A 110,197-nucleotide genomic window follows, 5' to 3' on the forward strand; every position below is an offset into this window, starting at 1 on the left:
TGGTTGTCACCCTGATCAACCCGGTCGCCATGGATGAAGGCCTGCGCTTCGCGATTCGCGAAGGCGGCCGTACCGTCGGCGCCGGCGTGGTCTCCAAGATCATCGCGTAATCTGCTAGAATCTGCGCCCCGATGTTGCCTGGGTAGGGCATCGGGGTGTAACCAAACGGGAAAAGAGGCGCAGGATGCTCCTCGTGTTCCCCAGACCAGGAAGGGTCGCGCCATTCAGGCTTTGTCAACAGTGACCCTGTTGACTGCCAACTTGTATGCGCGCTATACTTTTTGTCTGGGCAGATCGGGAGACCGGTCTGCCTCGATTTTTGAGGTCTACGGAAAGATCTTGTCGCCGCGCAGGAATGTGCGGCGTCTGCATTCAGGATATTCATGGGACAAGGCAACCCAGAGGCCTTGTCCGTCGCTCTTTTAACGAAGGAACCCACCGTCATGGCGGACCAAAAGATCCGGATTCGGCTGAAGGCGTTCGATCATCGTTTGATCGACCGTTCGGCCAGCGAGATCGTAGAAACGGCAAAGCGGACCGGCGCGCAAGTGCGTGGCCCGATCCCCCTGCCGACCAAGATCGAGCGTTACACCATTCTCGTCTCGCCGCACGTCGATAAAGACGCGCGTGACCAGTACGAGACCCGCACGCATAAGCGCGTGCTCGATATCGTTGACCCGAACGACAAGACCGTGGACGCGCTGATGAAGCTCGAACTGGCTGCCGGCGTCGACGTTCAGATCAAGCTGACCTGAGGACTACGACCATGACGAAGAAATATTCGTTGGGCTTCGTGGGCCGCAAGGCTGGCATGAGCCGCGTGTTCACCGAAGATGGCCAGGCCATCCCGGTAACCCTGATTGAAGCTACCCCGAACCGCATCGCGCAGATCAAGACCGTCGAAGCTGACGGCTACAGCGCCGTGCAGGTGACCGTCGGCGCGCGTCGCGCTGCCCTGGTCAACAAGCCGGAAGCCGGTCACTTCGCCAAGGCGAAGGTCGACGCGGGCCGTGGCCTGTGGGAATTCCGCGTTGAAGACGCGCAGCTCGGCGATTTCGCCGTTGGCGGCGAAGTCAAGGCGGACATCTTTGAAGTTGGCCAGAAGGTCGACGTCCAGGGTGTCACCAAGGGTAAGGGCTTCCAGGGCACCATCAAGCGCTACAACTTCCGTATGGGCGATGCAACCCACGGTAACTCGCTGTCGCATCGCGCGCCGGGTTCCTTGGGCCAGCGCCAGACCCCGGGTCGCGTTTTCCCGGGTAAGAAGATGTCCGGCCACATGGGTTCGGTGCAGCAGAGCACCCAGAACCTTGAAGTGGTGAAGGTCGATGTCGAGCGTGGTCTGATCGCGATCCGTGGTGCCGTTCCGGGCGCAGCGGGTGGTGACGTGATCGTTCGTCCGGCTAGCAAGGCATAAGGAGAGATGACGATGGAACTCGTTATCACGGGTAGCAACAACAAGGTCTCGGTCTCCGATGCCGTGTTCGGTCGCGATTTCAGCGAAGATCTGGTTCACCAGGTCGTCGTTGCTTACCGCAACGCCGGTCGCGCCGGCACCAAGGCACAGAAGACTCGCTCTGAAGTGGCTGGTACCACCAAGAAGTCGAAGAAGCAGAAGGGCGGCGGCGCGCGTCATGGCGCACTGACGGCTCCGATCTTCATCGGCGGCGGTGTCACCTTCGCGGCCAAGCCGCGCAGCTTCGAGCAGAAGGTCAACCGTAAGCAGTACCGTGCAGCCATGTGCGCGATCCTGTCCGAGCTGAACCGCCAGGGCCGTCTGACCATCGTGGAGTCCTTCGATGTCGAAGCGACCAACACGAAGGCTCTGATCGCCAAGCTGGCCGGCCTGGAAGTGGGCAAGCGTCCGCTGATCGTCACCGAAGATGCTTCCGAGCACCTGTACCTGTCGGCGCGCAACATTCCCTACGTGGAAGTGCGTGACGTGCAGGGCCTGGACCCGGTGTCGCTGGTCGGTGCCGACACGGTCGTCATCACCGCTGATGCGGTCAAGAAGGTCGAGGAGTGGCTGGCATGAGCAGCAACGAAAAAGTCTTCAGCGTGCTGCGCGCTCCGCGAGTCTCCGAAAAGACCGCGCGCCTGCAGGAACATTCCAACCAGTATGTCTTCGAAGTTTCGAACGAAGCCACCAAGGCCGATGTAAAGGCCGCGGTTGAGCAGCTGTTCGACGTCAAGGTCGAATCGGTCAACGTGCTGAACGTGAAGGGCAAGAACAAGTCCTTCCGTAACCGCACCGGCCGCCGCGGCGATTGGCGCAAGGCGTACGTGCGTCTCGCCGATGGCCAGTCCATCGATGTAACGGCCAAGGCCTGAGGTCCATCCCATGCCATTGATGAAATTCAAACCCACTTCTCCCGGCCGTCGTTCGGCCGTGCGCGTGGTCACGCCCGATCTGCACAAGGGCGCGCCGCATGCAGCGCTGCTGGAGCCGCAGAGCAAGTCCGGTGGTCGTAACCACCACGGCCGCATCACCACCCGTCACGTGGGTGGTGGTCACAAGCAGCACTACCGCGTCATCGACTTCAAGCGCAACAAGGAAGGCATTCCGGCGCGCGTGGAACGCATCGAATACGATCCGAACCGCACCGCCCATATCGCCCTGCTGTGCTACGTCGACGGCGAACGCCGCTACATCATCGCACCGAAGGGCCTGAAGGCCGGTGACCAGGTGATCGCGGGTTCGGATGCGCCGATCAAGACCGGTAACACGCTGCCGCTGCGCAACATCCCGGTCGGTACCACTGTCCACGGCATCGAACTGAAGCCGGGCAAGGGTGCCCAGATCGCGCGTGCCGCCGGCGCTGCCGTGCAGCTCGTCGCTCGTGAAGGTATCTACGCCACCCTGCGCCTGCGCTCGGGTGAAATGCGTAAGGTGCCGGTCGAGTGCCGCGCCACCATCGGTGAAGTCGGTAACGACGAACACAACCTGGAAAAGCTGGGCAAGGCTGGCGCCAAGCGCTGGCGTGGTGTCCGCCCGACCGTTCGTGGTGCTGCCATGAACCCGGTTGACCATCCGCACGGCGGTGGTGAGGCGAAGGCCGGCCAGGGCAACCCGCATCCGGTCACCCCGTGGGGTGTCCCGACCAAGGGTTACAAGACGCGCAAGAACAAGCGCACCCAGCAATTCATCGTCCGCGATCGTAGGGGCTAATCGACCATGGCACGTTCACTCAAGAAGGGCCCGTTTGTCGATCACCACCTCATCAAGAAGGTGGAAGCCGCTGCGGGTAGCAAGAAGCCGATCAAAACCTGGTCGCGCCGTTCGATGATCCTGCCGGAAATGGTAGGCGTCACCATCGCCGTTCATAACGGTAAGAACCACGTTCCGGTGCTCGTCAACGAGAACATGGTCGGCCACAAGCTCGGCGAATTTGCCATCACCCGGACCTTCAAGGGTCACGGTGGTGACAAGAAGTCGGGCAAGTAAGGAGAGATGACAATGGAAGCGAAAGCAATCCTGCGCTCCGCGCGCATCTCTGCGCAGAAAGCCCGCCTGGTCGCTGACCAGGTGCGCGGCCTGCCGGCCGAGCGTGCGGTCAACCTGCTGAAGTTCTCGGACAAGAAGGCTGCCCACCTGATCAAGAAGGTGGTGGAGTCGGCTATTGCAAACGCCGAGAACAACCAGGGCGCCGACGTCGACGAGCTGAAGGTACAGACCATCATGGTAGATGAAGGTCCGACCCTGAAGCGTTTCATGGCGCGGGCGAAAGGCCGCGGCACCCGCATCCTCAAGCGCACCAGCCACATCACTGTGGTTGTGGGCGCCGGCAAGTAAGCGGAAAGGAAAACACCATGGGTCATAAAGTTCATCCGATTGGTATCCGCCTCGGCATTTCCAAGGACTGGAACTCCAAGTGGTACGCCAACAAGGCCGAGTTCGCTGGTTATCTGGCAGCCGACCTGAAGGTGCGGGACATGCTGCGCAAGAAGCTTGCGCAGGCCGGCATCAGCAAGATCCTGATCGAGCGTCCGGCAAAGACCGCTCGCGTGACGATCCACACCGCCCGTCCGGGCGTGGTGATCGGCAAGCGCGGTGAGGACATCGAGAAGCTGCGCAAGGAAGTGAGCGAGATGATGGGCGTCCCGGCGCACATCAACGTCACCGAAGTGCGTAAACCCGAGCTGGACGCACAGCTGGTTGCCGAGTCGATCGCGCAGCAGCTGGAGCGTCGCATCATGTTCCGCCGCGCGATGAAGCGTTCGGTCGGCAACGCGATGCGCCTCGGTGCCCTGGGCATCAAGGTCAACGTCGGTGGCCGCTTGAACGGCGCGGAAATCGCCCGTTCGGAGTGGTACCGCGAAGGCCGCGTGCCGCTGCATACGCTGCGTGCCGACATCGACTATGGTTTCGCTGAAGCCAAGACGACGTACGGCATCATCGGCATCAAGGTCTGGATCTACAAGGGCGAAGTCTTCGATTTCTCCCAGGTTGGCCAGGAAAAGCAGGACGACTCCCCGCGCAACGATCGTAACGATCGCGGCGACCGCGGTGACCGTCCGTCGCGCCCGGCTCGTGAAGCGAGGTAACGACAATGTTGCAACCCAAGCGAACCAAATACCGCAAGGTACACAAGGGCCGTAACGATGGTCTGAGCTGGAGCGGCAACGCTGTCAGCTTCGGCGAATACGGCCTGAAGGCAACCGCTCATGGTCAGCTGACCGCGCGTCAGATCGAAGCGGCTCGCCGCTCGATCAGCCGCTACGTCAAGCGCGGCGGCAAGATGTGGATCCGAGTGTTCCCCGACAAGCCGATCACCAAGAAGCCCATCGAAGTCCGAATGGGTTCTGGTAAGGGCAACGTGGAGTACTGGGTAGCCCAGATCCAACCCGGCCGCATGATCTATGAAATCGAAGGCGTCGCAGAAGACGTGGCACGTGAGGCGTTCCGCCTGGCTGCCGCCAAGCTCTCCGTGACCACCACTTTCGTGACCCGGACGGTGCTCTGATGGATATCAAACAACTTCGCGAAAAGTCGGCTGACGACCTGAAGAGCCACCTGATCGACCTGCGTAAGGAGCAGTTCTCGCTCCGTATGCAGCAGGTCACTGGCCAGCTGCCGAAGACCCACGAAACCCGCCGGGTTCGCCGCGAGATCGCTCGCGTCAAGACCCTGCTCGGCAGCACCAAGTAAGGATGGCCGCGATGAGCGATAACAACGACAGCAAGACGCTGCGCACGGTCGAAGGCCGTGTCGTCAGCAACAAGATGGACAAGACGGTCACCGTGTTGGTGGAGCGCCTGGTCAAGCACGCCCTGTACGGCAAGTACATCAAGCGTTCGACCAAGCTGCACGCACACGACGCCGACAACACCTGCAACGAAGGTGATGTCGTTCGTGTGACCGAGATTGCTCCGATGTCCAAGACCAAGAACTGGCGCGTGGTGGAAGTCATCACGCGTGCGGTTCAATAAGGAGATCTGACTCATGATCCAGATGCAGAGCTACCTCGAAGTCGCGGACAATTCCGGTGCCAAGGAAGTGATGTGCATCAAGGTGCTCGGCGGCTCCAAGCGCCGCTACGCGCACATTGGCGACATCATCAAGGTCACCGTGAAGGATGCAATCCCGCGCGGCAAGGTCAAGAAGGGTGAAGTGTTCGACGCCGTCGTGGTGCGTACCCGCAAGGGTGTGCGTCGCGCCGATGGTTCGCTGATCCGTTTCGATGCCAACGCCGCGGTCCTGCTCAACAACAAGCAAGAGCCGATCGGTACCCGCATCTTCGGACCGGTGACGCGTGAACTTCGTTCCGAGAAGTTCATGAAGATCGTCTCGCTCGCTCCCGAAGTGCTGTGAGCGACAGGAGATAATCATGGCTAACCGTATCAAGAAGGGCGACCAGGTTGTCGTCAACACCGGCAAGGACAAGGGCAAGCAGGGCGAAGTCGTCCGCGTCGACGGCGATCGTGTGATCGTCGCCAACGTGAACATCGTCAAGCGCCACACCAAGCCGAACCCGCAGGCAGGCGTTGCCGGCGGCGTGGTCGAGCGTGAAGCGTCGATCCATATCTCCAACGTGAATGTGCTGAACCCGGCTTCGGGCAAGGGCGAGCGCGTTGGCTTCAAGGTGCTGGAGGATGGACGCAAACTGCGTGTGTTCCGCTCCAGCGGTGAGGCGCTCGACGCCTGAGGAATGAGCAGATGAATTCCCGTCTCGAAAAGTTTTACAAGGAAGAAGTGGTGCCGGCGCTGATGAAGCAGTTCGGCTACACCAATCCGATGCAGGTTCCGAAGCTGGTCAAGGTCACCCTGAACATGGGTGTCGGCGAAGCAGCCACGAACAAGAAGATCCTGGAAAATGCCGTCGCCGATATGGCCAAGGTCTCCGGTCAGAAGCCGATCGTGACCAAGTCCCGCGTCTCGGTGGCATCGTTCAAGATCCGCGATGGTTGGCCGATCGGCTGCAAGACCACGCTGCGTCGTGAAAAGATGTACGAGTTCATGGACCGTCTGATCAACATCTCGTTGCCGCGCGTGCGCGACTTCCGTGGTGTCTCGGGTCGTTCCTTCGACGGTCGTGGCAACTTCAACATGGGTGTGAAGGAACAGATCATCTTCCCGGAAATCGACTTCGACGCTGTCGACGCGATCCGCGGCATGGATATCGCCATCACCACCACCGCCAAGACCGATGCGGAAGCGAAGGCGCTGCTCGCAGCGTTCAAGTTCCCGTTCCGTAACTGATACGTCGAGGAATCCGAAATGGCAAAGACCTCCATGGTCAACCGCGACCTCAAGCGTGCGAAGCTGGCCGTCAAGTACGCCGGCAAGCGTGAAGAGCTGAAGAAGATCATCTCCAGCGCGACCGCGTCGTACGACGAAAAGGCCGAGGCCGTCATCAAGCTGCAGAAGCTGCCGCGCGATTCGTCGCCGAGCCGTCACCGCAACCGTTGCGAGCTCTCGGGCCGCCCGCGTGGCGTGTACAGCAAGTTCGGCCTGGGCCGTAACAAGCTGCGCGAAGCCACCATGCGTGGTGACGTGCCGGGCCTGCGCAAGGCCAGCTGGTAAGGGATTCGTCCCTTCAACTGCCCGGTGCCTTCACGGCGCAGGGCAGGGGAGAGGGGCCGGTTTTCCGGCTCTGATCCCGGATTAAGGGAGCCCGACGCAAGTCGGGCTCTTTTTGCCGTATACTCCCGCGTCTTGCTCGCCCGCAAGGCGTGAGCAGTGTGTGAAGACGGGCCCTGGCCCATTCCAGGTAGACACAAGATTTTCGCGAAAGCGGATATCGGTGCACTCAAAGGTATCGACTATGAGCATGACTGATCCCATCGCCGACCTGCTGGTACGCATCAAGAATGCGGCCGCGGTTGGCAAGCAGACGGTGAAAGCACCGTCGTCCAAGATCAAGGTGGCAATCGCAGAGGTGTTGAAGGCCGAAGGCTACATCACCGATCTGCGCGTGACCAAGATCGAGAACAACAAGGCCGAGCTTGAAATCGTCCTGAAGTATTTCGAGGGCAAGCCGGTCATCGAGACCCTGAAGCGCTTCTCGCGTTCGGGTCTGCGCCAGTACCGTGGCAAGTCCGAGCTGCCGAAGGTCCTCAACGGCCTGGGTATCTCCATCATCTCCACCTCCAAGGGCATCATGACTGATGCGCAGGCGCGCCAGTTGGGCGTCGGCGGCGAAGTCCTGTGCTTCGTGGCCTAAGGCGAGAAGGAACCAACTATGTCCCGCGTAGCCAAGAAGCCAGTCAACCTGCCCAAGGGCGTTGAACTGAACATCCAGCCGGAATCCGTCAGCGTGAAGGGCCCGAAGGGCACCCTGTCGCTTGCCAAGGTTGCCGGCGTTGAAATCACTGTCGACAACGGCGTTGCCACCCTGGCCGCCAACGATGCCTCGCTGGTCGCCCTCACCGGCACCGTGCGCGCCATCCTGGCCAACATGGTCAAGGGCGTCACCGACGGCTTCGAGCGCAAGCTTGAGCTGGTCGGCGTCGGTTACCGTGCCGCCATGCAGGGCAAGGATCTGAACCTGTCGCTCGGGTTCTCGCATCCGGTCCTGTTCGTGGCGCCGGAAGGCATCACCATCTCGACCCCGACCCAGACCGAAGTGCTGGTCCAGGGCACCGACAAGCAGCGCGTTGGCGAAGTTGCCGCCAAGATCCGTGGCTTCCGTCCGCCGGAGCCCTACAAGGGCAAGGGTGTGAAGTACGCCGGCGAAGTCATCATTCGTAAGGAAGCCAAGAAGGCCTAATTCAGGTCCTCAGCTTTCCAAGGAAAAAGATCATGAACAAGAACATCGCTCGTCTGCGTCGTGCCAAGTCGACCCGTGCACACATCCGTGTGCTCGGCGTGCCGCGCCTGTCGGTGCTGCGCACCGGTCAGCACCTGTACGCCCAGGTCTTCACCGCCGATGGCTCCAAGGTGCTGGCGTCGGCCAACACCACCCAGGCCGACGTCAAGGAAGGCCTGAAGAACGGCAAGAACAGCGACGCCGCCGTCAAGGTTGGCAAGCTGGTCGCCGAGCGCGCCAAGGCTGCGGGCATCGAGAAGGTCGCTTTCGACCGCTCGGGCTACCGCTACCACGGCCGCATCAAGGCACTGGCTGATGCAGCCCGCGAAGGCGGCCTGCAGTTCTAAGGGATAAGGAAGCGGGGCTGGTCCCCGCTTCCGCCTGCCTGCCGGCGCGGGTTGCGCCGGGCGACGTCCTTCTTCTGCAGGGGCGCTCGATCCACCGCTTCATTCCACAGCTATAAGCGGCATTGAGCCGTACATACTCAATCAATCAAGGAATCAACATGGCAGAAGAACGTCAGCAGCGGGGTCGCGATCGCGATCGCCGCGAAGAGAAAGTCGACGACGGCATGATCGAAAAGCTGGTCGCGGTCAACCGCGTCAGCAAGACCGTCAAGGGCGGTCGCCAGTTCACCTTCACCGCACTGACCGTGGTCGGTGACGGCGCAGGCAAGGTCGGTTTCGGTTACGGCAAGGCGCGTGAAGTGCCGGTCGCGATCCAGAAGTCGATGGAACAGGCTCGAAAGAACCTGGCCAATGTCGATCTGAACAACGGCACGTTGTGGCACCCGGTGAAGTCCGGCCACGGCGCAGCTCGCGTGTTCATGATGCCGGCCTCCGAAGGTACCGGTGTGATCGCCGGTGGTGCCATGCGCGCCGTCCTGGAAGCCGTTGGCGTCAAGAACGTGCTGGCCAAGGCCGTCGGCTCGCGTAACCCGATCAACCTGGTTCGCGCCACGCTGAAGGGTCTGACCGAAATGCAGTCGCCGGTCCGCATCGCGGCCAAGCGCGGCAAGAAGGTGGAGGATCTCAACCATGGCTAATGACACCGTCAAGACCGTCAAGGTCCGTCTGGTTCGCGGCCTGCGTGGTGCCCAGGCGCGTCATCGCCTGTCGGTGCGTGCGCTGGGCCTGGGTAAGCTGAACGATGTCCGTGAACTGAAGGACAGCCCGCAGGTTCGCGGTCTGATCAACAAGGTCCACTACCTCGTCAAGGTTGAGGAATAATCCAATGACCATGCATCTGAATGAATTGAGCCCGGCACCGGGCGCTCGTAAAGAGCGTACCCGCGTCGGTCGTGGTATCGGCTCCGGCCTGGGCAAGACCTGCGGCCGCGGCCACAAGGGTTCGTTCGCCCGTAAGGGTGGCGGCAAGATCAAGGCAGGCTTCGAAGGCGGCCAGACCCCCATGCAGCGTCGTCTGCCGAAGGTCGGTTTCCGTTCCAAGATCGCCAAGGACACGGCTGAAGTGCTGTCCTACCAGCTTGAGCGTCTGGAAGCTGGCGAGATCGACTTTGCCGCGCTGCGCGCTGCCAAGCTGGTCCCGAGCACCGCTAAGCGTGCCAAGATCGTCATGAAGGGTGACCTGACCAAGGCATTCACCCTGAAGGGCGTCGCTGCAACGGCCAGTGCCAAGGCCGCGATCGAAGCTGCCGGCGGCAGCGTACAGGAGTAAGACATGGCGCAAGCTGGCATTGGTAACCTCGGCGGCGGGCTCGGCAAGTTCACGGAACTCCGCCAGCGACTGCTGTTCGTCATCGGGGCATTGATCGTCTACCGCATCGGCTGTTATGTGCCGGTGCCTGGCGTCAATCCCGATGCCATGCTTGCGCTCATGCAGGCGCAGGGCGGCGGCATCGTGGACATGTTCAACATGTTCTCGGGCGGCGCCCTGCACCGTTTCAGCATTTTCGCGCTGAACGTGATGCCGTACATCTCGGCATCCATCGTGATGCAGCTGGCGGTCCACATCTTCCCCGCATTGAAGTCGATGCAGAAGGAAGGTGAATCGGGTCGTCGCAAGATCACCCAATATTCCCGCATCGGCGCCGTGTTGCTGGCGGTGGTGCAGGGCGGCAGCATCGCGCTGGCGCTGCAGAACCAGGTCTCCCCGGGCGGTGCCCCGGTCGTCTACGCACCGGGCATGGGCTTCGTGCTCACCGCCATCGTCGCGCTGACCGCCGGTACCATCTTCCTGATGTGGGTCGGTGAGCAGGTCACCGAGCGCGGCATCGGCAACGGTGTGTCGCTGATCATCTTCGCCGGCATCGTGGCCGGCCTGCCGGGCGCGGTCATCCACACCGTGGAAGCCTACCGCGACGGCAACATGAGCTTCATCGCCCTGCTGCTGATCGTGCTGGTGGTGCTGGCCTTCACCTACTTCGTGGTGTTCGTCGAGCGCGGCCAACGCCGCATCACGGTGAACTACGCACGTCGCCAGGGTGGCCGCAACGCGTACATGAACCAGACCTCGTTCCTGCCGCTGAAGCTGAACATGGCGGGCGTGATCCCGGCCATTTTCGCCTCGAGCATCCTGGCATTCCCGACGACGCTGGCCATGTGGTCCGGCCAGGCCAGTTCGGCCACGTGGCTGCAGAAGGTCGCCAACGCCCTCGGGCCGGGCGAGCCGCTGCACATGATCGTGTTCGCCGCGCTGATCAGTGGTTTCGCGTTCTTCTACACCGCGCTGGTGTTCAACTCGCAGGAAACCGCCGACAACCTGAAGAAGTCGGGCGCGCTGATTCCGGGCATCCGTCCGGGCAAGGCGACCGCCGACTACGTGGATGCCGTGCTGACCCGTCTGACGGCGGCCGGTTCGCTGTACCTGGTGATCGTCTGTCTGCTGCCGGAAATCCTGCGCACCCAGCTCGGCGCCTCGTTCTACTTCGGTGGCACTTCGCTGCTGATCGTGGTGGTGGTTGTGATGGACTTCATTGCCCAGATCCAGGCGCACCTGATGTCGCACCAGTATGAGAGCCTGTTGAAGAAGGCCAACCTGAAGGGCGGCAACCGCGGCGGTTTTGCCCGCGGCTGATTGACCTGTTACACTAGTCTTCTTGTTGCGAAGGCCCTCCGGTTCCCGGACTGGCCTTCCAAATCGAAGGGCGGCCCCTGCAGCGGTTTCGGGTGGGGGTGTGATGTGGTGGTCCCGCGCGGGAGTAGCGCGGGCGGCGGCGGGGGCAACCTCTGCAGTCAACGACATCCGGCGCCGGAGCATGGGCACACTCCCCACGCCGGGTCCATGGAACCTCCAGGTTCCACGGGCTTCCCAGTAAACCGAGACCTTGATAGAATCGCTAGTTCACTTTTTTGATCCATCCTGCCGGATTGGCGCGCCCATGGTGCGCTGTCGGCCATCACTCAGCTGGAGAACCGCGTCATGGCGCGTATTGCAGGCGTCAACCTGCCAGCCCAGAAGCACGTCTGGGTCGGGTTGCAAAGCATTTACGGCATCGGCCGTACCCGTTCGAAGAAGGTCTGCGACGCCGCAGGCGTGACCTCGACCACCAAGATCCGCGATCTGTCGGAGCCGGAAATCGAGCGTCTGCGTCTCGAAGTCGGCAAGTACATCGTGGAAGGCGATCTGCGCCGTGAAATCGGTATCGCGATCAAGCGCCTGATGGATCTGGGCTGCTACCGCGGTCTGCGTCACCGTCGCGGTCTGCCGCTTCGTGGCCAGCGCACCCGTACCAACGCCCGCACCCGCAAGGGCCCGCGCAAGGCGATCAGGAAGTAAGGGACCTAAGAAATGGCTAAGCCCGTCGCTAAGACCAAGAAGAAGATCAAGCGCGTCGTCACTGACGGCGTCGCCCACGTCCATGCTTCTTTCAACAACACCATCGTGACCATCACCGACCGTCAGGGCAACGCTCTGTCGTGGGCGACCTCCGGTGGCGCTGGCTTCCGCGGTTCGCGTAAGTCCACCCCGTTCGCTGCCCAGGTGGCTGCCGAGAAGGCCGGCCGTGCCGCGCTCGACTACGGCGTCAAGTCCCTGGAAGTCCGCATCAAGGGCCCGGGTCCGGGTCGTGAGTCGGCCGTGCGCTCGCTGAACAACGTGGGCTACAAGATCACCAACATCATCGACGTGACGCCAATCCCGCACAACGGGTGCCGTCCGCCGAAGAAGCGTCGCGTCTAAAGGAGCGATAAGAAATGGCTCGTTATATCGGTCCTACCTGTAAGCTCGCCCGCCGCGAAGGCGCCGACCTTTCCCTCAAGAGCCCGGCGCGCGCGCTGGACTCCAAGTGCAAGCTGGAGCAGAAGCCCGGCCAGCACGGCGCCACTGCCCGTAAGGGCAAGCTGTCCGACTACGCTACCCAGCTGCGTGAAAAGCAGAAGGTCAAGCGTATCTACGGTCTGCTGGAGCGTCAGTTCCGCAACTACTACAAGAAGGCCTCGACCAAGAAGGGCAACACCGGCGAGAACCTGCTGCAGTTGCTGGAAACCCGTCTTGACAACGTCGTTTACCGCATGGGCTTCGCAGTGACCCGTCCGGCTGCCCGTCAGCTGGTCTCGCACCGCGGTGTCACCGTGAACGGCAAGTCGGTCAATCTGGCTTCGTACCAGGTCAAGGCTGGCGACGCTGTCGCTCTGTCCGAGAAGGCTGCCAAGCAGCTGCGCGTCCAGGAAGCCCTGACCGTGTCTGCTACGCATGACCTGCGTCCGTCGTGGGTTGAAGTTGATTCCGGCAAGTTCGCCGGCATCTTCAAGGCCGTGCCGGATCGTTCGGACCTGCCTGCGGATATCAACGAAGCGCTGATCGTCGAGTTGTATTCGAAGTAATTCACATTGGAGAACCTCCGGGTCACACCGGAGGTTCGCAGGAGAACCCGCAACATGACGGTTACCGCCAACCAGGTTCTGCGTCCTCGCGGTCCGCAGATCGAACGCCTTACCGATACCCGCGCCAAGGTCGTGATCGAACCCTTGGAGCGTGGTTACGGGCATACGCTGGGCAACGCCCTGCGTCGCGTGCTGCTGTCGTCCATCCCGGGCTTCGCCATCACGGAAGTCGAAATCGATGGCGTACTGCACGAGTACACCACGCTTGAAGGCTTGCAGGAGGACGTGCTGGAAGTCCTGCTCAACCTGAAGGATGTGGCCATCCGCATGCATACCGGCGACAACGCTACGCTGTCGCTGTCCAAGCAGGGTCCGGGTGTCGTTACCGCTGCTGATATCAAGATTGACCATAACACCGAGATCCTCAATCCGGCTCATGTGATCTGCCATCTCACCAAGGATGTGGCGATCAACATGCGTCTGAAGGTCGAGCGCGGTTTCGGCTACCAGCCTGCTGCTGCTCGTCGTCGTCCGGATGAAGAAACCCGTGCCATCGGCCGCCTGGTCCTGGATGCGTCGTTCTCGCCGGTCCGTCGCGTCGCCTATTCGGTGGAAGCGGCCCGCGTCGAACAGCGTACCGATCTGGACAAGCTGGTGCTGGACATCGAAACCAACGCAACGATCGATGCCGAGGAAGCCGTGCGCACTGCCGCCGACATCCTCAGCGATCAGCTGTCGGTCTTCGGTGACTTCACCCACCGCGACCGCGGTGCGGCGAAGCCGGCCAACAACGGCGTGGATCCGGTGCTGCTGCGCCCGATCGACGATCTGGAGCTGACCGTGCGTTCGGCCAACTGCCTGAAGGCAGAGAGCATCTATTACATCGGCGATCTGATCCAGAAGACCGAAGTGGAGCTGCTCAAGACCCCGAACCTCGGCAAGAAGTCGCTGACCGAGATCAAGGAAGTCCTCGCACAGCGCGGTCTTTCGCTCGGCATGAAGCTGGAGAACTGGCCGCCGGCCGGTGTCGCCCAGCACGGCATGCTCGGCTGATCCAGCGCTACGCAAGATGCTTGACCCCGCACCTTCGGGTGCGGGGGCTTCACCGGCAACACTCCGCACCGACAGGTCGATAGCCTGCGGTGACGGCCAGCCAGGACGGCTGGCACCGGACCATCCGCAGTCCAAGCAACAACGCCAGGATGGCGACAGCGATACCCAACCGATCCAACATTCACTTCAGGAATCACCGTCATGCGTCATATGAAGTCCGGTCGTAAGTTCAACCGCACCAGCGCCCATCGCGAAGCAATGTTCAAGAACATGGCCGCGTCGCTGTTCAAGCACGAGCTGATCAAGACCACCCTGCCGAAGGCCAAGGAACTGCGCCGCGTTGCCGAGCCGCTGATCACCCTGGCCAAGGTTGATTCGGTTGCCAACCGTCGTCTGGCGTTCGCTCGCCTGCGCGACAACGAGGCCGTCGGCAACCTGTTCACCACCCTGGGCCCGCGTTACGCGACCCGTCCGGGCGGCTACCTGCGTCTGCTGAAGTGCGGTTTCCGCGCTGGCGACAATGCGCCGATGGCCTATGTTGAGCTGGTCGATCGTCCGGCTGCTGTGGCTGAAGCCGTCGAAGAGTAATCTTCGAGCTGTACCTGTTATTCGGTGAAGAACCCGGCCTTGTGCCGGGTTTTTCCGTTTCTGCGGGGTTGATAAGGGCCAAGGCCAAGGCCACGGCCACGGCCACGGCCACGGCAAGAGCATGGCGCTGCGGGCGAGGGTGGGGCGTCGGGGGGGGGGGGGGGGGGGGGGGTGGGTTGGCGGGACACGCCGTAAATCCGTCCATGGAGGCTCATGTCGCGCCATCCATGGCGCTCATGGTCCCGACAACCCACCCGCGCCAACGCCTGCACACATGGTCGGTGCGCATGGGGTAAAGCGGGGGCTGTGCGCGGCGTAGGTAGAGCCGGCCGTTGGCCGGCTGCGTGGCGGCTGGTCGCGGCCCTGTTAATCTTGGCGCCTGGACTTTCACGAGTGTTGGCAATGAATCCATTGCGTTGGAGTTTCCGCGCCCAGTTCCTGTTGGGGTTTCTGGTCTGCGCGGCACTGTTGGGGTATGCGATCTTCCTGCAGTTGAAGATGGGGTTGGAGCCGTGTCCGTTGTGCATTTTCCAGCGGATTGCGTTCGCGGCGCTGGGGCTGTTGTTCCTGATCGGGGCGCTGCATGGTCCGCGGGATCCGGCCGGGCGGAAGACGTATGGGGTGCTGGCCTTCATCGCGGCGGCGGTCGGTATCGGCATTGCCGGTCGCCACGTGTATGTGCAGTTGCTGCCCCAGGACATGGGCTCGAGCTGTGGGCCGCCGCTGAGTTTCCTCAGTGAGACGATGGGGCCGTTCGAGGTGTTCCGCACCGTGCTGACCGGTACCGGCAACTGCGGCAACATCGATTGGCAGTTCCTGGGCCTGACGATGCCGATGTGGAGCCTGGTGTGGTTCGCGGCCTTGGCGGTGTGGGCGCTGGTGACGGCGTTCCGGGCGCGTCGGCGCCACTGAGGCCGGTTTCACGTCAGCTACCCGACCTGGCGCGCGTCTGGCGGCCAGGCCGGGTGCTGCGTTCAGGCAGGGATGCTCCTGAGCTGATCAGACGGCAGGGCTTCCTCGCTCAGGTCAGAAGTCCTGCTGCAGGCTGAGGTAGGCGCCGCGGCGGGGACCCCACTGCGGGGCGAAGACGCCGATGCCGCCGCCGTCGCGCAGTTGGTAGCTGCGATCCAGGGCGTTGACCAGCGCGAGCTGTGCGTGCAGCGGGTGGCCGCTATCGGCGTTGAAGTCGTGGCCGGCGCTGAGGTTGAGTTGCAGGTAGGCCGGGAGTTCGCCGCCGTTGGGGATGCCGTCGGCATCCGAGCGCAGGCCGCTGCCGAAGACGTAGTCGGCGCCAAGACGGTTGTGGCCGGCGAAGGCGTAGCTGATACCTCCGGACGAGGTCAGTTTCTGATCGTGGTCCAGATGGATCCAGTTGTTCTGGACGTAGGCCAGTGCCTCGGGATCGAGGTTGTACTGGCCGGTGATGACCTGCTTGCCCATGGCCTTGTTGTAGGCGGCGTTGACGTAGGCGCTGAGCGGGCCGTTGCTGTAGTCGGCGCTGAATTCCACGCCGTGGATGTGGCCGAGGCGATAGTTGAACGTCGAGTAGATGTAGGCGGCGCCGAACTGGCCTTCGTCCTGCAGGCGGTCGACCTTGCGGTCGTAAGCGTCCAGGCCCAGGGTGAGGTGTTCGCCCACCTGCTGGGAGACGCCGATGTCGTAGTAGTCGCTGCGCTCGGACAGTGGCGTGGTGCTGCCTCCGGCCGGTTGCTGGTTGGTGGTGCCGTCGTAGAGTGCGATGTCGCTGCTGGCCACCAGTTCGCTGGCCGGCGGGGTGAAGTAGCGCGAGTACCCGGCGTGCACGGTGGTGCTGTCGGTGGCGTTCCAGACCACACCCACCCGCGGGCTGAGCTGGCCTTCAGTGCCACCGAAGGCCTTGTAGCGGTCGCCGCGCAGGCCGTAGTTCACGGTCCAGTCGTCGCCGAGGCGCCATTCGTCCTGCAGATAGACCGCGGTGGTGGTGGCGTTGAAGGCGCTCGCCTCCGGAATGCGCCGGGGCGCGGTGCTGGCCTGTTGGCCGTCGGCGTCGACCGGGAACACCCAGGTGTCGCTGCCGGCGCGGGCGCGTTCGGCGTTGACGTACAGGCCGTAGCGCAAGGTGTGGTTTTCGCCCAGCGGGGTGGAGAAATCGGCCTGCACGGTGTCGGCGCGGTTGCTGCGCTCCACCTGTGAGGCAACGCCGTTGAAGATCAGATCGCCGGCCAGGTCCGGGTGGAAGGACAGGTCGCTGTACCGCTGCCCGGCCGAGACCTGGTAGGCGGTGCTGCCCAGCGCGCCCTGCAGCACCAGCATGCCGAAGCGGGTGGTCTCGCGCTGGGTTTCGTCCAGCGCGGCGGAGTCCGCAGTGACCGTGTCCAGGTAGCCGAACTGTGGGGTCTGGCCGGGGTTGACCGGGATCTGGAAGCGGTTGTTGGAGAACCCGGCGAACAGGCTCAGGCGGGTGTCGTCGTTGACCAGATAGGTCAGGTCGGCGAATGCCTTGCCCTGGTGGGTGTCATCGTGGTCCGGCCGGCGCGAGGCGGTGGGGTTCTCCATGCCGACCTGGTTCTGGTCGTAGTTGCCGGTCAGATACCAGCTCCAGCGGCCCTGGCTGCCCCACCACGAGGCGTTGGGGTTGACCTTGCCGTAGGAGCCGGCAGTGAGGCCGGCACTCCCGCCATTGCCCAGCTCGGCGCCGCTGCGGGTGGTGATGTCGACCACGGCGGCCGTGCGCTCGCCGAACTGCGCCGGCAGCGCGCCGTCCATCAGGCGGATGCTCTTGATCGCGCGGGCGTCCAGCGTCTGGCCGAAGCCGGAGATCGATTCGGGCAGCAGGACGCCGTTGAGCCGGTACTGGAGGTTGGCATGGTCGCCGCGCACGTGGACGCCACCGTAGGAATCCTGGACCACCCCCGGCGCCTGCAGCAACACCTGGTTCAACGGGGTGGAGGCGCCCAGCGGCAGGTTCTGGATGTCTTCGGCAGTGATCTGGTACTGGCTGCTGCCGATATCCGGCGACAGCGCATTGCGCGCCTGGTCGAGTTTGGCGCTGACCGTGACCGCGTCCAGATCGGTGACGGCAGGGGCGGCGCTGGTGGCGGCGGCGGCGAGGGCGGGCAGGCCGGTCAGGGCCAGGGAAACAGCAATACCGGTAGCAAGCAGGGAGGGCTTCATGAGGATGGCTTGGCTGGGCGATGGAGGAGGGGCCGGCCTGGCAAGTGTTACTCCGTAACAAATCATGCGCCTGTCCGATGCCGCTGGACCATGCGCGATCTGGCCGATCGCGGTGTCCTTTCTTCAGCGTTCAGCCTCCGGGCGCGTGCCCGCCCCTTTGCGCCGGGGGCGCGCTCTGCGACCATGACCGGCCCCACACCCCGGAAGTCCGTGATGAGCCTGTCCGCCCCGCCTGTAGCCGATCCCGCCGCGACCGCTGTCGACGCTGCCTGGTCGCCGGAGAGCTGGCGTGGCAAGCCGGCGCTGCAGCTGCCGACCTACCCGGACCCGCTGGCGCTGGATGCCGCCCTGCACGAGCTCAAGCGGCTGCCGCCGCTGGTGACCTCCTGGGAAATCCTGGCGCTCAAGCAGCAGCTGGCCGATGCGCAGGAGGGCAAGCGCTTCCTGCTGCAGGGCGGTGACTGCGCGGAGAACTTCAGCGATTGCGAATCCACCACCATCTCCAACCGGCTCAAAGTGCTGCTGCAGATGAGCCTGGTGCTGGTGCACGGCATGCGCAAGCCGGTGATCCGGGTCGGGCGTTTTGCCGGGCAGTACGCCAAGCCGCGCTCGGCCGATACTGAAACCCGCGACGGCCTGACCCTGCCCAGCTACCGCGGCGATGTGATCAATGCGCCGGAGTTCACTGAAGCTGCGCGTCTGCCGGACCCGCGCCGGATGCTGCAGGCGCATGCGCACTCGGCGATGACGATGAACTTCGTGCGGGCGCTGATCGATGGCGGCTTCGCCGATCTGCACCATCCCGAATACTGGAACCTGGAGTGGGTGCGGCACTCGCCGCTGGCCACCGATTACCAGAAGATGGTGTCCTCGATCGGCGATGCGGTGCGTTTCATGGAAACGCTGTCCGGCACGCAGGTGTACAACCTCAACCGGATCGATTTCTACACCTCGCACGAAGCGCTGCTGCTGCCCTACGAGCAGGCGCTGACCCGCCAGGTGCCGCGCCAGCAGGGCTGGTTGAACCTGAGCACGCATTACCCGTGGATCGGCATGCGCACCGCAGCGCTCGATGGCGCGCACGTGGAGTATCTGCGTGGCGTGCGTAACCCGATCGCGATCAAGGTGGGCCCGTCGGTGCAGCCGGACCAGCTGCTGCGCCTGATCGACGTGCTCAACCCCGAGGACGAGCCGGGCCGCCTGAGCTTCATCCACCGCATGGGGGCGGCACAGATCGCCGAAAAACTGCCGCCGCTGTTGAACGCGGTCAAGCGCGATGGCCGGCGCGTGCTGTGGGTGTGCGATGCGATGCATGGCAACACCGAGAGCACCAGCAACGGCTACAAGACGCGTCGTTTCGACAACGTACGTGGCGAGGTCGAGATGTCCTTCGACCTGCACGCCGCGGCCGGCACGCGGCTGGGCGGCGTGCACCTGGAGCTGACCGGTGAGGACGTGACCGAATGCACCGGCGGTGCGCGCGAGTTGACCGAGCGCGATCTGGAGCGTGCCTACCGTTCCTCGGTGGATCCGCGCCTGAACTACGAGCAGTCGCTGGAAATCGCGATGGCGATAGTGCGCAAGCAGGCGCACTACGCCGACTGATACCGGTGCGTGTCCTCGACACGCACCTTACATTCGCCTGACACGATGGTCATGGCGGCACCGGCATGCTGTGCACTTACTTGCGGAGAACACAGGAGCGTGCAGTGACCGTGGACTGGCAGCAGGCAGCGTTGTATCTATGGCCGATCTCGATCGCACTGGCGATCGGGGTCAGCGGCTGGTGGTTGTTGATGGCGTTGACGCGGCGACTGAAAGACCGCGACTACCGCCGCGCCCGCATCGCGCGCGTGATCAGCCGACCGCTGGCGTTCGCCCTGCCGCTGTTGCTGCTGATTCCCGCGCTGGAAGCGACGCCGCTGCAGGAGCATCGGCTCGAGCAGGCGCTGCGGCTGCTGCACATCGGTGTGACCGGCTGCGTCATCTGGCTGCTGGTGCGGGCCGTGGCCGCGGGCGAGCAGGCGATCCTGCGCGACCATCCGATGGAGGTGGCCGACAACCTCGAAGCACGCCGCATCCAGACCCAGACCCGGGTGCTGAGCCGTGTGTTGATGGGCGCGATCATCCTGGTCGGCGTCTCGCTGATCCTGCTCACCTTCCCGATGGTGCGCCAGATCGGCACCGCGCTGCTGGCCTCGGCCGGCATCATCGGCCTGGTCGCCGGTATCGCGGCCAAGCCGGTGTTCGGCAACCTGATCGCCGGCCTGCAGATCGCCTTGACCCAGCCGATCCGGCTGGACGATGTGGTGATCGTCGAGGGCGAGTGGGGCCGGGTCGAAGAGATCAACAGCAGCTATGTGGTGGTGCGGATCTGGGATGCGCGGCGCATGGTGGTGCCGTTGACCTGGTTCATCGAACACCCGTTCCAGAACTGGACCCGGCGCAGCGCCGATCTGCTCGGCACCGCCTTCCTGTGGCTGGATTACACCGCGCCGATCCCGGCGATCCGCGCCGAGCTGGAGCGCATCTGCAAAGGCGAGGCGCTGTGGGATGGCCAGGTCTGCGTGACCCAGGTGACCGAAACCAGCGAGCACACCCTGCAGGTGCGTCTGCTGGTGAGTGCGCGCAATTCCGGCGATGCCTTTGATCTACGCTGCATCGTGCGCGAACGCATGCTCGATTTTCTCGCGCGCGAACATCCTCAGTCGTTGCCGCGCACCCGTGCCGAGCTCAATCAGGAAGTGACGCCGAGCCGTCGCGCACGCTCGCAGCCAGCCGACGATGTGCGCTCGCCCGGTGCCGAAGATGGTGAGCCGGCGCTCCTGCCAGACCCGGGTGACGCATCCCGGTAATGCCGGCCAGCGGCCGGCACTACCAACGCGGGGCGTACGTTCTCGGGTAGGTACCGACCGTTGGCCGGTACACGCCGCTCAGGGCGCGACGCCGTTCGTCAGCAGGCTGTCGGTCTGGAACCGCGGCGGGCGACGCGCGCGGGTGCGTTGCTCGTAGGCGTAGCCCAGCTCGATCAACCGCGGCTCGCTCCAGGCGGTGCCCATGAACAGCAGCCCCAGCGGCAGCCCGTTCACGTGCGCCATCGGCACGGTCAGGCTCGGGTAGCCGGCCACTGCGGCGGCGCTGTAACTCTCACCGGGGAAGTCATCGCCGCGGCCGGGCCGGATCGGCCAGGCCACCCCGGTGGTGGGCGCCACCAGCGCATCCAGGTTCTGCTCGCGCAGCACCGCATCGATGCCTTCGGGGCCGGCCAGGCGGCGCGCGTCACTGCGCGCGCGGATGTACTCGGGGCTTCCCAGGCCGCCCATGGTGGCGGCGGTTTCCATCAGGTCCTGGTCGAACACCGCCAGCTCCTTGCCCGCATGTGTACGATTCCATGCGATGACGTCATCCAGTGAACGCACCGGGGCCCGGTACGTCGTGAAGTAGCGCTGCAGCCCGGCCTTGAACTCGTGCATCAGTACGATGCGTTCGGCGTCCTGCCATTGGCCCTGGGTTGGCAGCTGCACCGGCACGACGGTGGCGCCGGCATCGCGCAGCACGGCCACGGCATGCTGCAGGGCGGGGGCGACGCCCGGCTTCTGCATCAGGTCGCCATACAGCACACCGATCCGCGCACCACGCAGGCCATCGGCGTTCAAGCGTGAGGTGTAGTCGTACACGGCGCGCCCGGGCATGGTCGCGGTGGCCGGATCGGCCTCGTCACGGCCGGCCATGGCGGTCAGCAGGGCGGCTGCATCGGCCACGCTGCGGGTCATCGGGCCGGCGGTGTCCTGGCTGAAGGAGATCGGGATGATGCCTTCGCGGCTGACCAGTCCCACGGTCGGCTTCAATCCGACCACGCCGTTGACCGCCGCCGGGCAGACGATGCTGCCATCGGTTTCGGTGCCGATCGCGGCCACCGCGAGGTTGGCCGAGACCGCCACCGCGCTGCCGCTGCTGGAGCCGCACGGGTTGTGGCTGAGCCGGTAGGGATTGCGGGTCTGGCCGCCCCGGGCGCTCCACCCGGAGATCGATTGGCTGGAGCGGAAGTTGGCCCACTCGCTGAGGTTGGTCTTGCCCAGGATCAGCGCACCGGCCGCGCGCAGGCGCTGGACCAGGAAGGCATCGTCCGGGCGGAAGCCCTCCAGCGCGAGCGAGCCGGCCGTAGTGCTCATCGGGCTGGCGCCGATGTTGTCTTTGAGCAGCAGCGGGATGCCATGCAGCGGGCCGCGCAGCTGCCCTTGGCGGCGCTCGGCGTCCAGCTGTGTGGCTTCGCGCAGCGCATCGGGATTGAGTTCGATCACCGCACGCAGGCGTGGGCCGGCCCGGTCGAGGCGGGCGATGCGGTCCAGATAGGCGCGGGTCAAGGTGACGCTGTCCAGCTCGCCGCTGGCCATCCGCGACTGCAGATCAGCGATGTCGGCTTCGGCGTAGGCAAACGGAAGCGCGGCGACCGGTGAGGGCGCAGGCGTGGGAGACTCGCGCGCATGCAGGGGCGCCGGACCCGGGCTGCAGCCGGCCAGTGCGATGAGCATCAGTGACGTCAGTGTCAGGCGCATGCCTGTTTCCCCGAACCGGCCGACAGGCTAACCAGCACAGGCGGCGCTTGGCAACTCAGGCCGCGTCGGCGGCTTTGCCATGGCGTTTGCGGATATCGCGGGCGAGCACGCCGACCACGATCAGATTGATCACCAGCACCGACCACGAGGCCCAGCCCGGGTGACGGAGAATGGCGTAGATATCGAACGGCAGGTAGATGCCGGCCGTGACGCAGCCCAGCCAGGAGGCCCAGGCTTTGGCGCGCCAGAGGCCCCAGGCCTCGAAAAGGTGCAGGACGCCGTAGGCGACCATCGCAGCAGCCGCCAGATGCACCGCATCGGGGCTGATCATATTGAGCAGCGAGGGCAGGGTGCCGTGATCCGGGTCCAGACTGAACCGGCGGATCAAGGCATTGACCGCATCGCGCAGGGGCTGCGGGCCGAGCATTTCCAGCCCTGTCGCAGCCAACAGCGCCAGAACCGCCTTGCTGGCTTCCAGCAAGGCGATCAGGTGAAGCCCCGGATGCTTGTGAGGATCCGGGTTGTAGGGCTTGTCGATCACGACAATGGGTCCGATCAGCCGCCGCGCGATGCCTTCTTGCGGTCGCTTTCGGTCAGGCCCTTCTTGCGCAGGCGGATTTCCTTCGGCGTGATCTCGACCAGCTCGTCGTCTTCGATGAAGTCCAGAGCCTGTTCCAGCGAGTACTTGATCGCCGGGGTCAGCTGGATCGCATCGTCCTTGCCCGAAGCGCGCATGTTGGTCAGCGGCTTGGTCTTGATCGCGTTGACGGTCAGATCGTTGTCCTTGGAGTGGATGCCGACCAGCTGGCCTTCATACACGTTGTCGCCTTCAGCAGCGAACAGCTTGCCGCGTTCCTGCAGCGGGCCCAGGGAGTACGCCGGGGTGGCACCCGGGGCATTGGCGATCATCACGCCGTTCTGGCGCTTGGCGATCGCGCCCTGTTCCTTCGGACCGTAATGGTCGAACACGTGGAACAGCAGGCCCGAACCCTGGGTCAGGGTCTTGAACTCGTTCTGGAAACCGATCAGGCCACGGGCCGGGATCTGGTACTCCAGGCGCACACGGCCCTTGCCGTCCGGCTCCATGTTCTTCAGCTGGCCCTTGCGGGTGCCCAGCTTTTCCATGACGCCGCCCTGGTGCTGTTCTTCGATGTCCACCACCAGCTGTTCGATCGGCTCCATGGCCTGGCCGTCGATCTGCTTGATGATGACTTCCGGACGCGACACGGCCAGCTCGTAGCCTTCACGACGCATGTTTTCGATCAGCACCGACAGGTGCAGTTCGCCACGGCCGGAGACCAGGAACTTGTCGGCGTCTTCCAGCTGTTCAACCTTCAGGGCCACGTTGTGGACCTGCTCGCGATCCAGGCGATCCTTGATCTGGCGGCTGGTCAGGAACTTGCCACCGGACAGGTCCTTGTTGCCGGCGAACGGCGAGTTGTTGACCTGGAAAGTCATCGAGATCGTCGGTTCATCGACGGTCAGCGCCGGCAGCGCTTCCGGGGTATCCGGGTGGCACAGGGTGTCGGAGATGGTCAGTTCCGGAATACCGGAGATGGCGACGATGTCGCCGGCCTCGGCGGTGTCCTGCTCGATGCGCTCCAGGCCCAGGAAGCCCAGCACCTGCGCGACCTTGCCGTTGCGCTTCTTGCCTTCACGATCGATGACCGCGACCTGCATGTTCTTCTTCAGGGTGCCGCGCTGCACGCGGCCGATGCCGATCACGCCCACGAAGTTGTTGTAGTCCAGCTGGCTGATGCGCATCTGGAACGGACCTTCCGGGTCCACTTCCGGCATCGGCGCGTGCTGCATGATCGCTTCGTACAGCGGGGTCATGTCGCCGTCGCGCACGGTGTCTTCCAGGCCAGCGTAGCCGTTCAGGGCCGAGGCGTAGACGATCGGGAAGTCGAGCTGCTCATTGGTGGCGCCGAGCTTGTCGAACAGGTCGAAGACCTGGTCGATCACCCAATCCGGACGCGAGCCCGGACGGTCGACCTTGTTCACCACGACGATCGGCTTGAAGCCCATCGCGAAGGCCTTCTGGGTCACGAAGCGGGTCTGCGGCATCGGGCCGTCCATCGCGTCGACGAGGATCAGCACGGTGTCGACCATCGACAGCACGCGCTCCACTTCGCCGCCGAAGTCGGCGTGTCCCGGGGTGTCGACGATGTTGATCCGGTTCTTGATACCGGTCTTCTTGTCTTCCCAGGTGATGGCCGTGTTCTTGGCCAGGATGGTGATGCCGCGTTCCTTTTCCTGGTCATTGCTGTCCATCACGCGCTCGGCGAGCACGGTGCGCTCGGAGAGGGTGCCGGACTGCTTGAGCAGCTGGTCGACGAGGGTGGTCTTACCGTGGTCGACGTGGGCGACGATGGCGATGTTGCGAAGATTTTCGATAGACATGCGAAAGGGGGCCAGTCGGCGCCGGATTTGGAAAAAGAAGTCCAACATTATACGGCCAAGATGACCAATCGCGAAAAGTGCCTCGCAAGCCTTGCCGGACGGGCATTCAGGTAGTGCCGGCCGCTGGCCGGCAGCCCCATGATCTCCGGCAGGTTCTGCCTGGCTGCCGGCCAACGGCCGGCACTACCGCTGTCCCTGAGGCATTCAGCAAAGCGTTTCCGTGTCGGCGCGGAGGTGCCTGGGCGCGTGGCGACGCGTTTGTCCAACAGGCGCCCGTTGGTCAGGGGGCGCGGTGTATCCTATGGGGCTAACGACAAACCCCCGTACCCCAAGGATTTGCATGTCCCTCATCGCCACTTTCGACACCACCCAGGGCCCGATCAAGGTCGAGCTGTTCGCCGACAAGGCCCCGCTGACGGTCGCCAACTTCGTCAACCTGGTCAAGCACGGCTTCTATGACGGCCTGGTCTTCCACCGCGTCATCCCGGACTTCATGATCCAGGGCGGCTGCCCCAAGGGCCAGGGCACCGGCGGCCCGGGCTACAAGTTCGAAGATGAAAAGAACGGCGTGAAGCACCAGGTCGGTTCGCTGTCGATGGCCAATGCCGGCCCGAACACGAACGGCAGCCAGTTCTTCATCACCCACATCAAGACAGATTGGCTGGACGGCAAGCACACCGTGTTCGGCCAGGTCCTCGACGGCCAGGCCATCGTGGACTCGGTCAAGCAGGGCGACGTGATCCATTCGATCACCCTGGAAGGCGACACCGACGCCGTGCTGGCCGCCCAGGCCGAGCGCGTGGCGGAGTGGAACAAGCTGATCCCCAGCGCCTGATCCGATCCCGACGGCCCCCTGCGAAGGGGGCCGTTTTTACGTTTCTTAGCAGAGGAAATCCCCATGAAAGCACCTGTTCGTGTTGCCGTGACCGGCGCCGCCGGCCAGATCGGCTACGCCCTGCTGTTCCGCATCGCCTCCGGCGACATGCTGGGCAAGGACCAGCCGGTCATCCTGCAGCTGCTCGAGCTGCCGGTCGACAAGGCCCAGGCCGCCCTGCGCGGCGTGATGATGGAACTGGAAGACTGCGCCTTCCCGCTGCTGGCCGGCATGGTCGGTACCGATGACGCCGAAGTGGCCTTCAAGGACGCCGATATCGCCCTGCTGGTCGGCGCGCGTCCGCGCGGCCCGGGCATGGAGCGCAAGGATCTGCTGCTGGAAAACGCGAAGATCTTCACCGCCCAGGGCGCGGCGCTGAACAAGGTCGCCAAGCGTGACGTCAAGGTGCTGGTGGTCGGCAACCCGGCCAACACCAACGCCTACATCGCCATGAAGTCGGCACCGGATCTGAACCCGCGCAACTTCACCGCCATGCTGCGCCTGGACCACAACCGTGCGCTGAGCCAGCTGTCGACCAAGCTCGGCAAGCCGGTCGGTGGCATGGAGAAGCTGATCGTGTGGGGCAACCACAGCCCGACCATGTACCCGGATTACCGTTTCGCCACTGCCGATGGTGCCTCCATCGCCGAGGCGATCAACGACCAGGAATGGAACGCCTCCACCTTCATCCCGACCGTGGGCAAGCGCGGCGCGGCGATCATCGAAGCCCGTGGCTCCTCCTCGGCGGCCTCGGCTGCCAATGCCGCCGTCGACCACATCCGTGACTGGGTGCTGGGCAGCAACGGCAAGTGGGTCACCATGGGCGTGCCGTCCGACGGCTCCTACGGCATTCCGGAAGGCGTGATCTTCGGCTTCGCGGTCACCACCGAGAACGGCGAGTACACCCTGGTCAAGGATCTGCCGGTCGACGACTTCAGCCAGAAGTACATCGACAAGACCCTGGCCGAGCTGGAAGAAGAGCGCTCCGGCGTCGCCCACCTGCTGGGCTGATCACTCACACGGGTGGGTGCCGAAGAGAACGGCAGGAGCCGTTCTCAACGGTGCGAAGCGCCGGCCCGGAGGGTGAGCGCCAGGACGGCGCGAATACCGTCGGTCGGTACGGACTGGAAAAAACGCCGGGCATTGCCCGGCGTTTTTTTTGGTTCTTCGCATCTTTTCCCGCGCGGCGGTCGGTGGGTCGGGCGCTGGGGCCCATACCCTTTCCGGCGAATGTCCCCCGGCGTCGGCCTTCGGCCGCCCCCTCCTCCTTTATTTCGCCTACAAGGATATGGGGGCCCAGCGCCCGACCCACCGATCGCCCCTACGACCAAGGTCGGACGGCCCGCGCTTCACCATCGGACTATGCTCGATCCCATGACTTTGTCTGGGAGGGCCGTCATGCGTTACGAAGATGTCTATCGACGTTCGGTCGATGAACCCGAAGCGTTCTGGGGCGAAGAGGCCCAGCGCATCTACTGGCATACACCGCCGCAGCAGATCCTCGACTACAGCAATCCGCCGTTCCGGCGCTGGTTCGTCGGCGGGGAAACCAACCTCTGCTACAACGCGGTGGACCGCCATCTGGTCGACCGTCCCGACCAGCTCGCCCTCGTCGCCATCTCCAGCGAAACCGGCGTTACCCGCGAGATCACCTACCGCGAACTGCACCGCGAAGTGAATGCCTTCGCCGCCGTGCTGCAGCGGCTGGACGTGCAGCGTGGCGACCGCGTGGTGATCTACATGCCGAACATGGCCGAAGCGGTGTTCGCGATGCTGGCGTGTGCACGCATCGGGGCGATCCACTCGGTGGTGTTCGGTGGCTTCGCCGCGCACAACCTGGCACTGCGCATCGATGACGCCGAACCGAAGCTGTTGATCGCCGCCGACGCCGGCAAGCGCGGTGGCAAGGTGATTCCGTACAAGGCGATGGTCGATGCCGCCTGCGCCGAAGCCGCCTCGCCGCCACCGCATGTGTTGATCGTCTCGCGCGGGCTGGACCCTGCCGAGCCGAAGGTGCCCGGTCGCGACGTCGACTACGCCACGCTGCGTGCCGAGGTGGGTGACCAGGACGTGCCGGTGGTATGGCTGGAATCCAGCGAGCCGAGCTATCTGCTCTACACCTCCGGCACCACCGGCAAGCCGAAGGGCGTACAGCGCGATGTCGGCGGCTACGCCGTGGCGATGGCGCAGTCGATGGAGACGGTGTTCGACTGCAAGCCCGGCCAGGTGATGTTCTCCACCTCGGACGTGGGCTGGGCGGTCGGGCATTCCTATAACGTGTACGGCCCGCTGATCGGCGGCTGCACCTCGCTGCTGTACGAAGGGCTGCCGACCCACCCGGACCCGGGCATCTGGTGGGCGCTGTGCGAACAGTACGGCGTGCGCACGCTGTTCTCCTCACCCACCGCGATCCGCGTGCTCAAGAAACACGATGCGGACTTCATCCGCCGCCACGACCTGGCGGCGCTGAAGTACGTCTTCCTTGCCGGCGAACCGCTCGACGAACCGACCGCGCACTGGATCAACGACGCACTCGGCAAGCCGATCATCGACAACTACTGGCAGACCGAAACCGGTTGGCCGGCACTGACCCTGCTGCCGGGCGTGGACATGAAACCGGTGCGCTTCGGCTCGCCCGGTTTCCCGAACCTCGGCTACCGGATGAAGGTGATCGACGAGAACACCGGCGAGACCGTCGCACCGGGCCAGAAGGGCGTGCTGGTCATGATCCCGCCCTTGCCACCGGGCTGCATGACCACCGTCTGGAAGGACGATGCGCGCTTCATCCAGAGCTACTTCAGCCACTTCAAGGAGCTGCTCTACAGCTCGCTGGACTGGGCGATCCAGGACGAAGACGGCTACACCTTCATCCTCGGCCGCACCGACGATGTCATCAACGTGGCCGGGCACCGCCTGGGCACGCGCGAGATCGAAGAATGCATCGCCGGCCATCCGCTGGTGGCCGAGGCCGCCGTGATCGGGGTCAAGGATGAACTCAAGGGCCAGGTGCCGCTGGTGTTCGTCACCCTCAAGCAGGCCCTGCAGGGCGACGGCAGTGCCGTGGCGGCCGAGATGATGCAGCGGGTGACCAACACCCTGGGCGCGGTCGCACGGCCGGCGCACATCCATATCGTCAACGCGCTGCCCAAGACGCGTTCGGGCAAGCTGCTGCGGCGCTCGCTGCAGGCGCTGGCCGAGGAACGTGATCCGGGTGATCTGTCGACCCTGGACGACCCGGCGGCCTTGGAGGAGATCCGGCGCGCACTGGGGAGCTGACGCTGTAGCCCCCTGCACGATGCTGCAGCGCATTACCTGCGAGGCGAACGCTCGGGTAAGCTGCGGACGTGATCGTTGCAGGCCTTGTCGGCGGCACGCCGCGCGCTGGGGACACGGCGCGCCTGGGGCGGCCGCCGGACACGGAGGGCCTGGAAGATCACAGGGGCGCGCAGGTAGCGGCGAACGGCCGGCCTACGCGTGGTACGGCACCACGTGAAGGGGGGACACATGGCGTATATCCAGGCCAAGACGGCCGCTGGCCGTCAGGAAATCGAGGACCGTGCTCGGCGCTTGCCGCCGGCGCTGCGGTCCCTGCTGCTGATGGTCGATGGTCAGCGCGATGACAACGCGTTGACCGCGTTGTTGCCGGGCCTGCGCGCGCCGGACGATGCGCTGGCGCAGCTGTCGGCGATGGGGTTGATCGAGATCGTCGGGGGCAGCGCCGCACCGGTGGTCGCCGCCGCGCTGACTGCCGGGCGCGAGCAGGATCCGGAGCTGTACAAGCGGCTGTATGACTGGATGAGCGAATCGGTGCGCAGGCATCTCGGTCTGAAGGGCTATTTCATGCAGTTGAAAGTCGAGCGCTGCACCGATGCGGGCAGCCTGGAGAAGCTGTGGCCGGACCTGGCCGCTGCGATCAGCAAGGCAAGAAGCCCGGCGCTGGCCAACCGCTGGATGGACGAGACACGCGCGCTGCTGCAGACCGAGCCCGTGATCGCCTGAGGCGATACGTCGACGGCGGCCGGGCAGCACGCTGTTTAGAATGCGTGCTGTTACGTGTGCGGGAGAATAGCGATGGTGGATGAGATCGAGGACGACGGCGCCCCCGGGTGGGATGCCATCGATGCGGCGTTGAAGGCGGTGTATCCCACGCAGGCGCCGCAGCATTACGGCCCGGTGTTGCGTTCGCTGCTGGGGGGCGAGGATCCGCTGGACGGCATCAGCGCGTACTGGAACGATACCCCGCTGCCGCACTGGCACTTCGTCAGCTACGGCTTCTCAGAGCTCTATGAAAAAGAGAGCGATGATCCGTCCACCAGTGGGTACGGCTTCGAGCTGAGCTTCCGGGTTGCCGCCGCGGCGGGCAGCGAGCCACCGCCGTGGGCGATGAATTTCCTGCAGAACCTGGCGCGCTACGTGTTCGCCAACGGCAAGGTGTTCCAGCAGGGCCACTACCTCAATGCGGGCGGTCCGATCGCCGCCGACACCGATACGCTGCTGCGCCACGTCGCCTTCATGCGCGACCCGCAGCTGCCGCCCCGCGAGACGCCCAACGGTTCGCTGGCGTTCCTGCAGGTGATCGGGCTGACCGATGACGAGATGGAGGCGGTGAAGCGCTGGTCGACCACCGGCGTGCTCGAGGCGCTGCTGCCGAAGATGCCGCTGTGGATCACCGATATCGCGCGCGGCTCGCTGCTGGACGATCCCGCACTGGCTGCCGCGGTCGCCGAAGGTGCGGCGCGCGAGGGCTCGCAGACGGCCTATCTGTTCCTGGAAAAGCTGGGCGGGTTGGTGCAGGGCGAGGGCGATGCGCAGCAGGTGACCGTGACCCTGGGAGCGCGCCAGGTGGAATCGCTGCTCGCGTTGCTGCCGGCGCGGTTGCTGTTCGGCCAGCCATTGACGCTGGTCGGCAACGATCGGCAGATCACGCTGTCGCCGGCGGCCGCCAATGCGCTGGTGGTCGAGGGCGATGCGCTGGAATGCCAGTTGGCCCCGGCCACGGTGCAGGCACTGGTCGCCACGGTCATGCCACGCCGTGGCACCTATGCGATCCCGGGTTGGCCGGCGCTGCAGGTGGTGGTGGAGCCGAGCGAGCTGCGCGATGCCGAGGGCACTGTGGTGCGTACGATCGGGTAGAGCCACGCCATGCGTGGCTCCTTGTCCGGCCGGACGCGTGTGTTCTGGCCGGACCGCCTGCAGCCACCCATGGGGTGGCTCTACAGGAGGCCTTCGGCCTTCAGCACTGCCTGCACGCCGGTATCGGCCTCCATGCGCTGCTTGAAGGCGGCGAGGTTGTCCAGGCCGCTCAGGTCGATCTTCGCGCCCGCCGCCCAGCGCAGGGTGATGTAGAAGTACGGATCGGCGAAGCTGCGGAATCCGGCCAGCCACGGGCGGTCGGCCAGCTGCGCATCGGCGCGCTCGAACAGGCCACGCAGGCGCTTGCGGGCGGCGGCGCGGAGCGCGTCGTACTGGGTGTCGTCTTCGATGAAGGTGGCCGGCCCGAACAGCGGCTTGAACGCCGGGTGCAGGTCCGAATTGACGAAGGACAGCCAACGGGTGGCTTCGGCGCGCTGCTTGGGGCTGCCGTCACCGGTCAGGCCGGCCTGCGGGTGGGTATCGGCGATGTAACCCATGATGGCGGCGTTCTGGGTCAGCACGAAATCGCCATCGACCACCACCGGGACCGAACCGGCCGGATTGATGGCCAGGAACGGTGGCGCCTTCAGGGTGTCCTTGTCGAGCAGTTCCACCTCGAACGGCTGGCCGGTCCACTGCAGGGCGATGTGATCGGCGGTGGAGCAGGCTCCGGGCTTGCTGTACAGCTTCATGGGAACTCCGTTGCGGATGGGTGGAAGGTGAGCCGCCCACTATTCCAGAGCCGGCCCCGCATCCTCAACGGTATGGCCGTAACAGATCGTTACGACGCGCGCGGCTTGAGTTTCTGCACGCGATAGAAGGTGTGATCACCGATCGTGGCCACCTGGTAGGCGTTGCGCCAGCTCGGGTTGGCGATCGCCAGGGCGGCGAAGTGGCTCGCACCCGGAACGATTTCCTTGCGCTCACCGGCCGGCAGGGCCCAGTTGCGCTCGGCATCGAAGGCCACCGTCATCGCTTCCTGCCAGGCATCGGCGTTGCCGAGCTGGGTGCCGGGCGCGACGATGGTCGGGGCGAACTGCTTGCGGGCGGTCACCACCTGGCACATCGAGTCGCCCCACAGGCCGCTGTCCAGGCGGCGCAGGGCCACTTCCGCGACGGCTTGCTGGCCGCGCAGGGTCTGGTCACGCGCTTCGAGGTAAACGGTCGTGCTCAGGCACAACGAATCGGCGGCAGGCTGCGGCAACAACTGTGACAGCCAGAGAATCCAGGCCAGTTTCATAAATCTCCTTGCTCCGTGTGGGCCGCACCTGGCTGTTCCATCCGATCATTCGGACGGGGCGAGGGTTACGACTTGGCGTCATGGGGAGGCGGCCATCGGGGCCGCCCGGGGGCGGACCCGAATAGACGTGGGGTCCGCGCGCTCACTCGAACTGGGTGGTGAGCGGGAAAGTTGGCGCACGATAGGGGGGGATTTCCCAATACATCCTGAACCCGAAAGCTTGACATTCAGGTTCGGAGGCAGGGCTGAATCGGCGGTTCAGCCCCGTATTCAGGTTGATGTCGATGCGGATCAGAGCGCGGCGGCGACCCGGCTGCCCTGATCGATCGCGCGCTTGGCGTCGAGTTCGGCGGCCACATCCGCACCGCCAATCAGCTGTGCGTTGATGCCGGCGGCCTGCAGTGCGGCGTGCAGGTCACGGCGCGGTTCCTGCCCGGCGCAGACCACCACATGGCTCACCGGCAGCAGCTGTTCCTGGCCGTCCACGCGGATGCGCAGGCCGGCGTCATCCACACCCAGGTACGTCACGCCACCGAGCATGGTCACGCCCTTGGCCTTGAGCGTGGCGCGGTGGATCCAGCCGGTGGTCTTGCCCAGGCGGGCGCCGGGCTTGCCCGGGCTGCGCTGCAGCAGCCAGACCTTGCGGGCGGGGGCTTCAGGTGCCGGTTTGGCGAGCGCGCCGCGGCCCTCGAACGTCGGGTCCACGCCCCACTCGGCCATCCAGCGTGCCGGGTCCAGCGCGGAGGAGGGCCCTTCGTGGACCAGGAACTCGCCGACATCGAAGCCGATGCCGCCCGCGCCGATGATCGCGACCTGCTCGCCCACCTGGACCCTGCCAAGCAGCACATCCAGATACGTGACCACCTTGGGGTGGTCGGCACCGGGGAAATCGACCCGGCGCGGGGTGATGCCGGTGGCGATCACCACCGCGTCGAAACCGGCCAGCGCGGCCACGTCGGCCACGGTGTCCAGCTTCACCTCGACGCCGGTCTCGCCCAGCTTGTGGCGGAAATAGCGCAGCGTCTCGTGGAATTCTTCCTTGCCCGGGATGCGCTTGGCGACATTGAACTGCCCGCCGATCTCGCTGCCGGCATCGAACAGTGTGACCGCGTGGCCGCGCTCGGCAGCCACGGTCGCGCAGGCCAGCCCGGCCGGGCCGGCGCCGACCACGGCGATCCGGCGCGCGGCGCTGGTCGGGCGGTAGACCAGTTCGGTCTCGTGCACGGCACGCGGGTTGACCAGGCAGCTGGCGGTCTTGTTCTCGAACACATGGTCCAGACAGGCCTGGTTGCAGGCGATGCAGGTGTTGATCGCCTCCGGACGGCCGGCGCGCGACTTGTTGGCCCACTGCGGGTCGGCCAGCAGCGGCCGCGCCAGCGAGACCATGTCGGCACCGCCCGCGGCAAGGATGCGCTCGGCCACGTCGGGCATGTTGATGCGGTTGGTCGCGATCACCGGCACGCGCACGTGCGGTTTGAGTTTGGCGGTAACCGCCGCGAAGGCGCCGCGCGGTACCGAGGTGGCAATGGTCGGGACGCGCGCTTCGTGCCAGCCGATGCCGGCGTTGATCAGGGTCGCGCCCGCCGCTTCGATGGCCTGCGCCTGCTGCACGATCTCGGCCCAGTTGCTGCCGTCGGGCACCAGATCCACCAGTGAGAGCCGGTAGATGATGATGAAATCCGGGCCGCAGGCCTCGCGGATGCGACGCACGATCTCCACGGCGAACTGCATGCGCTGGGCCGCGTCACCGCCCCAGCGATCGGTACGCTGGTTGGTACGCGGGGCGATGAACTCATTGATCAGATAGCCTTCCGAGCCCATCACCTCGACGCCGTCGTAGCCGGCCTCGCGGGCCAGCCGCGCGCTGCGCGCGTAATCGGCGATGTGGCGCTCCACCCCGCGCGCCGACAGCGCCCGCGGGGTGAACGGGTTGATCGGGGCCTTCAGCTTGGAGGGAGCCACCGAGAGGGGGTGGTAGGCATAGCGGCCGGCATGCAGCAGCTGCAGGCAGATCTTGCTGCCGTTGTCGTGCACGGCCCGGGTGACCTGGCGATGCGGTCGCACCTCCCACGGCCAGGACAGCTTGCCGCCGAATGGCTTGAGCCAGCCAACCACGTTGGGCGCGAAGCCACCGGTGACGATCAGCCCGACGCCGCCGGCGGCACGCTCGGCGAAATAGGCCGCCAGGCGCGGGAAATCGCGCGCACGGTCTTCCAGGCCGGTGTGCATGGACCCCATCAGGACCCGGTTGCGCAGTTGGGTGAAGCCCAGGTCGAGCGGGGTGAACAGGTGCGGATAGGCGGTGGATTCGGCGGCTGGCGACATGTGGATACGCTTGCGTACGGAAGCCCGCAGGGTGCCGCGAATGCCCCTGAAGAGCAAGGGCATGTGTCCGCCAGGGGGTCGGCCGTTGGTCGGCACGGACGCCCGCTAGGGCGTGGCAGCTGCCGGGCTGGGCTTGCGGATACCGAACAGCGGCAGGGTGACGCCGCACAACGGGCCGATCAGCAGCGCGAAGGCGAGCGTGCCCACGCCGACGTTGCCGCCGAGCCACCAGCCGATCAGCAGCACGGTGCCTTCGATCGCGCTGCGCACGATCCAGATCGGCCAGCCGGTGCGGGCGTGCAGGCCGGTCATCAGGCCATCGCGCGGGCCGGGGCCGAAGCGTGCGCCGATGTACAGGCCGGTGGCCACCGCGACCATCAGCAGGCCGCAGATGAACATCGGGATCTGCCAGGCCAGGCCCTGCACCTGCGGCAGCAGCCACAGCCCGAACTGCGCGCTGGGGCCGATCAGCAGTACGTTGAGCACGGTGCCCAGACCGGGCTTCTGCCGGATCGGCCACCACAGCAGCAGCACCAGCGCGCCGATCACATTGGTGGCCACGCCGAAGGACAGCGGCGTCTGCAGCGCGATGCCCTGTGACAGCACATCCCAGGGCGCCACGCCGATCGCCGCGCGGATCATCACCGCCGCGCCGAAGCCATACAGGAACAGACCAAGCAGGAGTTGCAGCAGGCGCAGGGGCAGGGACGTGGGCATGTCGGCTTCACCGGAAGGGCCACTGACTGTAGGGGGCCCTTCGCATGGCCGACAGATACAGATGCGCGCGAATCTGCGCAGACACATTGCCGCGCGCGTCAGTCCCAGCCGGACAGCACCAGTTTGCCGATCACGCCGCCGCCTTCCAGCTGGCGATGTGCCTCGCGCAGGTTCGCTGCCGTGATCGAGCCCAGATGCGTATGCGCGGTCGTGCGCAGTTCGCCGGCGTCGATCAGACTGGCGGCCCGGCTCAGAATGCGGTGCTGTTCGATCATGTCGTCGGTCTGGAAGCGCGACCGGGCAAACATGAACTCCCAATGGATGCCGATACATTTGGCTTTGTAGGGATCGCCGATGCGCAATGGTCCGCGCGGTTCAACGATCAGCCCCACATGTCCCTGCGGGGCCAGCAGCTCGCCCAGCGCCTCCCAGTAGTGGTCGGTGTCGGCCAGGTTCAGCGCCACCTGCACCTGCGCGATGCCCAGTGCCTGCAGTTGCGCCGCCAGCGGCTGGCGATGATCGATCACGTGGTCGGCGCCCATCTGTAGGCACCACGCGCGGGTCTGCTCGCGCGAGGCGGTGGCGATCACGCTGAAGCCGGCGTGGCGCGCGAGCTGGATCGCAATCGAACCGACGCCGCCGGCACCCCCGATGATCAACAGGTGCTGCCCGCGGTGGCGGCTGTCTTCAAAGTGCAGCGGCATGCGCTGGAACAGCAGTTCCCATGCGGTCAGCGTGGTCAGCGGCAACGCTGCAGCCTCGGCGAAATCCAGCGTGGTGGGTTTGCGCCCGACCAGGCGTTCGTCCACCCACTGGTATTGGGCATTGCAACCGGAGCGGGTGACATCGCCCGCGTAATACACCTCATCGCCGGGGGCGAACGCCGTGACCTCCGGGCCCACCGCCTCCACCACACCGGCCGCGTCATACCCCAGGATGCGCGCAGGATTCTCCTGCTGCGGGCGCGGCGCGCGCTGTTTGGTGTCGACCGGATTGACGGAAACAGCATGTATTCGTACCAGCAGGTCGCGTCCCTGCGGCACGCCCGGTGGCGCAATGCGCAGGTCCTGCAGCGCGGCGGGGTCTTCAATCGGCAGATACTGGGTCAATCCCACGGCTTTCATATCGGCTCCGGATACGGGGGAATCACCCTCATCATACGGATCACGACGCTGCTGTTTTTGCGCTGAATCAAGGCGCAATCGCCATTTGAACCCTAACGTGAAAAATGTGTCGCTACGTCGCCTGAATTAGGCAAAACCCTTGTCATTGCTGGGTCTTGCGGAATTTCATCAACCTGTATAGGGTGCCACCAGCTGGACCCGGTAGAGGTCTGGCGGTCGTCTTCACATGTTACGGGACTGTTAACATCACCTTCACTCGCCTGAGCATAATGTTCGCGGCGGTGGCGTGCTGAATCGGCAGTCTGAAAACGACGCAGTAGTGCTGGCCCATGCCTCTACCGGTTTCATACCCCCGAAATAGGAGCTGTACTCAATGAACAAGAAGATCCTCACTGCCGCGCTGCTGGGCGGTCTGGCTTTCGCCCAGGCTGCATCGGCGCAGGATTTTGACGACCGCTGGTACCTGACCGGTTCGGCCGGCTTCAACTTCCAGGATAGCGACCGTCTGACCAACGACGCTCCGTTCGTTACCCTGGGCCTCGGTAAGTTCATCAGCCCCAACTGGTCGCTGGATGGCGAGCTGAACTACCAGAACCCGAACTTCGACGCCAACCAGGATCTGAACTGGAGCCAGTACGGCGCCTCGCTCGACCTGCGTCGCCACTTCATCCAGGAAGGCCGCGGCTGGAACCCGTACCTGCTGTTCGGCCTGGGCTACCAGAAGTCGGAAGAAGAGTACGCAGCGCTGAACACCAACGGTCCGCGTGAGCGCAAGGACGGCAACTTCGCCGCCAAGCTCGGCGTCGGTCTGCAGACCACCTTCGAAAAGCGCGTCGCCGTGCGTGCCGAAGTGGCCTACCGTGCTGACTTCGACGACCAGAGCATTGCTGCTCCGAGCGAAGACTGGTTCGGCGACGTGCTGGCTTCGGTCGGCGTCGTGATCCCGCTGGGCCCGGCCCCGGTTGCTGCCGTGCCGGCTCCGGCTCCGGTTGCGCCGAGCTGCGCCGATCTGGATGACGACGGTGACGGCGTCAACAACTGCGATGACAAGTGCCCGAACTCGCAGCCGGGTCAGACCATCGGTCCGGACGGTTGCCCGGTCCCGGTGTCGATCGATCTGAAGGGCGTGAACTTCGACTTCGATAAGTCGAACCTGCGTCCGGACGCGGTTGCGATCCTGAGCGAGGCTTCGGAAATCCTGAAGCGTTACCCGGATCTGCGCGTTGAAGTGGCCGGTCACACCGATTCCAAGGGTACCGACGCTTACAACCAGAAGCTGTCCGAGCGTCGTGCTACCTCGGTGTACAACTACCTGACCCAGAACGGCGTTGACGCTTCGCGTCTGGTCGGTCCGATCGGTTACGGCGAGAGCCGCCCGATTGCGCCGAACACCAACCCGGATGGTTCGGATAACCCGGAAGGTCGCGCCAAGAACCGTCGTACCGAGCTGAACGTCCAGAACTAATCCTTCTGGCAGTACAGTCTCAATAAGCAGGGCCCGGCATTGCCGGGCCCTGTTTTTTTTTGTCTTCTCTCACCTCGACACATAGGCCCTTCCGCGCGCGCGGTCGGGTCGAATCCTGAAAATCGACAATAAATCCAACAAGTTGCCGTATTCATTGAAGGTGGCGCTTGAAAGACGTTGTGGCGCTGTTAAACTCGCCGCGTCGACCCCTTCCTGGATGCATCCCATGCAGCGTTTTGCACTGGCCGCCGCGCTTGGCCTGGCCCTGGTTCCCACCGCCCACGCTGCCGTGGACTGTTCGGCACCTGCCAGCGCATCGCCGCTGCCGCTGCCGGCCACCGCGATCGCACCGGTGGCCGAAGAGCTGTACATCCGCAACGTCCAGTTGGGCATGCCTGCCGGCGTATTGACCTCCAGCTACGACCGCGAGCAGTCGCTGGACAGCGTGCTGCAGCGCCTGCGCATCGACGGCTGCCAGAACATCGCCAAGGCGATCCCCAGTGCACCGGTGATCAACCCGAACGATCCGGCCGCCTACAAGCCGCAGACCGAGTTCGACAACACGCCGTGGCGCTTTGACATGAGCCAGAACGGCAAGCGCATGACCGCCGAAGAATTCGACGCCTGGATGAAGGCGCGCGGTGTGCGCGTGGTCAAGGCGCGCCCGGTACCGGCTGCCGTGCCGGCCGCCACCACCGAAGCACCGGCTGAGACCAAGCCGGCGGACAAGAAGTAAGCCGCCTGAGCGGAGCACGATGACGACACGCCGGCCACCCGCCGCGAACGCGTCCCGACCACGCCGCCCCGAGCGGCGTGCGAGCCCCGCAACAGGCACCCGCAACGCCGCCTCCAGCCCCCCCGCGGGCGCACCGCGGCATGGTCTGGCGCGCGTGCTGTCCAAAGCCGGGCTGTGCTCGCGCACCGAAGCCGCACGCTGGATCGCCGATGGCCGGGTGACGGTCGACGGCCGTGTCATCAACAACCCCGAATTTCCGATCATCGACGGGCGCCATCACGTGCGCGTGGATGGTCAGCCGCTGGATGCGCCCAAGCGCGTGCACCTGATGCTCAACAAGCCGCGTGGCCTGGTCACCACCGCGCAGGACGAGCGCGGTCGCGATACCGTTTACCGCTGCTTCGATGCTGCCGGCCTGCCGTGGATCGCGCCGGTCGGGCGCCTGGACAAGGCCAGCGAAGGGCTGCTGCTCTTCAGCAATGATCCGCAATGGGCCGCGCGCCTGACCGATCCGGCCACCGGCCCGGACAAGACCTATCACGTCCAGATCGATGCCATCCCCGATGCGGCGCAGCTGCAGGCGTTGTGCGCGGGGATCGAGGACGAAGGCGAGCTGCTGCGGGCGCGGCGCGCCACGCTGCTGCGCAGCGGCGACAAGACCGCCTGGCTGGAAGTGGTGCTGGAGGAAGGCCGCAACCGGCATATCCGCCGCCTGCTCGCCGCATTCGACATCAACGTGCTGCGCCTGGTGCGCGTGGCGATCGGCCAGCTGCCGCTGGGCGAGCTGGGCAAGGGCGCCTGGCGCGAGCTCAGCCAACACGATCTGGATCTGCTTCATGCCGTGGCCGACAGCGCCGCGGCCACACCGTGACCTTGTGGCCTGCCGGCATGTGGCAGGCCAATCGACCCGGGCAATGGATGGCCTTCGAAGGGACGTTCCGTTCAACACCGGGAGTAAGACCATGCACGTCAGTACCCTCAACCGTTCCCTGTTCCGCGGCGCCTGCCTGCTGTTGCCGGCCGCGCTGCTGACCGCCTGTGGCGGCCACAAGCAGATCGCCAAACAGGATCCGCCGGTGACCGACAAGGTGGTGGAGATCAGGATCCCCGAACTGGATGGCCGCGGCAGCTACCGCTTCCTGATGAGCGATGGCGACAAGCGCATGAGCGCCGATGAGTTCGATGCCTGGATGAAGGCCAACGGTATCCGGGTGGCCAAGGGCAATGGCCAGGATGGTCCGGTTGCGGCACCGGTGGTGGTGGCCAGCAAGGAAGAGGCCAAGGACAAGAAGAAAAAGAAGAAGTAACCCCGCCGCGCGCGTCGCACCGACGGTAGAGCCGACCGTTGGTCGGCTGGGGCACGCAAGACGTGCCCCCGCATCCGCTATCCACACCGCCACCGACGGTAGAGCCGACCGTTGGTCGGCTGAGGCACGCAAGACGTGCCCCCCGTATCGGATGTCATGACCTGCGACGAGAGGCAGCCGACCAACGGTCGGCTCTACCTCCGTGACGCGCGGGTGCGACGGCCGTGCTGACCGTGGGGCGGCTGGGGCCCTCAGGCCTTGATCACGCCCAGCTCGACGCCGATCCGGGTGAAGGCATCGATGGCACGGTCCAGGTGCGCACGCGTGTGCGCGGCGCTGATCTGGGTGCGGATGCGGGCCTGGCCCTTGGGCACCACCGGGAAGAAGAAGCCGATCGCATAGATGCCTTCCTCGAGCAGGCGCTCGGCGAACTTCTGCGCCAGCGGCGCGTCGTACAGCATCACCGGGCTGATCGGATGCACGCCCGGCTTCACATCGAAGCCCGCCGCGGTCATCTTCTCGCGGAAGTAGGCGGTGTTCTGGGCCAGGGTATCGCGCAGGTCATCGGCGGCGGCCAGCATCTCGAAGGCCTTGATGCCGGCGGCGACCACGTGCGGCGGCAGCGAGTTGGAGAACAGGTACGGGCGCGAGCGCTGGCGCAGCAGTTCGATCACTTCGGCGCTGGCGCAGGTGAAACCGCCCAGTGCGCCGCCCATGGCCTTGCCCAGGGTGCCGGTGATGATGTCGATCTTCTCCAGCACGCCCTTGACCTCGGCCGAGCCGCGGCCCGTGGCGCCGAGGAAGCCGGTGGCATGGCATTCGTCGATGTGGACCAGTGCGTTGTACTTCTTCGCCAGCGCGGTGATCTCATCCAGCGGGGCGATGAAGCCGTCCATCGAGAACACGCCGTCGGTGGTGATCAGCTTGGTCTTGCAGCCGGCCGCATCGGCGGCCTGCAGCTGGGCTTCCAGATCGGCCATGTCGCAGTTGGCGTAGCGGAAACGCTTGGCCTTGCACAGGCGCACGCCATCGATGATCGAGGCATGGTTGAGCGCATCGGAAATGATCGCGTCGTGCTCGCCCAGCAGCGGCTCGAACAGCCCACCGTTGGCGTCGAAGCAGGCCGCGTACAGGATGGTGTCCTGCTTGCCGAAGAAATCGGCGATCTGCTTTTCCAGCTGCTTGTGCAGGTCCTGGGTGCCGCAGATGAAGCGCACCGAGGCCATGCCGAAGCCGTGGGTATCCAGCGCATCCTTGGCGGCCTGGATCAGGTCGGGGTGGTCGGCCAGGCCCAGGTAGTTGTTGGCGCAGAAGTTCAGCACCGTACGTCCGTCGTCCAAGGTGATCTCGGCCGACTGCGGGCTGGTGATGATGCGTTCGGACTTGAACAGGCCCTGGGCGAGGATCGCTTCCAGTTCTTCAACGTAGTGCTGGGTCAGCGAGGCGGTGGTGGCGTCGGTCATGGCAGGCAGTCTTCGGCACGGGAAACCCGGGATTTTACCTGTCGGCGCCGGGCCCGGGGGCGCAGGCGGGGTCTGGCCAGGCCGGCGGTGGGCGAAACGGTTGCACACGTGATTGTTGCATCGCAATATCAATCAGGTTAAAAAACCGTAAACCCCGCTGCACTGCCCACCCCACGTCTGGAGAGACCCCGCATGAACCACGCCACGCGCTGTACCGCCGCCGCTGTGCTCTGCGCCGCCCTGCTTGCCCCGTTTGCCGCCAGCGCCCAGGACGAGGCCGAATCGCCGTTCAGCTGGAACGTCACCGCCGTATCGGACTACGTGTTCCGTGGTGTGTCCCAGACCGATGAGGATCCGACCCTGCAGGCCGGCTTCACCTATACCTCCCCGGTCGGCCTGTATGCGGGCGTGTGGGGCTCGGGCGTGGACTTCGGGCCGGGCGACCCGAGCACGGAGATCGACTACCTGATCGGCTACGGGGTGGATGTCACCGACGGCGTCAATTTCGACGTGCTGCTCAACCGCTACACCTATCCGGGCGCCAGCGAGCTGAACTACAACGAGCTGATCACCACCACCACCTTCGCCGAGCAGTACAAGCTGACGGTGGCCTACACCGACGACCTGTCCGGGTCCGATACCAAGAGCTGGTATTACGCGGTGGGCGGCGAGTGGGGCCTGCCCAATGATTTCACCCTGAGCGCGAACGTGGGCCGTACCTCGCTCGAGACCGATTTCGGCAAGGACTACACCGACTTCAACGTCGGCGTGAGCCGCCAGTTCGGCCTGTTCAACCTGGGCCTGGGGTACCACGGTACCGACGGCGCTGGTCGCGACAACAACGGCAAGCTGGCGGACAACCGCGTGGTGTTCACCGTAGCCGTGGGCAAATGACCTGACGCTGCGATGGACATGAAAAAGGCGCCGCAAGGCGCCTTTTTCGTTTGCCGAGGCCCGTACCGACCAACGGTCGGTACCTACCGGGGCCATGCCACCGCCGAGGCCCGTACCGACCAACGGTCGGTACCTGCCTGGTAGGTCACGACCGTTGGTCGTGACACCGACCGGCGCGCCAACGGCGCGATGCCTCAGTTCCAGCTCAGCACGACCTTGCCGGCCTTGCCCTGTTCCATCAGGTCAAAGCCCTTCTGGAAATCATCGATCGGCAACTGGTGGGTCATCACCTTGCCGAGCGGGAAACCGGACAACACCAGCTGGGTCATCTTGTACCAGGTCTCGTACATCTTGCGGCCGTAGATGCCCTGCACGGTCAGGCCCTTGAAGATGATCTTGTCCCAGTCGCAGCCGGCGCCCTTGGGCATGATGCCGAGCATGGCGATCTTGCCGCCGTGGTACATGCAGTCGAGCATGTCGTTGAACGCGCGCGGATTGCCGCTCATTTCCAGGCCCACGTCGAAGCCCTCCATGTGCAGTTCCTTCATCACGTCCTTGAGCGAGGTGTTGGACACGTTCACCACGCGGGTGGCGCCCATGTCGGCGGCCAGCTTCAGGCGGAAATCATTGACGTCGGTGACCACCACGTTGCGCGCACCGATGTGCTTGCAGATGCCGGCGGCGATGATGCCGATCGGGCCGGCACCGGTGATCAGCACGTCCTCGCCGATCACGTTGAACTCCAGCGCGCAGTGCGCGGCGTTGCCGTACGGATCGAAGAAGGCGGCCAGCTCGGAGGGGATCTGATCCGGGATCGGCCACAGGTTGCTGGCCGGCATCACCATGTATTCGGCGAAGGCGCCGTTGACGTTGACGCCGATGCCCACGGTGTTCGGGCACAGGTGCTGGCGGCCACCGCGGCAATTGCGGCAATGGCCGCAGACGATATGGCCTTCGGCCGAGACGCGCTGGCCGATTTCATAGCCGGTCACGCCCGGGCCGATCTCGGCGATGCGGCCGACGAATTCGTGGCCGATGGTCAGGCCGGGCTTGATCGTGCGCTGGCTCCATTCGTCCCACAGGTAGATGTGCAGGTCGGTACCGCAGATGGCGGTCTTTTCCAGCTTGATCAGGACCTGGTTCGGGCCGGGTGTGGGGACCGGAACTTCTTCCAGCCAGATGCCCTTGGCGGCTTCGCGTTTGACCAGGGCCTTCATTGTTTGCTGCGCCATCGGGGTGGAACTCGTCTGGGGGAAAACGCGGATTATAGAGCCGCTGGCGGTTTTCCCATGTTGCAGCGCGGGTGGGCTGGGAGGTGGCCATGCCCCTCATTGCCGCACTGCGTGCGGCCAGCCGACCATGGGTCGGCTCTACCGGGCTTCGGGACGGCGCAGCGGCTGGGCTAGAATCGGCGGTTCTTTCACCAGGGGCTGCTCTATGCGCTCGAACCTGCTCGCTTTCTCCGTCGTCGCCAGCCTTGGGCTGGTCCAGGTCGCCCATGCCGCAGAAGGCATGTGGGTGCCGCAGCAGCTGCCGGAAATCGCCGGCCCGCTCAAGCAGGCCGGCCTGAAGCTGTCCCCGGAGCAGATCTCCAACCTGACCGGCGACCCGATGGGCGCGGTGGTGGCGCTGGGTGGCTGCACCGCCAGCTTCGTCTCTCCGCAGGGCCTGGTGGTCACCAACCACCACTGTGCCTACGGTGCGATCCAGCTGAATTCGACGGCCGAAAAGAACCTGATCAAGGACGGCTTCAACGCGCCGACCCTGAAGGATGAGCTGAGTGCCGGCCCCAACGCCCGCGTGTTCGTGCTGGACCAGATCACCGACGTGACCGACCAGGCCAAGGCCGCGATCGCCGCCGCCGGCAAGAACCCGCTGGCCCGTACCCGCGCGCTGGATGCCTTCGACAAGGCCCAGACCGCTGCGTGTGAAGCCGATGCCGGCTTCCGCTGCCGCCTGTACAGCTTCTCCGGCGGCAACACCTACCGTCTGTTCCGCAACATGGAAATCAAGGACGTGCGCCTGGTTTACGCGCCTCCGGGCAGCGTCGGCAAGTTCGGTGGCGACATCGACAACTGGATGTGGCCGCGCCACACCGGCGATTTCTCGTTCTACCGCGCCTACGTGGGCAAGGACGGCAAGCCGGCCGCCTTCTCGGCCGACAACGTGCCCTACCAGCCCAAGCACTTCCTGAAGTTCGCCGACCAGCCGCTGGGTGCCGACGACTTCGTGATGGTGGCCGGCTACCCGGGCCGCACCAACCGCTACGCGCTGGCCGGCGAGTTCAATGAAACCGCCAGCTGGACCTACCCGACCATCGCGCGCCACTACAACGCGGTGCTGAAGATGATCGACGAGGCTGGCAAGGCCGACCCGGACGTCAAGGTGAAGTACGCGGCCACCGCGGCCAGCATGAACAACGTGGCCAAGAACTACGCCGGTCAGCTGGAAGGCTTCAAGCGCATCGACGCGGCCGGCCAGAAGCAGGCCGAAGAAGCCGCCGTGCTGGCCTGGTTGAAGAAGCGTGGCGCCGCCGGCAAGCCGGCCCTGGCGGCACATGCGCAGCTGATCCAGCACCTGGATACCAGCAAGGCCACGCGTGAGCGCGACCTGTTCGTCAGCCAGTTCAACAGCACCTCGGCCGTGGGCTCGGCGATCACCCTGTACCGCCTCTCGATCGAGCGCAGCAAGGCCGATGCCGAGCGTGAAGTCGGCTATCAGGAACGCGATCTTCCCTCCATCGAAGGCGGCCTGAAGCAGATGGACCGCCGTTACGTGCCGCGCATGGACCAGCAGCTGCAGACCTACTGGCTGAGCCAGTACGTGGCCCTGCCGGCCGCGCAGCGCACCAACGAGGTGCTCAACCAGTGGCTGGCAGGCAGCGATGCGGCCGCCGTGCAGGCTCTGGTTGGCAAGCTCTCGGGCACCAAGCTGGGCAGCCTGGATGAGCGCCTGACGTGGTTCAAGGCCGACCGTGCGGCGTTCGAGGCCAGCACCGATCCGGCCATCCAGTACGCGGTGGCGGTGATGCCGGCGCTGCTCAAGCAGGAAGAGCAGAAGAAGACCCGCGAAGGCGAGTCGCTGGTGTCGCGCCCGCTGTATCTGCAGGCCGTGGCCGACTACAAGAAGAGCAAGGGCGAGTTCGTCTATCCGGACGCCAACCTGTCGCTGCGCATCACCTTCGGCAACGTCATGGGCTACGGCAAGGATGGCGTGAACTACACCCCGTTCACCACCCTGGAAGGCGTGGCGGCCAAGGAAACCGGCGAAGATCCGTTTGATTCACCGAAGGCGCTGCTCGATGCGGTCAAGGCCAAGCGTTACGGCGGCCTGGAAGACAAGCGCATCGGCTCGGTGCCGGTGAACTTCCTGTCCAACCTGGACATCACCGGCGGCAACTCCGGTTCGCCGGTGCTGGACGCCAACGGCAAGCTGGTCGGCCTGGCCTTCGATGGCAACTGGGAGTCGGTGAGTTCGAACTGGGTGTTCGATCCGGTGATGACCCGCATGATCGCGGTCGACAGCCGTTACATGCAGTGGATCATGCAGGAAGTGGCGCCGGCGCCGCAGCTGCTGAAAGAACTGAACCTCAGCAAGTAAGCCGCCCCGTCGGTTTCCAGAACCCCGCAGCGACATCTGCGGGGTTTTTTTATGGTCCGCTATACCTCCAACGCGAGGCGTCTTGTTTTTCCCTGAAGGAGCCCTGCCCGACGCGCTCTGGACAGATGCCGGTGTGCGGACGGGAAAAGCAGCGGCACTGTCGTTGCCTTTGTGTCCGCGTCAGCGATGGAAACTTTGGTGGCTGAGGCCGGGTAGCCTCTGGCAGGACCGTTCGACGGCATGGATGCCGTCGTACGAGCCCCCAGGGATGGGTTCACGGCGTGTCCTGCCAGAGGCTACCCGGCCTCAGCCTGCGCGGGGCCGTCAGGCGCCATGCTTTACGAGCCATCCGCCACCAAGCCGCCGAGCAAGCAGATCACGTGCACCAAACAGCCGCACAGCTTCACAGCCGCGACCGGGTATCATCCCTGTTCCGCGTGCTTTCACAGGATGTGAACGAAGCGCCGGAACCTCCTCCCCCAAGGACCCCTTGTCCGCATGCGCATCCTGCTTGCCCGTCACGGCGAAACGCCGTGGAATGCCGAAGGCCGCTACCAAGGCCAGATCGATATCCCGTTGTCGCCGATCGGCGAAGCCCAGGCCAAGGCACTGGGGGAACGTCTGAAGTCCGTCGACATCACCCGCGCCGTTGCCTCACCGCTCTCGCGTGCCCAGCTCACCGCCCAGCTCGCCCTGGGTGCAGACCGTGCCCCGATGCTGCAGACCGAGCCGGACCTGCAGGAAATCGCCCACGGCGAATGGGAAGGCCTGCTGGCCAGCGAAATCCACGACAAGGATCCCTCCCGCCTGCGCGCCTGGCGCGAAGAGCCCGATACCGTCCTGATGCCCGGCGGCGAATCGCTGCGCCTGGTGCTCGAACGCAGCTGGCGTGGCCTGGCCCGTGCCGCTGAAGGCCTGGGCGAGCACGACACCCTGCTGGTGGTCGCCCATGACGCCGTCAACCGCGTGATCCTGTGCCGCATCCTCGGCCTGCCGATCTCGCGCCTGTGGACCTTCCGCCAGGCACCGACCACGCTGAACCTGCTCGAAGGCCCCGACCTCGATCAGCTTGAAGTCGTCCGCCTCAACGACTGCGCGCACCACACGCCGTTCTTCGGCGAAGCCAAGCACCGCGCGCTGTAACGCACTGCGTCCCATCCTGCCGTCCGCCCCAACGATTCCGATCCAACGACCATGACCACCACCGCCCGCCCGCAGACCCTCTCCGATTGGCTCAGCTACATCGAGCAGCAGCACCCCGCCACCATCGACATGGGGCTGGACCGGGTGCGTACCGTGGCGCAGGCGATGGGGCTGGGCGCGCCGGCCGAGCGCAGCATCGTGGTCGGTGGCACCAACGGCAAAGGCTCCACCGTGGCCTTCATCGAGGCCATCGCGCGCGCTGCCGGCTGGAAGGTCGGTGCGTACACCTCGCCGCACCTGCTGCGCTACAACGAGCGCGTGCGCATCGATGGCCAGGACGCTACCGATGACGCCCTGATGGCGGCCTTCAACGCGATCGAAGACGCGCGTGGCGACACCACGCTGACCTACTTCGAATACGGCACGTTGGCCGCCCTGCAGCTGTTTGCGCAGGCGGGCCTGGATCTGGCCGTGCTTGAGGTCGGCCTTGGCGGCCGTCTGGATGCGGTCAACATCGTCGATGGCGACGTGGCGGTGATCACCACCGTCGACATCGACCACAGCGACTGGCTGGGCGAGGACCGCGAAGCGATCGGGACCGAGAAGGCCGGCATCATCCGTGGCTGGAAGCCGGTCATCCTCGGCGAAATCGATCCGCCCTCGAGTGTGCTCGCGCGTGCCTATCTGGTGGGTGCCAACGCCATCCGTGGTGGCAGCGATTTCTTCGCCGATGCCATCGATGGCGAGCGCTGGCGCTGGCGCGATGTCGGCTTCCGTATCGAACTGCCGCACCCGACGCTGCGCGGGCCCATCCAGCGCGCCAATGCCGCGACGGCGATCGCCGCGCTGCGTGCGCTGGATCGCCCGCTGCCGCGCACCGCCTTCATCGAAGGCGTTGCCGCCGCGCGTATCCGTGGCCGCCTGCAGGCCTTTGATCGTGACGGCGTGGAGGTGCTGGTCGATGTCGGTCACAACCCGCAGGCCGCGCGCGAACTGGCCACTGCGCTGAAGGCCAGTCGCGTCACCGGCGACACAATCGCGGTGTTTGCCGCCCTGCAGGACAAGGATGCCGCCGGGGTGGTCGAGGCCTTGGCCGATCAGGTCCAGCAGTGGCACCTGGCCGGGCTGGAGGGGGCACGTGCGCAGAGCGCCGAGGAACTGCGGGCACGCCTGGCCGGTACGGCTGCGGCCGGCGCGACACCGCACGCCACCGTGTTGGACGCCCTGCAGCATGCCGTGGCGCAGGCCAAGGCCGGCGATCGCGTGCTGGTGTTCGGCTCCTTCCACACCGCCGCGCAGGCGCTGCAGACCCTCGAACCCGGCGCCTGAGGGGGCTTTGCAGCGCCGTTCAGCCGCATCAGCCGCCGCACACGCGCGCACCCGTATAATCGCCGTGGCATTCCGCCGCGCCGCCTGCCTGCCTTCACGTGGATACTCCTCTGAAACAGCGACTGATTGGTGCCATCGTCCTGGTGGCGTTGGCCGTGATTTTCCTGCCCATGCTGGTCAAGGGTCCCGCACCTGACAGTGGTGTCGCCAACGTGCCGATCAGTGCACCGGCCGCGCCGTCGGATGGCCAGTTCGAAACCCGCGAGCTGCCGCTGGTCGCCCCCACCGGTGGCGCCACCGGCCTGCAGAGCGGGGCATCCACGACCCAGCCGCTGGCCGACAGCGCTGCGCTCGCCGCCGATCCGGCGCCGGCAGACACCTCGCCGGCCGTCGCCGCCGGCAACTACGCCGTCAGCTTCGGTGCCTATGCCACCGAAGCCGATGCCGACCGCGTCATCGCTTCGTTGAAGAGCGCCCAGCTCGCCGGCTTCCGCGAGCCGGCCACGATCAACGGTCGCCAGGCCTGGCGCGTGCGCGTCGGTCCCTACGCCGATCGCGCGCTGGCCGAAGCCGGCCGCCTGCAGGCGGTGAAGGTGCGCAATGACGTCAAGGCCGAGGTCATCACCCTGGATGCCCGCGCCGATACCGCGGTTGCCGCCACGCCGGCCGGCCCTGCACCGGCCCCGTCGGCGGCTCCGGCCGCCTCCAGTGCTGCCGCTGCGCCGGCGGGCAATACCGTGAAAACCGAATCCCTGCCGGCCGAGCCGGTCGCGGCCGCCAAGCCGGAACCGAAGCCGGCCGCGCCCAAGCCCGAGCCCAAGCCGGCCCCGGCGCCCAAGCCCGAGACTGCCGTCGCGGCACCGGCTGCTCCGGCGGCCCCGGCCGCCAGCAGCGTCGGTTTCGCCGTGCAGCTCGGTGCCTTCGGCCAGGCGGCCGAGGCCAACGCGCTGCGCGACAAAGTCCGCGCCGCCGGCTTCAGCGCCTTCGTGGAGCAGGTCCGTACCGACAAGGGCACCCTCAACCGGGTCCGCGTCGGGCCGGTCGCCAACCGCGCCGATGCCGAGAACCTCAAGGCCCAAGTGGCCGCCAAGGTCGGCGTGGCCGGCATGGTCCGCCCGCACCCCTGATGCCTGAGCTGCGCCGCCCCGCACCCGCTGGACGGCGCCTACCGCGCGGCCTGCCGGCATGATCGACATCGTCCTGCTGGTCCTGATCGGGGCCTCCGTCCTGCTTGGCCTGATGCGCGGCTTCGTCGGCATCGTGGTCAGCACGCTGTCCTGGCTGCTGGCCGGCTGGGCCGCGTTCCTGTTCGGCAATGACGCAGCCCATTGGTGGGCGGCGCCGCTGGAACCGGGCACCGGCCATTACGTTGCCGGCTACCTGGGGGTGTTCCTGATCGTCATGATCGCCGTCGGCCTGATCGGCATGCTGATCAAGGCGGCCGTGAAGGTGACCTGCCTGACCGGTGCCGACCGCCTGCTGGGCGGTGCATTGGGCCTGGTCCGCGGCGCCTTCCTGGGCTGCGTGCTGCTGATGCTGGCCGCCTTCACGCCGCTGCCGCAGGAGCCGGCCTGGCAGACCTCGCAGGTGCGGCCGCTGCTGCAACCCGGGGTGCGCTGGATGCAGGCGCAGCTGCCCGAGATGGCGTTGCCGGAGGTGAATCTGCCGCAACTGCCGACGATGGATTTGGGCAAGCCGCTCGCGACAGGCGATAATGGCGTCCTTGGCGAAGTAGTGGCAGGGCGCGGATGGCCGCGTCCCGTTGACGAGGGGAGGGAGACGGCACCTGCCGACGCTGCGGCGCGCGGGCCGGCTTCCACACTGCCAGTCAATATCGAGCCGGCGCACCCGCGTCCGGACGACACCGCTCCGGCACGGAACGGTACCTCCGGCCAGGCACGGCCACCTTCACTGTAGATGGGCGCAGCCCAGCGGAGAATTCGCACCATGTGTGGCATCGTCGGAATCGTCGGCAACCAGAACGTCGCCGGGCAGTTGTATGACGGCCTGACCGTCCTCCAGCATCGTGGCCAGGACGCGGCCGGCATCGCCACCGCCGACGGCACCCGCCTGCGCGTGCAGAAGGCCAATGGCCTGGTGCGCGATGTGTTCGATGCCAAGCGGATGTCCACGCTGGAAGGCCGCGTCGGCATCGCGCACGTGCGCTATCCCACCGCCGGTTCGGAAGGCATGGACGAGGCGCAGCCGTTCTACGTGAACTCGCCGTACGGCATCGCGCTGGCCCACAACGGCAACCTGATCAATACCGAAGCCCTGCGCCAGCAGGTGTTCGAGCAGGACCGCCGCAACGTCAACACCGACTCGGACAGCGAAGTGCTGTTGAACGTGTTCGCGTTCGAACTGGACGCACAGCGCCAGCTGACCCCGGAAGCGGCGATCCGCGCCGTGGCCGCCGTGCACCGCCGCGTCAAGGGTGGCTATGCGGTGATCAGCGTGGTGCTGGGCCTGGGCCTGGTGGCCTTCCGTGATCCGCACGGCATCCGCCCGCTGGTGCTCGGCAAGCGTGCCCACGCCGAAGGCGACGAATACATCGTGGCCTCCGAATCGGCCGCACTGGACGTGCTCGGCTTCCAGCGCGTGCGCGATGTGCGCCCGGGCGAAGCGCTGGTCATCACCGCGCGTGGCGAGCTGTTCTCCGAAGTCTGCGCCGAACCGGTCGAGCACAGCCCGTGCATCTTCGAATACGTGTACTTCGCCCGCCCGGATTCGATGATCGACAACGTCTCGGTGCACAAGGCGCGCATGCGCATGGGCATCAAGCTGGGCGAGAAGATCCTGCGCCTGCGCCCGGATCACGACATCGACACCATCATCCCGATCCCGGATACCTCGCGCGATGCCGCGCTGGAGATCTCCAACACGCTCGGGGTGAAGTACCGCGAAGGCTTCATCAAGAACCGCTACATCGGCCGCACCTTCATCATGCCGGGCCAGGGTGAGCGGGTGAAGTCGGTGCGCCGCAAGCTCAACCCGATCCACCTGGAGTTCCGCAACCGCGTGGTGCTGCTGGTCGATGATTCGATCGTGCGCGGCACCACCAGCCAGCAGATCGTGCAGATGGCGCGCGACGCCGGTGCCCGCAAGGTCTACCTGGCCAGCGCCGCGCCGCCGGTGCGTTACCCCAACATCTACGGCATCGACATGCCGGCCGCCGAAGAACTGGTCGCGCACAACCGCAGCATCGAAGAAATCGAGAAGCACCTGGGCTGCGACTGGCTGATCTACCAGGACATCGAGGACATGGAAGCGGCGGTGAGCGAAGGCAACCCGGAGCTGAAGTCGTTCGATTCCTCGTGCTTCAACGGCGTCTACCCGACCGGGATCGAGCCGGGCTATTTCGAGCGCATCCAGCAGCTGCGTTCGGACGATGCCAAGCACAAGCGTCGCGCCTGAGGGCAGGGCATGAGTGACGTGTTGGACAGCGCGGCCGGCGATCTGCTGCAGGCCGCGCAGCAGTGCCTGGCCGAGCCGGATCCGTTGCGCAAGGTCGCGTTGACCCAGCACTACGCCGTGCAGTTCCGTGCCGGTCGCCTGAAGGCACCGGCCGATGCGCCGGCGCCGGAGCCGATCCGGATGCCGGGCCGCCCGGCCCGGCCCACACTCGTCCACCCGCGCGATCTGCCGCGTCGTGGCCTGGGCAGCGTGGAAGGGCGCGCGGCGTTCGTGCACGCCATCGCGCATATCGAACTCAATGCGATCGACCTGGCCTGGGATGCGGTCTACCGTTTCCGCGGCCTGCCGGGCTCCTTCCATGCCGACTGGGTCAGCGTGGCCGATGACGAATCGCGCCACTTCATGCTGCTGCACGATCGGCTGCAGGCCAACGGCTATGCCTACGGCGATTTCGACGCGCACAACGGCCTGTGGGAAATGTGCGAGAAGACCGCGCATGACGGGCTCGCGCGCATGGCGCTGGTGCCGCGTGTGCTGGAAGCGCGCGGGCTGGATGTCACCCCGGGCATGATCGTGAAGCTGCGCGCCGGAGGCGACCATGCCACCGCCGATGTGCTGGAGATCATCCTGCGCGAAGAGGTGGCGCATGTGGCCGCTGGTTCGCGATGGTACCGCTGGTACTGCACGCGCGAGAACGTCGAGCCACGCCCGCGGTTCATGGCATTGCTGCGCGAGTACGCCGGCGGCTTCCTGTATGGCCCGTTCAACCTGGAAGCCAGGCTGCTCGCCGGCTTCGACGAAGAAGAACTGGCCGAGCTGATCGAACAGACCGAACTGCGCGGTCAGGTGTTGGCCAGCACCACGCGCTGACCGTTTTCGGTCGGCCGGTTGACGTAGAACAGCCCTGGCCCCGGCCGATACGGCAGTTCCCGCGTGCCTTCATCGGCGGCATAGAGCAGCGCAGTGTCGCCCAGGGCATCGAAGTTCCAGTGCGCGGACTGCATCAGGTAATGCTGGCGAAGCGTGCGTTCCTGCGCGGCATCCAGCGGATGGCCGGCCAGCAACCGGGCCGCGATGGGCTGCAGTGCCGCGGGCAGTGCGAGTGCGGGCAACGCGTCCGGTGAGGTTGTCCAGGCGACACCTGCCGCGGCCGCACGCTGGTGCAGCAGCCGCAGCGCGATGAACTGGTAACGCGCATCGATCTCGCGGCGCAGCACCACCGCCGCGTACGCCCGCAGGGTGAATTGCGGCAGGACGCTGCGGCTGCCGGCGACCCGCTGCTGCTGCCAGTGGTGCCAGACATCCACCCAGATCGCGTCATCCCCCAGCCCCAGTGCGCGCTGCCAGCGCCGACACGTCGCCTGTGCGGCGCGGTAGACCGTGCTCGCGCGCAGCAGCGCCAGCGGCGGTACATCGCCTGCGGCCAGTCCGGTGCCACGCAGCAGCTGTCCCTCCGGCCGGCTCAGCAGCTTGGGTCCTTCGATGCGCTGGTCGTAGCCGCCGCCGATGTTGGCGTGCACGCCTGGCAACGCGATCTCTTCATGTTCGGGCGCCACGCTGGTCAGCGCGAAATGCTCGCGGTGCTCATCGCGCGCGACCAGCTGCACTACCTTGTCCGCGCAGCCGGCGGGCAGGGCGACCACCGGCATCTCATCGCCATGCTGGCGGCCGATCGCCACCACGGTATCGAGCAGGCCGACGAAGCGCACCGGCCGCACCGCGTCTGGAAATCCCGGCGCCAATGACCAGCCCGAGCGCACCAGTTGCTCGCGCAGCCACGCGGCGGCACCGGGTGCGTTGAGCACGTTCACCGCGTCGCGCGCGCTGGCCGCGCCACGCGAATAGCCGAACAGATCCATCCGCACGCTGCCGAGTACGCGGCCAGGGTGCGCACGGGCGAGCTGGCGCAGCGCGTCGGGCAGCAGCTGCTCCAGCGCCCGGCGTCGCTTCGCGCGGACACCGGTGCGACCGATGCCGAACGCCAGCCCCAACAGGTCGTCGTCTTCACCGGTGCGCGTGCCCACGCCCTCGATATAGAGCGACAGTGCGAGCGTGTTGCCTGCGGGCGGCATCTGCCGATGGTCCGGATACAGCGCATGCAGCCGCGCGATATTGGTCAGGCCGTTGCTGTAGCTGCTGGTCAAGCGGCTCTGGTACGGGGAGGCATCATCGGCGACCACGGCCGGTGGGCGCGGTGTGGGCGTCGTGGCGCCTGCCGGGCGTGAGGCGCGCTGCAGGTTGTCAGCGTTGTTGCGGGTGCCGTCGAAGAACAGACCGATGTGCAGGGACACCGTCGGCGCCGTCGTCGGTTGGGTAGCTGCCACCACCATATCGTCCCTGCTCCCCGAGGATGCCCGGCTAAGGTAGCGCGGAAGCCCCGCGCCGGAACAGCACGGCAGGCCAGGCCGCTGCCGACGTCAGGTCGCCAGCGAATCCAGTGTCCAGCCGTCCGGTGTGACGCGCAACACCGAGCCCTGTTCGTACCAGTCGCCCAGCACGATGCGGGTGCAGTCGCGGCCACCGGCCTGCAGCGCGTGGATGGCCGGGCGGTGGGTGTGGCCGTGGATCATCGTGTCCACGCCGTAGCGGCCGAAGGTGGCATCCACTTCCGCCGGCGCGACATCGGTGACGGTCTCGAACTGGGCACGGTCACCCTGCTTCATTTCCGACTGGCGTGCCTGGCTGGCATCGCGCGCCTTCTGTGCGAAGGCGATGCGCGCGGCCAGCGGCTGCGACAGGAACTGCGCCTGGAACACCGGGTCGCGGGTCTGCGTGCGGAACTGCTGGTAGGCGATATCGTCGGTGCACAGCAGGTCGCCGTGCTGCAGCAGCACCGGGCGGCCATACAGATCAATCACGCTCGGGTCGGGCAGGATCGTGAATCCCGCGCGGCGCGCGTAGTCCTCGCCGACCAGGAAATCGCGGTTGCCGCGGATGAAGTACACCGGCACGCCGGCATCGGCCACGGCATGCAGCGCGACGGCCACCGCATCGGCGGCCGGGGAGGGCGTGTCATCGCCGATCCAGGCTTCGAACAGATCGCCCAGGATGTACAGGGCCTCGGCCTGCATCGCTTCATCGCGCAGGAAGGCCAGGAACAGGTCGGTGATGGCTGGACGACTCGGGTCCAGGTGCAGATCGGAGATGAACAGCGTGGTCATGGACCCATTGTAAAACGGGATCACGGGGCGAGGCAGCGCGACAGGTGAACTGCCCTTGTCGAGTCGAAAGGGGGCGCGGCGATCCTGGCTACAACGGCAGCCATTGCAGGCTGGCGGCGGCCAGCAGTGCGGCGATGCCGGTCGCGGCCAGCACATCGCTGGGGTAGTGCAGGCCCAGCACCACCCGCGACAGGCCGATCAGCACGGTGAAGGGCACCAGCAACGGGGCCAGCCACGGGTAGTAGGCCAGTGCCACGATCGTGAAGGACACCGCGTGCAGGGTGTGCCCGGACGGGAAACTGAACTCGTCCAGCGGCGCCACCCAGGCGCGGATGCGCAGGTCGGCGGCAAATGGCCGCGGGCGGCGCGTCCAGCGCTTGAGGCCCTTGTACAGCAGCAGTGCCATCAAGCCGGTGGCGGCCATGTGCAACGAAGCACGCAGGCCATCCAGGCCGTCCAGCAGCACCAGCGCGCCCATCAGCGCGTACCAGAACGCGCCATCGCCCAGGCGGCTGATCACCGCGAAGGCATGGCGGATCCGGCGGTGCCGACAGTAGTGGTTGGCGCGGCGGCACCAGCGGGTTTCGCGCCCGCGCAGGGCATCAAGCGGCGTGGTCGGCATGCGGCCTCCGGGCCTGGGCCAGTTCAGCCAGCAGCGCATCGAACTCGGCGACCACGTGCTGCGGATGCAGCCGCTTCATCGCGGTGGCGGCAGTGCGGCCGAGCCGGTGGCGCAGGGCGTCGTCGCCGGCCAACTGCACGGCGGCGGTCACAAACTCGCTGTCGTCATTCACGGCGATGCCGCTCTCATCGGTGCGCAGGTATTCCCGGGCGGCGCCGTAATCGAAGGCGACCGTGGCCAGACCGCTGGCCATGGCTTCAAGGGTGACGTTGCCGAAGGTCTCGCTGCGGCTGGGGAACAGGAACAGATCGCCGCTGGCGAAGTGCCGCGCCAGCGCATCCCCGCGCTGCACGCCGCAGAAGATGAAGTCCGGATTGTCGTGGGCCAGCTTGGCGCGTGACGGGCCATCGCCGACGAACACGAACCGCGCCTTCGGCCGCACCTGCTGCAGGCGGCGGAACGCTTTGACCGCCAGCCCGAGGTTCTTTTCCGGGGCGATGCGGCCGACGTAGATCGCGGCGAAGCCGTTGCCATCGATGCCCCACTCCTCGCGCAGCGCCGGGTCACGGCGCTCGGGCTCGAACTGACTGCTGTCCACGGCGCGCGCCAGCAGGCGCACGCGATCAAAGCCCTGCTCGCCGAGGAACTGCTGCAGCTCCTGGGTCGGCACCAGGGTGGCATCGGCCTGGTTGTGGAAGCGGCGCATCCAGCGCAGCGCGGCGGCCTGCAGCCAGGCCACGCCGTAGTCGGGCAGGTACTCATCGAAGCGGGTATGGAAGCCGGTGGCGACCGGAATCCCGAGGCGCCGCGCGGTGCGCAGTGCCGACCAGCCCAGCGGCCCTTCGGTGGCGATGTAGATCGCGTCCGGCCGCTGCTGCTGCCACTGGCGGCTCAAGCGGGAGGGTGCGGGCAGGCCGAAGCGCAGGCCGGGGTAGCGCGGCAGGTTGGCGCCGGTGACCAGCACCGTGCCGTCCACCGCCTCGATATCGGAGGGTTGCCGGGGCCGGACCAGATCGACCTGATGGCCGGCGGCACGCAGCCCCAGTTCCAGGCCCTGTACGGTCAGGGCAACGCCGTTGACTTCAGGGGGGTAGGTTTCGGTGACGATGGCATAGCGCATGGCGGGCCTCCGGTATGCCACGCATGCTGGGGCCGGGCGATGTAGCCGACATGACCGCCGTATGACGTTGGGATGACGCACGCACCGGCAGTAAAAAGCCACGGCCCCGAAGGGCCGTGGCGATCAAGCGTTGTTACCCGGCGGCGATCAGAAGCGCTGCTGATATTTCATGTACATGAAACGCCCGATATCGTAGCCGCCGTAGTAGGAGAAGTTGGAGTTCGGCTGGCTGTACATGATGGGGCCGTACTTCTCGAACACGTTGTTGGCACCGACCGAGACGGTCGCATCCCACGGCAGGGTGTAACGGAACTGCAGGTCGTGGAAGGTGACCGAGCCACGCTGGTTGTAGTCACGCGAGCCGGCGTACCACGGCGCCTGCACGCTCGGGTCGGAACATTCGTCCGGACGGGTCGTCGCGTTGATGCAGCGTTCCTTGACCCCGGCGTAATAGCGCGCGGTCCAGCTCACCCCGAAGTTTCCCACGTCCCAGCCCAGGGTCAGGTTGGAGCGCACGCGGAAGCCGCTGCCGATGCCGTTGCTTGGGGTGGGCACGACGTCGGTGTCGTTGGTCGTACGCGACAGATACGAGCTGACATAGGTGGTCGTCCAGCCCGTGGTCAGCTTGCCGTAAGCGGTATCCAGATGGTGGCTGAGCTCCAGGTCGTAGCCTTCGGTTTCCAGGAAGCCGGAGTTGCGCTTGCCGTACTTCAGCGTGTCGACGATGCCGGTCACCGGATCGCGCGTGAAGCCACTGCAGCGCGACGCGATGCCCTGCTCATAGCAGTCGCGCAGCAGGTCGTTGGGATGATCGTTGACGATGGTGTTGTCGATGCGGATCTTCCACCAGTCCAGCGCCACGTTGAGGTTGGGCACGAAGCCAGGGCTCCAGACCAGACCCAGGGTACGGCTCGTTGAGGTTTCCGGCTGCAGATCCGGGTTGGAGCCGTTGGTGAACGGCACCGGGGTCTGGGCGCTGCTGCTGGTGATCGGCACGCCGCCCTGGCGCAGCTGGCGGTAGCTGTCCGCATTGGCGATGTCGGCGGCGCACCGTGCGCGGACCTCGGCACTGCTGGCCGAGGCACCGTAAACGGTGTCGCAGGGGTCACGGTAGCCGGTGGTGAAGGTTTCCGAGCCGCCGCCGTACAGATCGGAGATGGTGGGGGCACGGAAGCCCTGCGCCCACGTGCCACGCACCAGCAGCTGCTCGATCGGTTTCCACTTGAAGCCGAACTTGCTGTTGAGGGTGGTGCCCAGGGTGTTGTAGTCCGAGTGGCGGGTGGCCGCGCTCAGGCTCAGCTCACGCGCGCCGGGCAGGTCGGCCAGGATCGGCACGCTGAGCTCGAGGTAGGCCTCATTGACCTTGTAGCCGCCCCCGGTCGGACCGGCGGCCAGATTGGTGGTGGCACCGCTCTGGGCCAGCGGATCGGGGATGAACTCACCGGCCTCCTTGCGGGTTTCCACGCCGAAGGCGAAGCCCAGATCACCGGCCGGCAGCGTCATCACCGTGCCGGCGATGCTGGCGAACGCATTGCGGGTGGTGGTCTTGCCACGGGAGATTTCCGGCGGGAACAGGTAGTCGATCAGCGCCTGGTTGCCGGTCAGGCCATTGGGGTCGTTGCTGCCGTAGGGCACCAGCGGATTCCACGGCATGCAGCCGGCAATCGGCGCGCCAGGAACGCCGCATTCCACCTTGCCGGTAGCCTCGTTGTAGTACGACGGGCCGACCGCGTTCTTGACGCGTTCCTTGTTGAGGTTGCCGGTGGAGGTCTGCAGCAGTTCGCTGCGGTTGTATTGATAGCCCACTTCCCAATCGAAGTAGCGCTCGCCCACCTCGAAGCTGCCTTCCAGCGTGGCCACGGCGCGCCAGGTGGTCAGCTCGCTGGTGCTGACCCGCGGGACCTCCCAGGCGCGACGGTTCCAGGCGATGTCGGTGGGGTTCCCATGGCCGTGGTGGTTGCCGAACGGGTTGAACCAGCTGTCGGCCGACATCGGCCCGATGCCGGCGGTGGCGGACTGCAGCGGATAGCCGGCCACCTGGCGGGTGGACGTGCGCTTGTTGTAGCCCAGCTGCGTGGTCAGGCGGATGTCATCGGTCAGGTCCACGCGCCCATCGAGGAACAGCGAATCGCGCTTGAGGGGCGAGATCAGGTGCATCTGCTCCGGTGCGTTGCTGACATCGCCGGTGAACGGGGTCAGGTCGCTGAGATGATAGTTGGCCGGGTTGGTCGGGTCGGTACCGCGATCCAGCGAGTAGTTGCAGCCTGCCGCGGCGGTGCAGCCCGGGCCCTTCAGGCCGTTGATCTGACCCCACTGACTGACCTGGGTCCAGTCGTCGCCGGGGTGGCGCGTGGTGTTCGGGAATTGGCTGAACCAGCGATCGCGTGCCCACACCCCCTTCTCTTCGGTGTGCTCGGCCGAGAAGGTCAGCGAGGCGCGGTCGTTGGACCAGCCGGCCACCACGTCGACGCTGTTACGCGCGCCATCGCCCTGGCTGTACTGGCCTTGGTAGACGTTGGCAGTGACGCCATTGACGTTGCTGCGGGTGATGATGTTGATCACGCCGGCCATGGCGTCCGAACCATAGATCGCCGAGGCACCGTCCTTCAGCACCTCCATGCGTTCGATCGCCGAGACCGGCACGCTGGAGATGTCCTGGTAGCCGCCGGTGTTGATGCCCAGGCGCTTGCCGTTGATCAGCACCAGGGTGCGCTGCGCGCCGAGGTTGCGCATGTCGATGTAGGTGCCACCGGCGTTCTCGCCAGCGGCCAGTACGTTGGAGCGGCTGATGGACGGGCTGCCCACCGCGGTCAGGTTCTGCAGGATGTCGGCGACCGAGCTGAATCCCTGGCGCTCGATGTCGGCGCGGCTGATCGCGAGCACCGGCTGGGCGGATTCGACATCGACCTGGCGGATGCGCGATCCGGTGATCTCGATGCGGTCCAGGGTGGTCGGGGTGGCGTCCTGGGCGAGGACGGCGGTGGAAGCCAGGCCAGCGGTGCCGGCCACCAGGGCAAGGCGGATCGCCTGCCCCAACGGGGTGGTGGATGAAGACATGATCGACTCTCTCTCTTATCGGAACGACGTCCAAGAGGTCGGCGGACCAAGTACCGCCTTCCTCAAAAATCCAGCCGTGTGAAGGCCGGTGTCCCGAGAGTAGATCGATTGGTTAAGGTTCCATGAGGGAGATGTGAGGGTGTTCTCACAAATAATTCACGGGTTCGGCGTTCTGCGAAGTCAGCCTGAAAATTGCTGCAGATGCACGCTACGAAGCAGGCAAAAAGCGTCAGGCAACGAAGGGGCGGAACTGCACCCCCAGCCCGGCCATGCCCTCGGTTTCGCCGATCAGGTCCGCGCGCAGCAGCGGACGCGCATCGATGTACGCCTGCGGCAGGATCAGCGACAAGCGCGCGTCATCGGCGGTCAGTTCCAGTGCGGGCATCGGTGTGTCTTCGTGCGCGCGGTTGAGCAGGACCGCCAGGCGCAGCAGCGCGGTCATGCGCCGTGCCGGCTGCAGGAGACGTTCGGGCAGTGCATCGAAGGCGGACTTGGAAATGTTGCGGCGATGGCTGCGCACCAGCGCGGCCAGCAGCTGCTGTTCCTGCCGCGAGAAACCGGCGATGTCCGAGTTCTCCAGCACGTAGCTGCCATGCACGTGGTAACCGCTGTGCGCGATCATCAGGCCGAGCTCGTGCAGCCGCGCGGACCAGCCGAGCATGCGGGCATCGTCCGGATCCAGCTGCCAGCTTTCTTCGACCTGGGCGAGCAGGTTCATGGCCGTGCTTTCCACGCGATCAGCCTGGACGGTATCGATGCCGTAACGCTGGGTCAGTGCCGCGACCGATTCGTCGCGCAGGTCGTTCTCGCTGGCGCGGCCGAGGATGTCGTAGAGAATGCCCTCGCGCATCGCGGCCTTGCTGACCAGCAGCTTCTGCAGCCCGAGTGCCTGGAAGGCGGCTTCGAGTACCAGGATGCCACCGGCGATGATCGGGCGACGATCCGCGGAGAGGCCCGGCAGATCGATGTCTTCGATGCGCTTGGCCTTGAGCAGCTCATCGCGCAGCTGCGGCAATGCCTCGGCGGTGATCGCGCCCTTGCTCAGTTTCATGGTGGCGCAGATTTCGCTGATCGCCTTGTGCGTGCCGGAGGACCCCAGTGCTTCGTGCCAGCCCAGTGCGCGGTACTTGTTGGCGAACTGCTGGAACTCCGCGCCGATTTCGGTCAAGGCGTCCTTCCAGCGCTTCTTGCTCAGCTTGCCGCCCGGGAAGAAGCGGCGCGTGCTGGCGATGCAGCCGGCCTGCAGGCTTTCGCGCTCCAGGGTCTGCATGCCCTGGCCGATGATGAATTCCGTGGAGCCACCGCCGATATCGATCACCAGCCGGCGCTGGTCCGCCTTGGGCGGCTGCGCATGGGCCACGCCGAGGTAGATCAGACGCGCCTCTTCGCGGCCGCTGACCACTTCGATCGCATGCCCGAGCGCGGTTTCGGCCGGCATCAGGAAGGCCTGCGGCGAGCGCAGCTGGCGCACCGTGTTGGTGGCCAGCGCGCGGACGCGTACCGAGGGGATCGCACGGATGCGCTGGCCGAACCGGGCCAGGCATTCCAACGCGCGCTGACGGGCCTCGGCGGACAGGCCGCCTTTGCCATCCAGGCCATCGGCCATGCGCACGGTCTCGCGCAGGCGGTCGACCACCCGCAACTGCCCGAGGGTGTATCGCGCGATGACCATGTGGAAACTGTTGGATCCCAGGTCGATGGCGGCGAGCAGGTCGCCATCCTGCAAAGCGGGCGGAGTCGTGGAGGTATGCGGCATTTGCGAATGTTAGCCGAACGGTGGGTCGCGAAGTCACCGCGCGCCCTTCACATGGGCAGGCTGCGACGACCGGTCGCATCGAAGGGGCAGGCAATCAGCGCGTACCGACCAACGGTCGGTACCTACAGACCCTGCAGCAGGGCCATCTGCGCCGCGTGCGGCGGCTCGTCGTGGCCGGGCGTGCACTTGATGTAGCTGCCGTCGGCCTGCAGCTCCCAGGCGTTGAGGTTGTCGTCCAGGTAGTTCTGCAGCACGTCGCGGTAGACCTTGCGTGCCAGTTCCGGGTCCAGGATGGGGAAACAGGTCTCGACCCGGCGCAGCAGGTTGCGCTCCAGCCAGTCCGCGCTGGCGCAGAACAGCTCCGAGGCCCCATCGTTGCCGAACCAGTAGACCCGGCTGTGTTCCAGGAAGCGGCCGACGATCGAGCGCACCCGGATGGTGTCCGAGACACCGGGGACGCCGGGGCGCAGCGTGCAGGCGCCGCGCACGATCAGGTCGATCTGCACGCCCGCCTGCGAGGCCGCGTACAGGGCCCGGATCATCTGGGGTTCGTTGAGGGCGTTCATCTTGGCGATGATCCGCCCCGGACGGCCACTGGCGGCCAGGCGTGTTTCGCGCTCGATGCGCTGCAGCAGACCCGGGTGCAGGGTGAAGGGCGACTGCAGCAGGCGCTTGAGCTTCATCCGCGGGGCCAGCCCGGACAGCTGCTGGAACAGCAGGTGCACATCGTTGCCGATGTCCGGATCGGCGGTGATCAGGCTCAGGTCGGTGTAGGCCCGCGCGGTACCGCTGTGATAGTTGCCGGTGCCCAGGTGCACGTAGCGGCGCAGCTTGCGGCCTTCGCGGCGCACGATCAGCAGCATCTTGGCGTGGGTCTTGAAACCGACCACCCCGTAGACGACCTGCACGCCGGCTTCCTGCAGGCGGTCGGCCAGGCCGAGGTTGGCTTCTTCATCGAAGCGCGCGCGCAGCTCGACCACGACGGTCACGTCCTTGCCGTTGCGTGCGGCTTGGATCAGCGCATCGACGATCAGCGAATCCTTGCCGGTGCGGTACAGCGTCTGCTTGATCGCCAGCACGTTCGGGTCGACGGCCGCCTGCTTGATCACGTCCAGCACGGCAGTGAACGCATCGAAGGGGTGGTGCAGGAGCACATCCCGGCGCGCGACGATCTCGAAGATGCCATCGCTGTCGCGCAGCACGCGCGGGCTCAGCGAGGGGTACTTCAGGTCCGGCCGCTGGATCACGTCGTACAGCTGGACCACGCGGTTGAGGTTGACCGGGCCGTCGATGCGGTAGACCGCGTTTTCGGTCAGCCCGAAGTTCTGCAGCAGGGTGCGAACGATGTCGCGCGGGCAGTCCTGCGCGATCTCCAGCCGCACGGCCGGGCGGTAGCCCCGGTCAACCAGCTCATCGCGCAGCGCCAGCGCCAGGTTCTCGACCTCTTCCTCGTCCACCACCAGCTCGGAATTGCGGGTCACGCGGAACTGATACGCGCCCTGGACTTCCATGCCCGGGAACATCTCATCGACGAACGTGGACAACACCGAGGACAGGAACACGAAGGTCTGCGGGCCGCCGAGTTTTTCCGGCAGCTGGATGATGCGCGGCAGTGAACGCGGTGCACGCACGATCGCCAGATGCCCAGCGCGACCGAACGCGTCGGTGCCCTTGAGCACGACCACGATGTTCAACGACTTGTTGAGGATCTTCGGGAACGGGTGCGACGGATCCAGGCCGAGCGGGGACAGCACCGGCATGATCTCGTTGCGGAAATACGCCCGCAGCCAGCGCTTCTGGCGATGGTTCCAGGAGTGCCGGCCGAGCACGTCGATGCCGGCTTCATGCAGTGCCGGGCGCAGGGTCTCGTTCCAGCAGCGGTACTGCTGGTCCACCAGCTGCGCGGCGCGGTCATGGATGGCGTTGAGGATCGCCTGCGGCGTCATGCCGTCCGGCGCTGGCGGCAGGCCGAACTCCTGCGCATGGCGCACCGCGGCCGCGCGGATCTCGAAGAACTCGTCCAGGTTGGTGCAGGAGATGCACATGAAGCGCAGGCGCTCCAGCAGCGGTACCTGCGGGTCCATGGCCTGGGCCAGCACGCGGAAGTTGAAATCCAGCTGCGACAGCTCACGGTTGATGTACAGCGCCGGATCGCGCAGCGGATCGCCGTCCACAGGCACGGCGACGGGAACAGGAGTGCTCATGCGGAAAAGTCTTCAGAAGAAGGAAGGGAGACGACCTCGTTGCGCGCACGCACCTGGTCGGCATCGAAATGGCACGAGAACGTGCTGCCTTTACCCACCTCGCTCTGGATCTCCAGGCGGGCGTGGTGCAGGCCGAGAATGTGTTTGACGATCGACAGCCCCAGGCCGGTGCCGCCGCTTTCGCGCGAGCGGCTGCTGGAGACACGGTAGAAGCGTTCGGTCAGGCGCGGCAGATGGTTGGCCGGGATGCCGTAACCGGTATCGCGTACCGACAGCACCACACCTTCGCCTTCGCGCGCGAACTCCACTTCCACGCGGCCACCGGCCGGGGTGTAGCGCACCGCGTTGGTGACCAGGTTGGAGAATGCGCTGTGCAGTTCCTTGTTGGAGCCCTGCAGATCCACACCGGCGGTATCGATGATGCTGATCTGGTGACGGCCCTGGCTGTGTGCTTCGGCCTCGCGACGCAGCGTGGCCAACATCGGCGTCATCGCCACGGCTTCGGCTTCGGTGTGTTCCTGCGATTCCAGCCGCGACAGGGTGAGCAGGTCTTCGACCAGCTGCGCCATGCGCTGGGATTGCTTGCGCATTTCCTCCAGCATCGGGCCGGTGCCGGGGAAGTCCTCCGGGTCCATCATGTCCAGGTAACCGTGCACTACCGTCAGCGGCGTGCGCAGTTCATGCGAGACGTTGGCGACGAAGTCGCGGCGGACCTGTTCCAGTCGCAGCAGCTTGCTGACGTCGCGTGCGATCAGCAGCCAGTAATCGGGCGAGTAGGGGATCAGGCGCAGGTTGAGGCGGATCGCCGGATCGACCGGGGAGGGAACATCCAGGATCGGTTCGGCATTGCGGCCCCCGGCCAGCCAGTGCGCCAGCGGCATCGGCTGCAGGCGTTCAACCAGCGCTTCGCCCAGGTCGCCCGGGTGGTGCAGACCGAGCAGCGAGGTCGCCGCTTCGTTGAACCACTGCACGCGCTGGCTGTTGCGGTCGACCACCACCACCGCATCCGGCAGCGCGGCCGCAGCAGCGCGATAGCTGCGCAGCATGTCCAGCAGGCGACGCTTGCGCGTGCGCATTTCCCACTGGTTGCGGTAGAGCAGGCGGTCCAGCTCGTTCCATACACCGGTGCCGTCACCCATGTCCCAGCGATGGCGCGCGGTGAGGCCGCGCAGCACCCGGCGCAGCCGCCAGTAATGCCACGCCAGTGCACCGATGGAGGCCAGTGCGATGCACATCCACACATGTCCGACTGCCAGGCCCAGCAAGCCGGCCGCGAGCAGCAGGGCGGCGAGGGTGGCCAGCGTTTTCAACCAGGCAGAACGGATGTGGCGGGGCATTGCGGTCTCGCAGAAAGTGCGGTCCTCGGACTCGATCCAAGGTTATAGCAGGAGTGGCCGGAACCGGGCATGCGCGCCCGGGACCGGCCCGACGAGACTCAGGTGGACGTCGAGAACCGGTAGCCGGCGCCGCGTACGGTCTGCACCATGTTCTCCGCGGCGAACGGCTCCAGCGTCTTGCGCAGGCGGCGGATGTGCACGTCGATGGTGCGCTCCTCCACATACACGCTGCCGCCCCACACGTGATCCAGCAACTGGGCGCGGGTGTACACGCGCTCAGGGTGGGTCATGAAGAAGTGCAGCAGGCGGTACTCGGTCGGACCGATCGGCACCGGCTGGTCGCCGGCGAAGACGCGGTGCGCGGCGCCATCGATGCGGATCGTACCGACCGCGACGCTGCCATCTTCGTCATCGTCGCGGGCGCGGCGCATGACCGCACGGATGCGGGCCAGCAGTTCGCGCGCCGAGAACGGCTTGACCACGTAGTCGTCCACTCCGGCTTCCAGGCCACCGACGCGGTCGTTCTCTTCCCCGCGCGCGGTCAGCATGATGATCGGCACTTCGCGGGTCAGGGCTTCTTTGCGCCAGCGCCGGGCCAGCTCCAGGCCACTGGTGCCCGGGAGCATCCAGTCCAGCAGGATCAGGTCCGGGACGCGATCGGCGATGGCGGTCTGCGCCTCGCGCGCGTCGCCGGCATGGATCGGGTCGTAGTCGCCCTTGCGCAGGGCAAAGGCGACCATTTCGCGGATCGCGGGTTCGTCATCGACGATCAGGATGCGTTTCTGCACGTGCCCACCGTATTGCTCATCAGATCGGGATTGAGCTCAGTAGACTACGGTTTCATGACAGGTTTGTGACGAGGGGGCCTTTCCCGTCGTGGGCCGCCATCCCACCGTCATCCGGGCGCGCCTCAGCGGCGGTCCAGCTCCGGGTCGTCGATTCCCTGTCGGCGCATTTCCAGCACCGTGGGGGTGATGCTCTCGATCCGGGCATCGACCCGGGCACGGCCGACATAATCCAGGTTCGGCTGCCGCTTCAAGGCCTGCAGCTGGATCAGCGCCTGCTCCGGGCGGCCACTCAGGTACGCGGCTTCGGCATAGGCCTCGCTGGCCCGGGTGGTGTCGCCAGCCAGTTCGCTGGCGCGGGCGAAGCGTTGCTGGAAGACCGGATCATTGCCGCTTTGCGACAGCATCGGGCGCAGCATCGCCTGCGCGCGCTGGCCGGCCTCGCGGCCGCCTTGCTCATTGAGGATGGCCGCATAGGTCAACGCGACCGGGCGGCTGCCGGGGTGCTGGCGCATCAGGGTTTCGAACCGGGCGTTGGCCTGCACCGGCTGGCCGCTGCGGGACTCGGCCTCGCCCAGCGCCAGCGCCACCCAGACATTGTCCGGATGGTCGCGCAGCAGCTCGCCCAGATCCCGGGTGGCCTGCGCGGCCGCACTGTTGCGCAGCCGGCCCAGGGCCAGCCCGTAGCGTTGCGGCTCGGTCAGCCCGTTCTTCTGCGCGCGCTGCAGGCTTTCGTATTCCCGGATGACATCGCCGGGGGTGTCGGCGCTGAGCACGCGCAGGCGCTCGCGTGCCCACTCGAACTGGCCGGTGCTGCCGCGGCTGAGCGCGTTGACCGAGATCTGCATCGAGGCCGGCAGCAGCGGATTGCTCCGCCGCACCAGCGGCTCGGAGAGGGCTGGATCGGACGGGTTCACCCGCTCCTGGCGGACCCCGCCGGGCACCTCGGTGGTGAGCAGCACCGTGTCCTTCTTCATCTGCTCGGCGCGGGCCTTGGCCTCGCTGATGCGGGTGGTGGTGACCGGGTGGGTCTGCAGGAAATCCGGGACGCTGTAACCACCCTGGTTGCCCCGCATCGAGGCCGACATGCGCTCGAAGAAGCCGGCCATCGCATCCACGTCGTAGCCGCTGCGGGCGAGCGTGCGGATGCCCAGGCGGTCGGCCTCGGATTCGTTGGAGCGGGTGTAATTGATCTGGCGCTGCTGCATCAGGCCCATGCCCGAGGTGATCGCGGCCATGGTGGCATCACCGGAGGAGTTGCCGCCGGCCTGCTGCGCGGCCACGATCGCGGCAAGCATGCCGAGCAGGATCGGGATCTGGTCGCGCTGGGCACGTTCGACACCGCGCAGCACGTGCTGCTGGGTGACGTGGGCGATTTCGTGGGACAGCACCGCGGCCACTTCGTCCTCGCGCTCGGCGGTCAGCACCAGGCCCGCGTTGACCCCGATATAGCCGCCGAGGGTGGCAAAGGCGTTGATCTGCCGGTCCTTGAGCATGAAGAAGGTGTAGGACTGACGCGGCTGGGCACTGTTGGAGCCCAACCGGGCGCCCATGGTCTGGAGCCAGTCATCGACCAGCGGATCATCGAGCAGATAGCCGTAGTTGCGCAGTTCGCGCAGCATCATCCCGCCGTACTCGGCCTGCCGGGCCGGGGTCAGCAGCTCGCCGGCCGAGGACCCGATATCCGGCAGCTTGCTTTCCTGGGCCCCGGCCAGCGGCACGGCCAAGGCCAGGGTCAACGCGGCAGAGAGCAGCAAGGGGCGCAAACGGAGCTCCTGGGGGAAGACGGACGACAGCGTGACAGGGCCAGTGCAACCTGCAGTTAAATCACAGTGTTGCGGTGGTGACGTGGAAAATCCAGCGGACCGCTACCATATACAGACCAACGTTCCGCTGTGGAGTTTCCCGTGAGCCAAGATGCTGTTTCCACCCCCGGTGGCGCACCCGCCATCACCATCTACTCGACCGCGGTGTGCCCGTACTGCGTGGCCGCCAAGAACTTCCTGAAGAGCAAGGGCCGCGACTGGACCGAGGTCCGGATCGATCTGGACCCGGTCGAGCGCGAGAAGATGATGGCCAAGACCCGCCGCACCAGCGTGCCGCAGATCTTCGTGGGCGAGGTCCATGTGGGCGGCTACGACGACATGATGGCGCTGCACCGTGCCGGCAAGCTGGAGCCGCTGCTGGCCGGGCAGGACCCGGCATGAGCGCGGCCGACGACGGCAGCAAGGACCGCATCGCCGAATTCACCGAGTTCCGCCAGCGCATGAACCAGCGCATCCTGGGGGAACCCAACCAGGTCGTGCGCCGCTTCTTCGCGCTGGATACCCAGACCTACCAGGCCGGCGCGCTGGATGTGAAGACCAAGGAGCTGCTGGGCCTGGTCGCCTCGATGGTGCTGCGCTGCGATGACTGCATCAGCTACCACGTGGCCCAGTGCAAGGACGCCGGCGTGACCCGCGAGGAGTTCTTCGAGACCTTCTCGGTCGGCCTGGTGGTCGGCGGCTCGATCGTGATCCCGCACCTGCGCCGGGCGGTGGATTTCCTGGACCAGCTCGAAGGTGGCGCCGACGCGCCGGCCGTTCACGAGCATTGAGACCGGGGCCGACCCGGCCCCGCCGCGGTAGAGCCGACCGTTGGTCGGCTTCGTTGGCCCCCAGCGCTCTCGGTGCTGCAACGGTCTCCCGTTCATGTTCTGGACCACGTTTCCACCGACCAACGGTCGGTGGCTACCCATCGTTCAGCACCCCGTGATTGCCGGCGCGGGGTAGAGGAGGCATGCGCGGCAATTATGCCTTACCCGCCTAAGACCAATGGCCCATTTGGGGTCCATCGGGCGGGTAAGGCATAATTGCCGATGAAACTTCCCTTGCGCCCGCGCTTTGCGCACCTCACGGATGGCGCTCCCCCTCGGTTCGGAATACACATCAATGACGCAGAAAATCACGGTCATCCGCGGTGACGGCATCGGCCCGGAGATCATGGACGCTACCCTGTTCGTGCTCGGCAAGCTGGACACCGGCTTTGAATACGAAGACGCCGACGCGGGCCTGGCTGCGCTGGAAAAGCACGGCGATCTGATGCCGGCCTCCACGCTGGAGTCGATCGCACGCAACAAGATCGCGCTGAAGAGCCCGCTGACCACGCCGGTCGGTGGCGGCTTCACCTCGATCAACGTCAGCCTGCGTCGCCATTTCGACCTGTACGCGAACGTGCGTCCGGCGGTCTCGTTCCCGAACACCAAGTCGCGTTTCGGCGACGGCGTGGACCTGATCACCGTCCGTGAGAACACCGAAGGCGCGTACCTGGCCGAAGGCCAGGAAGTGTCGGCCGATGGCGAGACCGCCTTCTCCGGCACCCGCATCACCCGCAAGGGCTCCGAGCGCATCGTGCGCTACGCCTTCGAGCTGGCCCGCAGCACCGGCCGCAAGAAGGTCACCGCCGTGCACAAGGCCAACATCATCAAGTCGACCTCGGGCCTGTTCCTGGCCGTGGCGCGTGAAGTGGCAGCCAAGTACCCGGACATCGAGTTCCAGGAAATGATCGTCGACAACTGCTGCATGCAGCTGGTGATGCGTCCGGAACAGTTCGATGTGATCGTGACCACCAACCTGTTCGGCGACATCATCTCCGACCTGTGTGCCGGTCTGGTCGGCGGCCTGGGCCTGGCCCCGGGTGCCAACATCGGTGAGAACGCGGCGATCTTCGAAGCCGTGCACGGCACCGCGCCGGACATCGCCGGCCAGGGCAAGGCCAATCCGTGCGCGCTGCTGCTGGCCGCTGCGCAGATGCTGGACCACGTCGGCCAGGTCGAGAACGCCGAGCGCCTGCGCAAGGCCATCGTGGCCACGCTGGAAGCCAAGGATTCGCTGACCGGCGACCTGGGTGGCACCGGCAACACCATGGGCTTTGCCCAGGCCATCGCCAGCCGCCTGTAAGCGCGCGGGTCGGTTGTCCAGAAAGCGGGGCGCTGCGGCGTCCCGCTTTTTTGTTGCCTGTTCGATGGCGGGTTCGATGGCGATCCCGAGGGCGCGGTCATCCATCAATCTGTGCGAAAAATGCACAGATGGTGTGCGGGTAGCTGGCTGTTGGTGCACGGATCCGGCGCGCACCATGCACGCCATCCCAACCACAGCAGGAGCCTCCCCATGAACTTCGCCTCCCTGATCGGCCTGGCCGGCATCCTCGGTGTCGCCACCGCGTCCGCCCCGCCCGCCGCCGAGCCGGCCCACCCGACGATCCGCCACATGGCGGGCGCGCAGGACGCGAGGGCATTGCCGGCCGGCAAGACCGCGTTGCTGGTGATCGACGTCCAGAATGAGTACTTCGCCGGCGGCCGCATGCCCATCCCTGATGGCGATGCCGCCCTGGCCCAGACCCGCCGTCTGGTGGACTTCGCCGATGCCCACGAGATCCCGGTCATTCACGTCCAGCACGTTCTGCCGGCCGGGGCGCCGCTGTTCGCCGAAGGCGGCCGCACGGTCCAGTTCCACCCGCAGATGCAGCCGCGCAAGGGCGAGCGGGTGATCGCCAAAGACAACGTCAGCGTGTTCGCCGGTGCCTCCGGCCCGGTGCTGGAGCAGGCACTCAAGGAGGCTGGAATCGACACGCTGATCATCGCCGGGCTGCAGACCCACGCCTGCGTCGCCGGTGCTGCACGCGATGCCGCGCCGAAGGGCCTGAACGTGATCGTGTCCTCCGATGCCACCGCCAGCCGTGACCTGGACCTGCGTGACGGCAGCCGGGTCGGGCATGCCAGCCTGCACGCCGCCGCGCTGGCCAGCATCGAAGACACTTACGGCACCGTGCTGGGGACCGATCAGATCCTGGCGCTGCCGGTCCGCTGAGCCGCACGGGCCTTGTTATGCTGCCGGCATCGCCACAGGTGCCGGCCGTTGCACGGGAGCGTGATGGACCAGTTTTCCGCCATGAAGGCGTTCCGCAGCATCGTCGATGCCGGCAGTTTCACCGCCGCCGCCGAGCGCATGGACACCACCCATTCGTCGATGTCGCGGCAACTGCGCCAGCTGGAAGCCCACCTGGGTTCACGCCTGCTGGATCGCAACAGCCGCCGGCTGACGCTGACCGAAGCCGGGCGGGCCTATTACCAGGACTGTGTGGACATCCTGGACCGCCTGGAGGTTGCCGAGCAACGCCTGCAGGCCGATCACGATGCACCCAGTGGGCTGTTGCGGGTCAGTGCACCGCTGGTGATCGGCACCCTGGAGCTCTCGCAATGGCTGCCTGCATTCCTGGCGCAATACCCCGGCATCGCGCTGGATCTGTCCTGCGATGATCGCCTGGTCGACCTGATCGGTGGCGGTTTCGACATGGCCCTGCGCATCGCCGGGCCGCTGGCCGACAGCACCTTGGTGGCGCGCGAACTGGCCGTTACCGACATGGTATTGGTGGCATCGCCACGCTACATCGCGCAATGGGGACTGCCACGCCATCCGTCGGATCTGGGCCGGCATGCGCTGATCGGCTTCGCCGGCGCGCGCGCGCTGTCGGCATGGACGTTGACCTCCGCGCGCGGTACGCAGGTGGAGGTCATCCCGCAGGGGCGGCTGCGCGTGGATGCGATCCCCGGGCTGCATGCCGCCGTGTTGGCCGGGCAGGGCATTGCCGCGTTCACCCGCCTGACCGTTCAGGATGATCTGCTGCACGGGCGACTGGTGCGCGTGCTGCCGCAGCACCATGCCGGCCGCCGGCACTATTACGCGGTGTATCCGCATGCCCGCCAGCTGGCCCCGAAGGTGCGCGCGCTGGCCGGATTCATGGCCCGGCATTACGCAGCCCTCCAGCAACTGCCGCCGGTGATCCCCGAGACATGAAAAAGGCGCCTTGCGGCGCCTCTTTCATCGTGCAGTGAGCGTGTGGCTCAGCGCTGCTGGATCTTGGACAGCAGGCGCAGGAATTCCACGTACAGCCACACCAGCGTGACCATCAGGCCGAACGCGCCGTACCACTCCATGTACTTCGGTGCGCGTGCCTCGGCGCCGGTTTCGATGAAGTCGAAATCCAGCACCAGGTTCAACGCGGCCACCACCACCACGAACAGGCTGAAGGCGATGCCCATCCAGCCGCCTTCGTGGATCATCGGCACGTTGATGTTGAAGAAGCTGAGCACAAACGAGGCCAGGTACAGCAGCGCGATGCCGCCGGTTGCCGCCACCACGCCCAGCTTGAAGTTCTCGGTGACCTTGATCAGGCCGCTGCGGTAGACCGCCAGCATCACGAACATCGTGCCGAAGGTCAGCATCACCGCCTGCATCACGATGCCGGGGAACTTGGCATTGAACATCGCCGAGATCGCACCGAGGAACAGGCCTTCGACGAGTGCATACATCGGTGCGGTGACCGGCGACCATTCCTTCTTGAACACGGTCACCAGGGCCAGCACCAGGCCGCCGATCGCCCCAACCAGGGTGTACAGCATGGCGCTGGAGGTGGGCAGGCCATTCGCATCGACTGACTGGCGCCACGCGAAGGCGGCCGTCAGCACGGTGAGCAGCAACAGGACGCCGGTCTTGTTGACGGTGCCGTTGATGGTCATCGCCTGGTCGGGGCGGGCCACGACCGAGCCGCTGGCCAGGTCGAGGAAGGTCGACTCGGAAAGTGCGGGATTGCCGCTGCGCATTGCCAATCTCCTTGATGGGGTAGGGGTTCGGCCATCCGGCCGCTGACCCGAGCATAGCGGAAGCGGCCCTCGGTCACGACGACATGTGAATTGATGTGTGAAAACCGTTGACAGATGCCACACCGATTCCCACAATAGGCGGCTCTTTCGGGGGGAACCCCGGAGGGAAACAAAACCGCCGGGGTATAGCGCAGTCTGGTAGCGCGCCTGCTTTGGGAGCAGGATGTCGGGGGTTCGAATCCCTCTACCCCGACCAAGCCCGCTGCTCAAATCGGGATTGGAATGCGACAATCCGGATCGAGCGCCCGTAGCTCAACTGGATAGAGCACCGGCCTTCTAAGCCGGCGGTTACAGGTTCGATTCCTGTCGGGCGCGCCATTCGGTGCAAGCGGTAGGAAGCAAGGTTTTCAGTGGTGGCTGTAGCTCAGTTGGTTAGAGTTCCGGATTGTGATTCCGGTGGTCGGGGGTTCGAGTCCCCTCAGCCACCCCACTGATTCAAACTGGTTCATCGAAAGTGAATCAGGGTTGCAAAAGGCAGCACACACGCTACAATGTGCGCCTGAGTTTTTCAGGGCTGTTAGCTCAGTTGGTAGAGCAGTTGACTCTTAATCAATAGGTCCAAGGTTCGAATCCTTGACAGCCCACCAAGACAGAAGCCATCGGGTCCGCCCGGTGGCTTTTTTCTTGTTCGCGACATGACGTTGAACAGCTGGCGCGTTGGCGGTCTACTGCCGGCATTGGCCGCCCGTTCAAACAAAACGCTTGCGTCGCGTGCAGGAAACCCTGCATAATTCGCCTCCCGATTTTCGGGCTGTTAGCTCAGTTGGTAGAGCAGTTGACTCTTAATCAATAGGTCCAAGGTTCGAATCCTTGACAGCCCACCAAGACAGAAGCCGCCTGGTCCGCCAGGCGGCTTTTTTCTTTTCCGGGATGCGTATCTGAAAGCCTCCTGAAACCGGGGTCGAACGCGACACCCTGCGTTTCCAAGCTGCGCGACAGCGCACGGATCGCAACCGACAATCAGGTTCCACTCGATGGACCGCGCCCAAGGCGCCCATCGAGGTACGCACATCATGACTCTCAGGATCCTTGCCGCCGTGGCGTTGACCGCCTGCGCGGCCGCGGCCACGGCCGCCACGGCGGCCGAAACGCCCGCCCACGCGTCGCTCGACCCGGTCCTGGCCGGTTATGCCACGACCGTATTCCGCAACAATCTTCCTCCCGGCGATGTCCAACCGGCCAAGCCACTTGCGCGTGTCTCCATGCAGGGCGCTCCCCAGGGCGAAGATCGGCTAGACATGGCGGAAGCGCCATTGCGTCCCGACGTGACGCTGCCTGCGCGATAGCCGCTGATCGGCGGGGTGGGGCACGCGCTTCCACCCCATTAAGCGACATGACGACCTTCCGCTTTCCGGCCCCGCCTGCAACAATGTGCGCCTGAGCTTGCAGGCTCGCGAAAGTGGCGGAATTGGTAGACGCCCTGGATTTAGGTTCCAGTGCCGCAAGGCGTGGGGGTTCGAGTCCCCCCTTTCGCACCAGTGCAGGGCGTTTTCGCCGGCACCATGACCATGGGCACGTCCCGGATCGGGGAGACGGCCACATGCTGGGCCCCTGGCGGCCCCCGGTCGTTCTCGGCCCGCGCTGGCGGCGCTGGCGTTTATCGGCGAAACTACAGGGCTGCGGCGGGCATGCGCGTCCACGACCCCGCGTCCAAAACCCGTTTCATCCATCACATCGTGCCGGGGCCCATGCCGCCGGTGGCAGGAGTCAACATGCAAGCTTCGATCGAATCCACTGGCAATCTGGAACGCCGCCTGACCTTCTCGCTGCCGGAAGACCGTCTGCAGACGCACATCAGCGGCCGTCTGGGCGAAATCGCCCGCACCACGCGCATCAAGGGCTTCCGTCCGGGCAAGGTGCCGGCCAAGGTGATCGAGCAGCGTTTCGGCCAGCAGGTCCGCAGCGAAGCCGTCGACGGCCTGCTGCGTGAGACCTTCGATGCCGCCCTGCGCGAGCACGAGCTGCGCATCGCCGGCACCCCGCGCATCGACAAGGGCGAGGGCGAGCTGTCCTTCGTGGCCACCGTCGAGCTGGTGCCGGACTTCGGCGACGTGGACGTCAGCAAGCTGACCGTGGTCCGCCACACCGCCGAGATCAACGACGCCGACATCGACCAGATGATCACCAACCTGCGCGAACAGCGCCGCAGCTGGAGCCCGGTCACCCGTGGCGCCCAGGACGGCGATCTGGTCGCCCTGGAAACCTGGTCGCAGGCCGGCGATGAGCGCCTGCCGGCCGAAGGCACCGAGAAGGGCAGCGTGATCGTGGGCCAGGGCATGATGTTCGAGCAGATCGAACAGGGCCTGGTCGGTCTGACCGCCGGTGAAGAAAAGACCCTGGACGTCGAGTTCCCGGCCGATTGGCGCGTGCCCGCGCTGGCTGGCAAGCAGGTCAAGGTCACCGTCAAGGCGGTGGACGTGTCCGCGCCGGTGCTGCCGGAGGTGGATGCCGAGTTCATCAAGAGCTTCGGCGTGAAGGGTGGCGACGTGGAGCAGTTCCGCAAGGACATCCGTGCCAACCTGGAGCGTGAGCTCAAGGGTGCCCTGATGAACCGCCTGCGCCGCGAAGTCGGCGAGCAGCTGATCGCCGCCTATGCCTCGGTGGAAATGCCGCCGCGCCTGGTCGAGAACGAAGCCCGCGCCATGCTGGATCAGCAGCTTGAGCAGATCCGCCGCAGCGGCCGCAACCCGGGCGACGTCCCGGCCGATGCCCATGAAGGCTTCAAGGAAGCGGCCGCCAAGCGCGTGCTGGTCGGCCTGCTGGTCGGCGAAGTGGCCCGCAAGAACGACCTGCGTCTGGACCCGAAGCGCCTGAATGAAACCATGCGCCTGATCGCGTCGACCTATGAAGAGCCGGAACAGGTCATTGAGATGTACCGCAACGACCCCCAGCTGATGAGTGGGCTGCAGAATCGTGTGATGGAAGAGCAGGTGATCGACTGGATCGCCGAGCGCGCCCAGCACACCGAAGAGAAGCTGTCGTTCCAGGACGCGATCCGCCAGTAAGCGGCCCGCGTTTTACGCCCCGCGCCCCGGCGCGGGGTCGTTCCCCCCAAAATAGGTGCCTCACTAATGGACAACCGAACCACAGCCCTGAACATGGTTCCGATGGTGGTCGAACAGACCAGCCGCGGCGAGCGCGCCTATGACATCTATTCGCGCTTGTTGAAAGAGCGTCTGATCTTCCTCGTGGGCCCGATCGACGATCACATGGCCAACGTGGTGGTGGCGCAGCTGCTGTTCCTGGAAGCGGACAACCCGGAAAAGGACATCAGCATCTACATCAACTCGCCCGGTGGCGTAGTCACCGCCGGCATGGCGATCTACGACACCATGCAGTACATCAAGCCGGACGTGAGCACCATCTGTGTCGGCCAGGCCGCCTCGATGGGCGCCCTGCTGCTGGCATCCGGCGCGGCCGGCAAGCGGTATGCGCTGCCGAACTCGCGGGTGATGATCCACCAGCCGCTGGGCGGCTTCCAGGGCCAGGCCACGGATATCGATATCCATGCCCGTGAAATCCTGACCCTGCGTTCGCGCCTGAACGAAGTGCTGGCCAAGCACACCGGCCAGTCGCTGGAGACCATCGCCCGGGATACCGAGCGCGACAACTTCAAGAGCGCGGCCGATGCAGTGGCCTACGGTCTGGTCGATCAGGTCCTGGAGCGTCGTCCGGAAGAGTCGATCCAACCGGCGTAAGGTTGTGCCAGGCCGGGAAACCGGCTTGTTTCCACCGGGTCAGGCGGGACTGGCGTCCTCCTGACCCTGTGCTATTCTCGAATCGAACCCCCGTTCAGTCGGGTGGGGTAACTGGGTAAGCGAAGCATGAGCGAAGACCGCCAAGGTCGTTCCACGGACACCGGCAAGATCCTCTACTGCTCTTTCTGTGGAAAGAGCCAGCATGAGGTGCGCAAGCTGATTGCGGGTCCGAGCGTGTTCATCTGCGATGAATGCGTCGAGCTGTGCAACGACATCATCCGTGAGGAGCTGGAGGAGAAGGCGCAGTCGGCCCGCAGTTCGCTGCCCAAGCCGCGCGAGATCCTCGAGGTCCTGGACCAGTACGTGATCGGGCAGAACCGCGCCAAGCGGACCCTGGCCGTGGCCGTATACAACCACTACAAGCGCATCGAGAGCCGCCAGAAGAACGACGAAGTCGAACTGGCGAAGTCGAACATCCTGCTGGTCGGTCCGACCGGTTCGGGCAAGACGCTGCTGGCCGAAACCCTGGCCCGCCTGCTCAATGTGCCGTTCACCATGGCCGACGCCACCACGCTGACCGAAGCCGGTTACGTGGGCGAGGACGTGGAGAACATCATCCAGAAGCTGCTGCAGAAGTGCGACTACGACGTCGAGAAGGCGCAGCAGGGCATCGTCTACATCGATGAAATCGACAAGATCTCGCGCAAGAGCGAGAACCCGTCGATCACCCGCGATGTGTCCGGCGAAGGCGTCCAGCAGGCCCTGCTGAAGCTGATCGAAGGCACCGTGGCCAGCGTGCCGCCGCAGGGCGGTCGCAAGCACCCGCAGCAGGAATTCCTGCAGGTGGACACCAAGAACATCCTGTTCATCTGTGGCGGCGCGTTTGCCGGCCTGGACAAGGTGATCCAGCAGCGTTCGAACGATTCGGGCGGCATCGGGTTCGGTGCCAAGGTGAAGAGTTCCGAGCGCAAGCAGGAAGTGGGCAAGATCCTGGCGGAAGTCGAGCCGGAAGATCTGATCAAGTTCGGCCTGATTCCGGAGTTCGTCGGCCGCCTGCCGGTCGTGGCAACCCTGGAAGAGCTGGACGAGGCTGCCCTGGTGCGCATCCTCACCGAGCCGAAGAACGCCATCACCAAGCAGTTCAAGAAGCTGTTCGAGATGGAACACGTCGAGCTGGAGTTCCGCCCCGACGCCCTGGCCGCGATCGCCCGCAAGGCGCTCAAGCGCAAGACCGGTGCCCGTGGCCTGCGTACCATCGTCGAATCGGTCCTGCTGGACACCATGTATGACCTGCCCTCGGCAGAGAACGTCAGCAAGGTGGTAGTGGACGAATCGGTGATCGAACACAAGTCCGAACCGTACCTGATCTACCAGACGCCACCGGCGCCTGAACAGAAGGCGGCTGGTGCTGAATAATCAGTTCAAGTAATTGAATTGAAAGAATTTTTTCAGAACAGCTTGCATCTAGAAGCCGATGGCCCCATAACGAGGCCATCGGCTTTTTTTGTATCCGGGCGAGGCGCCCGGAGGCCATCCCCACTGTTCCACTGGAGCCCACATGGCCCGTTCCCCAACTGAGACTCTCGACCTGCCGGTACTGCCGCTGCGTGACGTGGTGGTGTTCCCGCACATGGTCATTCCGCTGTTCGTCGGCCGTGACAAGTCCATGCATGCGCTGGAGCAGGCGATGGAAGCGGACAAGCGCATCCTGCTGCTCGCGCAGAAGTCCGCCGAGACGGATGATCCGTCCGCCGCCGATCTGTACCAGGTCGGCACGCTCGCCCAGGTCCTGCAGCTGCTGAAGCTGCCCGATGGCACCATCAAGGTGCTGGTCGAAGGCCTGTCGCGGGTCAACGTCACCGACGTGACCGAGCGCGATGGCTCGCTGCACGGCGTGGGCATGGAAATCGAATCGGACGAATCGCGCGAGCCGCGCGAGATCGAGGCAATCGCCCGCTCGCTGATGTCCCTGTTCGAGCAGTACGTCAAGACCAACCGCAAGCTGCCGCCGGAGCTGCTGCAGACCCTGGCCGGCATCGATGAGCCCGCGCGCCTGGCCGACACCATCGCCGCGCATATCAGCGTGCGCCTGGCCGACAAGCAGCGCCTGCTGGAAACGCTGCAGATCGGCGACCGCCTGGAAATGCTGGTCGGCCTGGTCGATGGCGAGATCGACGTACAGCAGATGGAAAAGCGCATCCGCGGCCGCGTGAAGTCGCAGATGGAAAAGAGCCAGCGCGAGTACTACCTCAACGAGCAGATGAAGGCCATCCAGAAAGAACTGGGTGACCTGGATGACGCGCCCGGCGAGATGGACGAGCTGGCCCGCAAGATCGCCGAGGCGGGCATGCCCAAGCCGGTGGAGACCAAGGCCAAGGCCGAGCTCAACAAGCTCAAGCAGATGTCGCCGATGTCGGCCGAAGCCGCCGTGGTGCGCAACTACCTGGATTGGCTGCTGGGCGTGCCGTGGAAGAAGCGCAGCAAGGTCCGCAAGGACCTCAAGGCCGCGCAGGACACGCTGGATGCCGATCACTTCGGCCTGGACAAGGTCAAGGACCGCATCCTGGAATACCTGGCCGTGCAGTCGCGCGTGAAGCAGATGAAGGGCCCGATCCTGTGCCTGGTCGGCCCGCCCGGTGTGGGCAAGACCTCGCTGGGCCAGTCCATCGCCAAGGCGACCAACCGCAAGTTCGTGCGCATGAGCCTGGGCGGCGTGCGCGACGAGGCCGAGATCCGTGGCCATCGCCGCACCTACGTCGGCTCCATGCCGGGCCGCATCGTGCAGAACCTCAACAAGGTGGGCAGCAAGAACCCGCTGTTCGTGCTCGATGAGATCGACAAGATGTCGATGGACTTCCGTGGCGATCCGTCCTCGGCGCTGCTGGAAGTGCTCGATCCGGAGCAGAACAACGCGTTCAACGATCACTACCTGGAAGTGGATCTGGACCTGTCCGAAGTGATGTTCGTGGCGACCTCCAACTCGCTCAACATCCCCGGCCCGCTGCTGGACCGCATGGAAGTGATCCGCATCCCCGGCTACACCGAGGATGAGAAGCTCAACATCGCCATGCGCTACCTGGTGCCCAAGCAGATCAAGGCCAACGGCCTGAAGCCGGAAGAGCTGGAGATCGAGGCCGACGCGATCCAGGACATCGTGCGCTATTACACGCGCGAATCCGGCGTGCGCAACCTCGAGCGCGAAGTCGCCAAGATCTGCCGCAAGGTGGTCAAGGAGATCGCGCTCGCCGGTCCGGTGGCACCGGCCAAGCCTGCCAAGCCGGCCAAGGCCGGCAAGAAGACCAGCGCGAAGAAGAAGGCGCTGGTGGTGGTCAACGGCAAGAACCTGGACAAGTACCTGGGCGTGCGTCGCGTCGATTTCGGCCGTGCCGAAGAGCAGAACGAAGTGGGCCTGGTCACCGGCCTGGCCTGGACCGAAGTGGGCGGCGATCTGCTGCAGATCGAATCCACCCTGGTGCCGGGCAAGGGCCAGCTGATCCTGACCGGCCAGCTGGGCAACGTGATGAAGGAATCGGCCTCGGCGGCGCTGTCGGTGGTGCGTTCGCGCGCCGAGCGGCTGGGCATCGACAACGAGTTCCTGCAGAAGCACGACGTGCACGTCCATGTGCCCGATGGCGCCACCCCGAAGGATGGCCCCAGCGCGGGTATCGCCATGGTGACCTCGCTGGTGTCCACGCTGACCAAGGTGCCGATCCGGGCCGAAGTGGCGATGACCGGTGAGATCACCCTGCGAGGCCGCGTCACGGCCATCGGCGGCCTCAAGGAGAAGCTGCTGGCGGCGCTGCGTGGCGGCATCACCACGGTCATCATCCCCGAGGAGAACCGCAAGGATCTGGCCGATATCCCCGCCAATGTCACCCGCGATCTGAAGATCGTGCCGGTGAAGTGGATCGAGGAAGTGCTCGACCTGGCGCTGGAGACGCCGCTGACGGCACCGAAGCCCAAGAAAGATGGGCAGCGTGTCACGGTACGCGGCAAGTCCAAGACAGCTTCCACGACCCGCGTCAAGCACTGACGCGTGCTGTGGAAATGCCCGAAACCCGCGTCGTTATTGGCTTTTCAGCTTGCGCGGGTAGGGGGGCACTGGTATAAAAGCACCACTCGCGAGTCAGCGTAATTCTGAATTCGGCGAACTGAGAACTTCACTGGCATTCGACGGCGTATCGTCGTCGGGTGTCTCAATGTTGAATCCGCGGAATCCCCGCCAAAGGAGCTGTAGAGAATGAACAAGACCGAATTGATCGACGCCGTTGCTGAAGCCGCCGACCTGACCAAGGCCGAGTCCAGCCGCGCCGTTGATGCCGTCATCGCTTCCGTCACCAAGGCCCTGAAGGGCGGTGACGCGGTGACGCTGGTGGGCTTCGGCACGTTCCAGGTCCGCGACCGCGCTGCCCGTACCGGCCGCAACCCGAAGACCGGCGACACCATCAAGATCGCTGCGTCGAAGAATCCGTCGTTCAAGGCTGGCAAAGCCCTGAAGGATGCCGTAAACTAAGCGGCTTGCTGGGGTGCTTAGCTCAGCGGTAGAGCGTCTCCTTTACACGGAGAGGGTCGGGGGTTCGAAACCCTCAGCACCCACCAGGCACTGCCAGTAAAAGTTTTGAAATGTGGAGCGGTAGTTCAGCTGGTTAGAATGCTGGCCTGTCACGCCGGAGGTCGCGGGTTCAAGTCCCGTCCGCTCCGCCAGTTTCAAGAAGGCCCCTGAGCAATCGGGGGCCTTGTTTTCTCCGCCGATGGTAGAGCTGACCGTTGGTCAGCTGGTAAAGCAGACCGTTGGTCGGCTGAAAAAGTTAAAGTGCGGAGCGGTAGTTCAGCTGGTTAGAATGCTGGCCTGTCACGCCGGAGGTCGCGGGTTCAAGTCCCGTCCGCTCCGCCAGTTTTTAAAAAAACCTCGAAAAAAGCAGTATTTCGGGGTGGGCAATCTGAATATCTTCGGATAGAATGAGCGCCTGCAAAGTTCAAGTGCGGAGCGGTAGTTCAGCTGGTTAGAATGCTGGCCTGTCACGCCGGAGGTCGCGGGTTCAAGTCCCGTCCGCTCCGCCAATCTTTGAAAAGCCCTTGGTGAAAACCAAGGGCTTTTTTTTTGTTTTCCATCCAGCAGATCGATCGACAGTGCGGCACACGCCGTTGGTCCGTCATGATCGGCAGGTGCGGCAGCGGGAGGATCGCGCGCAGGGGCGGGCGCGGGCACTTTTGGAGCCTGCCGCGAAGCGGGTTACACTGCCGGGCTCGCCAATCAGGCCTTGATTTTTCCCATGCTGCAGAAACTTCGCGACAAGACCTCGGGCTGGATCGTTACCGTGATCCTGGGGCTGCTGATGATTCCGTTCCTGTTCGTGATCGACTCCAGCTACCTCGGTGGCGTCGGCTCGCAGAACGTGGCCAAAGTGGCCGCCCCGCCGACCTGGTGGAAGTCCGCCCCGTCGTGGTGGCCGGTTTCGTTCCTGTGGCAGCACCATGAGATCAGCTCCAATGATTTCCGCGTGCGCTTCGAGCAGGCGCGCCAGCAGGCGCGCCAGGAACAGGGCGAGGATTTCGATCCGCGCCAGTTCGAAAGCACCGAAAGCAAGCTGGCCGTGCTCGATCAGATGATCGATGAGCAGGTCGTGCGCCTGGCCGGCGAACAGTCCGGCATCGTGATCGGTGATGGAGCGGTACGCGAGTACATTTCCTCGATCCCGGCCTTCCTCGGTGCCGATGGCAAGTTCAACCAGGACAACTACCGCATCGCGCTGGCCAGCGGCAATCCGCCGCGCACCCCGACGCAGTTCGAAGCGCTGGTGCGCGAGAGCATCCAGCAGTCGATCATTCCGTCGGCCCTGCAGCGTTCCGGGTTCACCACCCAGAGCGAAGCCGAGCGCCTGATGAAGCTGCTGGGTGAAACCCGTGATGTCGAACTGGCCGCGCTGCCGGAAACCCCGGCCGATACCGCCGAAGTGACCGACGCGCAGATCAAGCAGTGGTACGACAGCCACACCAAGGATTTCCGCCAGCCGGAGACGGTGTCGCTGGAGTACGTCGAGATCAACGGCGCGAACCTGCCGGCCCCGGCGGCAGCTGACGAGGCCACCCTGCGCAAGCGCTATGAAGATGAGAAGGCACGCTTCGCGACGCCGGAACAGCGTCTGGCCTCGCACATCCTGATCAGCGCCGACGGCAGCGATCCGGCCAAGCTCAAGGCCGCCGAAGAAAAGGCCACGCGCCTGGCCGCGGAAGCGAAGGCACCGGGCGCCGATTTCGCCGCACTGGCCAAGGCCAACTCCGAAGATCCGGGCTCCAAGGACACCGGCGGCGACCTGGGCTGGGTGGAACGCGGCGCGATGGTGAAGCCGTTCGAAGATGCCCTGTTCGCCATGAAGGCGGGCGAGGTCACCGGTCCGGTCAAGACCGATTTCGGTTTCCACGTGCTCAAGCTGCGTGAGACCAAGGGTGGCGAAGGCCGTTCGTTCGACGAGGTCCGTGACCAGCTGGCCGCCGAGCAGCTCAAGGCCGACACCGACCGCGTGTTCACCGAGCTGAGCGGCCGTCTGGTGGATCTGGTCTACAAGAACCCGACCTCGCTGGAAGGCCCGGCCAAGGACATGAGCCTGCCGGTGCAGACCATCGGTCCGTTCACCCGCACCACCGCCAGTGGCATCGCCGCCAACCCGGCCGTGCTGCGCGCGGCGTTCTCCGACATCCTGACCCAGGACGGCACGGTGAGCGACCCGATCGAGCTGGGCCCGAACCACAACGTGATGATCCGCGTGACCGAGCACAGCCCGGAGCAGGCGCTGCCGCTGGCCAAGGCCCGTGAGCAGGTGATCGCCGCGATCCATGCCGACCGCACCCGACAGGCCTCGGAGAAGGCCGTGGACGCCGTGCTGGCCAAGCTGAAGGCCGGGCAGACCCTGCAGGCGCTGGCGACCAGCGACAAGCTGCAGATCAGCCCGCTGCCGGGCCTGCCGCGTACCCAGCCGGTGCCGACCCCGGAGATCAACCGCGCCGTGTTCAGCGCGCCGCTGCCGGCCGAAGGCAAGCCGAGCTACGGCAAGGTTGCCGTGCAGGGCCGCTACGTGATCTACGCGGTGACCAAGGTCACCCCGGGCAACGTGGCCGAAGTGGATGCCGCCCAGCAGCAGCAGCTCAAGGAGCAGCTGAGCCAGATCGACGGCATGGCCGCCGCCAAGGCCTACGTCGACGCCATGCGCAAGCACTTCAAGGTGCAGACCGAAGAAGCCAACCTGTAACCGGGTCGGCTTCTGCTGGACAGCAAAAAGCCCGGCAATGCCGGGCTTTTTGTTGAACGACACCGCCCGGCAGAACCGGGCAGTGTCGTTACCCGCAATGGGATCCGCGCACTCAGTCTTCGACGCGCAGCACCGCACCGGGCTTCAGCACACTGCTCCCGCTGAGCCCATTGAGCGACAGCAGGGCCTTCAGCGGCATCCCGTACCGGCGGGCGATGGTCCAGGGCGACTCGCCGTCGCGCACGGTGTGCCGGCGGCTGCGCGGACGATCCGCGCTGGCTACCGTGCGGGTGGCTGCCGGCGCAGGCGTCGTGCGCGCCGCCGGGGTGTCCACCGGTGCGCTGGGGGCCATCGCAATGGCGGCCACGCTGGCGCTGGCGTCCACCGGTGCATGCGCGGTCGGAGCCAGCACCGTCACCTGGCCGGACGGGCGGCCTTTGCCGCTGGCCAGGGCCGGGTTGAGGCGGGCGATCCGCGCCGGATCCAGATCGCGCTGCTGGGCCCACTGCTGGACGCTGGTGCCGGCCGGCAGGGTGTGGCCCTTCAGCACGGGCACGGTGCGATCCAGTGAGGCCATCACCGCCGGCTCGGTTTCCGCGTCTTCCAGGACGCAGGCCAGCGCATGCAGCTTCTCGACATAGGCATAGGTGACCGGCGACAGCCCCGGCAACTCGGCCGGCCGCGCGTTCTGCGCGTTCATGCCGGCCTTGCGCAGCGACTGCAGCACCCGGTACTCACCGGCGTTGTAGGCCATCGTCGCCAAGCGCCAGTCGCCGCCGAACATGCCGTGCAGGGTCTTGAGGTAACGCACCGCGGCCTGGGTGGAATCCACGGCCGAGAGGCGACCGTCGTAGCCCGGGGTCATCTGCACGCGGTGGTTCTTGGCGGTGGTGGCGATGAACTGCCACAGGCCGGCCGGGCCGCCGCCGTTGCGGGCGTTGGGCCGGTAGCCACTTTCCACGAAGGGAATCAGCGCGAATTCGGTGGGCAGGTCGGACTTGCGCAGCTCTTCGACCACGTAGCCGAACAGCACCAGCGCATCGTCATCCTGGTTGGCCAACCGCGAGGGGGCATGCGCGAACTGCTTCTGCCAACGCGGGCTGGTCGCCTCGGCGTTGCAGGTGGGTTCGGCCAGACCATCGCGGAAGCTGGCGAAGATGTCCTGCCCGTTGCGCACCGAGGCCGGCGGCAGCGCCGCAGCGGTCAGGGGGAGGGAGGACAGGCCGGCCACGTTCTGGGACATGCCGGCGGTCAACGACTGGGCGCCCGCGCTGCCGGCCACGGCGATCGCCAGGCCAAGCGCGAGCGGCAACAATCGCCGACTCATGTTCGAAATCCGTCTTTCCAGTGTCGCAGCCCTGCGACAACATCGACTTCATCGGTTACGGGACGCCCAAGATGGGCGCTGACGGCCGCCTGGATGGCGGGGGTGTTCGTACGCAGGAACGGATTGCATTCCAGCTCGCTTGCCAGTGAAACCGGCAGCGTGGGCAGGTCATCGCGGCGCATGGCCAAGGCCTCCTCATGGCGCTGCGACAACGCAGCGTTGGTGGGGTCTACATGCCGCGCGAAGACGGCATTGGACAGGGTGTACTCGTGGGCGCAACAGACCATCAGTTGCGCTGGCAGGGACGCCAGCTTCCGCAGGGATGCCAGAAGCTGGGGAGGCGTACCTTCGAACATGCGCCCACAGCCCAGGCTGAACAACGCATCGCCACTGAAAAGGTGTTCAGCGGTGTGAAACGCGATATGGCTCCGGGTGTGCCCGGGCACGGATACTACGTGGAACCCCAGCCCCAATGCCTGAACGCATTCACCTTCAGCCACCCGGTGGGCAGGGACCGCGATGCGCGGTTCCACCGGTGCGTAGACCTCCACCGCGGGAAACCGGGCCTGCAGCTCGGCCACGCCGCCGATGTGGTCGTTGTGGTGGTGGGTCAGCAGAATGCTGTGCGGGACCCATCCCTGCTGCGCTGCGGCGGCCAGGACGGGGTCGGCCTGGCCGGGGTCGATGACCACGGCGCGGCCGTCGTCGGCGACCAGTGCCCAGATGTAATTGTCCGCAAACGCGGGTAGGGCGGTCAGTCGCATAGAATTGGACCATGCCCCCCGCACCGAGCCCCCGTCAAGCGACAGTCGCATCCTGGTTTGATACTGAACCGGCACAAGCGTTGTGCCGGTTGGAATCGGAGCGGTTGCGCAGCCTGCTGGCCGAGCGCCCGGTGAACCCCTGGTTGTGGGTGGCGCCGACGCCTGGCTGGCTCGGGTGCGTGGATCTGCCCGGCCGCGGCCTGCGCCTGTACCGGGACGGCGCGGCTTACGCCGGGGATGTGCACTGCGGGCTGCCGTTGCCGCTGCCGGATGAGAGCGTCAATGCGATCGTCCTGCAGCATGTCACCGCGCGGGACGCCGAGGCGTTGATCGCCGACTGCGCCCGTGTACTGATGCCGGGCGGCCGCCTGTGGCTTTCCACCCTCAACCCGTTCAGCCCGTACCGCCGGCAGTGGCGCCATCACGGGCTGGTCGTGCGCAGCCCACAGCGGCTGCGCCACACCCTCGCGCAGGCTGGCCTGAGCTGCGAAGACCTGCAGTACCTCGGCCCGATGTGGCGCGACCGCTCGCCGGCGCGGCGCGATCTGGCCCCGCTGCGGGCCGCCTGTCTGTTCACCGCTGAAAAACGCACTCTGGCCTTGCCGGGACCGACGCCGGTGGCTGCGCCACGCTGGCACGGCACCGTGGCCACCTGATCTGGAATGGAATGAAGACGATAGAAATCCACACCGACGGTTCCTGCCTCGGCAATCCCGGCCCTGGCGGCTGGGCGGCATTGCTGCGCTACAACGCGCACGAGCGCGAACTGAGCGGTGGTGAAGCGCATACCACCAACAACCGCATGGAGCTGATGGCGGCCATCTCGGGGCTGGAAGCCCTCACCGAGCCGTGCAACATCGTGCTGTTCACCGATTCGCAGTACGTGCGCCAGGGCCTGACCGAGTGGATGCCCGGTTGGATCCGCAAGAACTGGAAGACCGCCGGCGGCTCGCCGGTCAAGAACCGGGAACTGTGGGAGCGCCTGCATGCGGCCACGCTGAAGCACACCATCGACTGGCGCTGGGTGAAGGGCCATTCCGGCGACCCGGACAACGAGCGCGTGGATCAGCTGGCGCGCGACGCCGCGATCCGGATCCGCGCCGCCGGCCCGGTACACTGAGCCCATGCGTCAGATCATCCTTGATACCGAAACCACCGGCCTGGAATGGCGGAAGGGCAATCGCATCGTCGAAATCGGCTGTGTGGAACTGCTCGAGCGCCGCCCCAGTGGCAACAACTACCACCAGTACCTCAAGCCGGACTGCGAGTTCGAACAGGGCGCGCAGGAAGTCACGGGCCTGACCCTGGAGTTCCTGGCCGACAAGCCGGACTTCGCCCAGGTCGTCGACGACTTCCTGGCCTACATCGATGGCGCCGAGCTGATCATCCACAACGCGGCGTTCGATCTGGGCTTCCTGGACAACGAGCTGTCGCTGCTGGGCGACCACTACGGCAAGATCACCGACCGCTGCACGGTGATCGATACGCTGAAGATGGCGCGCGAGCGCTTCCCGGGCCAGCGCAATTCGCTGGATGCACTGTGCCGTCGCCTGGGCGTGGACAATGCCCACCGCCAGCTGCACGGCGGCCTGCTCGATGCGCAGATCCTGGGCGATGTGTACATCGCGCTGACCTCGGGCCAGGAAGAAATCGGCTTCGGCTCGGCCGATGACCAGAAAACCGGCAGCGCCCACGCGCAGACCTTCGACACCTCGCGCCTGCTGCCACGCCCGCGCGTGGTCGCCACGGCCTCGGAGCGGGAAGCGCACGAAGCGCGCCTGGCCAAGCTGCGCAAGAAGGCCGGCCGCGCGATCTGGGATGGTGAGCCTGAAGCGGTGGAAGCGGTCAGCGCCTGACGGCCCGCCCCCGGTAGATCCCGACCGTTGGTCGGGATGCCTGCCTCAATGGCACCGCACCAGGATCACGGTGATGTTGTCCGAGCCGCCGCCATCCAGCGCGGCGGCGACCAGGGTATCCACGCATTCCTGCGCACTGGCATCGTCGAAGGCGAGGGTGCGGGCGATGCCCTTGTCCTCGACCTCTTCGGTCAGCCCGTCACTGCACAGCAGCAGCTGCATGCCCGGGCGCAGCTCGCCGGTGGTGGTCGCCACACTCAGGTGCGCCGGATCGGTCACCCCCAGCGCCTGGGTCACCACATTGCGATGCGGATGTGCACGCGCCTGCTCGGCGGTCAGATTGCCCTGCGCGACCAGTTCCTGGACCACGCTGTGATCCTGGCTCAACTGGGCCAGCTTGCCGTCGCGCCACAGGTACGCGCGGCTGTCGCCGACCCACGCCACCTCATACCGATTGCCCTGCACACGGGCCGCCACCACGGTGGTGCCCATCGGCAGGCTGTCGTTGCGGCGGCGCGAGGTGCGGATGATTTCCTCATCGGCGATCCGGATCGCATGCGCCAGCGTTGCCCCGCGGCGGATCTCGCGCACGATGGTCTCGCGCGCCAGCGCACTGGCCACCTCACCGCAGGCGTGCCCGCCCATGCCATCGGCGACCAGCCACAGCGCCAGTTCGCCATCCCCGTAATACGTATCCTCATTGAGGTCGCGGCGCAGGCCGGGGTGGGTCAGGTGTCCGAATTCGATCATGAAGGCGTGTGCCGGTGAGGATTGCGAGGGATAACGGCATGATCGCGGCCCGCCGGACATCCGGCAAGGCATCCATACAGAAGAAATTCACTTCGCCGGTGCGGAATGACTTGTCGTCAGCGCGTCCTGCCCGTATCATTCGCGTCCCGGTTCGCCGGGACCATCTGGAGAGGTGGCAGAGCGGTTGAATGTACCTGACTCGAAATCAGGCAGGCGTTTATAGCGCCTCGGGGGTTCGAATCCCCCCCTCTCCGCCAGATAAAAAGAAAAGGGCTGCCCATTGGGCGGCCCTTTTCTTTTTATCTGGCCTGATGGGCGGACGAGAACCCCCGACGGGGGTTCGACGGATCTGCAGGAGCAGATCCGGACAGACGAACGTCTGGCCCTGGAGCGCGCAAGCGCGGAAGGGCTGGGCCCATGGATGGGCCCAGCAATCCCGGCAATGAAGCGGCCACCCCGCAGGCCACGCGACGTCATCGCGGTAGAGCCACGCCATGCGTGGCTGCGCGGTGATCGGGTAGAGCCACGCCATGCGTGGCTGCGCGGTGATCGGGAGGCACTTCTGGTGTGTTCCCCCACCCCTGGGGGGTGTCCCCCCCTATCACCGCCCCGCCACGCTGGGCGTGGCTCTACCCGATCACCGCGCAGCCACGCATGGCGTGGCTCTACCCGATCACCGCGCAGCCACGCACGGCGTGGCTCTACCCGAGGGGCCGCACCCACGCCCCACACCCCTCCAACATGCGCTCCGCTAAACTGCCCGCCTCACGTAACGGATCCCCACCATGACCGCTGAAATCCTCGTCCCCGTGTCCTTCGGTGAACTGCTCGACAAGATCTCGATCCTGCAGATCAAGTCCGAGCGCATCAGCGACGAGGCCAAGCTGGCCAACATCCGCACCGAGCTGAGCGCGCTGGAAAAGACTTGGATGGCGCACCCGGCCGGGGTCAAGGACATCGCCCGCCTGCGTGCCGAACTCAAGGCCGTCAACGAGCGCCTGTGGGACATCGAAGACAACATCCGCCTCCAAGACAAAGCCCAGGCCTTCGACGACCATTTCGTCGAGCTGGCCCGCAGCGTCTACCAGCAGAACGATGAGCGTGCCCGCATCAAGAAGGACATCAACCTGGCGCTGGGCTCGCTCTACGTGGAAGAGAAGTCGTACAAGGATTACGCGCCGCGCGGGGCGTAATCGGCCACATAGCGCTCGAAGGCGGCAATGCCGTCCTCGACCGTGATCAGCTGCATCACGTCGTCGAACTCGACCTTCGCGCCCCACTTCAGTTCGCTGGCCGGCTTGCCCAGGAATCTGCGCGCGGCGTCGTCGTAGCGGTCCACGCAGTAGCGCCGGTCGGAGTAGGGGCCGCTGCGGTGCGGGTTGCTGGCCGCGTGCAGGCCCAGCACCTTGGTGCCCATCGCGTTGGCGATATGCATCGGGCCCGAATCGGGCGTCATCACCAGCGCGGCGCGCGCCAGCAGCGCCGGCAGCTGCTTCAGCGTGTCCTTGCCGACCAGATCCAGCGCCGGGGTGGTCAGCTGCGCCTGGATGGCATCGGCCATGCCGCGCTCCAGATCGCTACGCCCACCGCACAGCACCACCCGCCAGCCGCGCGCGGTGGCGTGGTTGGCGACGGCCGCATAGCGGTCGGCATACCAGTTGCGGCGCACGTGGCTGGAGCAGGGCGAAATCATCAGCACCGGGCGGCCGTCGTCGGCCCACTGGGCATTGGCCCACTCGAACGCCGCCGGCGGCACGGCCAGATCCCAGCTGACCTCGGTCTGTTTCAGCCCCAGTGGCTCGCAGAAGCTGCCGATCGCGTCGAGCACGTGGATGCCCGGGCGGTCGGGGATGCGCTCATTGATAAACAGCCCGTGAAGGTCCTTGGAGCGCGATCTGTCGTAGCCGATGCGGCGCTTGGCCGGCACGAAGGCAGACAGCACGTTGGCGCGGAAGGCGACCTGCATCTGCAGCAGCGCATCGAAACGCCCCGCAGGGAGGCTCTCGCGCAGGGCGCGCATGCCGGCCAGGCCGGTCTTCTTGTCGTAGCTGTGGAACGTCACGCCCGGCAGCCCATCGAGCAGCTTGTGGCCGGCCTTGTCGATGATCCAGTGCAGCGACACGCCGGGATCGGCCTGCTGCAGGGTGCGCACCAGCGGCACCACATGGGTCACGTCCCCCAGCGCGGACAAACGCAAAAGACACAAGGAAGAGGACGTTGGTGCCATGGTGTTGTTAGACTCGAAGGAATGGTCGCATTCGACGCCACTGAAGCGCTGACGCCCTGCCGCGATGGACGCGGTATCGGTGCCATTCTGTTCGACCGCGAAGCCTTGCGGCAAGCCGAGATGAGCCTGTTCGCGCCGGCCCACTGGGGCGAGCGGGCACGACCGGTCGCCGATGGCGGTCGCGGCGGCGCCTGGTTCGTCGATGCCCCCTTCGGTCATGCCGTGCTGCGCCAGTACCTGCGCGGCGGCCTGGCGGCCAAGCTCAGCCGGGACCACTACCTCTGGCGCGGCGCCAACCGCACCCGAAGTTTTGCCGAATTCCGGCTGATGCGCGTTCTGCACGCGCAGAAGCTGCCGGTGCCGCGGCCGATCGCCGCGTTCTACATGCGCGAAGGCCTGCGCTACAAAGCGGCGATCCTGATGGAGCGGCTGGAGGGCGTGCGCTCGCTGGCCGATCGGGCGCTGGTCGCCGGGCGCGGCGCTCCCTGGGAAGAGACCGGCCGGCTGATCGCGCGCTTCCATCGCGCCGGGCTGGACCATGCCGATCTCAACGCCCACAACATTCTGTTCGACGCCAACGGCCACGGGTGGCTGATCGATTTCGATCGCGGCGTGCTGCGCATTCCCGCCACCCGCTGGCGCGAACGCAATCTCAAGCGGCTGCTGCGCTCGCTGATCAAGCTGCGCGGTGAGCGCAGCCATGAGGATGTCGAGAAGGACTACGCACGGCTGCGCCGCGCCTACGACCTGGCCTGGAACCGGGGTTACTGATGGACTGGGCATTGCGTTTCATGGGGGTCGGCAATGCGTCGGCCGTGCAGCTGGGTTCGCCGATGGCGGTGATCGAGCGCGATGGCCGCCCGTGGCTCACCATCGATTGCGGCGGGGAAGGGCTGACCGCCTTCCAGGCGCACTACGGGCATGTGCCGCAGGCACTGTTCGTCACCCATGTGCACCTGGATCATGTCGCCGGTTTCGAACGCCTGTTCGTCGATGCGTATTTCTCGCCGCAGCGTCGTGGGCGCATCCGCCTCTACGTGCCGGCGACGGTCGTGCCGCTGCTGCACAAGCGCGTGGCCGATTACCCGAACGTGCTGGCCGAGGGCGGTGCGAACTTCTGGGATGCGTTCCAGCTGATCGTGGTCGGCGATGCGTTCTGGCATGACGGCGTGCGTCTGGAAGTCTTCCCGGTGCGTCATCACTGGCCGGAAACCGCCTATGGCCTGCGCCTGAAGGGTGCGGTCACCTGGAGTGGTGATACCCGCCCGATTCCGGAAATGCTGGCGCGCTACGCCGACGACAACGAACTGATCGCCCACGACTGCGGCCTGCACGGCAATCCCTCGCACACCGGTGTGGACGACCTGGAGCGTGAGTACACGCTCGAGCTGCAGGCGCGGATGATGCTCTATCACTACGCCAGCGAGACGGACGGCGAGGCGCTGCGCCAGCGTGGCCACCGTGTGGCCCTGCCCGGTGAGCGTGTGGCGCTGGCCACCCCGACCGCGATGCATGTGCTGGCCCAGGATCCGCCCTGAGCATGGACGACGCGCTGGCCGCCCAGCTGCAGGCGCTCGAACGCGCGTTGCATGCGCCGGCGGTTCGCGGTGATGTCGCGCAGTTGGCGGCGCTGTTGGATGATGACTTTCGCGAGATCGGCAGCTCGGGCACCTGTTTCGACCGTGCTGCTGCGTTGGCCGAGATTCCGCGTGAGCGCGCGCAGGTGGAGATCGTGTCGAGCGATTATGACGTCGCTCTGCTGGCCCCGACGCTGGCGCAGGTGCGCTACCGCAGCTGGTATGTGATCGAAGGGGTGCGCCAACGTGAGGTGCTGCGCAGCTCGCTGTGGCGGCTGCACGGCGAGGCATGGCGGGTGGTGTTTCATCAGGGCACGCCCGCGGCGCCTTGAGCGGCAGCATCGCGAAGGAAAACAGGGGGCCCAAAAAGGTGGCGGCCCCGCCGGCTGACCTCGGCGCCCGCGTCGATCGATACCGTTGCTGCCTTCCGGCCCTGGCGGGATTTTCGACCTAGCGTCGCGAGGGGCCGACGGGGCCACCATAGAGACGTTCCGGCTGCAGGGCGATCAGGGATCAGCCGGCCGCAGGCGGAAAGTGCACCGCAGGAACAGGCCCGGCAGTGCAGTCGCGCATTCTAGCGCATGCGTGGCACGCAGTGCCAGACGCGGAGGCTGAATCCCGTGTAGCCCGCCGTGACACGGAGCGGCCAATGTGCGGGCGGGTTGCTAAAATGCGCGGCACAGGAGGAACGGCCTCCCCCATTTCGGGAATCACTGACCAGGACGGCCTGGCCCCCATCAAGGAGGGCCGCATGGCCTGGATCTATCTGTTGGCAGCGGGTGTACTGGAAATCGTCTGGGCGTTCTCGATGAAGCAGTCCGAGGGGTTCAGCAAGCTCACCCCCTCGATCATCACCCTCGTCACCATGATCGCCAGCTTCTGGCTGCTGTCATTGGCAATGCGCACGTTGCCGCTGGGCACCGCGTACACGATCTGGACCGGCATCGGCGCGGTCGGCGCGTTCGTGATCGGCATTACCTTCCTCGGCGAGCAGGTCAGCGCGATGCGGATTGCCGCAGCGGTGTTGATCGTGAGCGGGTTGGTGTTGATGAAGTTGAGCAGCAGCTGAGGCGTTAAAATGCACGCTGCGCGCTCGGGGGTAGAGCCACGCCATGCGTGGCTGACGTAACCCTGACGCACTCCAATCACTGGCGCCGCTCAACGTGGCGCCAGTTCGAGTGCCATCTCCACCGCATCCAGCCCGGGGCCATGCCCATCGGGGGTGATGTGGGTGACGACGAAGCCGAGGCCGGCGTAGAACGCCTGCGTGTGCTGGCTGGTGCTGAGCGTGATTCGCTGGGCGCCGAGTGTTCTTGCGTGGGCCAGCCGCGCGTGGGAGAGCTGCGCGCCCAAGCCTTGGCGATGACGGGTGCGGTCGACCATGCCCCAGCAGAAGGCCGCGGTGTGTTCGTTGTCGAGGGCGAGGCCGCCGCAGGCGACAAGGTGGCCGTTGTGGTCGATGACCAGATAGTCGTGGGCGCGGTGTGGGTGGAGCAGGTAAGTGGCGAAGTCGTGGCGTTCGTGTGGGGCGAAGTAACGCGGCACGTTGGTGTCGAACAGTGCCAGGCAGGCGGGGGCGTCGGTTGGGGTGTAGGGGCGCAGGGTGGGCATGGGGGGACTTTGGCATGGGTTGGCTGCGCAAAGAGCAGCCGACCAGCGGTCGGCTCTACCGTTAGCGGTGGCGACGCAGAGGCTTCGGATGCAGGGTGGCCGCTTCATCGGGATTGCTGGCTGCATCCATGCACCCAGCCCTTCCGCGCTTGCGCGCTCCAGGGCCAGCCGTTCGGCTGTCCGGATTCGCTCCTGGCGAATCCGTCGAACCCCCGGTCGGGGGTTCTCATCCCCCTCTCCATGGTTTCGCGCGCTGCTATCGGAGCCGGATGAATGACGAACGTGAGAAATGCAAAAGGCCGCCCCGAGGGGCGGCCTTTTGCATTTGTCTGGCGGAGAGAGGGGGATTCGAACCCCCGAAGCGCGGTTTAGACGCTTACACACTTTCCAGGCGTGCTCCTTCAACCGCTCGGACACCTCTCCGGACCTGCTGCAATAACCCGCTGCAGGGGCGCAGATTCTAGCGGGGGAATCGGAATCGCACAAGCGGTTCGTCACAGGGGGCAGGGGGGCTGGACAGGCGTGGCACAATGGTCGTCCCGATGAAGACGGTGGCCTGATGTCCTATCTCGTCCTTGCCCGCAAGTGGCGTCCGAAGCGTTTTGCCGAGCTGGTGGGCCAGGAACACGTGGTCCGTGCGCTCAGCAATGCGCTGGACAGCGGCCGGGTGCACCATGCGTTCCTGTTTACCGGCACCCGCGGGGTCGGCAAGACCACCATTGCCCGTATTTTTGCCAAGTCGCTGAACTGCGAGCAGGGCACCAGCGCCGATCCGTGCGGTCAGTGTCCGGCCTGCCTGGATATCGACTCCGGCCGCTACATCGATCTGCTCGAGATCGATGCTGCGTCCAATACCGGTGTGGATGATGTCCGCGAGGTGATCGAGAACGCCCAGTACATGCCCTCCCGGGGCAAGTACAAGGTCTACCTGATCGACGAAGTGCACATGCTGTCCAAGGCGGCGTTCAATGCGCTGCTCAAAACGCTGGAAGAGCCGCCGGAGCATGTGAAGTTCCTGCTGGCCACCACCGATCCGCAGAAGCTGCCGGTGACGGTGCTCTCGCGCTGCCTGCAGTTCAACCTGAAGCGGTTGGACGAGGACCAGATCCAGGGCCAGATGACCAAGATCCTGGCGGCCGAGGAGATCGAGTCCGACCCGACCGCCATCGTGCAGTTGGCCAAGGCGGCCGATGGCAGCCTGCGTGACGGCCTGTCGCTGCTGGATCAGGCGATCGCCTATGCCGGCGGCGCGCTGCGCGAGGACGTGGTGCGCGCGATGCTGGGTACGGTCGACCGCACCCAGGTCGCCGCGATGCTGGATGCGCTCGCCGATGGCGATGGTCCGCGCCTGCTGCAGACCGTGGCCCTGCTGGCCGAGTTCTCGCCGGACTGGAGCGGGGTGCTCGATGCCCTGGCCGAAGCCCTGCACCGGATCCAGGTGCAGCAGCTGGTGCCGGGCGCCGCGACGGCGGGCGAGGGGATCGATGCCGAGGCCTTCGCCCAGCGGCTGCGCCCGGAAGTGGTCCAGCTCTGGTATCAGATGGCCCTGGGCGGCCGTCGTGACCTGCACCTGGCCCCGAGCCCGCGCGCCGGGTTCGAGATGGCCGTGCTGCGCATGCTGGCGTTCCGTCCGGCCGCCGCCGTACCGCCGGTGCCCCGCGATCCGGGCACCGGGACCGAGGTGAACAGTGGTGGCCAGGCCAGCGGCCAGGGCACCGGCATGGCCGCTGCGGCAGCGAGCGCGGCTTCTGCATCGGTCGTGGCGCCGGCCAAGGCGAGCGCCCCCGTCGCTCAGCCGGCCCCGGTGGCGCCCGTGGTTGCTCCCGTCTCTGCGGCGCCTGAGCCCGCACCGCCGGCGCCGAAACAACCTGTCCCGGCCCCGGCAGCCGTCGAGCCGGTCAAACCGTCCAAACCAAGCGTCTCAGCCCCCGCGGCCGACGACGATCTGCCGCCGTGGCACCGTGAAAGCGATGTCGCCGATCGCGACGAAGCGCTGGCTGCTGAAATGGCCACCCCGGATGCGGCCATGGTCGCCCCGTGGGAAGCGCCGGCCGAGCGGACCGTGGCACCGGCTGCTCCCGCGCCTGCACGGGAAGCTCCCGCCCCGGTGTCCCGCCCGGAGGGCATCGCCATCGCCCCCTCGGCGCCGGATACCGCGCCCTCGGAGCCACAGGGCGACCTGACCGCCGATGCCTGGCTGGAACTGGTGGCTGGCAGCCAGCTCAATGGCCCGTCCAAACAGCTGGCCGCGCACTCGGCGTTCATCAGCTACCAGCACGGCGTCTTGAAACTGGCGATTTCGCCCGGATTTGAGTACTTGAGTTCGGACCGCTCGCAGGCGGCGCTGATCGCGGCGTTGACCGGCCCCTTGGGGCAGGCCCCGCGCCTGGTGATCGATACCGGTGCAGCCGGTGCCGAGACCCTGCATCAGCGCGCTGACCGTCAGCGTGGCGAACGCCAAACGGCGGCGGAAGCCGCTTTCATGGCCGATCCTTCGGTGCAGTTGCTGGTCCAGCAACACGGTGCCCGGGTCGTCGCCGATTCCATTCGTCCTTTTGAAGAGTAAAGACCCATGCGCGGCAATATCGCCCAACTGATGCAGCAGGCCCAGAAGATGCAGGAGAACCTGCAGAAGGCCCAGGAAGACCTCGCCAAGCTGGAAGTGACCGGCAGCGCCGGCGGCGGCATGGTCAGCGTGACCCTGACCGGCACCAAGGAATGCCGCAAGGTGCGCATCGATCCGTCGGTGCTGTCCGATGCGGAAATGACCGAAGATCTGGTGGCCGCCGCGTTCAACGATGCCTCCAACAAGATCGACGCCGAGTCGAAGAACCGCATGGGTTCGGCGACCGCCGGCATGCAGCTGCCCCCGGGCATGAAGCTGCCGTTCTGACCCACCGCCTGCGCCGGGTGTCTGCCTGGCGCGACCGTGGTGACCGCGCCGCGAAGCCTTCGGGCTTCGCGCGCTTGTTTTTGAGATGAGCGATCCGCCATGAGCCTGCCCCTGCTCGAACAATTGATCGAGGCCTTCCGCGTGTTGCCGGGCGTGGGCCAGAAGACCGCCCAGCGCATGGCGTACCACGTGCTGGAGCGCGAGCGCGAGGGCGGCCAGAAGCTGGCCGAGGTGCTGGCCAAGGCGATCGAGCGGATCGGGCATTGCGAACAGTGCCGGGATTTCAGCGAGACCGAGATCTGTGCGGTCTGCGCCAACGGCAGCCGCGAGCGCCAGCAGCTGTGCGCGGTGGAATCACCGGCCGATCGCCTGGCGATCGAAACGGCCACCGGGTTCCGTGGAGTGTACTTCGTGCTGCAGGGGCGGTTGTCGCCGCTGGATGGCATCGGTCCGCGCGAGCTGGGCCTGGATCAGCTGGAGGCGCGCCTGAAGCAAGGCGAGGTCAACGAGTTGATCATCGCCACCAGTGCCACCGTGGAAGGCGAAGCGACCGCGCATTACCTGGCGCAGATGGCGCGCAGCTACAAGGTGCGGCCCAGCCGCCTCGCGCAGGGTCTCCCGCTGGGGGGCGAACTGGAATACGTGGATCGCGGCACGCTGTCGCACGCGTTCGGCACGCGTACTGAAGTGCAGGAATGACGCGGCGCACCGCGCGGCAATGATCGAAACCGGGGGCGCATCCGCGCTACTCTCCAGGGCCCTGTTCCACGAGGTGCCCTCATGAGCCACGACACCCTGTTCGGCAAGATCATCCGCCGCGAAATTCCGGCCACCATCGTCTACGAAGACGAGGACGTGCTCGGCTTCAAGGACATCGCCCCACAGGCGCCGGTGCACGTGTTGTTCATTCCCAAGCACGAGGCGATCCCGACCCTGGATGACGTGCGCCCGGAGCAGGCACACCTGATCGGCAAGCTGGCGATGGCCGCCGCGGACTACGCGCGCCGCGAAGGTTTCGCGCAGGACGGCTACCGCATCGTCATGAACTGCCGCGAGCATGCCGGGCAGACCGTGTTCCATATCCACCTGCACCTGCTGGCCGGTGCCCCGCTGGGCCACTTCGGCACGGCAAACGGCTGAGCCGGCCGCGCGCAAACAAAAACGCCGCCCGAGGGCGGCGTTTCTGCGTCAGCGTGTTACCACCAGCCCCAGCCACGGTAGCCCCAGCCCGGACCCCAGCCCGGGCCCCACGGGCCGTAGGGGTAGGCGGGCACCACATCCACCTGGCGCTGTTCCGGCCACAGGTAGATGACGTCGGCGTCCAGTTTCGGCAGGCGATAGTCGTACTCGCCGATGCGGGTGTTCTCGTAGCCGCCGATCTTGCCGATGAAGGTCACATCGCGGCCCGGCTCGAACACCGCCGGATCGTAGAAGCCGGCACGGCAGGCGATGAAGCGGCCGTCACTGGCGTCGGCCGAGGTGGTGCTCGGGCGGCCACTGCCGTTGAGCGGGCGCGAAATCATCTGGAAGCAGGTCTGGCCCTGGCCCGGATTGGTTTCGATGATGCGACCACCCCAACGTACCGGGGTGCCCACCTGCTGGGTGGGAACCGCGTCGCGCGGGCTGACCATACTGAACTGCCCCTGCAACGGCTTGGGCGCGGTGGCGCAGGCAGCCAGTGCCAGAGAGGCAGCAAGGGGAAGCAGGATTTGAATCTTCATGGGGATGCTCCGGAGGTCGGGCGATGCCTGCGCAGGTCGCGCAATAATGAAGTGAGGTCGACGTCAGCGCCAGCGTAGCGCGCCTGGACGAAACGCGCGCTGAGCGACAGCAGCGCAGGATCGGGCCGCTGCCGGTCCACCCGACGCGCCCACTCGTCAGCGGGTTCGGCGCTGGCACGGGACAGCCCATAGCGTGCGTACCGGCGTCCCAGCCGATGCCAAGCCCGCAACAGCGGGTCGCGCTCGCGTTCGCCCCGGGCCAGCAGCCATGCCATCCAGCCTAGCGCGGCCAGTGCGAAGACGATGAAAATTCCCACCAGCTGGCTCGGATCCAGCCGCTCGAAACCAAACGGTTTAAGAAGCTGCTGCTGACGGTTGGCATCGAAGGACAGGACCAGGTCGTTCCAGCCCCGGCGCAGCCAGTCGCCCATCTGCCCGATCTGCAGCCATCGGCTGTCCAGCGTGGCGCCGGCAGCGCCGGCCCCCAGCCGGTCCTCAAGCGTGTCGTAAACGCGCTCCGGCGCAACGGCGGCGGTCGGATCGACCCGCACCCAGCCGCGGCCCGGCAGCCACACTTCGGCCCAGGCATGTGCGTCCATCCGGCGCAGCACCCAGTAGTCGCCATATGGGTTGCGGATGCCGCCCGCGAAGCCGGTCACCACCCGCGCCGGGATGCCTGCATTGCGCATCAATACGACGAACGAGGAGCTGAAGTGCTGGCAGAAGCCGGCCTGCTGATCGAACAGGAATTCGTCCGCGCCATCGCGACCGGGCTCGGGCGTGTCCAGGGTGTAGACGAAACGCGCGCGCACCCAGTCCAGCGCGCGCTGCACGATCGCGGCATCGTTGCTGCCGGCGTCCTGTCGCCACTGCCGGGCCAGCGCTGCCGTGCGCGGATTCAAGCCGTCGGGCAACTGCAGCGCAAGGCGCCGCGCGTCAGGCGTCAGCGCTTCGGTATAGGCCACCGCCGGTGCGGAGGTCAGCCGCCAACGGGTCAGTGCGTTCAACGCCGCGTGGCTGCGCAGGCTGTGGTTGGCATCCAGGTCGCTGCCGGGCGGTGCCTGCAGCGGAAGATCCAGCGCGACCAACTGGCGGCGATCGGTCGGCTCGTAATCGATCTGGTAGTCCCACTGCGTGCTGGCGTGGGTCACGGCGGCCGGCGCACGCTCGATCTGCCGCCGGTTCTGCTCCCAGCGCTTGCCATCGAAATGGGTCAGTACCGGCCCGCGCCAGTAACGTTGCTGTGGCGCGGGGATCGCGCCGAAGAACTGCACGCGAAGCGCCGGGGTGTCATCGGCCATCAGGTCCAGCCACTCCCCGGGCTCCATCGTGTCGGACAGGCCGGGTTTGCCCACCGCGCGATCCGGGATGCCCCAGAGCGGTTCGCTCAACCGCGGGAACAGCCAGAAACCGGCCAGGGCCAGCGGCAGGCCGAGCAGCACCAACCGGCCGATGCCGCGCAACTGGCGTTTGAGGGGCGCTGGCGGTGCCTGTCCCTCCAGGTGTGCCAGGCGTTGCAGGGCGAGCAGTGCGACCAGGCCGGCCAGCACGGCCAGCGTCATCGTCAACGGGCCTTGGTCGAGCAGGAACGCCGCGAACGGGCCGAACAGCCCGAAGCCGACCAGGCTGCGGGCATCGCGCAGGCTGCGCAGCTCGCTGGATTTCAGCGCGAGCATTGCTGCCAGCAGCGCGCAGCCGGTGTCGCGGCCAGGCCGTGGACCCATCTGCCAGTAAATGGCGGCCAGCATGGCGAGCACCAGCAACAGGCGCAGGGCGCTTGGCAGCAGCCGCTGCCGCGAGGCCAGCGCGGTCAGCAGTGCGACACCGGCGATGACGGCGGCCAGCACGGTGGGCAGCTGCAGCAGCAGCGGCAACAGGCCCAGCGCCGCGCTGGCCAGCGTCCAGTAGCGCGCACCGGAACTGAGCAGGGACACGGGCCGGTCAGTCATGGGGCAACAGCGCCAGTGCGCGCTGGCACAGGTGGTGATGGGCACTGCCGTTGCCAGGCCCGAGCACCGGTTGGCCCGGCAGCTTGAGCGTGTAGCGGCGGCCTTCGCGTTCGGCCAGGTCGATCCAGCGCGCCATGCGTGCGATCCGTGCTTCGGTGCCCAGCGGTGCCAGGTGCCACCAGTCCAGCACGATCTCCAGCCCGACCGGCTTTTCGTACTCGCGCACCAACAGGGTGTCGCGTCGCGCGGAGTGTTTCCACGCGATGCTGCGCATCGGATCGCCAGCGCGATACGGGCGCAGCTGATGCAGCTCCTCGCCACTGGCATGCACGCGGGTATGCAGTGGGTCGCCGCCGCTTTCCGGCAGGGAGGGTGCGTGCGTTTCCGGTGCCGCATAGACCAGCAACGGGGTTTCCGGCCAGACCCACGACCACGCGCGCACCAGGCCGAGCGGTTGCGTGGTGGCGATGCGGATGCGGGCCAGGTCGAACCAGCCGCGCCGGTGCGTGGGCAGCGCGAGATCCACTTCGATCTGGTCGCTGTCGATCAGGTGCCCGAACGCGGCCACGCCCTCGTGCTCCACCTGCAGGCCGCGCCGGGCGCGGGTATCGGCGCGCGACAGACTGATGCGCAGCCGCAACGGCGCGCCCGCGGTGACCGGCTCGGCGGAGACCGCATCCACCTGCAATCCGGACAGCTGCAGGTGCGCGCTGATCGCACTGGCGATGCTGACGGTCGCCAGCAACAAGGCCAGCAGCAGCGCAGGATTGTTGTTGTAGTTCAGCGCGCCGAGCAGCATCGCCGACAGCAGCGCGGCGACGAACAGCCCGAACCGCGTCGGCAGCACATAGATGCGGCGCCGGTCGAACCGGCACGGCAGGTGCTCGGGGCGGCGCGGTCGCGCCAGATGTTGCAGTTGCTGCCAGCGGGCTCCCCAGCCGCGGCGCATCTCAGTCGACCTGCACGGTCTGGAGGATGGCGCGGGCCAGTGCCGGCCCGTTGCCGGCTTCGGCCTCGGGCACCAGGCGATGCCCGGCCACTGCCACGAACAGGGTCTGCACGTCTTCGGGCACCACATGCGCGCGGCCGAGCAGCAGCGCATGCGCCTTGGCGGCGCGCAGCAATGCCAGCCCGGCACGCGGCGACAGGCCCACGCGCACCCCGGCGTGCTGGCGGCTGCGGGCGAGCAGGGCCTGCACATAGGTGATCAACGCCTCGCTGGCATGCACCTGACCAACCGCCTCGCGCAGCGTGCGCACGTCCACCTCGCTAAGGCGCGCGGTGGCCTGCGCGATCAGATGGCGGCGATCGGTGCCGCGCAGCAGCTCGCGTTCCGATTCCGGATTGGGGTAGCCCAGGGCCAACCGCAGCAGGAAACGATCCAGCTGCGAGTCCGGCAGCGGGAACGTGCCGGAGAGGTCGACCGGGTTCTGGGTGGCGATGACGAAGAACGGATTCGGGAGTGGATGGGTCACGCCATCCAGGGTGACCTGCTGCTCGGCCATCGCTTCCAGCAGCGCACTCTGGGTACGCGGCGGCGCACGGTTGATCTCGTCGGCCAGCAACACATGCGTGAACACCGGGCCCGGGTGGAACTGGAACTGGCGGCTGCCGGCGTCATACACCGAGACGCCAAGCACATCGGCCGGCAGCAGGTCAGAGGTGAACTGCACCCGCTGGAAGCCCAGTCCGAGGCTGGAGGCCATGGCATGGGCGAGGGTGGTCTTGCCCAGCCCGGGCAGGTCCTCGATCAGCAGATGGCCGCCGGAGAGCAGCGCCACGAACGCCAGCCGCACCTCCTGCGCCTTGCCCAGCACCAGCCCGTTGACCTGATCCTGGGCGGCGCGAAGGGACTGTCGCAGTACATCGGTTAGCATGGCTGGCACGGGGGGCGAATGATCCATGTCCGTCTCGATTCGATGATTCCACTGATTCTATAGAGCAATGCAGGGCGAACAACGCGCACGCACCATATTCCTGTTGTTGTGGACGCTGGTCACCGCCGTCAAGCTGGTGGTGGCCGCACGTCTGCCCTTGTTCGTGGACGAAGCTTTTTACTGGCAGGAAGGTCAGCATCTGGCGGCGGCCTATTCGGACCTGCCTGGCCTGACCGCTTGGCTGGCACGCCTGGGCGTGGAAGTGGGCGGCAATCATGTGCTTGCACTGCGCCTGCCGTTCCTGGCGATCGGTGCGTGGCTGCCATGGCTGGTCTCACGCATCGCCACGCGCTGGTTCGGTGCGGTGGCCGGTTGGCAGGCGGGCAGCCTCACGTTGTTGATGCCGCTGTCGGCCACGCTGGGCATGCTGGCCGTCCCGGATGTGCCGATGGCGTTGGCCGCGGTGCTGTGCCTGGATGCCGGCGCGCGCCTGCTGCGCAGTGTCGATGCCGCGGCGGCGGTGAAGCTGGCCGCCGGCCTGGCCATCGGTGCACTCAGCCATTACCGCTTCATCGGCGTGATCGTGGTCGGTTTCATCGCGTTGCTGGTGCTGCCGCAGGGCCGGCGCATGCTGCGCGATCCGCGCGTCTGGGTGGCCTTGGCGGTGGGCGTGCTGGCGTGGCTGCCGCTGCTGTCGTGGAATGCCGACAACCATGATGCGGGCCTGAAATTCCAGGTGGTCGAGCGCCACCCGTGGGCGTTCGAATGGAGCGGGCTGTGGTTCCTGGTGATCCAGCCGATGCTGGTCACCCCGATCCTGTGCATCGCGATGTGGAAGGTGGCCCTGGCGGGCACCCGCTCCGGTGGTGGCGCACGCGCGCAATGGCGTTACTTCGGCCTGATCGGCGCGGTGTCGACGCTGTCCATCTTCGGCCTGGGCTTCTTCACCGATGTGGAGCGCATCAGTTTCCACTGGCCGCTGCCGGGCTATCTGGCGCTGCTGATCGCGGTGCCGGTGGTACTCAACGGCTGGCCGCGCTGGCTGCGCCGTACCGGCTGGTGGTTGGCCGGTGCCGGGCTGGCGCTGGCCTTCGGCTATTACCTGACGGTCTCCATCCCGAGCGTGCGTGAGCAGTTGGCCGGCTACAAGTATTACCCGCGCAACTTCGCCGGCTGGGAACCGTTGGCAGGCGCCGTGCGCGACGAGCTGAAACGCATGCCGCCCGGCACGCGCGTGCTGGCCGGCAACTTCAAGGTGGGGGCGGAACTGGGCTTCCAGTTGCGCGACGCCTCTATCGAGGTGCTGCCCCACCCGTTGAACGACAAGCACGGCCGCACTGCGCAGCTGGGGCTGTGGGGGCTGCTGCACGATGGCCAGCGCGACGCGCCGATGCTGCTGGTGCTCTCGCCCAGCGACCAGCGCTATCGCGATCTGCTGGCGCGCTACCACGCGGTCTGCGAACAGGTGGGCCCGCTGCCGCCGCCGCGTGTGGTCAGCAACGATCATGGTTTCCAGCGCTTCCTGCTGTTCAAGCTGCCGGCCGAGCGGGTCGAGGGGCCGTGCGTTACGCCGGCGATGGCCTGGCTGGATACGCCACAGCCCGGCGCCGCGGCGGGCAACCCCCTCCAGGTGCGTGGCTGGGCCTTCAAGGATGGCGTGGGCATCGAGCGTGTCGAGCTGCTGATCGATGGCCGGCCGGTGGGCGATGCGGTCTACGGTCGGCCCTACGACATCACCGGCGCGTGGAAGATCTCCACCGATCCGCAGCACCCGAACGTGGCCTTCGATGCCACGCTGAAGACCGACCACCTCGCGCCCGGCCGTCATTGGCTCGGCATGACGCTGCACGGCAAGGACGGCAGCGTGGAGCAGTGGCAGGAACAGGCCTTCACCGTCCCCGCGCGCTGAGCGTGCGTGTTCTTCCATGGATGACACCGTCATGCGCAATGCGCCGCAGGAATCTGCCCCCCTGTCTGCTTCCCACCCGCACGCCACGCCGGTGTCACCCGCGCTGATCCGTGCGTTGTGGTGCGCGGTGGTGGGCATCGTCGCGGTGGGTGTGGCCGCGATGCTGTGGCTCTCACCGCGCGTGTTGTACGCCGATCCGTGGCGCTTCACCCAGAAGCTGCTGGAGATGCCGTGGCCGGGCAACGTGCTGGTGTCGGACAATGGCCACCGCGAAATCCTGCCGAACCTGGTGCGCTACGCCGAGTTGGAGTGGCTGCACGGCAATCAATGGCTGCAGATCGGTACCGGCGTTGCGTTGGCATTGGCCACGGTAGGGCTGCTCGCCCGGATCATCAGGGCCGATGCCTTGGCGCCGCCGGTGCGCGCCGCCGCCACCCTGGTCGCAGCGCTGTCGGTCTTCTGGCTGGGCAGCCAGCGCGCGCTCACCCATGCCAACGAATCGGTCCACGCGTACCTGATCACCGTGGCGCTGATGGCGGGCGTCGCCCTGCTGCTGCGTGGCGATCGCCGCGGCGCGGTCGCGGCCGCCGTATGCGGCGTGGCGGCGACGTTCTCCTTCGGCAGCGGCGTGGCCGTGTTCGTGGGGCTGGCGGCGGTGCTGGTGGTGCGGCGTGCGCCGTTGTCGCACTGGGTGCCCTGGATCGCCGGCCTGCTCGTGGCGGTCGGGCTGCACCTGGGCATGGGGCGGACCGGCATGCCGACACAGATGGCGCTGGCCCCGTTGCCGCAGCTGGACGTGCTGCTGCGCTGGCTGGCCTCGCCCTTCATCTATCTGGTTTGGCCGGCACTGGATCCGGCAGCGGCACAGCAGTTGCCGTTCGCGCCCGTGCGCGGCGTGGTGCATGCCGTGGCCAGTGCCTATCAGGCGCAGTTCGGACCGGTGCTGACCTCGCGCTGGCCGCATCTGCTGATCGGTGCTGCGGGGATGGCCGGGTTGCTCGGCATGACCTGGCGCACCTGGCAGCGCGGCCACCGCGCCGGGGCGGGGGAATCGGTGGGGCTGGCAATGGCATGGTTCGGCCTGGCCGTGGGCGGGCTGGTCGCACTGAGCCGCTGGACCTACTTTGCCGACTACCCCACGCAGCTGGCCGCACCGCGCTATGTGCCCTGGTCGTGGTTGTTCTGGTCCGGTCTGATGCTGTGGACGATCGTGCGCGTCGGCCTGCGCCGTCCCGGGGCGGTGGCCTGGGCAGCCCTGCTGTTGGCCTTGGTGGCCGTGCCGAGTACGGCGTGGATGGCCTACCTCGGTGCCAGCATGCAGCGGGTGGCCAACATGACCGCTACAGCGGCCGCGGCCGGTGTGGTCGATCCGGATCAGACGCATGGGGAAAGCGTGCCCGGCGAAGTGCTGGCCGCGCTGCCCAGCCTGCGCGCGCACGGGGCATCGGTGTTCGCCTGGCCGGAAGTTCGCTATCTGCAGGGCGCGCCAACGACGGCGACCGGCGTGGCCGTCCCGGTCAGCGACGTCTCCCTCGTGGCCGTGCGCAACCTCCTGGGGCACCCGGCCTGGCGCATCGATTTCAGCGCCCAGAGCAGGGCGCCACGGCTGGTCCTGCAATGCGGTGGGCGTCCCGTGGGCCTGGCCATGCCGCTGGCGGGCCGCTGGGTTGGTTGGGCCACCGGCGAACTTGATGCCAGCTGCCTGGAGGCGCTGCAGCTGCGCTGAGGCTCAGGGCAGGGTGTAGCCGGCCTGGCGCAGCAGCTGGCTGACCGCGATCAGCGGCAGCCCGATCAGCGCGGTCGGGTCGCGGTTCTCGATCGCCTCGAACAAGGTGATGCCCAGGCCTTCGCACTTGAAGCTGCCCGCGCAGTCCAGCGGCTGCTCGGCCGCCACGTAGCGGGCGATCTCGGCGGTCTCCAGCACCCGGAAGTGGACCCGGGTCAGATCACAGCTCGCCAGGGCCTCGCCATCGCGCACCAGGCTCACGGCCGTGTGGAACGCGACCACCTGCCCGGACATCGCGGCCAGCTGCGCATGCGCGCCCTCGACCGAGCCGGGCTTGCCCAGCGGGGCGCCGTTCAGTTCCGCCACCTGGTCCGAGCCGATCACCCACCGGCCCGGGTGCAGGCGGGCGACGGCCTCGGCCTTCGCGCGCGCCAGCCGCACCGCCACGGCCCGTGGGGCTTCGGCGGGGCCGGGGGTCTCGTCCACCTCGGGGCGGGCGGTCTCCAGGGGCAGGCCGAGCCGCTCCAGCAGTTCACGGCGGTAGCGGGAAGTAGAGGCAAGCAGCAGCGGGGTCATGCGACAATACCGGGCACGGAAGGGCGGCAGTCTGGCCCTTCGGGGCGGGGATCGGCAACCTGACTGCGCAGGCATTTGACAGCGGCCCGGACGATCCTTAACATTCAGCGGCTTATGTCCGCAAACGTGCCCGAAATGCTGGATGCTTGGCGGATGGTCGCAGCACGCAGGTGCTTCGACGGCCAGGTGAATCTAGCGGAATTGACCCGCCTCCAGGGCCTTGTCGCCGATACCGAAGGAACGTGCACCTATGCACTGGAATTCGCGCACGACGACATCCTGCAGGTATCCTATGTTGAACTGTCCATCGACACCGCGCTGCCGCTGATCTGTCAGCGCAGCCTGCAGCGTTTCCTGTTGCCGGTTTCGATGGTGCAGCGGCTCGGCCTGATCCGCAGCGAAGAGGAAGAATCCTCGCTGCCGGAAGGCTGGGAACCGTGGCTGGTGCCGGAAGACGGCATGCTGCGACCGCTGGAACTGGTCGAGGACGAACTCGTCCTGGCCGTGCCCGTCGTGCCGCTGTCTCCCGATGGTGAGGCCGTGGACAAGGACTGGGCACCGACCGAAGAAGAAATCAGCAAGGCCAATCCGTTCGCGGCGTTGGCGGCACTGAAAAAACAATAGCAGCCGGATTGTCGTCGGCGGCTGCGGCGAAAGCGAAAACTGTGCTGGGCGCTGGCGTCCTGCGCGACGATACGACGAAGCAAAACGAACCGAGTTTGGAGCAATCCCATGGCTGTGCAGAAATCCCGTGTCACCCCGTCCCGCCGCGGTATGCGCCGTGCGCATGACGCCCTGAGCGCCAAGCAGCTGTCCACCGATCCGACCACCGGTGAAGTGCATCTGCGTCACCACATCACCGCTGACGGTTTCTACCGTGGCAAGAAGGTGATCACGACCAAGTCGAACTCGGCCGTCGAAGAAGATTGATTTGTGAAGGCCGCTGCCCGGTCGGGCAGCGGCCTTTACCCCATTCTTCCCGATCGTCACGTTTGGCGATCGAGCTACAGGACATGCAATGAGCAAGCGGATCTACTCGAGGATCGCGGGCACCGGTAGTTATTTGCCCGAAAAAGTGTTGACCAACCAGGATCTGGAGAAAATGGTCGACACCAGCGATGAGTGGATTCAATCGCGCACTGGTATCCGCGAACGGCACATTGCGGCCGAAGGCGAAACCACCAGCGACCTCGGCTACCACGCCGCGGTACGTGCGCTTGAAGCGGCCGGTATCGACGCTTCGCAGCTCGACATGATCGTGGTGGGTACCACCACGCCTGACCTGATTTTCCCGTCCACCGCGTGCCTGATCCAGGCCAAGCTCGGTGCGAGCGGCTGCCCCGCCTTCGACGTCAACGCGGCCTGTTCGGGCTTCGTGTTCGCGTTGAGCGTGGCCGACAAATTCATTCGTTCCGGTGATGCACGCCATGTGCTGGTCATCGGTGCGGAAACGCTGACCCGTATCGTCGACTGGACCGAGCGCACCACCTGCGTGCTGTTCGGCGATGGCGCGGGCGCCGTCGTGCTAAAGGCCGACGAAGAGACCGGCATCCTCAGCACCCACCTGCATTCGGATGGCAGCAAGAAAGAGCTGCTGTGGAACCCGGTGGGTGTCTCGGCCGGCTTCGGCGAGGGCGAGAATGCCCGCGGCGCGATCCTGATGAAGGGCAACGACGTGTTCAAGTACGCCGTCAAGGCGCTGGACTCGGTCGTCGATGAAACCCTGGAAGCCAACGCGCTGACCAAGGACGACCTGGACTGGCTGATCCCGCACCAGGCCAACCTGCGCATCATCGAAGCCACCGCCAAGCGCCTGGAGATGTCCATGGACCAGGTGGTGGTGACGGTGGACAAGCATGGCAACACCTCCTCGGCCTCCGTGCCGATGGCGCTGGACCACGCCGTCCGCTCCGGCCGTGTCCAGCGCGGCCAGCTGCTGCTGCTGGAAGCCTTCGGCGGCGGCTTCACGTGGGGTTCTGCTCTGCTGCGCTATTGATAGTGTCAGTTACGATAACGTGACGCTGTCGTTACGGCCCCATTACGGGGCCGTATGCATTTCAGGAGAACTGTCATGGTTGAGCCCATCGTCATCGAGGGCCAACGCGCCTGGCTGAAGCAGTACGGCGAAGGCAGCCGGGTGGTCGCACTCGGGCTGCTCAATTTCATTGCCCGTCGCTTCCAGCTCGACGCCCTGCGCCCACCGCCGCACCGCGGTGGCGACGCCGCCCGCGAAACCGAGGCCCGCCGCCTGGCCGAACTGCAGGCGCAAGGTGTCAACGTCCCCAGTGTGATCGGCAGCGGTCATGCCGCCCTCGTGCTCGGCGACAACGGCTCCTCGTTCAATACCTGCCTGCGCGAAGCCGACGATGCCGGCCGTGACCGCCTTGTGTCCGCCGCGATGAATGCCATTGCCCAGGCGCACCGCAAGGGCGCGTACTTCGGCCAGCCGCTGCCGCGCAACCTCACCTGGGATGGCAAGGAGATCGGCTTCATCGATTTCGAGGAAGATCCCCTTGAGGTCATGGACCTCGCCCAGGCCCAGGCCCGCGACTGGCTGATGTTCGGTTACGGCGTGGCCAAGTACTACGAGGACCGTCCGCAACAGCTGCAGACCCTCATGGCCCAGGCCATGGACGGCGCCGAAGCCCCGGTCCTCGCCCATGCCCACGATGTCACCGGCCGCCTCCAGGGGCTGGCCCGCGCCAGCATGAAGATGGGCCGCTCCGCCCGGGCGCTGGCCCATTCCATCCTCATCGTGCACGGTGCCACCACCCTGGGCGTGCTGATGCTGGCCGTGATCTGCATCGATTTCTTCAGTGACGGCGACCTCGACATCCTCCAGCTGTTCACCTGAAGAAAGACTCCACATACGCGGCAGTACAGACGAAGGGCGACGTTCCCCTTTATCATTCGCCGTTCGATTTTTGCAGGCGGATGATCGCGTGACCGATACCAATCTCGCATTCGTGTTCCCGGGCCAGGGCTCGCAGTCGCTGGGCATGCTGGCCGAACTGGCCGAGCTGCACCCGCAGATCCGCGAGGCCTTCACCGAAGCCTCCGACGGCGCCGGTGTCGACCTGTGGGCGCTGTCGCAGGGCGGTCCCGAGGAAATGCTCAACCGCACCGAATACACCCAGCCGGCCCTGCTGGCCGCCAGCATCGGCGTGTGGCGCGCCTGGAACGCCGTTGGCGGCGTCCAGCCGGCCGTCCTGGCCGGCCATAGCCTCGGCGAGTACACCGCCCTGGTGGCCGCCGGCGCGCTGACCCTGCGGGACGGTGCCCACCTGGTGCGCCTGCGTGGCCAGCTGATGCAGGAAGCCGCCCCGACCGGCGTGGGCGCCATGGCCGCCGTGCTCGGCGCCGAAGACGCGCTGGTCGTGGAGGTCTGCGAGCAGGCCGCCGGCAGCCAGGTCGTCGTGCCCGCCAATTACAACTCGCCCGGCCAGATCGTCATCGGTGGCGACGCTGCCGCCGTGGATCGTGCGCTGGCGCTGCTGGCCGAGAAGGGCGTCCGCAAGGCCGTCAAGCTGGCTGTCAGCGTGCCCTCGCACACTCCGCTGATGCGCGAAGCCGCCAACCGCCTGGCCGAAACCATGGCCGGCCTGGATTGGCGCGCCCCGGCCCTGCCGGTAGTGCAGAACGTGGATGCCCGTGTGCATGACGGCGTGGACGCCATCCGCCAGGCGCTGGTGCAGCAGCTGTACCTGCCCGTGCAGTGGACCGGCTGCGTGCAGGCGCTGGCCGCCCGTGGCGTCACCCGCGTGGCCGAATGCGGCCCGGGCAAGGTGCTGAGCGGATTGATCAAGCGCATCGACAAATCGCTGGACGCGCGCACACTGTCCACGCCCGCCGATTTCGAGACGGCCCGCGAGACCTGGGCCGCCTGATGTCTTCCGATCGCGTCCGTGCTGGAATGGCTTCGCGCCAGCCCGGCCGGACCGGTCCCGTTTGAGGAAATGAGATGAGCAAGCCCCTTCAGGGTGAAATCGCACTGGTCACCGGCGCCAGCCGGGGTATCGGTGCCGCGATCGCCGACGCACTGGCCGCGCAGGGCGCGACCGTCATCGGCACCGCCACCACCGACGCCGGTGCCGCCGCCATCGGTGAGCGCCTGGCCGCCGTGGGTGGTCACGGCCGCGCGCTGAACGTCACCGACGCCGCTGCGCTGGAGGCCGTGCTGGACGGTATCGCCAAGGA

111 protein-coding genes, 12 tRNA genes, 1 other RNA gene and 1 pseudogene (1 of these 125 cut by a window edge) are annotated in these 110,197 nt (G+C 66.1%); 91 read left to right on the top strand and 34 right to left on the bottom strand.

Features of this window, described 5'->3' with window-relative positions; translation table 11 throughout:
- The 29 genes and pseudogenes from ABE422_RS14690 to ABE422_RS14830 all read left to right on the top strand — a co-directional run.
- Nucleotides 1-110, top strand: a pseudogene (locus tag ABE422_RS14690) (elongation factor Tu); the annotation flags it as partial.
- A 333-nt stretch (nt 111-443) separates the two neighbouring features.
- Nucleotides 444-755: a 30S ribosomal protein S10 gene (gene rpsJ / locus ABE422_RS14695; RefSeq protein WP_010341589.1), complete on the top strand. Its 312-nt coding sequence runs from the start codon at nt 444-446 to the stop codon at nt 753-755.
- Nucleotides 756-766: 11 nt separating this feature from the next.
- Nucleotides 767-1,417 (top strand): 50S ribosomal protein L3, encoded by a 651-nt coding sequence (rplC, locus tag ABE422_RS14700; protein ID WP_019186145.1) that lies wholly within the window; start codon nt 767-769, stop codon nt 1,415-1,417.
- A gap of 12 nt (nt 1,418-1,429) precedes the next feature.
- On the top strand, nt 1,430-2,035 hold the full coding sequence (rplD, locus tag ABE422_RS14705) for a 50S ribosomal protein L4 (protein WP_313217314.1): 606 nt from the start codon (nt 1,430-1,432) through the stop codon (nt 2,033-2,035).
- Complete coding sequence (gene rplW / locus ABE422_RS14710; RefSeq protein ID WP_019186147.1) at nt 2,032-2,331, top strand: 50S ribosomal protein L23; 300 nt, start codon at nt 2,032-2,034, stop codon at nt 2,329-2,331. The genes rplD and rplW overlap by 4 nt, the downstream gene beginning before the upstream one ends.
- A gap of 10 nt (nt 2,332-2,341) precedes the next feature.
- Nucleotides 2,342-3,169 carry a 50S ribosomal protein L2 gene (gene rplB, locus ABE422_RS14715; RefSeq protein ID WP_038690292.1) on the top strand — a complete coding sequence of 276 codons (828 nt, stop codon included), beginning with the start codon at nt 2,342-2,344 and terminating at the stop codon, nt 3,167-3,169.
- Nucleotides 3,170-3,175: 6 nt separating this feature from the next.
- Nucleotides 3,176-3,445: a 30S ribosomal protein S19 gene (gene rpsS / locus ABE422_RS14720; RefSeq protein WP_019186148.1), complete on the top strand. Its 270-nt coding sequence runs from the start codon at nt 3,176-3,178 to the stop codon at nt 3,443-3,445.
- A 12-nt stretch (nt 3,446-3,457) separates the two neighbouring features.
- Nucleotides 3,458-3,793 carry a 50S ribosomal protein L22 gene (rplV, locus tag ABE422_RS14725; RefSeq protein WP_017355410.1) on the top strand — a complete coding sequence of 112 codons (336 nt, stop codon included), beginning with the start codon at nt 3,458-3,460 and terminating at the stop codon, nt 3,791-3,793.
- A gap of 17 nt (nt 3,794-3,810) precedes the next feature.
- Entirely contained in the window at nt 3,811-4,545 is a 735-nt protein-coding gene (gene rpsC / locus ABE422_RS14730; RefSeq protein WP_019186149.1) for a 30S ribosomal protein S3, read from the top strand.
- Between the two features lie 5 nt (nt 4,546-4,550).
- Complete coding sequence (gene rplP, locus ABE422_RS14735; protein WP_019186150.1) at nt 4,551-4,964, top strand: 50S ribosomal protein L16; 414 nt, start codon at nt 4,551-4,553, stop codon at nt 4,962-4,964.
- Complete coding sequence (rpmC, locus tag ABE422_RS14740; RefSeq protein ID WP_019186151.1) at nt 4,964-5,149, top strand: 50S ribosomal protein L29; 186 nt, start codon at nt 4,964-4,966, stop codon at nt 5,147-5,149. Before rplP ends, rpmC begins: the two co-directional genes overlap by 1 nt.
- 11 nt (nt 5,150-5,160) lie before the next feature.
- Complete coding sequence (gene rpsQ, locus ABE422_RS14745; protein WP_121042876.1) at nt 5,161-5,430, top strand: 30S ribosomal protein S17; 270 nt, start codon at nt 5,161-5,163, stop codon at nt 5,428-5,430.
- 13 nt (nt 5,431-5,443) lie between these two features.
- Entirely contained in the window at nt 5,444-5,812 is a 369-nt protein-coding gene (gene rplN / locus ABE422_RS14750; protein WP_017355415.1) for a 50S ribosomal protein L14, read from the top strand.
- Nucleotides 5,813-5,828: 16 nt separating this feature from the next.
- A complete protein-coding gene (gene rplX, locus ABE422_RS14755) occupies nt 5,829-6,146 on the top strand; it encodes a 50S ribosomal protein L24 (RefSeq protein WP_017355416.1) in 318 nt (105 codons plus the stop codon).
- 11 nt (nt 6,147-6,157) lie between these two features.
- Entirely contained in the window at nt 6,158-6,700 is a 543-nt protein-coding gene (rplE, locus tag ABE422_RS14760; protein WP_019186154.1) for a 50S ribosomal protein L5, read from the top strand.
- A gap of 18 nt (nt 6,701-6,718) precedes the next feature.
- Nucleotides 6,719-7,024 (top strand): 30S ribosomal protein S14, encoded by a 306-nt coding sequence (gene rpsN / locus ABE422_RS14765; protein ID WP_121042878.1) that lies wholly within the window; start codon nt 6,719-6,721, stop codon nt 7,022-7,024.
- A 241-nt stretch (nt 7,025-7,265) separates the two neighbouring features.
- Nucleotides 7,266-7,664, top strand: a complete 399-nt coding sequence (gene rpsH, locus ABE422_RS14770) for a 30S ribosomal protein S8 (protein WP_019186156.1) — start codon at nt 7,266-7,268, stop codon at nt 7,662-7,664.
- 18 nt (nt 7,665-7,682) lie between these two features.
- Complete coding sequence (rplF, locus tag ABE422_RS14775) at nt 7,683-8,210, top strand: 50S ribosomal protein L6 (protein WP_121042880.1); 528 nt, start codon at nt 7,683-7,685, stop codon at nt 8,208-8,210.
- Nucleotides 8,211-8,242: 32 nt separating this feature from the next.
- The gene (gene rplR, locus ABE422_RS14780) at nt 8,243-8,596 is read left to right on the top strand and encodes a 50S ribosomal protein L18 (RefSeq protein ID WP_123728451.1); all 354 of its coding nucleotides are present in this window, start codon (nt 8,243-8,245) and stop codon (nt 8,594-8,596) included.
- Nucleotides 8,597-8,754: 158 nt separating this feature from the next.
- Nucleotides 8,755-9,294, top strand: coding sequence for a 30S ribosomal protein S5 (gene rpsE, locus ABE422_RS14785; RefSeq protein WP_313209665.1), 540 nt, complete (start codon nt 8,755-8,757; stop codon nt 9,292-9,294).
- Complete coding sequence (rpmD, locus tag ABE422_RS14790) at nt 9,287-9,478, top strand: 50S ribosomal protein L30 (RefSeq protein WP_259261111.1); 192 nt, start codon at nt 9,287-9,289, stop codon at nt 9,476-9,478. Before rpsE ends, rpmD begins: the two co-directional genes overlap by 8 nt.
- 4 nt (nt 9,479-9,482) lie before the next feature.
- Nucleotides 9,483-9,926 carry a 50S ribosomal protein L15 gene (gene rplO / locus ABE422_RS14795; RefSeq protein ID WP_019186161.1) on the top strand — a complete coding sequence of 148 codons (444 nt, stop codon included), beginning with the start codon at nt 9,483-9,485 and terminating at the stop codon, nt 9,924-9,926.
- A gap of 3 nt (nt 9,927-9,929) precedes the next feature.
- Nucleotides 9,930-11,285 (top strand): preprotein translocase subunit SecY, encoded by a 1,356-nt coding sequence (gene secY / locus ABE422_RS14800; protein WP_019186162.1) that lies wholly within the window; start codon nt 9,930-9,932, stop codon nt 11,283-11,285.
- 345 nt (nt 11,286-11,630) lie between these two features.
- On the top strand, nt 11,631-11,987 hold the full coding sequence (gene rpsM, locus ABE422_RS14805) for a 30S ribosomal protein S13 (protein ID WP_019186163.1): 357 nt from the start codon (nt 11,631-11,633) through the stop codon (nt 11,985-11,987).
- 12 nt (nt 11,988-11,999) lie between these two features.
- The gene (rpsK, locus tag ABE422_RS14810) at nt 12,000-12,389 is read left to right on the top strand and encodes a 30S ribosomal protein S11 (RefSeq protein WP_017355427.1); all 390 of its coding nucleotides are present in this window, start codon (nt 12,000-12,002) and stop codon (nt 12,387-12,389) included.
- 14 nt (nt 12,390-12,403) lie between these two features.
- Nucleotides 12,404-13,033: a 30S ribosomal protein S4 gene (gene rpsD, locus ABE422_RS14815; RefSeq protein WP_019186164.1), complete on the top strand. Its 630-nt coding sequence runs from the start codon at nt 12,404-12,406 to the stop codon at nt 13,031-13,033.
- 54 nt (nt 13,034-13,087) lie between these two features.
- On the top strand, nt 13,088-14,086 hold the full coding sequence (rpoA, locus tag ABE422_RS14820; protein ID WP_121042890.1) for a DNA-directed RNA polymerase subunit alpha: 999 nt from the start codon (nt 13,088-13,090) through the stop codon (nt 14,084-14,086).
- Nucleotides 14,087-14,287: 201 nt separating this feature from the next.
- On the top strand, nt 14,288-14,674 hold the full coding sequence (gene rplQ, locus ABE422_RS14825; protein ID WP_123728453.1) for a 50S ribosomal protein L17: 387 nt from the start codon (nt 14,288-14,290) through the stop codon (nt 14,672-14,674).
- Nucleotides 14,675-15,076: 402 nt separating this feature from the next.
- Nucleotides 15,077-15,586: a disulfide bond formation protein B gene (locus ABE422_RS14830; protein WP_070426690.1), complete on the top strand. Its 510-nt coding sequence runs from the start codon at nt 15,077-15,079 to the stop codon at nt 15,584-15,586.
- Between the two features lie 114 nt (nt 15,587-15,700).
- On the opposite strand, the gene ABE422_RS14835 is transcribed toward ABE422_RS14830, so the two are convergent.
- Nucleotides 15,701-17,827 (bottom strand): TonB-dependent receptor, encoded by a 2,127-nt coding sequence (locus ABE422_RS14835; protein WP_346483235.1) that lies wholly within the window; start codon nt 17,825-17,827, stop codon nt 15,701-15,703.
- A gap of 213 nt (nt 17,828-18,040) precedes the next feature.
- On the opposite strand from ABE422_RS14835, the gene ABE422_RS14840 reads away from it, so the two are divergent.
- Both ABE422_RS14840 and ABE422_RS14845 read left to right on the top strand, forming a co-directional pair.
- Nucleotides 18,041-19,432, top strand: coding sequence for a 3-deoxy-7-phosphoheptulonate synthase class II (locus ABE422_RS14840; RefSeq protein WP_346483236.1), 1,392 nt, complete (start codon nt 18,041-18,043; stop codon nt 19,430-19,432).
- A 110-nt stretch (nt 19,433-19,542) separates the two neighbouring features.
- Complete coding sequence (locus ABE422_RS14845; RefSeq protein ID WP_313219142.1) at nt 19,543-20,682, top strand: mechanosensitive ion channel family protein; 1,140 nt, start codon at nt 19,543-19,545, stop codon at nt 20,680-20,682.
- Between the two features lie 78 nt (nt 20,683-20,760).
- On the opposite strand, the gene ABE422_RS14850 is transcribed toward ABE422_RS14845, so the two are convergent.
- From ABE422_RS14850 to typA, 3 genes are read right to left on the bottom strand one after another with little or no spacing between them, the layout of a single operon-like run.
- Entirely contained in the window at nt 20,761-22,383 is a 1,623-nt protein-coding gene (locus tag ABE422_RS14850; RefSeq protein ID WP_346483237.1) for an amidase, read from the bottom strand.
- A 55-nt stretch (nt 22,384-22,438) separates the two neighbouring features.
- Nucleotides 22,439-22,924, bottom strand: a complete 486-nt coding sequence (locus ABE422_RS14855) for a DUF2127 domain-containing protein (protein WP_319214249.1) — start codon at nt 22,922-22,924, stop codon at nt 22,439-22,441.
- A gap of 14 nt (nt 22,925-22,938) precedes the next feature.
- On the bottom strand, nt 22,939-24,786 hold the full coding sequence (gene typA, locus ABE422_RS14860; RefSeq protein WP_346483239.1) for a translational GTPase TypA: 1,848 nt from the start codon (nt 24,784-24,786) through the stop codon (nt 22,939-22,941).
- A 340-nt stretch (nt 24,787-25,126) separates the two neighbouring features.
- Between typA and ABE422_RS14865 the strand changes: the two genes are divergently transcribed.
- From ABE422_RS14865 to ABE422_RS14885, 5 genes are all read left to right on the top strand, one after another.
- The gene (locus tag ABE422_RS14865) at nt 25,127-25,621 is read left to right on the top strand and encodes a peptidylprolyl isomerase (RefSeq protein WP_121042904.1); all 495 of its coding nucleotides are present in this window, start codon (nt 25,127-25,129) and stop codon (nt 25,619-25,621) included.
- A 63-nt stretch (nt 25,622-25,684) separates the two neighbouring features.
- Nucleotides 25,685-26,671 carry a malate dehydrogenase gene (locus tag ABE422_RS14870; RefSeq protein WP_088435213.1) on the top strand — a complete coding sequence of 329 codons (987 nt, stop codon included), beginning with the start codon at nt 25,685-25,687 and terminating at the stop codon, nt 26,669-26,671.
- A 387-nt stretch (nt 26,672-27,058) separates the two neighbouring features.
- Nucleotides 27,059-28,936 (top strand): propionate--CoA ligase, encoded by a 1,878-nt coding sequence (prpE, locus tag ABE422_RS14875; RefSeq protein WP_346483240.1) that lies wholly within the window; start codon nt 27,059-27,061, stop codon nt 28,934-28,936.
- 228 nt (nt 28,937-29,164) lie between these two features.
- The gene (locus ABE422_RS14880) at nt 29,165-29,659 is read left to right on the top strand and encodes a hypothetical protein (protein ID WP_346483241.1); all 495 of its coding nucleotides are present in this window, start codon (nt 29,165-29,167) and stop codon (nt 29,657-29,659) included.
- A gap of 72 nt (nt 29,660-29,731) precedes the next feature.
- Entirely contained in the window at nt 29,732-30,793 is a 1,062-nt protein-coding gene (locus ABE422_RS14885) for a suppressor of fused domain protein (protein ID WP_313217329.1), read from the top strand.
- An 80-nt stretch (nt 30,794-30,873) separates the two neighbouring features.
- On the opposite strand, the gene ABE422_RS14890 is transcribed toward ABE422_RS14885, so the two are convergent.
- The 5 genes from ABE422_RS14890 to ABE422_RS14910 form a co-directional block, all read right to left on the bottom strand.
- Nucleotides 30,874-31,485: a glutathione S-transferase N-terminal domain-containing protein gene (locus ABE422_RS14890; protein WP_313217330.1), complete on the bottom strand. Its 612-nt coding sequence runs from the start codon at nt 31,483-31,485 to the stop codon at nt 30,874-30,876.
- Nucleotides 31,486-31,574: 89 nt separating this feature from the next.
- On the bottom strand, nt 31,575-32,033 hold the full coding sequence (locus tag ABE422_RS14895; protein WP_088435200.1) for a cell wall hydrolase: 459 nt from the start codon (nt 32,031-32,033) through the stop codon (nt 31,575-31,577).
- Nucleotides 32,034-32,324: 291 nt separating this feature from the next.
- The gene (locus ABE422_RS14900; RefSeq protein WP_346483242.1) at nt 32,325-34,358 is read right to left on the bottom strand and encodes an NADPH-dependent 2,4-dienoyl-CoA reductase; all 2,034 of its coding nucleotides are present in this window, start codon (nt 34,356-34,358) and stop codon (nt 32,325-32,327) included.
- A 105-nt stretch (nt 34,359-34,463) separates the two neighbouring features.
- Entirely contained in the window at nt 34,464-35,075 is a 612-nt protein-coding gene (locus tag ABE422_RS14905) for a hypothetical protein (protein WP_313217333.1), read from the bottom strand.
- 98 nt (nt 35,076-35,173) lie between these two features.
- Nucleotides 35,174-36,199: a zinc-binding alcohol dehydrogenase family protein gene (locus tag ABE422_RS14910; RefSeq protein WP_313209613.1), complete on the bottom strand. Its 1,026-nt coding sequence runs from the start codon at nt 36,197-36,199 to the stop codon at nt 35,174-35,176.
- 373 nt (nt 36,200-36,572) lie between these two features.
- On the opposite strand from ABE422_RS14910, the gene ABE422_RS14915 reads away from it, so the two are divergent.
- From ABE422_RS14915 to ABE422_RS14930, 4 genes are all read left to right on the top strand, one after another.
- The gene (locus ABE422_RS14915; RefSeq protein ID WP_088435197.1) at nt 36,573-37,664 is read left to right on the top strand and encodes an OmpA family protein; all 1,092 of its coding nucleotides are present in this window, start codon (nt 36,573-36,575) and stop codon (nt 37,662-37,664) included.
- A 226-nt stretch (nt 37,665-37,890) separates the two neighbouring features.
- Nucleotides 37,891-38,400 (top strand): hypothetical protein, encoded by a 510-nt coding sequence (locus ABE422_RS14920; RefSeq protein WP_313209609.1) that lies wholly within the window; start codon nt 37,891-37,893, stop codon nt 38,398-38,400.
- A gap of 19 nt (nt 38,401-38,419) precedes the next feature.
- On the top strand, nt 38,420-39,271 hold the full coding sequence (locus tag ABE422_RS14925) for a pseudouridine synthase (RefSeq protein WP_313209607.1): 852 nt from the start codon (nt 38,420-38,422) through the stop codon (nt 39,269-39,271).
- A 91-nt stretch (nt 39,272-39,362) separates the two neighbouring features.
- Complete coding sequence (locus ABE422_RS14930) at nt 39,363-39,707, top strand: hypothetical protein (protein WP_313209605.1); 345 nt, start codon at nt 39,363-39,365, stop codon at nt 39,705-39,707.
- Between the two features lie 251 nt (nt 39,708-39,958).
- Here the strand turns inward: ABE422_RS14930 and kbl are convergent, their stop codons facing one another.
- Complete coding sequence (gene kbl / locus ABE422_RS14935) at nt 39,959-41,170, bottom strand: glycine C-acetyltransferase (RefSeq protein WP_346483243.1); 1,212 nt, start codon at nt 41,168-41,170, stop codon at nt 39,959-39,961.
- Nucleotides 41,171-41,362: 192 nt separating this feature from the next.
- Here kbl and ABE422_RS14940 point away from each other — a divergent pair, with 192 nt between their 5' ends.
- Complete coding sequence (locus ABE422_RS14940) at nt 41,363-42,064, top strand: TorF family putative porin (protein WP_137190938.1); 702 nt, start codon at nt 41,363-41,365, stop codon at nt 42,062-42,064.
- A 194-nt stretch (nt 42,065-42,258) separates the two neighbouring features.
- On the opposite strand, the gene tdh is transcribed toward ABE422_RS14940, so the two are convergent.
- Nucleotides 42,259-43,281 (bottom strand): L-threonine 3-dehydrogenase, encoded by a 1,023-nt coding sequence (tdh, locus tag ABE422_RS14945; RefSeq protein WP_123728470.1) that lies wholly within the window; start codon nt 43,279-43,281, stop codon nt 42,259-42,261.
- Nucleotides 43,282-43,501: 220 nt separating this feature from the next.
- On the opposite strand from tdh, the gene ABE422_RS14950 reads away from it, so the two are divergent.
- From ABE422_RS14950 to ABE422_RS14980, 7 genes are all read left to right on the top strand, one after another.
- Nucleotides 43,502-45,664 carry a S46 family peptidase gene (locus tag ABE422_RS14950; RefSeq protein ID WP_313209599.1) on the top strand — a complete coding sequence of 721 codons (2,163 nt, stop codon included), beginning with the start codon at nt 43,502-43,504 and terminating at the stop codon, nt 45,662-45,664.
- A gap of 498 nt (nt 45,665-46,162) precedes the next feature.
- Nucleotides 46,163-46,807 carry a histidine phosphatase family protein gene (locus ABE422_RS14955; RefSeq protein ID WP_313209597.1) on the top strand — a complete coding sequence of 215 codons (645 nt, stop codon included), beginning with the start codon at nt 46,163-46,165 and terminating at the stop codon, nt 46,805-46,807.
- A gap of 51 nt (nt 46,808-46,858) precedes the next feature.
- Entirely contained in the window at nt 46,859-48,136 is a 1,278-nt protein-coding gene (folC, locus tag ABE422_RS14960; RefSeq protein ID WP_346483244.1) for a bifunctional tetrahydrofolate synthase/dihydrofolate synthase, read from the top strand.
- 98 nt (nt 48,137-48,234) lie between these two features.
- Nucleotides 48,235-49,263 (top strand): SPOR domain-containing protein, encoded by a 1,029-nt coding sequence (locus tag ABE422_RS14965; RefSeq protein WP_346463648.1) that lies wholly within the window; start codon nt 48,235-48,237, stop codon nt 49,261-49,263.
- A 58-nt stretch (nt 49,264-49,321) separates the two neighbouring features.
- Complete coding sequence (locus ABE422_RS14970) at nt 49,322-50,053, top strand: CvpA family protein (RefSeq protein WP_346483245.1); 732 nt, start codon at nt 49,322-49,324, stop codon at nt 50,051-50,053.
- Nucleotides 50,054-50,083: 30 nt separating this feature from the next.
- Complete coding sequence (purF, locus tag ABE422_RS14975) at nt 50,084-51,550, top strand: amidophosphoribosyltransferase (protein ID WP_019185825.1); 1,467 nt, start codon at nt 50,084-50,086, stop codon at nt 51,548-51,550.
- 9 nt (nt 51,551-51,559) lie between these two features.
- A complete protein-coding gene (locus ABE422_RS14980) occupies nt 51,560-52,420 on the top strand; it encodes a ferritin-like domain-containing protein (RefSeq protein ID WP_313217344.1) in 861 nt (286 codons plus the stop codon).
- On the opposite strand, the gene ABE422_RS14985 is transcribed toward ABE422_RS14980, so the two are convergent.
- The 10 genes from ABE422_RS14985 to ABE422_RS15030 all read right to left on the bottom strand — a co-directional run bounded on the left by ABE422_RS14985 (nt 52,393) and on the right by ABE422_RS15030 (nt 67,358).
- A complete protein-coding gene (locus ABE422_RS14985) occupies nt 52,393-53,880 on the bottom strand; it encodes a DUF2235 domain-containing protein (RefSeq protein ID WP_346483246.1) in 1,488 nt (495 codons plus the stop codon). The two genes, ABE422_RS14980 and ABE422_RS14985, sit on opposite strands and share 28 nt — an antisense overlap.
- 87 nt (nt 53,881-53,967) lie before the next feature.
- Nucleotides 53,968-54,711 carry a UDP-2,3-diacylglucosamine diphosphatase gene (gene lpxH, locus ABE422_RS14990; RefSeq protein ID WP_313217347.1) on the bottom strand — a complete coding sequence of 248 codons (744 nt, stop codon included), beginning with the start codon at nt 54,709-54,711 and terminating at the stop codon, nt 53,968-53,970.
- Between the two features lie 88 nt (nt 54,712-54,799).
- Complete coding sequence (locus ABE422_RS14995; RefSeq protein ID WP_313209580.1) at nt 54,800-55,333, bottom strand: phosphatase PAP2 family protein; 534 nt, start codon at nt 55,331-55,333, stop codon at nt 54,800-54,802.
- Entirely contained in the window at nt 55,314-56,453 is a 1,140-nt protein-coding gene (locus ABE422_RS15000) for a glycosyltransferase family 1 protein (RefSeq protein ID WP_313209577.1), read from the bottom strand. Before ABE422_RS15000 ends, ABE422_RS14995 begins: the two co-directional genes overlap by 20 nt.
- 147 nt (nt 56,454-56,600) lie before the next feature.
- A complete protein-coding gene (locus ABE422_RS15005; protein ID WP_346483247.1) occupies nt 56,601-59,510 on the bottom strand; it encodes a TonB-dependent receptor in 2,910 nt (969 codons plus the stop codon).
- 229 nt (nt 59,511-59,739) lie between these two features.
- On the bottom strand, nt 59,740-61,266 hold the full coding sequence (gene ppx / locus ABE422_RS15010; protein WP_313209572.1) for an exopolyphosphatase: 1,527 nt from the start codon (nt 61,264-61,266) through the stop codon (nt 59,740-59,742).
- A gap of 122 nt (nt 61,267-61,388) precedes the next feature.
- A complete protein-coding gene (gene ppk1 / locus ABE422_RS15015) occupies nt 61,389-63,470 on the bottom strand; it encodes a polyphosphate kinase 1 (protein WP_313209570.1) in 2,082 nt (693 codons plus the stop codon).
- The gene (gene phoR / locus ABE422_RS15020; protein ID WP_313209568.1) at nt 63,467-64,807 is read right to left on the bottom strand and encodes a phosphate regulon sensor histidine kinase PhoR; all 1,341 of its coding nucleotides are present in this window, start codon (nt 64,805-64,807) and stop codon (nt 63,467-63,469) included. Before phoR ends, ppk1 begins: the two co-directional genes overlap by 4 nt.
- A 98-nt stretch (nt 64,808-64,905) precedes the next feature.
- Nucleotides 64,906-65,595, bottom strand: a complete 690-nt coding sequence (gene phoB, locus ABE422_RS15025; RefSeq protein ID WP_121042967.1) for a phosphate regulon transcriptional regulator PhoB — start codon at nt 65,593-65,595, stop codon at nt 64,906-64,908.
- A gap of 122 nt (nt 65,596-65,717) precedes the next feature.
- Entirely contained in the window at nt 65,718-67,358 is a 1,641-nt protein-coding gene (locus tag ABE422_RS15030) for a M48 family metalloprotease (protein WP_313209564.1), read from the bottom strand.
- 141 nt (nt 67,359-67,499) lie between these two features.
- Between ABE422_RS15030 and grxC the strand changes: the two genes are divergently transcribed.
- The 5 genes from grxC to ABE422_RS15055 all read left to right on the top strand — a co-directional run bounded on the left by grxC (nt 67,500) and on the right by ABE422_RS15055 (nt 71,426).
- Nucleotides 67,500-67,799, top strand: a complete 300-nt coding sequence (gene grxC / locus ABE422_RS15035; RefSeq protein ID WP_019185813.1) for a glutaredoxin 3 — start codon at nt 67,500-67,502, stop codon at nt 67,797-67,799.
- Complete coding sequence (locus ABE422_RS15040; RefSeq protein ID WP_256776270.1) at nt 67,796-68,188, top strand: carboxymuconolactone decarboxylase family protein; 393 nt, start codon at nt 67,796-67,798, stop codon at nt 68,186-68,188. The genes grxC and ABE422_RS15040 overlap by 4 nt, the downstream gene beginning before the upstream one ends.
- 334 nt (nt 68,189-68,522) lie before the next feature.
- On the top strand, nt 68,523-69,530 hold the full coding sequence (locus ABE422_RS15045; protein ID WP_313209560.1) for an isocitrate dehydrogenase: 1,008 nt from the start codon (nt 68,523-68,525) through the stop codon (nt 69,528-69,530).
- Nucleotides 69,531-69,740: 210 nt separating this feature from the next.
- A complete protein-coding gene (locus tag ABE422_RS15050; RefSeq protein ID WP_346481963.1) occupies nt 69,741-70,439 on the top strand; it encodes a cysteine hydrolase in 699 nt (232 codons plus the stop codon).
- A 63-nt stretch (nt 70,440-70,502) separates the two neighbouring features.
- A complete protein-coding gene (locus tag ABE422_RS15055) occupies nt 70,503-71,426 on the top strand; it encodes a LysR family transcriptional regulator (RefSeq protein ID WP_313209555.1) in 924 nt (307 codons plus the stop codon).
- A 47-nt stretch (nt 71,427-71,473) separates the two neighbouring features.
- Here the strand turns inward: ABE422_RS15055 and ABE422_RS15060 are convergent, their stop codons facing one another.
- A complete protein-coding gene (locus tag ABE422_RS15060) occupies nt 71,474-72,232 on the bottom strand; it encodes a Bax inhibitor-1/YccA family protein (protein WP_346483248.1) in 759 nt (252 codons plus the stop codon).
- A gap of 179 nt (nt 72,233-72,411) precedes the next feature.
- On the opposite strand from ABE422_RS15060, the gene ABE422_RS15065 reads away from it, so the two are divergent.
- The 17 genes from ABE422_RS15065 to ABE422_RS15145 all read left to right on the top strand — a co-directional run bounded on the left by ABE422_RS15065 (nt 72,412) and on the right by ABE422_RS15145 (nt 83,237).
- A tRNA-Pro gene (locus tag ABE422_RS15065) sits at nt 72,412-72,488 on the top strand.
- A 45-nt stretch (nt 72,489-72,533) separates the two neighbouring features.
- A tRNA-Arg gene (locus tag ABE422_RS15070) sits at nt 72,534-72,610 on the top strand.
- Between the two features lie 35 nt (nt 72,611-72,645).
- A tRNA-His gene (locus ABE422_RS15075) sits at nt 72,646-72,722 on the top strand.
- A gap of 81 nt (nt 72,723-72,803) precedes the next feature.
- Nucleotides 72,804-72,879: transfer RNA gene (locus ABE422_RS15080), tRNA-Lys, on the top strand.
- Between the two features lie 161 nt (nt 72,880-73,040).
- Nucleotides 73,041-73,116 (top strand) — tRNA-Lys (locus ABE422_RS15085).
- Nucleotides 73,117-73,305: 189 nt separating this feature from the next.
- Nucleotides 73,306-73,578 (top strand): hypothetical protein, encoded by a 273-nt coding sequence (locus ABE422_RS15090; protein WP_346481961.1) that lies wholly within the window; start codon nt 73,306-73,308, stop codon nt 73,576-73,578.
- A 107-nt stretch (nt 73,579-73,685) separates the two neighbouring features.
- Nucleotides 73,686-73,770 (top strand) — tRNA-Leu (locus ABE422_RS15095).
- Between the two features lie 234 nt (nt 73,771-74,004).
- The gene (gene tig / locus ABE422_RS15100; RefSeq protein ID WP_121042977.1) at nt 74,005-75,297 is read left to right on the top strand and encodes a trigger factor; all 1,293 of its coding nucleotides are present in this window, start codon (nt 74,005-74,007) and stop codon (nt 75,295-75,297) included.
- Between the two features lie 66 nt (nt 75,298-75,363).
- Complete coding sequence (clpP, locus tag ABE422_RS15105) at nt 75,364-75,990, top strand: ATP-dependent Clp endopeptidase proteolytic subunit ClpP (RefSeq protein ID WP_019185804.1); 627 nt, start codon at nt 75,364-75,366, stop codon at nt 75,988-75,990.
- 126 nt (nt 75,991-76,116) lie between these two features.
- Complete coding sequence (gene clpX, locus ABE422_RS15110; protein WP_019185803.1) at nt 76,117-77,406, top strand: ATP-dependent Clp protease ATP-binding subunit ClpX; 1,290 nt, start codon at nt 76,117-76,119, stop codon at nt 77,404-77,406.
- Nucleotides 77,407-77,548: 142 nt separating this feature from the next.
- On the top strand, nt 77,549-80,023 hold the full coding sequence (gene lon / locus ABE422_RS15115; RefSeq protein WP_346463622.1) for an endopeptidase La: 2,475 nt from the start codon (nt 77,549-77,551) through the stop codon (nt 80,021-80,023).
- 207 nt (nt 80,024-80,230) lie between these two features.
- On the top strand, nt 80,231-80,503 hold the full coding sequence (locus ABE422_RS15120) for an HU family DNA-binding protein (protein WP_019185801.1): 273 nt from the start codon (nt 80,231-80,233) through the stop codon (nt 80,501-80,503).
- 11 nt (nt 80,504-80,514) lie between these two features.
- A tRNA-Val gene (locus ABE422_RS15125) sits at nt 80,515-80,589 on the top strand.
- Between the two features lie 28 nt (nt 80,590-80,617).
- A tRNA-Asp gene (locus ABE422_RS15130) sits at nt 80,618-80,694 on the top strand.
- 113 nt (nt 80,695-80,807) lie between these two features.
- Nucleotides 80,808-80,884, top strand: a tRNA-Asp gene (locus tag ABE422_RS15135).
- A 90-nt stretch (nt 80,885-80,974) separates the two neighbouring features.
- A tRNA-Asp gene (locus ABE422_RS15140) sits at nt 80,975-81,051 on the top strand.
- A 212-nt stretch (nt 81,052-81,263) separates the two neighbouring features.
- The gene (locus ABE422_RS15145) at nt 81,264-83,237 is read left to right on the top strand and encodes a peptidyl-prolyl cis-trans isomerase (protein ID WP_313212252.1); all 1,974 of its coding nucleotides are present in this window, start codon (nt 81,264-81,266) and stop codon (nt 83,235-83,237) included.
- A 112-nt stretch (nt 83,238-83,349) separates the two neighbouring features.
- Here ABE422_RS15145 and ABE422_RS15150 read toward each other — a convergent pair whose 3' ends face one another.
- The gene (locus tag ABE422_RS15150; protein WP_313217364.1) at nt 83,350-84,564 is read right to left on the bottom strand and encodes a transglycosylase SLT domain-containing protein; all 1,215 of its coding nucleotides are present in this window, start codon (nt 84,562-84,564) and stop codon (nt 83,350-83,352) included.
- A complete protein-coding gene (gene gloB, locus ABE422_RS15155; protein WP_313217366.1) occupies nt 84,561-85,328 on the bottom strand; it encodes a hydroxyacylglutathione hydrolase in 768 nt (255 codons plus the stop codon). Before gloB ends, ABE422_RS15150 begins: the two co-directional genes overlap by 4 nt.
- Nucleotides 85,329-85,339: 11 nt before the next feature.
- Between gloB and ABE422_RS15160 the strand changes: the two genes are divergently transcribed.
- Genes ABE422_RS15160 through dnaQ form a run of 3 tightly spaced genes read left to right on the top strand, consistent with a single transcriptional unit; the run spans nt 85,340 to nt 87,184 of the window.
- Nucleotides 85,340-85,984, top strand: a complete 645-nt coding sequence (locus tag ABE422_RS15160) for a methyltransferase domain-containing protein (protein WP_313212249.1) — start codon at nt 85,340-85,342, stop codon at nt 85,982-85,984.
- Between the two features lie 11 nt (nt 85,985-85,995).
- Nucleotides 85,996-86,448 (top strand): ribonuclease HI, encoded by a 453-nt coding sequence (rnhA, locus tag ABE422_RS15165; RefSeq protein WP_121042991.1) that lies wholly within the window; start codon nt 85,996-85,998, stop codon nt 86,446-86,448.
- Nucleotides 86,449-86,452: 4 nt separating this feature from the next.
- Nucleotides 86,453-87,184, top strand: coding sequence for a DNA polymerase III subunit epsilon (gene dnaQ, locus ABE422_RS15170; protein WP_313212247.1), 732 nt, complete (start codon nt 86,453-86,455; stop codon nt 87,182-87,184).
- Nucleotides 87,185-87,229: 45 nt separating this feature from the next.
- On the opposite strand, the gene ABE422_RS15175 is transcribed toward dnaQ, so the two are convergent.
- Nucleotides 87,230-87,934 (bottom strand): protein phosphatase 2C domain-containing protein, encoded by a 705-nt coding sequence (locus ABE422_RS15175; protein WP_346483249.1) that lies wholly within the window; start codon nt 87,932-87,934, stop codon nt 87,230-87,232.
- A gap of 166 nt (nt 87,935-88,100) precedes the next feature.
- Between ABE422_RS15175 and ABE422_RS15180 the strand changes: the two genes are divergently transcribed.
- A tRNA-Ser gene (locus ABE422_RS15180) sits at nt 88,101-88,191 on the top strand.
- Between the two features lie 528 nt (nt 88,192-88,719).
- Nucleotides 88,720-89,127 (top strand): DUF6165 family protein, encoded by a 408-nt coding sequence (locus tag ABE422_RS15185; protein ID WP_019185792.1) that lies wholly within the window; start codon nt 88,720-88,722, stop codon nt 89,125-89,127.
- Here the strand turns inward: ABE422_RS15185 and ABE422_RS15190 are convergent.
- On the bottom strand, nt 89,106-90,161 hold the full coding sequence (locus tag ABE422_RS15190) for a glycosyltransferase family 9 protein (RefSeq protein ID WP_313217368.1): 1,056 nt from the start codon (nt 90,159-90,161) through the stop codon (nt 89,106-89,108). The two genes, ABE422_RS15185 and ABE422_RS15190, sit on opposite strands and share 22 nt — an antisense overlap.
- Nucleotides 90,162-90,182: 21 nt before the next feature.
- Between ABE422_RS15190 and ABE422_RS15195 the strand changes: the two genes are divergently transcribed.
- From ABE422_RS15195 to ABE422_RS15205, 3 genes are read left to right on the top strand one after another with little or no spacing between them, the layout of a single operon-like run.
- On the top strand, nt 90,183-90,932 hold the full coding sequence (locus ABE422_RS15195) for a 3-deoxy-D-manno-octulosonic acid kinase (RefSeq protein ID WP_346483250.1): 750 nt from the start codon (nt 90,183-90,185) through the stop codon (nt 90,930-90,932).
- Nucleotides 90,932-91,699: an MBL fold metallo-hydrolase gene (locus tag ABE422_RS15200; protein ID WP_346483251.1), complete on the top strand. Its 768-nt coding sequence runs from the start codon at nt 90,932-90,934 to the stop codon at nt 91,697-91,699. Before ABE422_RS15195 ends, ABE422_RS15200 begins: the two co-directional genes overlap by 1 nt.
- Nucleotides 91,700-91,701: 2 nt before the next feature.
- A complete protein-coding gene (locus tag ABE422_RS15205) occupies nt 91,702-92,070 on the top strand; it encodes a nuclear transport factor 2 family protein (protein ID WP_346483252.1) in 369 nt (122 codons plus the stop codon).
- Nucleotides 92,071-92,114: 44 nt separating this feature from the next.
- On the opposite strand, the gene ffs is transcribed toward ABE422_RS15205, so the two are convergent.
- Nucleotides 92,115-92,211: signal recognition particle sRNA small type (gene ffs, locus ABE422_RS15210), an RNA gene on the bottom strand.
- Nucleotides 92,212-92,489: 278 nt separating this feature from the next.
- On the opposite strand from ffs, the gene ABE422_RS15215 reads away from it, so the two are divergent.
- Nucleotides 92,490-92,807: a multidrug efflux SMR transporter gene (locus ABE422_RS15215; RefSeq protein WP_123728503.1), complete on the top strand. Its 318-nt coding sequence runs from the start codon at nt 92,490-92,492 to the stop codon at nt 92,805-92,807.
- 89 nt (nt 92,808-92,896) lie between these two features.
- On the opposite strand, the gene ABE422_RS15220 is transcribed toward ABE422_RS15215, so the two are convergent.
- Together ABE422_RS15220 and ABE422_RS15225 are read right to left on the bottom strand one after the other, a co-directional pair.
- Nucleotides 92,897-93,349 (bottom strand): GNAT family N-acetyltransferase, encoded by a 453-nt coding sequence (locus tag ABE422_RS15220; RefSeq protein WP_346463613.1) that lies wholly within the window; start codon nt 93,347-93,349, stop codon nt 92,897-92,899.
- A 330-nt stretch (nt 93,350-93,679) separates the two neighbouring features.
- A tRNA-Ser gene (locus ABE422_RS15225) sits at nt 93,680-93,772 on the bottom strand.
- 136 nt (nt 93,773-93,908) lie between these two features.
- Between ABE422_RS15225 and dnaX the strand changes: the two genes are divergently transcribed.
- The 4 genes from dnaX to ABE422_RS15245 all read left to right on the top strand — a co-directional run bounded on the left by dnaX (nt 93,909) and on the right by ABE422_RS15245 (nt 97,382).
- The gene (gene dnaX / locus ABE422_RS15230) at nt 93,909-95,915 is read left to right on the top strand and encodes a DNA polymerase III subunit gamma/tau (protein WP_346483253.1); all 2,007 of its coding nucleotides are present in this window, start codon (nt 93,909-93,911) and stop codon (nt 95,913-95,915) included.
- 6 nt (nt 95,916-95,921) lie between these two features.
- The gene (locus ABE422_RS15235) at nt 95,922-96,242 is read left to right on the top strand and encodes a YbaB/EbfC family nucleoid-associated protein (protein WP_019185335.1); all 321 of its coding nucleotides are present in this window, start codon (nt 95,922-95,924) and stop codon (nt 96,240-96,242) included.
- 99 nt (nt 96,243-96,341) lie between these two features.
- Complete coding sequence (recR, locus tag ABE422_RS15240; RefSeq protein WP_259261179.1) at nt 96,342-96,941, top strand: recombination mediator RecR; 600 nt, start codon at nt 96,342-96,344, stop codon at nt 96,939-96,941.
- Between the two features lie 81 nt (nt 96,942-97,022).
- Complete coding sequence (locus ABE422_RS15245; protein WP_313212238.1) at nt 97,023-97,382, top strand: histidine triad nucleotide-binding protein; 360 nt, start codon at nt 97,023-97,025, stop codon at nt 97,380-97,382.
- Nucleotides 97,383-97,438: 56 nt separating this feature from the next.
- Here ABE422_RS15245 and ABE422_RS15250 read toward each other — a convergent pair whose 3' ends face one another.
- The 4 genes from ABE422_RS15250 to ABE422_RS15265 are packed head-to-tail and all read right to left on the bottom strand — an operon-like array spanning nt 97,439 to nt 101,816.
- Complete coding sequence (locus ABE422_RS15250) at nt 97,439-97,963, bottom strand: Slp family lipoprotein (RefSeq protein ID WP_019185338.1); 525 nt, start codon at nt 97,961-97,963, stop codon at nt 97,439-97,441.
- Nucleotides 97,960-99,912, bottom strand: coding sequence for a DUF3488 and transglutaminase-like domain-containing protein (locus ABE422_RS15255; RefSeq protein ID WP_346483254.1), 1,953 nt, complete (start codon nt 99,910-99,912; stop codon nt 97,960-97,962). Before ABE422_RS15255 ends, ABE422_RS15250 begins: the two co-directional genes overlap by 4 nt.
- Nucleotides 99,905-100,861, bottom strand: coding sequence for a DUF58 domain-containing protein (locus tag ABE422_RS15260; RefSeq protein ID WP_313212235.1), 957 nt, complete (start codon nt 100,859-100,861; stop codon nt 99,905-99,907). The genes ABE422_RS15255 and ABE422_RS15260 overlap by 8 nt, the downstream gene beginning before the upstream one ends.
- A 1-nt stretch (nt 100,862) precedes the next feature.
- Nucleotides 100,863-101,816, bottom strand: a complete 954-nt coding sequence (locus ABE422_RS15265) for a MoxR family ATPase (protein ID WP_346483255.1) — start codon at nt 101,814-101,816, stop codon at nt 100,863-100,865.
- Nucleotides 101,817-101,856: 40 nt separating this feature from the next.
- Between ABE422_RS15265 and ABE422_RS15270 the strand changes: the two genes are divergently transcribed.
- Together ABE422_RS15270 and ABE422_RS15275 are read left to right on the top strand one after the other, a co-directional pair.
- Nucleotides 101,857-103,698 (top strand): glycosyltransferase family 39 protein, encoded by a 1,842-nt coding sequence (locus ABE422_RS15270; protein ID WP_346483256.1) that lies wholly within the window; start codon nt 101,857-101,859, stop codon nt 103,696-103,698.
- 16 nt (nt 103,699-103,714) lie between these two features.
- On the top strand, nt 103,715-105,424 hold the full coding sequence (locus tag ABE422_RS15275; protein WP_346483257.1) for a hypothetical protein: 1,710 nt from the start codon (nt 103,715-103,717) through the stop codon (nt 105,422-105,424).
- Nucleotides 105,425-105,427: 3 nt separating this feature from the next.
- Here the strand turns inward: ABE422_RS15275 and ABE422_RS15280 are convergent, their stop codons facing one another.
- The gene (locus ABE422_RS15280; RefSeq protein WP_313212231.1) at nt 105,428-106,000 is read right to left on the bottom strand and encodes a Maf family nucleotide pyrophosphatase; all 573 of its coding nucleotides are present in this window, start codon (nt 105,998-106,000) and stop codon (nt 105,428-105,430) included.
- Between the two features lie 114 nt (nt 106,001-106,114).
- Here ABE422_RS15280 and ABE422_RS15285 point away from each other — a divergent pair, with 114 nt between their 5' ends.
- The 6 genes from ABE422_RS15285 to fabG form a co-directional block, all read left to right on the top strand.
- Nucleotides 106,115-106,624: a YceD family protein gene (locus ABE422_RS15285; RefSeq protein WP_088432868.1), complete on the top strand. Its 510-nt coding sequence runs from the start codon at nt 106,115-106,117 to the stop codon at nt 106,622-106,624.
- Nucleotides 106,625-106,732: 108 nt separating this feature from the next.
- On the top strand, nt 106,733-106,930 hold the full coding sequence (rpmF, locus tag ABE422_RS15290) for a 50S ribosomal protein L32 (protein WP_017357626.1): 198 nt from the start codon (nt 106,733-106,735) through the stop codon (nt 106,928-106,930).
- Nucleotides 106,931-107,018: 88 nt separating this feature from the next.
- Complete coding sequence (locus ABE422_RS15295) at nt 107,019-107,996, top strand: beta-ketoacyl-ACP synthase III (RefSeq protein ID WP_346483258.1); 978 nt, start codon at nt 107,019-107,021, stop codon at nt 107,994-107,996.
- Nucleotides 107,997-108,071: 75 nt separating this feature from the next.
- Entirely contained in the window at nt 108,072-108,854 is a 783-nt protein-coding gene (locus ABE422_RS15300) for a serine/threonine protein phosphatase (protein ID WP_313212229.1), read from the top strand.
- An 88-nt stretch (nt 108,855-108,942) separates the two neighbouring features.
- A complete protein-coding gene (fabD, locus tag ABE422_RS15305) occupies nt 108,943-109,887 on the top strand; it encodes an ACP S-malonyltransferase (protein WP_313212228.1) in 945 nt (314 codons plus the stop codon).
- Between the two features lie 74 nt (nt 109,888-109,961).
- Nucleotides 109,962-110,197: the beginning of a 3-oxoacyl-ACP reductase FabG gene (gene fabG / locus ABE422_RS15310; RefSeq protein WP_070426748.1), read on the top strand. 508 nt of this gene lie beyond the right edge of the window; only the first 236 of its 744 coding nucleotides appear in the window; it begins with the start codon at nt 109,962-109,964; its stop codon lies beyond the right edge, outside the window.

Source organism: Stenotrophomonas sp. TWI1151, from assembly GCF_039673135.1.
Classification (GTDB): Bacteria; Pseudomonadota; Gammaproteobacteria; order Xanthomonadales; family Xanthomonadaceae; genus Stenotrophomonas.

Excerpts from the sequence above, each read along its gene's own strand:
- ABE422_RS14835 (WP_346483235.1), bottom strand. The coding sequence starts at position 17,827 with ATGAAGCCCTCCCTGCTTGCTACCGGTATTGCTGTTTCCCTGGCCCTG.
- secY (WP_019186162.1), top strand. The coding sequence starts at position 9,930 with ATGGCGCAAGCTGGCATTGGTAACCTCGGCGGCGGGCTCGGCAAGTTC.
- rplN (WP_017355415.1), top strand. The coding sequence starts at position 5,444 with ATGATCCAGATGCAGAGCTACCTCGAAGTCGCGGACAATTCCGGTGCC.
- ABE422_RS15260 (WP_313212235.1), bottom strand. The coding sequence starts at position 100,861 with ATGCGCCGCGGCTGGGGAGCCCGCTGGCAGCAACTGCAACATCTGGCG.
- ABE422_RS15005 (WP_346483247.1), bottom strand. The coding sequence starts at position 59,510 with ATGTCTTCATCCACCACCCCGTTGGGGCAGGCGATCCGCCTTGCCCTG.
- rplP (WP_019186150.1), top strand. The coding sequence starts at position 4,551 with ATGTTGCAACCCAAGCGAACCAAATACCGCAAGGTACACAAGGGCCGT.
- rpoA (WP_121042890.1), top strand. The coding sequence starts at position 13,088 with ATGACGGTTACCGCCAACCAGGTTCTGCGTCCTCGCGGTCCGCAGATC.
- rplR (WP_123728451.1), top strand. The coding sequence starts at position 8,243 with ATGAACAAGAACATCGCTCGTCTGCGTCGTGCCAAGTCGACCCGTGCA.
- ABE422_RS15090 (WP_346481961.1), top strand. The coding sequence starts at position 73,306 with ATGACTCTCAGGATCCTTGCCGCCGTGGCGTTGACCGCCTGCGCGGCC.
- clpP (WP_019185804.1), top strand. The coding sequence starts at position 75,364 with ATGGACAACCGAACCACAGCCCTGAACATGGTTCCGATGGTGGTCGAA.
- recR (WP_259261179.1), top strand. The coding sequence starts at position 96,342 with ATGAGCCTGCCCCTGCTCGAACAATTGATCGAGGCCTTCCGCGTGTTG.
- ABE422_RS15050 (WP_346481963.1), top strand. The coding sequence starts at position 69,741 with ATGAACTTCGCCTCCCTGATCGGCCTGGCCGGCATCCTCGGTGTCGCC.
- rpsQ (WP_121042876.1), top strand. The coding sequence starts at position 5,161 with ATGAGCGATAACAACGACAGCAAGACGCTGCGCACGGTCGAAGGCCGT.
- ppx (WP_313209572.1), bottom strand. The coding sequence starts at position 61,266 with ATGCCGCATACCTCCACGACTCCGCCCGCTTTGCAGGATGGCGACCTG.
- rpmF (WP_017357626.1), top strand. The coding sequence starts at position 106,733 with ATGGCTGTGCAGAAATCCCGTGTCACCCCGTCCCGCCGCGGTATGCGC.
- lpxH (WP_313217347.1), bottom strand. The coding sequence starts at position 54,711 with ATGACCACGCTGTTCATCTCCGATCTGCACCTGGACCCGAGTCGTCCA.
- rplQ (WP_123728453.1), top strand. The coding sequence starts at position 14,288 with ATGCGTCATATGAAGTCCGGTCGTAAGTTCAACCGCACCAGCGCCCAT.
- ABE422_RS15235 (WP_019185335.1), top strand. The coding sequence starts at position 95,922 with ATGCGCGGCAATATCGCCCAACTGATGCAGCAGGCCCAGAAGATGCAG.
- rplV (WP_017355410.1), top strand. The coding sequence starts at position 3,458 with ATGGAAGCGAAAGCAATCCTGCGCTCCGCGCGCATCTCTGCGCAGAAA.
- kbl (WP_346483243.1), bottom strand. The coding sequence starts at position 41,170 with ATGACCGACGCCACCACCGCCTCGCTGACCCAGCACTACGTTGAAGAA.
- ABE422_RS15150 (WP_313217364.1), bottom strand. The coding sequence starts at position 84,564 with ATGAGTCGGCGATTGTTGCCGCTCGCGCTTGGCCTGGCGATCGCCGTG.
- gloB (WP_313217366.1), bottom strand. The coding sequence starts at position 85,328 with ATGCGACTGACCGCCCTACCCGCGTTTGCGGACAATTACATCTGGGCA.
- ABE422_RS14925 (WP_313209607.1), top strand. The coding sequence starts at position 38,420 with ATGACGACACGCCGGCCACCCGCCGCGAACGCGTCCCGACCACGCCGC.
- ABE422_RS15265 (WP_346483255.1), bottom strand. The coding sequence starts at position 101,816 with ATGGATCATTCGCCCCCCGTGCCAGCCATGCTAACCGATGTACTGCGA.
- ABE422_RS15285 (WP_088432868.1), top strand. The coding sequence starts at position 106,115 with ATGTCCGCAAACGTGCCCGAAATGCTGGATGCTTGGCGGATGGTCGCA.
- ABE422_RS14850 (WP_346483237.1), bottom strand. The coding sequence starts at position 22,383 with ATGCGCCTGACACTGACGTCACTGATGCTCATCGCACTGGCCGGCTGC.
- folC (WP_346483244.1), top strand. The coding sequence starts at position 46,859 with ATGACCACCACCGCCCGCCCGCAGACCCTCTCCGATTGGCTCAGCTAC.
- ABE422_RS15040 (WP_256776270.1), top strand. The coding sequence starts at position 67,796 with ATGAGCGCGGCCGACGACGGCAGCAAGGACCGCATCGCCGAATTCACC.
- ppk1 (WP_313209570.1), bottom strand. The coding sequence starts at position 63,470 with ATGAGCACTCCTGTTCCCGTCGCCGTGCCTGTGGACGGCGATCCGCTG.
- typA (WP_346483239.1), bottom strand. The coding sequence starts at position 24,786 with ATGTCTATCGAAAATCTTCGCAACATCGCCATCGTCGCCCACGTCGAC.
- ABE422_RS15300 (WP_313212229.1), top strand. The coding sequence starts at position 108,072 with ATGGTTGAGCCCATCGTCATCGAGGGCCAACGCGCCTGGCTGAAGCAG.
- rpsK (WP_017355427.1), top strand. The coding sequence starts at position 12,000 with ATGGCTAAGCCCGTCGCTAAGACCAAGAAGAAGATCAAGCGCGTCGTC.
- rplD (WP_313217314.1), top strand. The coding sequence starts at position 1,430 with ATGGAACTCGTTATCACGGGTAGCAACAACAAGGTCTCGGTCTCCGAT.
- ABE422_RS14900 (WP_346483242.1), bottom strand. The coding sequence starts at position 34,358 with ATGTCGCCAGCCGCCGAATCCACCGCCTATCCGCACCTGTTCACCCCG.
- ABE422_RS15160 (WP_313212249.1), top strand. The coding sequence starts at position 85,340 with ATGCCCCCCGCACCGAGCCCCCGTCAAGCGACAGTCGCATCCTGGTTT.
- ABE422_RS14955 (WP_313209597.1), top strand. The coding sequence starts at position 46,163 with ATGCGCATCCTGCTTGCCCGTCACGGCGAAACGCCGTGGAATGCCGAA.
- ABE422_RS14840 (WP_346483236.1), top strand. The coding sequence starts at position 18,041 with ATGAGCCTGTCCGCCCCGCCTGTAGCCGATCCCGCCGCGACCGCTGTC.
- ABE422_RS15000 (WP_313209577.1), bottom strand. The coding sequence starts at position 56,453 with ATGCGCTATGCCATCGTCACCGAAACCTACCCCCCTGAAGTCAACGGC.
- rpsM (WP_019186163.1), top strand. The coding sequence starts at position 11,631 with ATGGCGCGTATTGCAGGCGTCAACCTGCCAGCCCAGAAGCACGTCTGG.
- phoR (WP_313209568.1), bottom strand. The coding sequence starts at position 64,807 with ATGCCCCGCCACATCCGTTCTGCCTGGTTGAAAACGCTGGCCACCCTC.
- rpsH (WP_019186156.1), top strand. The coding sequence starts at position 7,266 with ATGAGCATGACTGATCCCATCGCCGACCTGCTGGTACGCATCAAGAAT.
- ABE422_RS15275 (WP_346483257.1), top strand. The coding sequence starts at position 103,715 with ATGGATGACACCGTCATGCGCAATGCGCCGCAGGAATCTGCCCCCCTG.
- lon (WP_346463622.1), top strand. The coding sequence starts at position 77,549 with ATGGCCCGTTCCCCAACTGAGACTCTCGACCTGCCGGTACTGCCGCTG.
- rpsN (WP_121042878.1), top strand. The coding sequence starts at position 6,719 with ATGGCAAAGACCTCCATGGTCAACCGCGACCTCAAGCGTGCGAAGCTG.
- ABE422_RS14910 (WP_313209613.1), bottom strand. The coding sequence starts at position 36,199 with ATGAAAGCCGTGGGATTGACCCAGTATCTGCCGATTGAAGACCCCGCC.
- ABE422_RS15175 (WP_346483249.1), bottom strand. The coding sequence starts at position 87,934 with ATGATCGAATTCGGACACCTGACCCACCCCGGCCTGCGCCGCGACCTC.
- ABE422_RS15250 (WP_019185338.1), bottom strand. The coding sequence starts at position 97,963 with ATGAAGATTCAAATCCTGCTTCCCCTTGCTGCCTCTCTGGCACTGGCT.
- ABE422_RS14905 (WP_313217333.1), bottom strand. The coding sequence starts at position 35,075 with ATGCCCACGTCCCTGCCCCTGCGCCTGCTGCAACTCCTGCTTGGTCTG.
- ABE422_RS14830 (WP_070426690.1), top strand. The coding sequence starts at position 15,077 with ATGAATCCATTGCGTTGGAGTTTCCGCGCCCAGTTCCTGTTGGGGTTT.
- ABE422_RS14920 (WP_313209609.1), top strand. The coding sequence starts at position 37,891 with ATGCAGCGTTTTGCACTGGCCGCCGCGCTTGGCCTGGCCCTGGTTCCC.
- dnaX (WP_346483253.1), top strand. The coding sequence starts at position 93,909 with ATGTCCTATCTCGTCCTTGCCCGCAAGTGGCGTCCGAAGCGTTTTGCC.
- clpX (WP_019185803.1), top strand. The coding sequence starts at position 76,117 with ATGAGCGAAGACCGCCAAGGTCGTTCCACGGACACCGGCAAGATCCTC.
- ABE422_RS14985 (WP_346483246.1), bottom strand. The coding sequence starts at position 53,880 with ATGGTGGTGGCAGCTACCCAACCGACGACGGCGCCGACGGTGTCCCTG.
- ABE422_RS15120 (WP_019185801.1), top strand. The coding sequence starts at position 80,231 with ATGAACAAGACCGAATTGATCGACGCCGTTGCTGAAGCCGCCGACCTG.
- ABE422_RS14880 (WP_346483241.1), top strand. The coding sequence starts at position 29,165 with ATGGCGTATATCCAGGCCAAGACGGCCGCTGGCCGTCAGGAAATCGAG.
- rpsE (WP_313209665.1), top strand. The coding sequence starts at position 8,755 with ATGGCAGAAGAACGTCAGCAGCGGGGTCGCGATCGCGATCGCCGCGAA.
- rpsJ (WP_010341589.1), top strand. The coding sequence starts at position 444 with ATGGCGGACCAAAAGATCCGGATTCGGCTGAAGGCGTTCGATCATCGT.
- ABE422_RS15055 (WP_313209555.1), top strand. The coding sequence starts at position 70,503 with ATGGACCAGTTTTCCGCCATGAAGGCGTTCCGCAGCATCGTCGATGCC.
- rplO (WP_019186161.1), top strand. The coding sequence starts at position 9,483 with ATGACCATGCATCTGAATGAATTGAGCCCGGCACCGGGCGCTCGTAAA.
- rplF (WP_121042880.1), top strand. The coding sequence starts at position 7,683 with ATGTCCCGCGTAGCCAAGAAGCCAGTCAACCTGCCCAAGGGCGTTGAA.
- rplX (WP_017355416.1), top strand. The coding sequence starts at position 5,829 with ATGGCTAACCGTATCAAGAAGGGCGACCAGGTTGTCGTCAACACCGGC.
- ABE422_RS14980 (WP_313217344.1), top strand. The coding sequence starts at position 51,560 with ATGAGTGACGTGTTGGACAGCGCGGCCGGCGATCTGCTGCAGGCCGCG.
- ABE422_RS14865 (WP_121042904.1), top strand. The coding sequence starts at position 25,127 with ATGTCCCTCATCGCCACTTTCGACACCACCCAGGGCCCGATCAAGGTC.
- ABE422_RS15195 (WP_346483250.1), top strand. The coding sequence starts at position 90,183 with ATGGTCGCATTCGACGCCACTGAAGCGCTGACGCCCTGCCGCGATGGA.
- ABE422_RS15270 (WP_346483256.1), top strand. The coding sequence starts at position 101,857 with ATGCAGGGCGAACAACGCGCACGCACCATATTCCTGTTGTTGTGGACG.
- ABE422_RS14995 (WP_313209580.1), bottom strand. The coding sequence starts at position 55,333 with ATGCCGACCACGCCGCTTGATGCCCTGCGCGGGCGCGAAACCCGCTGG.
- ABE422_RS15200 (WP_346483251.1), top strand. The coding sequence starts at position 90,932 with ATGGACTGGGCATTGCGTTTCATGGGGGTCGGCAATGCGTCGGCCGTG.
- dnaQ (WP_313212247.1), top strand. The coding sequence starts at position 86,453 with ATGCGTCAGATCATCCTTGATACCGAAACCACCGGCCTGGAATGGCGG.
- rplC (WP_019186145.1), top strand. The coding sequence starts at position 767 with ATGACGAAGAAATATTCGTTGGGCTTCGTGGGCCGCAAGGCTGGCATG.
- purF (WP_019185825.1), top strand. The coding sequence starts at position 50,084 with ATGTGTGGCATCGTCGGAATCGTCGGCAACCAGAACGTCGCCGGGCAG.
- ABE422_RS15280 (WP_313212231.1), bottom strand. The coding sequence starts at position 106,000 with ATGACCCCGCTGCTGCTTGCCTCTACTTCCCGCTACCGCCGTGAACTG.
- ABE422_RS15205 (WP_346483252.1), top strand. The coding sequence starts at position 91,702 with ATGGACGACGCGCTGGCCGCCCAGCTGCAGGCGCTCGAACGCGCGTTG.
- prpE (WP_346483240.1), top strand. The coding sequence starts at position 27,059 with ATGCGTTACGAAGATGTCTATCGACGTTCGGTCGATGAACCCGAAGCG.
- ABE422_RS15185 (WP_019185792.1), top strand. The coding sequence starts at position 88,720 with ATGACCGCTGAAATCCTCGTCCCCGTGTCCTTCGGTGAACTGCTCGAC.
- ABE422_RS15245 (WP_313212238.1), top strand. The coding sequence starts at position 97,023 with ATGAGCCACGACACCCTGTTCGGCAAGATCATCCGCCGCGAAATTCCG.
- ABE422_RS15060 (WP_346483248.1), bottom strand. The coding sequence starts at position 72,232 with ATGCGCAGCGGCAATCCCGCACTTTCCGAGTCGACCTTCCTCGACCTG.
- ABE422_RS15215 (WP_123728503.1), top strand. The coding sequence starts at position 92,490 with ATGGCCTGGATCTATCTGTTGGCAGCGGGTGTACTGGAAATCGTCTGG.
- ABE422_RS15295 (WP_346483258.1), top strand. The coding sequence starts at position 107,019 with ATGAGCAAGCGGATCTACTCGAGGATCGCGGGCACCGGTAGTTATTTG.
- ABE422_RS14890 (WP_313217330.1), bottom strand. The coding sequence starts at position 31,485 with ATGAAGCTGTACAGCAAGCCCGGAGCCTGCTCCACCGCCGATCACATC.
- ABE422_RS14930 (WP_313209605.1), top strand. The coding sequence starts at position 39,363 with ATGCACGTCAGTACCCTCAACCGTTCCCTGTTCCGCGGCGCCTGCCTG.
- ABE422_RS14940 (WP_137190938.1), top strand. The coding sequence starts at position 41,363 with ATGAACCACGCCACGCGCTGTACCGCCGCCGCTGTGCTCTGCGCCGCC.
- rpsD (WP_019186164.1), top strand. The coding sequence starts at position 12,404 with ATGGCTCGTTATATCGGTCCTACCTGTAAGCTCGCCCGCCGCGAAGGC.
- rpmD (WP_259261111.1), top strand. The coding sequence starts at position 9,287 with ATGGCTAATGACACCGTCAAGACCGTCAAGGTCCGTCTGGTTCGCGGC.
- rpmC (WP_019186151.1), top strand. The coding sequence starts at position 4,964 with ATGGATATCAAACAACTTCGCGAAAAGTCGGCTGACGACCTGAAGAGC.
- ABE422_RS14970 (WP_346483245.1), top strand. The coding sequence starts at position 49,322 with ATGATCGACATCGTCCTGCTGGTCCTGATCGGGGCCTCCGTCCTGCTT.
- ABE422_RS15190 (WP_313217368.1), bottom strand. The coding sequence starts at position 90,161 with ATGGCACCAACGTCCTCTTCCTTGTGTCTTTTGCGTTTGTCCGCGCTG.
- tdh (WP_123728470.1), bottom strand. The coding sequence starts at position 43,281 with ATGAAGGCCCTGGTCAAACGCGAAGCCGCCAAGGGCATCTGGCTGGAA.
- rplE (WP_019186154.1), top strand. The coding sequence starts at position 6,158 with ATGAATTCCCGTCTCGAAAAGTTTTACAAGGAAGAAGTGGTGCCGGCG.
- ABE422_RS14915 (WP_088435197.1), top strand. The coding sequence starts at position 36,573 with ATGAACAAGAAGATCCTCACTGCCGCGCTGCTGGGCGGTCTGGCTTTC.
- ABE422_RS14870 (WP_088435213.1), top strand. The coding sequence starts at position 25,685 with ATGAAAGCACCTGTTCGTGTTGCCGTGACCGGCGCCGCCGGCCAGATC.
- ABE422_RS15045 (WP_313209560.1), top strand. The coding sequence starts at position 68,523 with ATGACGCAGAAAATCACGGTCATCCGCGGTGACGGCATCGGCCCGGAG.
- ABE422_RS14950 (WP_313209599.1), top strand. The coding sequence starts at position 43,502 with ATGCGCTCGAACCTGCTCGCTTTCTCCGTCGTCGCCAGCCTTGGGCTG.
- ABE422_RS15255 (WP_346483254.1), bottom strand. The coding sequence starts at position 99,912 with ATGACTGACCGGCCCGTGTCCCTGCTCAGTTCCGGTGCGCGCTACTGG.
- rnhA (WP_121042991.1), top strand. The coding sequence starts at position 85,996 with ATGAAGACGATAGAAATCCACACCGACGGTTCCTGCCTCGGCAATCCC.
- rpsS (WP_019186148.1), top strand. The coding sequence starts at position 3,176 with ATGGCACGTTCACTCAAGAAGGGCCCGTTTGTCGATCACCACCTCATC.
- ABE422_RS15145 (WP_313212252.1), top strand. The coding sequence starts at position 81,264 with ATGCTGCAGAAACTTCGCGACAAGACCTCGGGCTGGATCGTTACCGTG.
- rpsC (WP_019186149.1), top strand. The coding sequence starts at position 3,811 with ATGGGTCATAAAGTTCATCCGATTGGTATCCGCCTCGGCATTTCCAAG.
- rplB (WP_038690292.1), top strand. The coding sequence starts at position 2,342 with ATGCCATTGATGAAATTCAAACCCACTTCTCCCGGCCGTCGTTCGGCC.
- rplW (WP_019186147.1), top strand. The coding sequence starts at position 2,032 with ATGAGCAGCAACGAAAAAGTCTTCAGCGTGCTGCGCGCTCCGCGAGTC.
- ABE422_RS14885 (WP_313217329.1), top strand. The coding sequence starts at position 29,732 with ATGGTGGATGAGATCGAGGACGACGGCGCCCCCGGGTGGGATGCCATC.
- tig (WP_121042977.1), top strand. The coding sequence starts at position 74,005 with ATGCAAGCTTCGATCGAATCCACTGGCAATCTGGAACGCCGCCTGACC.
- ABE422_RS14895 (WP_088435200.1), bottom strand. The coding sequence starts at position 32,033 with ATGAAACTGGCCTGGATTCTCTGGCTGTCACAGTTGTTGCCGCAGCCT.
- ABE422_RS15220 (WP_346463613.1), bottom strand. The coding sequence starts at position 93,349 with ATGCCCACCCTGCGCCCCTACACCCCAACCGACGCCCCCGCCTGCCTG.